Below are 89,228 nucleotides of genomic sequence, written 5' to 3' on the forward strand. Positions count from 1 at the left end.
CCGTCCGCCCACGCCCGTCCGCCCCGCCTCCGCCCGCCCGCCGACGCCAACCTCGTTCCGGTCGCACTTGCTGCCGTCCGGAACGCGTTCGGCGCGGCAGGAACTGCGACCGCAACCGATCAGGGACCGGGCGTCAGAGCTTCCGGCTGCGGGGCATGAGCCGCACGGGCGGCAGCGGCGGGGCGGGGATGCGCACGTCGTGACCCTCGACCGCGCCGAAGCGCGTGGGCGCCGTGCCCGTCGCGGATTCCGCCTCCCACTCCTCGCGCGCCTCGACGATCTCGTCGTGCGTGCGGCCGGCGAAGTTCCACCACATCACGATGTCGTCCTCGAACGGCTCGCCGCCGAGCAGGAACAGCAGGGCGCCCTCGGTGCTCGACACCTCGACGACGTCGCGGGAGTCGCCGAGATAGAGAAGTCCGTTCCGGTCGAGTGGATGCTCGGCCACCACGGCATCGCCCTCGACGAGCATCAGCGCGTGCTCCCAGTCGGAACGCAGCGGCAGGCGCACGCGCGAACCGGGGGCGAGGACGATCTCGGCGCCGACGATCGGGGTGTGCACCGTGGCGGGCGAGCGCACGCCCGCGAGTTCGCCGAGCACGACGGTGGCTTCGGCATCCGCTCCCTCGTCGGCGGGGAGTGCAAGCGCGGGCAGGTCGGTGTGCCGTTCGAAGCCGGGGGCACCGTCGCGGGCGGAATCGGGCAGCACCACCCAGAACTGCAGCGCATCGAGGGGGATGGGTCCGTCGCCGATCGAGTACTCCGAGTGCGAGATGCCGTTGCCGGCGGTCATCAGGTTCAGCTGCCCGCGGCGCAGGTCGGCGTCGCTGCCGAGCGAGTCGCGGTGACGGATCTCGCCGACGAGGGGCCAGGTCACCGTCTGCAGTCCGATGTGCGGATGCGGTTCGACCCGCATCTTCGTGTCAGCAGGACCGAATCGGTCGAGGAAGCACCACGCCCCGATCGTCGGCAGGTTGCGATGCGGCAGTGCGCGCAGCACGTTCATGCCGCGAACCCCGCCGAGCGGCACCTCGCGCGGCTCGAGGATGAGGCGGTGCTGCCCGATCATTCCGCTCGGCCCGTCGGGTCCTCGTCCGCGGCGCCGACGGGTCCCGATGGGGCCTTCGGCCAGCGGATCTCGGCGCCGGGGACCTCGTGCGTCTCGAGGTACCTCGCGATGTACGGGCACAGCGGGACGATCGCGTCACCACGACCCGCGGCATCCGCCAGCGCAGCCGATGCCAGCTTCCCCGCCAGCCCCTGACCCTGGAAGGCAGGGTCGACCTCGGTGTGGATGAACCGGATGGAGCCTGGGCGGAGGTCGTACGCCGCGAAACCGGCGAGCACGTCGTCGGAGCGGATCTCGTAGCGCGACTCTTCGTCGTTGCGGGTCACGGTGATGTCGGTCATCGGATGCTCCTTCGAACGGGATGCCTCCAACCTACGCCCGCGTGCAAAGGGTGGGGCGGGCGCGGGGCTACGGCACGGGCAGGGCGATGTTGCTCACCTGGAACGCGACGGCCGCCCCGATCAGCACGAGAGAGATGCCCGATTCCGAGACCTTCGCCCGCTCACCTCTCACGCTGCCCACTTTAGGGCGGCCTGTGGATGAAGCGCCTCCCGCGTCGGCGGGGGTCGTTACGCTGGAGGGATGCCGCAGACTCCCCGTGACCCGTACGCGGACCTGCCGTACGCCGACGAGCCCTACGACGACGGCTGGGAGTTTTCCGTCCCACCGGAGCCGATGGACTGGGAACCGCAGGGCGCGGGCTTCGAGCCACCGCTCGACTGGGGCCAGGGGCCGGTCACGCCGGTGGCACCCACGGCCGCGGCACCGACCGCTCGCCGAGCGACGCCGAGTCGTTACCCGACCGCGCGCGAGGCCCTGCACACGGTCTTCGGCTACGACGAGTTCCGCGGCGATCAGGCCGACATCGTCGAGCAGGTCATCGCGGGCGGAGACGCCGTCGTCTTGATGCCGACCGGTGGCGGAAAGAGCATCACGTACCAGGTGCCGGCGCTCGTGCGCGAGGGCACGGGGCTGGTGATCAGCCCGCTCATCGCACTGATGCACGACCAGGTCGATGCGCTGCGGGCCAACGGTGTCAACGCCGCGTACCTCAACTCCACGCAGGCGATCGATGAGCGTCGCGAAGTCGAGCGGGCGTACGTCGCCGGCGAACTCGACCTCATCTATGTCGCCCCAGAGCGGCTGTCGAACGCACAGACCACGGCGCTGCTGCAACGCGGCACTCTCAGCGTGATCGCGATCGACGAGGCGCACTGCGTGTCGCAGTGGGGGCACGACTTCCGGCCCGACTACCTCGCGCTCGGCGACCTCGGCGAGCGGTTCCCCGGTGTTCCGCGCATGGCGCTCACGGCCACCGCGACCGCCGCGACGCACAAGGAGATCACCGAACGACTGCGCCTCGACGGTACTGGGGGAAGAGCGGCCGCGAAGCACTTCGTCGCGAGCTTCGATCGCCCGAACATCCAGTACCGCATCGTGCCGAAGGTCGATCCGCGCAAGCAGCTGGTGACCTTCATCAAGTCGCAGACCCCGGTGACCGACGACGGCGCGCAGCCCGCTGGCATCGTGTATGCGCTCAGTCGTAAGTCGGTCGAGCAGACCGCGACCTATCTCGCGGCGCAGGGGCTCGACGCGCTGCCGTATCACGCGGGTCTGCCCGCCGAAGTGCGTGCGGCCAACCAGTCGCGCTTCCTCCGTGAAGACGGCGTGGTCATGGTCGCGACCATCGCGTTCGGCATGGGCATCGACAAGCCCGACGTGCGCTTCGTCGCGCACATCGATCTGCCGAAGTCGGTCGAGGGGTATTACCAGGAGACCGGTCGTGCGGGTCGAGACGGCGAGCCCGCGGTGGCGTGGATGGCATACGGCCTCGGTGACGTCGTGCAGCAGCGCCGCCTGATCGACCAGAGCCCCGGCGACCGCACCTTCAAGATGCGGATGGGGCAGCACCTCGACGCGATGCTCGCGCTGTGCGAGACCGTGGAGTGCCGCCGGCAGAACCTGCTCGGCTACTTCGGACAGGAGTCGCAGCCGTGCGGCAACTGCGACACGTGTCTCGAAGACACTGAGACCTTCGACGGACTCGTCCCGGCGCAGAAGCTGCTCTCGACGATCGTGCGTCTTAAGCGCGAGCGCAACCAGTCGTTCGGCGCCGGTCATCTGATCGACATCCTCCGCGGCGGCTCGACCGAGCGCATCCGGCAGCAGGGGCACGACAAGCTCGCGACCTATGGCATCGGCAATGACCTCTCCGACCAGGACTGGCGCAGCATCGTGCGGCAGCTCCTCGCCCGGGGCATCCTGGTGGCGCAGGGCGACTACGGCACTCTCGCTCCCGGTGAGCAGGCGGCCGGAGTGCTGCGCGGCGAGACCGCGGTTCCGCTGCGCAAGGACACGATCGGGCGCCCGGCCTCGTCGACGCGGGCTCGCAAGGCCAGCGCCGCCGACTCTCTGGATGCGGGGGATCGCGGTCTGTTCGAGGCGCTGCGCGCCTGGCGGGCCGAGACCTCGAAGGAGCAGGGCGTTCCCGCGTACATCGTGTTCGGAGATGCCACGCTGCGCGCGCTCGCGGAGCATCGTCCGGCGTCGCTCGCCGACCTCGAGGGCATCACCGGCATCGGCGAGAAGAAGCGCCAGGCCTATGGCGAAGGCGTGCTGGCGGTCATCGCCGCAGACTGAGCCTCCCTGCCGAGTCAGTGCTGGGGCAGCACGTCTTCGAGGTGGGCGCGCAGCTGGGCGGCGATGTCGAGCCGTTCCCTGTCGTACAGCCACTGGTATTGCAGGCCGTCCCACATCGCGATGAGCCAGGTGGCCTCGTGTGCGGGGTCGCGGTGCGCAGGCAGGTCGCCATCGATCTGGGCGAGGCGGAAGAGCTCGGTGAAGTACTCGAGAGCGTTCGCGAACCGCGTGGCGAAGTACTCGTGCGCAGGGTGCGTCGAGGGCACGGCTTCGCACGACAGCACGGCGTAGACCTCGATCAGGCCGGGTTGTTCGTGTGCGCCGAGCTCGGCACCGTCCGGGATTCCGCGGAGCACCTCGCCAGCGGAGGCGGCGCCGGTGAACCCCTTGTTCTCGTTGATGGCGCTGTCGCGTTCGGTGAGGACGGCGCTGAGCAGCACCTCCTTCGAGGGGTAGTGGTGCAGCAGCGTCGACTTCGAGACGCCGACCGCCGTCGCGATGTCCTGCAAGCTGGTGTCGCCGTAGCCGTCGCGGGAGAACAAGCGCATCGCGTCGGCGAGGATCTGCGCGCGGCGACGCCGGCCGACCGCGTATCCCGGGTCGGTGTCCGGTGCGACGGCGGTGCGCAGCTCGGGAATGGGCCCTGACGGGGCATCGGATCCGGTCTCGTCGTCCGGGTCGCGCCAGGCGAGCGGCAGAGCCCACAGGTTCTCGCGCTCCTGGAGCATCTCCACCACGTCGACCCGATCCGGAAGGTACTGCGAGAGCAGCTGCAGTCCATCCCAGCCTGCCGTGTGCCGCACCGTCTCGCCATCGACGTCGCGGTCCGCCGCGATCACACCGTGGTACTTCGCGTCTTCCAGGACGTCGATGCTCAGTGCACGCAGCCGGCAGTACCGATCGCGCATCCGCTCGTGCGCGGGGTGGCCGGGGGCCGAGGCCTCGCCCGTGAGCGCAGCGAAGAGTTCGAGGTAGCCCTCGGTGTGTGCGTTGCGCTCGGCGATGCCGGCGAAGACCAGCTCGCCTGGTTCGGATGCCGCGGCGATCGCGCTGAAGACCGTCTCGTTGTCGGCCTCGAGTCCCGCGACGACCTCGGCGAGCAGATCGTCCTTCGAGGCGAAGTGGCCGAGGAGGCCGGGGTGGCTGACGGATGCGGCTGCGGCGATGTCGCGCAGCGAGGTCGAGCGGTAGCCGCGGGTGACGAACAGGTCATGCGCGGCGGAGAGGATGCGCTGCCGTGTCGCCGCGGCGCGATCATGCCGTGAGCCGGTCGCTGTCGTCGTCGTCATCGCATCCTCCTTTCTGCATCCTATCCTCGCTCATTACCAACCGGTCTACTTTCAGTTACCAGATGGTCGATATTGGTGTATCGTCATCCCAGAACCGCGTCGCCCGAAGACGTGCGGTGAATCGAAAGGACTGTCATGACAGAGCTGTCATCCGCCGCCGCTGCGGCCGCGGTCGGCACCACCGGGTTCAAGGCCCCCGGAACCACGCCGCCGAAGACCCCGCGCGGCTACACGCCGGGCCTCGCCGCCGTGAACTTCGGCGTCTATCTCGCCCTTCTCACGCCCGTCATGGTGTCGATGGCGTTCAAGATCCAGCACATCGACCCGGTCAACACCGAGGGCAGCCTCGGGCTCGTGATGGGCGTCGGCGCGATCTTCGCCCTCATCGCGAACCCGCTCGTGGGCCGACTCTCCGACCGCACCACCTCGCGGTGGGGTATGCGTCGCCCGTGGATCCTCGGCGGCGCGATCGTGGGTGTCGGTGGATTCGTCCTCATCGGCTCCGCCACCTCGGTCTGGATGGTGCTGCTCGCCTGGTGCCTCGTGCAGACCTCGATGAACGCCGTGCTCGCCGCGGCCAACGCCACCCTGCCCGATCAGGTGCCGGTCACCAGCCGTGGCAAGGTGTCGGGCATCATCGGCATCACGACCCCGATCGGCATCCTCGCCGGCAGTCTCCTGGTCAACTTCCTGCCCGGCGACTTCGAGCGCTTCGTCGTGCCCGGCGTGATCGCGCTGATCCTCGTGATCGTGTTCGTGCTCACCCTCAAGGACCGCCGGCTCACCGAGAAGCCCGCCGAGAAGTTCACGGTCGCGATGTTCTTCGGCTCCTTCGTGTTCAACCCGCGCAAGCACCCCGACTTCGGCTGGACCTGGCTGACCAAGTTCTTCGTGATGTTCGGCTATGCCGGCATCGCCACATTCCTGCCGCTGTACCTCATCACCAAGTTCGGTCTCGACGAGCAGGGCGCGGTCGGCATCATCCTGGCCGCCAACCTCGCCTCGATGGCCGCGATGGCGATCTCGTCGCCGCTGGGCGGATTCCTCTCCGACAAGATCGGCAAGCGTCGTCCGTTCGTCGCGATCGCCGGCGTGATCATGGTGGTGGGTCTCGTCATCCTCGCCGTCGCTCCCGACGTCACGACCGTCATCATCGCGCAGGCGATCATCGGCCTCGGAGCCGGATCCTTCCTCTCGGTCGACCTCGCCCTCGCCACCGAGGTGCTCCCCAACCCCGACGACGTGGCGAAGGACCTCGGTGTGCTGAACATCGCCAACGCCCTGCCGCAGTCGATCGCCCCCGCCATCGCTCCCGGCATCATCGCCATCGGCGCCGCCACCCCGCTCGGGGGATACACCACCTGGTACCTGTTCGGCGCTGTCGTCGCGCTGGCCGGCGCCGTTCTCGTCTACCGCATCAAGGGAGTCAAGTGACCATGACCGACACCACCACCGCGCGCCCCTGGCTCGACGCCGACCTCTCCGTCGACGAGCGGGTGCAGCTGCTGCTCGACGCCATGACGATCGAGGAGAAGGCCGGGCTCTTCTTCCACACCATGATCGCGATCGGCGACCTCGAAGAGCCCAACCCGATCTTCGCGACGCCCTCCGCCCGCGAGTTCCTCGAGACCAAGCGGATGACGCACTTCAACCTGCTCGGTGCTGCGCCGACCGGCCGGGAGATCGCGGCATGGCAGAACGCGCTGCAGCGGCTCGCGGCATCCACGCGCCTCGGCATCCCCGTCACGCTGTCAACCGATCCGCGGCACTCGTTCAGTGAGAACCCCGGCGCGTCGATCCTGGCCGGCCCGTTCTCGCAGTGGCCGGAGACCCTCGGCCTCGCCGCGACCCGTGACGAGGAGCTCGTCGAGCGTTTCGCGGACATCGCCCGTCAGGAGTACACGGCGGTCGGGCTGCGCGTAGCTCTGCACCCGCAGGTGGACCTCGCGACCGAGCCCCGCTGGGCGCGGCAGACGGCGACCTTCGGCGAAGACGCCGAGCTCTCCGGCAAGCTCGGTGCGGCCTACATCCGGGGATTCCAGGGCGCATCGTTCGGCCCCGGCTCGGTATCGACCATGACCAAGCACTTCCCCGGGGGTGGACCGCAGAAGGACGGCGAAGACCCGCACTTCCCCTACGGCCGTGAGCAGGTCTATCCTGGCGGCGAGTTCGAGCTTCACCTGAAGCCGTTCGAAGACGCGCTCGCCGCGGGCACCAGGCAGATGATGCCGTACTACGGGATGCCCGTCGGCACCGAGTACGAGGAGGTGGGATTCGGGTTCAACAAGTCCGTGATCACCGGCCTGCTGCGTGAGCGCTACGGCTTCGATGGTCTCGTGTGCACCGACTGGGGTCTGATCAGCGACTCCGAGATCTTCGGCCAGCCGTTCCCGGCTCGTGCCTGGGGCGTCGAAGACCTCACGCCGCGTGAGCGGATGAAGAAGGTGCTGGATGCCGGTGCCGACCAGTTCGGCGGCGAGGCGAACCCGGAGCTCCTGCTCGAGCTCATCGCGGACGGCGAGGTGACCGAGGCCCGTCTCGACGTCTCGGCACGACGCATCCTGCGCGAGAAGTTCGAGCTCGGACTGTTCGAGAACCCGTACGTGGACGAGGACGCCGCCGACGACATCGTCGGTCGCGCCGAGTTCCGCACCGCCGGCGAAGACGCCCAGCGCGCATCGATCACGGTGCTCGCGAACGACGGTGCTCTGCCGTTCGCCCGCGGCCGGAAGATCTATGTCGAAGGCATCGACGCCGAGGTGGCTGCGTCCTTCGGGGAGATCGTCGAGACGCCGAGCGAGGCAGACCTGGCGATCATCCGCCTGCAGGCTCCGTTCGAGGAGCGCGCGACGATGTTCGAGAACTTCTTCCACGCAGGTTCGCTCGCGTTCTCGGACGAGGTGATCGCGCATGTTCGCGAAGTCGCCGCCGCCGTGCCGACCGTGGTCGATGTGCTCGCCGACCGCCCGCCGATCCTGACGCCGATCGCCGAGGTCGCAGCCGCAGTGACCGTGAACTGGGGTGCATCGGGCGCAGCTCTGCTCGACGTCCTGAGCGGCACGGTGGCGGCTCGGGGCAAGCTGCCCTTCGACCTGCCGCGGTCGATGGCCGCCGTCGAGGCCTCGCGTCCCGACGTGCCGTTCGACACCGCTGACCCGCTGTTCCGCTTCGGCCACGGGCTCTCGCTGTAGTCCGCGGAGCACGTTCAAGAACCGCCCCGCACGCTTCAGCGTGCGGGGCGGTTTCGTCGTCCCCGGGAGGTCTCGCGGGCCGCACTCAGCGCGCCATGCAGTCGCCGAGTTTCGAAATGTCTCCCGCGATGGCGGTCGCCGGATGATTTCTGGACGAATGCTGGACTTCTCATTCGCGATCCCGTAAGAATGAGCGCAACATCGCTCGGCCGACAGATGTCGACCCGTGGGGGGGCCATGTGACGCGGAAGATCGCATCACACGGGAGTAGCGAATGGAATTGCAGGAGAGGTCTCTGCGGCGACGCAGAGCTGTAGGAGGAGGCATCGCCGGCGTCACCGTCGGCGCGGTGATCCTCGCGAGTGCGCTGGTGCCGACGGCGGCGAATGCGCTGGACGCGGCGAATCCGAACGATCCGTCGGTCGCGCAGGGGCAGATCATCGAGCTGCCCGCCGCACTGCTCGGCGGACTCGACATCGCGGCGCTCGGTCACACGCTGACCAGCAACCCCGCGGCCCCGGGCTCCGAGCTCGGCGGGCTGGATGTCGGGTTGCTCGAAGCGCTCAACATCGACGTCGGGACCTTGAACATCGCGCTGCTGACCGACGGCACCACGCCCGGTCTGCTGCAGCTCGGTGACCTGGGGGCTGCGCAGAGCTTCAGCTCGTCGCCGACGCAGACGCAGTCGATCGCATCCTCGGGAACCATCACCTCGGGTGGAGCGATCGACACCGGCGCCATCGACGGCAGCGTGGACCCCGGCACCCTCGAACTCACCGATCTCTTCGACCAGCTCAACGTGGCCGGCCTCACCGACGCGGTCCTCGATCAGGCATCGGTGGGCATCGGCGCGCTCGCATCGCGCGCCGAGTCGAACGCCGGCACCGTCACGTCCGAGTACCGCATCGCCGATCTGAACCTCGATCTGCACAGCAACCTGGTCGCCGGGCTCTCGGGCACGCTCGCCGCGGCGATCCAGGGCACGGTGACGCCCGTGAGCAACCTCGCCGGTCCCGGCGGGGCGCTGACGGCACTCGTCACGACCCTCGTGAACACGATCAACGCGATCCCGGATGTGCCGCTCCTCGCGGCCTTCACCGCGACCGGAGGGACGGTCGGGATCGCCGGACTCGACACGGTCGGGCAGACCGTGACGACCCAGGTGCTGCAGACGCCGCTGGAGAACACGACGGGTTCGGTGCTCGTCGATCTGAGCACCGGGACGGTCTCGGTCGACCTCGCCAAGATCCTCGTCGAGACGGGTGCGGGCGCGAACCTGAACACCCTGCCGGCGAACACCCCGGTGCTTTCGGCCACGACGATCTCCGCGATCCAGCAGGGAATCACCTCGGCCCTCACCGGCACCCACCCGAACAGCCTCAACGGCAAGGTCTCCACGATCCTGAAGTCGACGCTCGATGCGCTCCAGGTGACGCTGACCGTGGGGGTCGACCTCACGGTTCCGCTCACCGGAACTCCGCTCGTCTCGGGTGACGTGACCGTCAAGGGCTCGCTCGCGCAGTTCGCGGGCACCGCCACTCCGGTCCCCGTGGTCACGACCGACATCACCCTCGCCGGCCTCAACATCGGGCTGCTCCTCAATCCCGTGGTCGCCGCGGTCACGAATGCGGTCGCCACCACGACCGGTCCGCTCGTGAACACCGCGTTGAACAGCGTGATCCCGCTCGTGCAGCCGGCGCTCGCCGCGCTCACCGGTCCCGTGCTCACGACGCTCGACCCCGTGCTCCAGGGCGTGCTGGCGGGGGTCGCGACCATCACGATCAACGAACAACCGGCCACGGGCGACATTCCCGGAGGCAGCTTCACCGTGCGGGCCCTCGGAGTGAATCTGCTCCCTGCTGTCGGCGGTGGAGTCGCTCTCGACCTCGGGTCTTCGACGGTGAAGGCGGCAGCCGCCGCGGTCGCCGCGATCGATGCGGCCGCCACGGTTCAGGCGGGAACCAGCCTTCCCGTCACTGGATCCGGCTGGCCCGCGACCACCGACGTCACGGTGCAGCTGACGGCGCCGGGGGGTGCAGCGGTCGGTGATCCGGTGACGGCGACCACGGATGCGTCCGGTGGGCTCACGCTCTCCTACCCGGTTCCCGCATCGGCGGTACCGGGCACGGGCTACACGGCCACGGCGACCGCCGGGGCAGTCACGGCGACCGACACGACCGAAGTCACGGCCGCCGCGGCGATCGACGCCGCGCCCGCTGTGCAGGCAGGCACCGACCTCGCGGTCTCGGGAACGAACTGGCCCGCCACCACCCAGGTATCGGTGCAACTGCAGGCGCCCGGAGGCGGTGCGAACATCGGCGGCCCCGAGCTTGTGACCACCGACGCCTCCGGAACGTTCACGCTGGCCTACCCGGTCCCGGCGGGCACCCCCGCCGCCACCGGCTACACGGTCACCGCGACGGTCGGCACGCAGACGGCCACCGACACCACCGAGGTGACGGATGCGCCGGTCGCGGCGATCGACGCGGCGGCGACAGGTCAGGCGGGCACGAGTCTCCCGGTCACGGGCGCGAACTGGCCGGCCAACACCGCGGTGTCGGTGCAGCTGACCGCACCCGGCGGCGGCGCGAACATCGGCGGTCCGGAGACGGTGACGACGAACGCATCCGGTGCGTTCACGCTCGACTACCCGGTTCCGGCATCCGCTGCGCCTGGCACCGCCTACACGGTCACGGGCACGGCTGGTGCGATCACGGCGATCGACACCACCGAGGTGACGGCCGCTGCGGCCGTTGACGCGGCGGCAACCGTGCAGGCGGGGACGAGTCTTCCGGTGGCGGGCACGAACTGGCCGGCGACGACGCAGGTCTCGGTGCAGCTGACGGCTCCCGGCGGTGGGAACATCGGTGGCCCGGTGACGGTCACGACAGATGCCTCCGGCGGTTTCACCGTCGACTATCCGGTTCCCGCATCCGCGACACCGGGCACGGGTTACACCGTGACGGCGACCGTGGGCACTCAGATCGCCACGGACACGACCGAGGTCACGGCCGCGGCGGCGATCGATGCGGCGGCGACGGTCCAGGCGGGTGCGAGCCTTCCGGTCACGGGCACGAATTGGCCGGCGACCACCGAAGTGTCGGTGCAGCTGACGGCTCCCGGCGGCGGGAACGTCGGAGGACCCGAGACCGTCACGACCGACGCATCCGGCGGGTTCACGCTCGACTATCCGGTGCCTGCATCAGCCACGCCCGGCACCGGCTACACGGTGACCGCGAACGTCGGCGCGCAGACCGCGACCGACACGACGGCAGTGACCGCGGCGGCGACCGTCGATGCGGCGGCGACCGTGCAGGCGGGTAGCGATCTGCCCGTCGCAGGGACGAACTGGCCGGCGGACACCGAGGTGTCGGTGCAGCTGACCGCTCCCGGCGGCGCCGTCATCGGCACGCCTCGGACGGCCACGACGGGTGGGCTCGGGGCGTTCACGCTCGACTACCCGGTACCGGCGGGCACCCCTGCGGGGACCGGGTACACGGTCACGGCCTCTGTGGGCGCGCAGACGGCGACCGACACGACGGAGGTCACCGCGGCTCCGGTCGTGGTCGATGCGGCACCGACGGTTCCTGCGGGAACCAACCTCGCCGTCACAGGCACGGGCTGGCCGGTGAGTTCCACGGTGTCGCTGCAGTTGACGGCACCGGGCGGCGGGGCGAACGTCGGCGGTCCGGTGACCGCGTCGACCGACGCGTCCGGCGCCTTCACGGCGAGCTATCCGGTCCCGATCGGCACGACGCCCGGCACGGGGTACACGCTCACCGCGACAGCGGGGGCGGTCACCGGATCGGACACCACCGAGGTGACGGCGGGCACTCCCGGCGACGTCAACACGAACGCGGCAGCCTCGGCATCCGCTTCGGCTGATGCCACCGCTGACGGCGACCCGTCGGCGCAAGCCGCTGCGGAAGCTGCGGCGCTCGCCGATGCGACCTCCAACGCCTCTGCCGCGGCGACGGCCGATGCCACGGCGGCCGCTCAGGCGGCGGCGACGACCGATGCCTCGACGACCGCGTCGACGGATGCGACCTCGACGGCGAACGCCTCGGCGGCAGTGGCTGCTCAGGCGGCAGCGCAGGCGGATGCCTCGGACGACACGAATGCCGCGGCCTCGGCCGTGGCGAACGCGAACTCGTCGGCCTCGTCGGAATCGGCAGCGACCACGGATTCGTCCACGGATGCTTCTTCCGAGGCCGCAGCCAACACGAACGCCGCAGCATCGGCCTCCGCCTCGGCGAACGCCGACGCCTCCACCGATGCGGTCGCTGAGGCCTCGGCCCAGGCGGCGGCGTTCGCAGATGCGACGGCCGAGGGATCGGCTGCTGCTGATCCGGCTGCGGAGGCCGCGGCGCAATCGGCAGCGACGGCGACGTCGTCGACGGCGGCGACAGCGGATGCCACCTCGGAGGCGAACGCCGGTGCGGCGATCGCAGCCCAGGCGGCGGCACTGGCCGACGCGACGACGAACACCGCGGCCGAGGCTTCGGCGACGTCGGATGCCAGCACGAGTGCGGCCTCGAATTCGAGCGCGGCAGCCATCGCGAACGCCTCGACCGATGCGTCTTCGGATGCGGTCGCTTCTGCGGACGCATCTGCGGAGATCAACACGAACGCCTCGGCGTCGGCGTCGGCTTCTGCGCAGGCCGATGACGACAGCAACGCCTCAGCTGAGGCGGCGGCTGTGGCCGCGGCTCTCGCGGACGCGACCAGTCAGGCCTCTGCTGCGGCGGATGTGTCGGCCACTGCCGCAGCTCAGGCCGCGGCGACCACCGATGCGTCGACGGATGCTTCGACGACCGCCACCACGGCCGCCAACGCCTCGGCCGCTGCGGCGGCGCAGGCTGCGGCGCAGAACGACGCGACCTCCACGAGTGCGGCTGATGCCTCGGCTTCGGCCGACGCGGACCCGAACGCCTCGGCGGCTGCGGCGGCCAACGCCTCGTCGTCGGCCACGGCTTCCGCATCGGCAGCCGCTGATGCCTCGGCAGAGGCGACGGCTGCGGCATCCGCTTCGGCCACGGCATCGGCATCTGCCGACGCAGCGGCCGATCCGACCGGGAACATCGCCATCGCGCTCAAGTCCCCGGTGCTGGAACGCGGCAAGCAGCAGACCGCGGTCGGCACGGGCTTCCAGCCCGGCGAGAGGGTCACCGGTGTGATGGCCTCCGACCCGATCGCGCTGGGCAGCCAGGTCGCGAACGCGCAGGGCACGGTCACCTTCACCTGGACGGTCCCGTCCGCCACCGATCTCGGAACGCACGCCGTGACGCTGACCGGTGCGAGCTCCGGCAGCGTGTCGGCCTCGTTCCAGGTGGTGGCATCGGGCCTGGCCACGACCGGTGGACAGGTGCAGAGCGGATGGATCGCTCTGGCCGCACTGCTCCTGGTACTCGGCCTGGGGACGATGAGACTCGCGAGATCCCGACGACGACTGGTTCAGACGGAGTGATCGCGATGCAAGAACGCTGAGTGGTCGGGTCCGTTTCCCCACGGCGGTCCCGACCCTCGGCGGTACGGAGGGAAGTGAATGAGCACGAAACCCGAGTCCTCACCGGAGCTCGATGTGTCTGCATCGAAGGCAGCGGCCGCAGCGCGTCCGCGTCCGACCTGGTGGGTGAAGCTCATCGCCTTCGCGGCCTGCCTCCTGACCCTGTGGCACATAGGCGCCTCGTTCCTGTGGATCGCGCCGTACTCGGCGTTGCGGGAGATCCCCACGCAGGAGGTGCTCGCCGGCTACATGCTGCCGATGTTCGGCCAGTCGTGGAGCGTCTTCGCGCCGGAGCCCATCAACGGCGACTACCACTTCAACGTCCGCGCCGTCATCGAGAAAGACGGTGAGCAGGTCGAGACCGGCTGGGTGAGTGCCACCGATGTCGAACTCTCGATGATCCGCTACAACCTGTTCCCGCCGCGCGCCGGCATCCAGTCGAGCGAAGTGGCGAGCGGACAGATGAACGCCTACAACAAGTTGAACGCTGACCAGCAGGCCGTGGCCGGACTCGACTTCGCCGAAGATGACTGGGAAGAGTGGATGGTGCGCTCCTTCGATGAGCTCGAGGGCGACAATCCGTCGACCGAGAAGTACATGGCCGAGGAGCACCTCTCCACCGCATACGCGACCCAGGTGGCCTACGCGATCTGGGGAGCCGATGCCGTGGTGAAGGTGCAGTACCGCGTGAGTCGTCAGAACGTCGTCCCCTACGCTGACCGCAACGATCCGAGCGCCCAGCGTCCCGATCCCACGTTCTCGACCACCGGATGGCGCCTCCCCATAGAAGAGGAAGGACAGAGCCGCGAGAACTTCGCGAACACCTTCCGCGGACAGTTCGAGAGGATCCAGCCGTGAGCGCGCCGATCAAGACCGCGGCGTCGAAGGCCGAGGGGAAGAAGACGGAGACGAAGAAGAGGAAGGATGCTGCGCCGCGGAGCACGACGACGTCGGCGCCCTCCCCGGTGTCGACCCCTCCCGCTCCTCCTCGCGAACCTGTCCCGGCCCCGGCGAACACTGTGCCTCCGCGATCATTCGTCACCCGACTGCTGACGTTCGTCTCGTCGATGATCGGCGGCCTCTGGGCGATGGTGCTCTCGGCCGTCGACCGCATCTCGGCATTCGTCGGCGACTGGCTCTTCAACGGAAAGAAGGCGCTCTACGGGCTCGCCGTCACGCGCATCCTCTTCGGCGTCACCGCGATCGGTCTGCTCGCCTCCAACTTCACCACCCGTCTATACACCTTCGGGTCGGGCTCGGCCTGGAACGGCGAGCTCGCGGAGCCGGTGAGCGAGTTCCCGAAGATCTGGGTGTTCAGCGCCTTCCACGCCGCGATGGGCAACGATGCCCTCTACACGGCGCTCTATCTGCTCCTCGGGGTGCTCGCGGTGCTGTTCGTCCTCGGTTGGCGATTCCGGATCGTGCTCCCGATCTTCTTCTGCCTCTGGGTGGGCTTCATCGAGGCCAACGACATGGTGGGCGACCAGGGCGACAACATGTTCCGCATCGCCCTGTTCCTCCTGTTCTTCGCAGACCCGGCGGCCCGGTGGTCGCTGGACGCGAGGCGACGGGCGAAGTCGGGGGAGTGGTTCGCCCCGAACAGTCAACCGGCGCTGCTGGGGACGATGTTCCACAACCTCACTCTCGTCGCCCTCACCGCGCAGGTGTGCTTCGTCTACGCCTCCGGCGCGCTGTACAAGGCGGGCGGTGCACCGTGGGAAGAGGGGTACGCGGTCTACAACCCGCTGCAGACGGCACGGTTCGGAACGTGGCCGGTGCTGAGCGATCTCGTCACCACGTGGGGGCCGATGGTCACGGTCGCGAGCTGGGGATCGATCATCCTGCAGGTCGCGTTCCCGCTGATGCTGCTGACGCGTCCGACCCGGCTGATCGGGCTGCTGGGCATCCTCTCCTTCCACATCGGCATCGCCGTGCTCATGGGGCTGCCCTGGTTCTCGCTCACGATGATCGCGATCGACTCGATCTTCATCCGCGACCGGACCTGGGGGCGTCTGAGCGCCGGGACGAAGCGGCGGTGGCGGGAGGCGGCTGCCGCACCACCGTCGGCGACGCCGGAACCGACGTCGTCGGTCCGGACTGTGGTCTGACGACAACGGGGCGGGGAGATGTGCCCGCCGGTCGTTGGAGGATGCAGACAGAGCAGTTCGTCTGTGGTTGTGGCAGACCTACCATGGCAGTATCCCCACTTTCCCTCTGAGAGGAACGCTCATGGTCGACGCCGCCGTCCGTCCCAAGACGACTCGAACCCACACCGATGCCGCGGATGCGGACCTGCACGTCGATGTCGCCCGCATCAACGACGCCCTGATGGGCACGTGGGGCGATGTGCGTCGTCAGGCGCGCGAGATGATCAAGGACTCCGCGTTCTGGCGCAAGGACGAGCTCGGCAAAGACGAGCACCGTGAGCGCGTGCTCAGCCAGCTGCACCTCCTGGTCGAGAACAAGGCCGTGCATCGCGCCTTCCCCAAGTCGCTCGGCGGCGAGGAGAACAACGGGGCGAACATCGCGGGCTTCGAGGAGCTCGTGGTGGCCGACCCCAGCCTGCAGATCAAGTCGGGCGTGCAGTGGGGGCTCTTCGGTTCGGCGATCCTGCAGCTGGGCACGAAGGAGCACCACGAGAAGTGGCTCCCCGGCGTGATGGACCTCTCCATCCCCGGTGCCTTCGCCATGACCGAGATCGGGCACGGCTCCGACGTCGCGGCCGTCGGCACGACCGCGACGTACGACCCCGAGACGGAGGAATTCGTCATCAACACCCCGTTCCGCGCGGCGACGAAGGAGTACCTCGGAAACGCGGCGCTGCACGGCGTCGCAGCGACCGTGTTCGCGCAGCTGATCACGAATGGAGTGAGCCACGGCGTGCACTGCTTCTATGTGCCGCTGCGTGGCGAGGACGGCGTCGACCTTCCCGGCATCGGCCGCGAGGACGACGGACTCAAGGGCGGACTCAACGGCATCGACAACGGCCGCCTCTCGTTCGACCACGTGCGCATCCCGCGCACCAACCTGCTCGACCGCTACGGCGACGTCGCGGTCGACGGCACCTACTCCAGCGCGATCGACAGCCCTGGCCGCCGCTTCTTCACGATGCTCGGCACCCTGGTGCAGGGACGGGTGTCGCTCGACGGCGCAGCATCCTGGGCCTCGGCGCTCGGCCTGCACATCGCGATCACCTACGCCACCCAGCGCCGCCAGTTCGACGGTGCGGACGGGCAGGAGGTCGTGCTCATGGACTACGGCAAGCACCAGCGCCGTCTGCTCCCGCGACTGGCGACCACGTATGCGCAGATCTTCGCGCACGACGAGTTCCTGCAGAAGTTCGACGGCGTCTTCTCCGGTCGCACCGACACCCCGGCCGACCGGGAAGACCTCGAGACCCTCGCCGCGGCCCTCAAGCCGCTGTCGACCTGGCACGCGCTCGACACGCTGCAGGAGGCCCGCGAGGCCACCGGCGGCGCCGGCTTCATGTTCGAGAACCGTCTGGTCGGACTCCGCGCCGACCTCGACATCTACGTGACCTTCGAGGGCGACAACAACGTGCTGCTGCAGCTCGTCGGCAAGCGTCTGCTGACCGACTACGCCAAGCAGTTCCAGGGCAAGGACGCGGCGGCACTCGCGAAGTTCGCGGTCGGGATGACCGCGGGCAAGCTGTTCCACGGCGCCGGACTCCGCCAGCTCGGTCAGGCCGTCTCCGACTTCGGTCAGGTGGGCCGTTCGGTCGAGCGCGGCCTGCGCGAGGAGCAGCAGCACGATCTGCTCGCCGGCCGCGTGCAGCAGATGGTGGCCGACATCGCCTCCCGCCTGCGCCCCGGCGCGAAGGACAAGGCACTCGGCGCTCGCCTGTTCAACGAGAACCAGGCCGAGCTCATCGAAGCCGCCCGTGCACACGGAGAGCTGCTGCAGTGGGAGGCGTTCACCGACGCCGTGCACCAGATCGACGACGCCGACACCAAGAAGCTGCTCACCTGGCTGCGCGACCTGTTCGGTCTGCAGCTCATCGAGAAGCACCTCGCCTGGCACCTGATCAACGGACGCCTGTCGACCCAGCGCGCCGCGGCCGTGTCGAGCTACATCGACCGCCTGTGCGCGCGACTGCGCCCGTACTCGCTCGACCTGGTGAACGCGTTCGGCTATGAGTCGGAGCACGTGCGTGCGCCCATCGCGAGCGGGCTGGAGAAGCAGCGTCAGGACGAGGCCCGTGCCTACTACGCAGACCTCGAAGCGACGGGTCAGGCGCCGATCCAGGAGAAGGCGCTGAAGAAGAAGCAGCGCTGAGCGCGCGTCCTGCACGACATCTCGAAGGGGTTGGATCACACGAGCCAACCCCTTCGTAGTCGGTCGGCTCGGTCGCTGAGGAGCTTGCCGACGGGCGTGCCCTGCGCCGGACACGGGGTGGATCGAGCAGCGCCGGGTCAGCGCTTCTTCGGCTCGCTGACTTCCTCACCGCTGAGGAGGCGGCTGACATTCCAATGCAGCCGTTCGGCCATTCCCGGAGACGCTTCGGAGGGGACACTGACCGCCGACAGGGCGCCGTTCATGGCGGTCAGCGTATCGGTGATGATGTCTGCAGCGCGGCTCTGACTGATGACCCCCCATGACGCGATCTCGGCGAGAAGACGTTCGGTGGACACCTTGCGGTGGTCGAACTGCCCGTCGACGGCCAATGCAAGGTCCCACTTGATGAGCTCGTGTTGGAAGAGGTTCGGGACGGCGTCGTAGATCTGAGAGAGTTCGGTCCCATGCGAAAGGTGCATGAGGGCGACGTTCTTCGCGTGTGCGTCGTTGTTCCCGATGCCGATGTTGTAGGTCATCTGTCGGATCCAAGCTTCGACGGCCGCGTCGCCCCCGGGTATCGACCCGAGGAGCTCCGCGATGCGCCGGTTGCTCGCTCGTTTCGAGTCATTCGGCCATTCAGGTTCCTGGAACTTCACATCGGTGTTTCGCCAGTCCAGCCCGAGTGCTTGGGCGAGGTCTTCCTGGTGATGGAGCCGGACGTCCTGGCCCTCGATCGTCCTATCGAACCGCTCTATCGAAAGGTAGGTGATACGACCCGCGGTGCGGATACTGCTGTCATAGCCGGACAGCCCGATGTGCCGGGTGAGGAGGTGGCTGTAGTGCTCGTCGAATATCCGATGCGGTCGGGTGGGGACCTGTGGTTTGAGGATATGTGTCGAGTGAGCGCGACCGTGCGGGTAAAACCACTCGTCGTCGAACAACGCGGCCAACACTTTCGGCTGGTACCCGGGCAAGGTCGAGCGGCTGTCGTCGGGTATGCCCTGGTCGCTGTCCTCGAGTGCCTGTTTCAGCTTTCCGCCAAGAGTCTTGTCATCCAAGGCTTCGTACCGGGGCCTGAGTATTGTCGGCTCGTCTTGATGCCGCAGGGTCACGGCGCCGGCGATGGATCCTCCGAACTCGCTGAGGAGGGCGAACAGGTTGTCGTCGTCGATTCGACGTTTCGCTGCCATGCGCTCACGGTGGTTGCCCTCAGGCACGTACCCGCCGAGGAAATTGGAGACGTCGTCGTTCGCGGGGCGTCGACCGGGAAGTGCTGCGAACGACTCCGTCAGAAGGATGCTCTGCCGATAGTCTCGGGCGATCTCGAGACTCACACGTGTCTTGTCGCGAGCCGGTGAGACGATGCCGACCTGGGCGTCATGGAGGAACAGGTCAAGCGGAGTCATCATCGCGCCCGTACTCGAGGGTGACAGCGATCCCTAGTTCGTGGAGTGTGCGGAACAGCCGTGTCATGTAGAGATTCGACTTTCCGGCCTCGAGGTCGATCATGTAGTCGCGGGAGAACGCCAAGCGATTCGCGAGCTCGGCCTGGCTGAGCCCGGCGTCTTCGCGAGCTGCGCGTATGACGGCCGCGATGTCGTTGGGTTTTCGTGCTGTGAGCGTTGGCATGGCATGCCTCCTTATGTGGGAATTGTCCCACATTTGCCACTGTGGGTAAATACCCACCTTGGGGATTGTGGGGAAATTCCCACTTGCTTGTCCGCGGGCAGCGGCCAGCCCTCACAAAGCGGTTCTCGCGGGAACGTTGGGTAGTGTCGCTCGCGTCGACCAAGAATGAGGAGCACCGGATGAACACAGTCAACGCATACGCCGCCCCCAGCGAAGCGGCCCCGCTGGAGAAGGCCGTCATCGAACGCCGTGAGCTCGGACCGCTCGACGTGATGATCGACGTTGCCTTCGCCGGCATCTGCCACTCCGACATCCACACCGTGCGCGGCGACTGGGGGCCGCAGCAGTACCCGCTCGCTCCCGGTCATGAGATCACCGGCACGGTCGCTGCGGTCGGAGAGGCCGTCACCCGGCATGCGGTCGGCGATCGCGTCGGCGTCGGATGCCTGGTGAACTCGTGCGGCGAGTGCCGCAACTGTCTGCGCGGCGAAGAGCAGTTCTGCATACAGGGTGCTGTGTTCACGTACGGCAGCACGGACCGCGACGGCACCGTCACCCAGGGCGGCTACTCCGAGCAGGTCGTCGTCACGGAGGGCTTCGTCCTGCGCATCCCCGACGCCCTGCCGCTCGACGTCGCAGCTCCCCTGCTGTGCGCCGGCATCACGACCTACTCGCCGCTGCGGCACTGGAACGTCGGTCCGGGCACCCGGGTGGCCGTGGTCGGTCTCGGCGGCCTCGGGCACATGGGCGTGCAGATCGCGCACGCGCTCGGCGCCGAGGTGACCGTGCTCTCGCAGACGCTGAGCAAGAAGGACGACGGCCTGCGGCTCGGAGCCGACCAGTACCGCGCCACGAGCGACCGGGAGACCTTCCGCGAGCTGCGGTCGTCGTTCGACGTGATCCTCAACACCGTGAGTGCCGTGATCGATCTGCGCTCGTACCTGAGTCTGCTCGATGTCGGCGGGGCCATGGTGTGTGTCGGTGCTCCCGGCGAGCCCCTCGAGGTCGGTGTGATGTCGTTGATCGGCGGGCGGCGCTCGCTCGCCGGCAGCAACATCGGCGGCATCCGCGAGACGCAGGAGATGCTCGACTTCTGCGCCGAGCACGGCATCGCGGCCGAGATCGAGGTCATCCCGGCCGCCGACATCAACGCCGCTTACGAGCGCGTGCTCGCCTCCGACGTGCGGTACCGCTTCGTGATCGACGCGTCCACCTTCGCCGGCTGAACGCAGAGAGGGCGGGCCGAGCCGGGATGGCTCGACCCGCCCTCTCCGTGTGGCGGACCCGCAGGTGATGAGGAGCCTCAGCCGACGAGCACCTCGGCCGCGGTCATGCGCGCGACCAGGTGGGGGGCGAGCGGAGCATCCGTCCCGAGCACCACGCGCACGGTGGCTCCTGGCTGATCGACCGGTCCGCGGCGCTGGCCGCGCAGGTCGCAGATGACCTGACCGCGTGCCGGTCCCTGAGAGGTGTCGACCACCACGTCGACGGCCGGTGCGTTGGTCGCGGTGATACCGCCCACGGCGATCGCTGCGGCGAGCGGGTCGTGCAGGGCGCTGCTGCGCTCGCCATAGGTCTCGACGTAGAAGTCGAAGTAGAAGTCGAGCATCTCGCCGACGGCCCGAGCGAGCGGCACGTCAGCGGCCAGGAGAGCTGCGCGGTCGTCTTCGTCGAACACGTTCTCCATCGTGACGTCGAGCGGCACGAGCACGACGGGCCACCCGGCGGCCAGCGTGGCGGAGGCGGCCTCCGGGTCGTTGCCGATATTGGCCTCGGCCACCGGGGTGATGTTGCCCGGGACGAGCGCCGCCCCGCCCATGGCGGTGAGGTTCGCGACCCTGGTGGGGAGTGTCGGATCGAGTGCGAGCGCGGTCGCGATGTTCGTCAGCGGGCCGACCGTGATCACCTCGAGCGTGCCGGGGTACTCGTGCGAGAGACGGATCAGCATGCGGGCGGCGTCTTCATCTTCGGGCTGACGCTCGGCCACCGGCAGTTCGATGTTGCCGATGCCGTTGTCGCCGTGCACGTGCGGGGCGCCCCCGTCGAAGGGGTGGCTGAGGAAGTCGTGCTGCCCGATGGCGACGGGCACATCGGTGCGACCCGCGAGCGCGAGCAGACCGAGCGTGTTCACAGCGGCCTGCGCGGCGCTGGTGTTGCCGCTGACGGTGCCGATGCCGACAAGTTCGATCTCCGGCGAGGCCAGCAGGTAGGCGAGCGCGAGGGAGTCGTCGATGCCGGTGTCGCAGTCGAAGTAGACGGGGCGGGCGGGGGTGTGGGACATGAAGTGCTCCGGTGGTCGGGAGGGCGGCCGCGGGTGCGGCCGCCCGATGGTTCAGCTCTCGGTCGAGATCCGAGGCTTGATGAGGAAGCTGGTGATGAGGGCGAGAGCGGTGATCCCCACGGAGATCCACAGTGCCGTGACGTAGCCGCCGGTCGTTCCCTGCGCGGCGAACGGCGCGACGATGCCGATGCCGAGACCGGCACCGATGCCGAAAGCGCTGCCGTTCAGGCCGGGGAGCGCGGCCGGAGCTTCGGCGGGGGACTGCACGACGCCGAGGCCGTTGATCGTGGTCAGCACGATGCCGTTGTATGTCACACCGAGCAGCGCGATCATTGCGAAGACGACCCAGAAGCTCTGCGGCATCATCGCGATCACGATGAGCAGGGCGAGGCAGGCGATCATGCCGATGCGCAGGATCGGGATCCATCCCTTGCGGCCGGCGAGCCAGCCCGACATCGGCGCGGCGAACACGCCGATCAACGCGGGAGGTGCGAGGAAGAGCAGCGCCGAGGTCGCAGGATCCAGGCCGAACCCGTTCGCGGTGTCCTGGCTGAGCAGCACGACCGTGAAGTTGATGACGGCGAAGACACTGGCCAGCGTGAGCACGGTCGTCGCGACCACGGGCCAGACCTGGCGGGAGCGCAGGTGCTCGACGGCGATCAGCGGGGTGGTGCGGCGCTTCTCGACGAACCAGAACGCCACCAGCGCCCCGATGGTGCCGGCGAGGTAGAGGAGCGTGATCGGTGCCAGCCAGCCGGCGCTGGGGCCGGACGATACGAAGTAGGTCACGCTGATCAGGGCGATCGAGAGAACGGCGGCGCCCCACCAGTCCATCTTCCCGGTGGAGGCTCCGGTGGTGGAGTTCGGGATCACCAGGGCCACGCAGACGATCGCGATGAGGCCGACGATGAAGATGACGACGAAGATCGAGCGGAAGCCGAACGTCTGGCTCAGCAGTCCGCCGATGTAGCCGTCGATGCCGCCGACGCCGCCGTTGACCGCGGTGATGATGCCGAGGGTCGTGCCGAACACCTTGGCGCTGAGCGACTCGCTGAGGATCACGTAGGCGAGCTGGAACGCGGCGCTGGACGCACCCTGCAGTACGCGTCCGATGAGCAGGACGGTCAGGTTGGGGGCGAACAGGCACAGCAGCGTGCCGACGGAGAGGATGCCGAGCACGACGAACAGCGCACGCTTGCGGCCGATGAAGTCGCTCCAGCGGCCGAGGACCACACCGCCGACGGCGCCGGCGACGAAGAACAGCGAAGACACCTGCGACACCTGGCCGATGTCCTCACCGAGCTGCGCGGCGATGTCCGGCAGCGCCGGCGTGATCATGCTCGCGTTCAGCTGGAACGAGAGCACGCCGAGGATGAGGGTCGCGACCAATCCGACGGCGCGGCCTCCGCGCACGGGTTCGCGGGCGACGGCGCCCGGGGAAGCAGTGATGGTCTGGGTATGCACGGAGACTCCTTCGTCATGGATGCCCTCGGGTGAGGCTTGTACGATGTTATACCTCTCCGGTCTAACATCGTCAACAGGGGCGTTCTCATGCTTGAATACGAGAGGCGCTCCCGCTCGAGCGAACACGAAGGGGTATCGGCATGACGAAGGAGATCGACCAGTTCCTCGGTCGCAGCCTGACGAGTACCGTCGGACAGCCGCTCCGCGTGGCGGTGTACTCCCGCATCGCCGACGGCATCCGCTCGGGGGTTTTCGAACTCGGATCCGCCCTGCCGCGTGAGACTGAGCTGGGCGTCGCACTCGGTGTGAGCCGTACCGTCGTGCGCGAGGCGCTGATGCTGCTGGAGGAGGACGGGCTCATCATCACGCGCCGCGGCATCGGGCGATTCGTCGCCGATGACCTGCCACGCGTCGGGTTGGAGGAGCTCCGTCCCCTGGAGCAAGCCCTCTCAGACGGTGAAGACGACGTGGTCGTGCGCACCATCAGCTTCGACCTGCAGTCCACGACCGACTTCACCTCCAGCAAGCTGGCCCTCGATCCCGCCGCCAACACCTGGTTCCGTGAGGCCGTCGTCGAACGGCACGGCGAGCCGGTCGCGATCCTGCAGGAGCACTTGCCGGCCGGGCGCTACCTCAGTGACATCAGCCAGGAGATCGCCGACGGGCTCGAGGCGGCCGCGGCCTCATCGTCGAGCGTGCTCGCTGCCCTGCGTGAGCAGACCGGCGTCGCCTACGACTCGGCAGTGTGCGAGATCACGGTCAACGTCGTCGGTGCCTCGCGCGGAGCACTCCTCGGCCTCAGGCCGACCGACCCCGTGCTCATCCTCACGCAGACCGTGACCACCGCCGGACGACCCGTGTACCTCGCCAAGTGCATCGTCTCGTCCCGGGTCGGCCACCTCTCCGTCGTCCAGACCACCTCCTGATTGCGAGCCTTCGTGCCTACATCTCTTCTGCTCATCATCGTCGGCAGCATCAACGTCGATCTCACCGCCCGCGCCGACCGTCTTCCGCAGGCGGGAGAGACCGTCGGTGGAGGCCGTCTCGTCCGCGAGGCCGGCGGCAAGGGTGCGAACCAGGCGGCAGCCGCCGCGCGGCTCGGCGCGACGGTCCGCATGATCGGAGCTGTCGGCACCGACGCGGATGGCGCCTGGATGCGTTCGGAGCTCGATGCGGCCGGCGTCGACACCACCAGCATCCAGACCCGGGATCAGCCCACCGGCGTCGCCCTGATCGTCGTCGATCGCGAGGGCGAGAACCAGATCGCGGTGTGCGAGGGCGCGAACGGCGAGATCGACCTCGACGGTGTCGTGTTCGCCGCCGACGAAGCCGTGCTCGCGCAGCTCGAGATCTCGATGGACCTCGTCGTCGCGCTGGCCGAGCAGGTGCAGGGGTACCTCGCCGTCAACGCGGCTCCGGCACGCGATCTGCCCGACGCCGTTCTGGAGCGCGCCGACCTGATCATCGTGAACGAGACCGAGTACGCATTGATCCCGGCACTGCGCACGGCCAGGCGCGTCGCCGTGACCTACGGCGCGGACGGTGCGCGGCTGTTCGAGTCCGGTGTGGAGATCGCATCGGCTCCCGCGGTCAAGACGACCGTCGAGAACACCGTCGGTGCGGGGGATGCGTTCTGCGCCGCCCTCACGATCGGTCTCGCCTCGGGGGTCCCCGCCGCCACCGCGCTCGCCGCGGCCTGCGCTGTCGGTGCCGCGGCGGTGGCCGACCCGCGCTCGCAGCCGCTGCTCTCGTCGTACGACACGTACCTCGCGCGCTGAGCACGCGACGCGCTGTCGGTCGCCGCGGATAGCCTGAGCGGATGACCTCTCTTCTCACGGGCCCAGACGCCCGCGATCGCTGCGCCTGGGTGGGCGACGACGACGAGTACCGTCGCTACCACGACGAGGAGTGGGGCACCCCGCTGCACGGCGACCGCGCGCTGTTCGAGAAGATGGCGTTGGAGGGCTTCCAGGCGGGGCTCTCGTGGATCACGATCCTGCGCAAGCGCCCGCGGTTCCGCGAGGTGTTCGCGGGCTTCGACCCCGAGATCGTCTCCGAGTACGACGAGTCCGATGTCGAGCGTCTGATGGGCGACGCCGGCATCATCCGCAACCGCGCGAAGATCGAGGCGACCATCGGCAACGCCCACATCGTCCGGGGCATGGCCGAGGGCGAGTTCGACGAGCTGATGTGGTCGTTCGCCCCGGCAGCGTCGGGCATCCGGCCGGCATCCTTCGCCGACGTCCCGGCGGTCACCTCCGAGTCGACGGCGATGAGCAAGGAACTGCGTCGTCGTGGGTTCCGCTTCGTCGGACCGACCACGATGTACGCCCTGATGCAGTCGGGCGGGATGGTCGACGATCACATCATGGGGTGCTGGCGAGCGTGACGTCGGCTCCGTCGATGCTCAGCGCTCGCCGGTCTCCCGGGTGAGCGCGGAGCGCGCGTCGGAGGTGTTCTCGACGGCGAAGCTGGCCATCGTCGGCAGGTAGCGGTCGTCTGCCACTTCCACGAGAGAGCCGTCTTCGGCCCATCCTGTTCGACGTACCCGTAACAGCGGCGTCGACAGCGAGACCGCGAGCGCTGCCGCGTCGAGGTCGTCCGCCGGCACGGCGTCGAAGACGTGGCGCGCGCGGACGGGCGCGCATCCGTGCTCCTTCATCGCCTGATAGATGCTTCCGGTGTCGAGATCGGCGGCCAGCAGGAGCATGCCCACGTCGAACGGGAAGGCCGACCGTTCGAGCATCGCCGGTTCGTCATCGAGCAGTCGCAGTCGGACGATCTCCACGATGGGGGTTGCAGGCTCCACGCCGAGGTCTTCGGCTAGGGCCTCGGATGCCGGGCGGCGGGCAGCCTCGATCACGCGCTGCCCCGGCCGTCGGCCGATCGACCGCGCCCAGTCGGTGAACGAGACGAAGGTCTGGAACGACTGTGTCGGCACCAGTCTCCTGACCCGTGGCGGCGCACCGCGACCGCCGTCGACGGCGCCCTCGGCGCGGAGCGTCGCCAGAGCCTGTCGGATGGGCCCCCGCGAGGTGCCGAACTCGGCGATCAGGGAGTGCTCGCTCGGCACTCTCTCGCCCTCGGGCCATTCGCCGCTCCGGATGCGTTCGAGCATCTGCTCGTACAGCTGCTCGTGCAGTGGTCTGCTCACTCTGCTCCTGGTTCCTGTTGTCGTGACTTCTTGCCTTCATGGCGAGCGGCACATGTTCACTCTGCCGCAGTTCAGTGAACAATCGGCGAATATCGCCCGAAAAAGTTGTCATGACTACTTTCTCTCAACATGCTCGGAAGAGACCCGGAATTCCTCCACCCCGCTTCCGCCGACATCGGCGGTCGACCAACTCCAAGGAAGAGACATGAGAACCAGACGCGGTATCGGTGCCCTCGCGGTCACCTGCGCCCTCACCCTGCTCGTCGGCGGTGCGGCGACGCCCGCCTTCGCCGCCGCGGTCCCCCTGACCGAAGGCTTCACCGGGGCGACACCGGCCGGCCCTCCGACCGGGTGGGAAGTCGAGAACACCAACGTCACCGGGATGCGCGCCGACTGGCAGGGCTGGTCGTTCTATACGCCGGCGGAAGTCGTGTCGGTGTGGGGCAACAGTGGCGATCGCGGCTCCTTCTCGCGTGCCGACGGGATGACCGCGGTCGTGCACTCCGACTCCAACCGCCCGACCCAGGGGCGCTTCAGCTCGGTGCTCTGGGCGCCGGCACTGGACCTGCAGAGCCAGGACGGCGCGGTCCAGGTGACCTTCGACAGTCACTACAAACAGGGCCAGGCCCCGCAGACCGCGCAGCTGGTCGCACGGTTCGACGGCGGCGCACCAGTGGTGGTCGAGTCGTTCGACCGCAACCGCCTCGATGAGCAGGTCTCGGTCTCTGTCGCCGTCCCGGTCGACGTCGACACCGTGACGGTCGGGTGGTCGTATGCCGAGAGCAGCAACAACTGGTTCTGGATGATCGACGATGTGCAGATCAGTGAGGCACCGCCGGCCGACTCGACGCCGCGCATCCTCTCTGCCGCCAAACCCGTCGCGAAGGCGGGAGCGACGGTGCCGGTGAAGGTGGGAGGACTCCGCCCTGGCCAGCAGCTGATCGCGACGCTGGGGGACTCCGCTGTCGTCGTCCCGGGCATCCCCGTCGCCGATGCGGCCGGCGAGACGTCGTTCGCCGTCGCGCTGCCCGGCGACCTCGCCGCCGGATACGTGCCGCTGTCGCTCGCCGGGGCGGGAATCGTCTCGACGGCGCTCCAGATCACCGTGCTCGCCGCCGGGGATCCGGACTCGTCGACGACCGAACAGCTGCTCTGGTTCGACGGGTTCGAGAAGGAGACCTGGACCACGACGGGCGCATGGGCGCTGTCGCCTCTCGACAGCGTGGTCGCGCAGTACGGCACCGATCGTCGGCACGCCTTCACCCGTGCGTCCGGTCGGATCGCCGTGGCCGAGGCGACGGCAGGCCCGTTCTCCGGAACTCTCGCGTCGGCTCCCATCGCGGTGAAGTCGGGGGACGCGCTGGAGGTGCGCCTCGACAGCCACTACCGCAAGCGCGGCGGAACGCAGCAGGGCACCGTGACAGCCGTGTTCGACGACGGGACCGAGACCGTGCTGCGCGCACTTTCCGACGCCGATGAAGAGTCCGCGCAGCTTCGTCTGCCCGTCACGGTTCCCGCCGGAGCATCCGCGATGACCGTCCGATTCGCCTTCGATGCGCCGGGCGCCGCGGGATCGTGGATGCTCGACGACGTGCAGGTCGTGCGTCCGCTCGCTGCACTCGCCACCGGCCTCGATGCGAAGGCCGTCGTCGACGTCTTCAGCGACGTGCAGGGTGCCACGACCCGGCTGAGCCAGAACGTGCTGCCTGGATTCCGCGCGATGTCGCAGACCGCCGACGTGCTGGTGTCCAACGGCGATCTGGTGAGCAACGGCTCGACCGCGAACTACGACTCCTACCTCGCAGCGCTCGCTGCGGGCGGTGGCGGCGAATACGACACCGTCGTCTCGACGATCGGCAACCACGAGTACTACGGCAGTGACGGATCGAGCACCTATCAGAAGCGCTTCCTCGATTCGACGGGCATGCGCGACGTCGGCGGGCAGGGCGGGCTGTGGGGCGAGGTGCTCGTCGACGGTGAGCTTCCGCTGATCTGGATCGGCAGCGAGTTCTACGACTACGCGGCGAAGACCGGCTCCGGCCCGTTCGTCGACTTCAGTCAGGAGCAGTTCACCTGGCTGCGCGACCGCCTCGCCTACTGGCGTGCGCAGGACAAGCCGGTGCTCCTCTTCTCGCACCACCTGCTGCCGTACTCGGTCTCCGGGTCGTATGCGCGGTTCTACAAGAACGACTACGGGCAGGAGGAGGCTCGGTTCGCTGCCCTCCTCGAGCAGAACCCGAACGTCATCATGTTCAACAGCCACACGCACTGGTCGCCCACGCTGAACGACTGGAGCACCGAGCTGCGCACGGACCCGACGCTCGCTCATGTGCCGACGGTCGTGAACACCGCAGCGGTGACCACGATGTACGGACCGAGCGGCGACTGGGAGGAGAAGGCCGTCGGCGGTGCCGACCCGGTCGGTCTCCGCGCCGCGCTGTACGACGACCGGGTCCGCGTCACGGCCTACTCCTTCTCGACCGCAGGGGCGACCGAGATCAAGCACGTCGATGTTCCGCTGCCGACCGCTGCTCCCGTCGATCCCGTCGATCCTGTCGATCCCGTCGATCCGGTCGATCCCGTCGACCCGGCTCTCGAGCTGAGTGCGCAGACGGTCGAGGCGGGTGGGCAGCTGACCATCTCAGGCACCGGTTTCCCCGCCGCCGCCGAGCTCGTCGTCGAACTGCGCTCCACGCCCGTGCGGCTGGGGCAGGTCACGACGACCGCAGAGGGGAGCTTCCGCACCGCGGTCACGATCCCGCCCGCGACACCGGCCGGTGCGCACACGCTCGCCGTGATCCTGCCGGACGGCACGGAGTCGACGACGGCGATCACCGTCACGCGCGCCGTGGACGGATCGGGTGGGCAGACGCCGGGGTCCGGTGGTGCCGGTGAGCACGCCACGGGTGGAGACCTGGCCACCACGGGTGGTGAGCCTGGCTGGTATCTCCTCGGCGGCGGTCTGCTGCTCCTGGCCCTCGGTGGATGCCTCCTCATCCGGCGCCGCAGAGCTCGCGGCTGAGCGGTTCTGATCGAGTACCGCTCGATGGGCAAATCTCCCCATCGAGCGGTATTCCAGGACGCAGTTAGTATGAACGGGTGCTCCGTGGGTCCGTCGGACCCGCGAACGAGTCAATCCGAGATTGTCACCCTGGGGGGAACCGGGTATGAAGGCGTTGTCATGGATGCGCGCACGACCCAAGACATTGGCGTCTGCTGCCGGTGTCACGGTCGGCGTCATCGCCATCACCACCATGGCCTTCAGCTATGAGGGCTTCCCCACCACCAAGGTCGATCTGAACGACGGCGGCGTCTGGATCACCAAGACGTCGAGCCTGCTCGTCGGGCACTTCAACAACGAGTCGACGGTTCTCGACGGCGGTCTGCGAACCACGGGCGAGAACTACGACATCCTGCAGGACACGAGCAACATCCTCGTCGTGGACGAGAACGCCTCGACCCTGACCGCCGTCGATCCCGCACGCGTCTCGCTCGGCGACTCCGCCGGCATCCCGTCTTCCTCGAAGGTCGCACTCGGCAACCGCACGGCGGCGATCCTCGACCAGAAGACCGGCGAGCTGTGGGTCGTCCCTGCTCAGGGTGTCGCGTCGTTCGAGCCTGAGGTCAAAGACCCGGATGCGGAGCTCGGCGCCGATGCCGATGTCGCCGTCGCCAAGGACGGCACGGTCTACGGGCTGTCCTCCGAACGCGGCGAGGTCGTCACCGTCCCCGTCGACAAGGAGGGCGAGGCGCTCGATGCGTCGACCGCGTCCGTCGGCGAGATCGACGGGGCGGCGAAGCCCACGATCACGGTGGTCGGCCGCACGCCGGTCGTGCTCGACCGGAAGGCGGGCGTCGTGACCTCGCCAGGCGGCCTGCGCACCGAGATCCCCGGCGCCGACAAGGCCGTGCTGCAGCAGGCGTCCGAAGACGCGGGCACGGTGGCGATCTCGACCGCCGGTGCCCTCGTGAGCGTGCCCCTCGACGGCAGCGAGCCGACCGAGGTCGACGCGGGCGGCAACGGAACACCGGCAGCTCCGGTGTGGCTGCGTGGATGCACCTACGGCGCGTGGGCGGGAACGGCGACGTTCATCCGCGAGTGCCCAGGGACGACCAACGACGTCAACGCACACGTCGACGGTGCCGAGGACTCCAAGAGCCTCGTGTTCCGTGTCAACCGTGACGTCATCATCCTCAACGACGCCGTGGGCGGTGCCGCGTGGCTGGCGAATGAGAGCCTGCAGCGCGTCGACAACTGGAACGACCTCACCCCACCCGAGGGCGAGACCGAGAACGAAGACGACTCGACCGAGGAGACCGTCGAGACGACGCTCCCCGAACGCAAGGAGGAGAACACTCCTCCGATCGCCGAAGACGACACGTTCGGTGTGCGCCCCGGCGTGACGACGATGCTCCCGGTGCTCGACAACGACAACGACCCGGACGGCGACGTCCTGGTCGCGACGCTGGCCGAGGCGCAGCCCTCGATCGGCACGATCCAGCAGGTCCAGAACGGCGGATCGCTGCAGATCGCTGCCGAGGACGGCGCCTCGGGCTCGACGACCTTCACGTACGAGGCCGATGACGGACGCGGCGGCAAGGACACCGCTGCGGTCACGCTGACCGTCTACGACAAGAGCATCAACACCGCTCCGGTGCCCAAGCGCACGACGACTCTCACGGTCGAGACCGGCGGCACGATCTCGTACAACATCCTTCCGGACTGGATCGACCCCGAGGGTGACGACGTCTACCTCAAGGACGTCGTGCCCGCCCCCGGCGACGAGGTCGATTTCAGCACCGACGGGCAGATCACGTACAAGGCCACGGCGAGCCAGCAGGGTCGCAAGGAGGTCCAGGTCACGGTCGCCGACGGATACGGCGAGACCGCCACGGCCACGGTGATGCTCGATGTGCGCCCGGAAGGGTCGACGAAGCCCAAGACGAACGCCGACCACGTCGTGACCCGCGTCGGCGAACAGGTCACCGTCGCACCGCTCGCCAACGACACCAGCTCCGGACGAGAGCTGCTGCGTCTCGGCCGCGTGAACGAGGTCCCCGGTGCGACCGTGCTGCCGGACGCGCCCAACAAGACGTTCAGCTTCATGGCCGACGCTCCCGGCACGTACTACGTGCTGTATCTCGCGACCGCCGGTCCCGAGAGCGGTGAGGGGATCGTCCGTATCGATGTGCTGGAGGCATCGGAGACCGATCTGCCTCCGGTCGCGGTCCGCGATGTCGCGCTGCTGCCGACGGGCGGCGATGTGCTCATCGGCGTGCTCGCGAACGACGTCGACCCCGCAGGCGGCATCCTCGTCGTGCAGTCGGTCTCGATCGACGACGACGCCGGCGTCTCGGTGTCGGTCATCAACCACGAGACCCTTCGCATCACCGACCAGGGTTCGCTCACCGATCAGGCGCGCATCAAGTACCGCATCTCGAACGGCTCGAAATCCGCCGAGGGCGAGGTCGTGGTGATCCCGATCCCGGCGCCGGACAAGATCCTCCAACCGGTCGTGAACGACGACACGGCGGTCGTGCGTGCGGGCGATGTCGTCACGATCCCGGTGCTCGACAACGACACGCATCCGAACGACGATGTCATGCATGTCGTCCCCGAGCTGGTCGAGCCGCTCATCGATCCCGAGGACGGCGAGGCCTTCGTCTCGCAGGACACGATCCGCTTCAAGGCCGGCCCTGTGGCGAAGACCGTCTACCTCACCTACGAGGCCGTCGACTCCCGGCAGCAGAAGGACGCCGGGTACGTCACGATCCAGATCCTTCCCGTCGATGCGGACACGAACGCCGCCCCTCGCCCGCAGGATCTGGTGGCGCGCGTGCTCGCCGGGTCGACCGCGAACATCGCGGTTCCGCTGGATGGCATCGACGCCGATGGCGACTCGGTCGAGCTGATCGACATCACCTCGAGCCCCACCAAGGGGCGCATCGTCGAGACCGCGCAGAACTACTTCACCTACGAGGCGTTCGACGACTCATCGGGCGTCGACGTGTTCCGCTATCGGGTGCGCGACCGTCTCGGTAAAGAGGGCATCGCCACGATCCGCGTGGGCATCGCGCCGGGCGAGCAGATCAACCAGAGGCCGTTCGCAGTGAAGGATGCGGTCGTGGTGCGTCCGGGCCGTGAGATCTCGGTGCCGGTGATGGCGAACGACTCCGACCCCGAGGGCGACAAGATCACCCTCGTCAAGGACGGTCTCGAAGTGCCGACCGACACGGGGATCACGGCCCGCGTCTCCGGCGACCGTGTGCTGGTGCAGGCGCCGAACCGCGAGCTCGAGACCTCGCTGCAGTACACGATCCGCGATGCGCGAGGAGCGACCGCGACCGCAGCGCTGCAGATCACGGTCGACGAGAACGTGCCGTTGCAGGCGCCCATCGCCCGCGACGATCGGGTGCGTCCGACCGACCTCACCGACGGCACGTTGAGCGCCGACCTCGACATCCTCAAGAACGATGAGGACCCGGACGGCACGACCGATCGGCTCAAGCTCGTACTCGGCGAAGGCGCGACGCAGCTCGAGAACGGCAAAGTGCGGGTCACGGTGACGGAGAACCTCCAGCTCATCCGCTACACCGTCACCGACCAGGACGACCTTGCCGCGTCCGCCTTCATCTTCGTCCCCGCAGAGTCGGATCTGCGGCCGATCCTCGACTCGACCAAGCCGCTCGAGGTCATGAGCGGCGAGACGAAGGAGATCCCGCTCTCCAAGTTCGTCACCGTCGCCGGCGGAGGAGCCGCGCGGATCACCGAGCACGCCAAGGTGAACGCCGTGTACGCGAACGGCGACGACCTCGTGAAAGACGAGACGACGCTCGTCTACACCTCGGCAGACGGCTACTTCGGACAGGACTCGCTGACCTTCGAGGTGACCGACGGCACCGGCCCCGACGATCCCGAGGGACGCAAGGCAACGCTGAGCATTCCGATCAACGTGCTGCCGCCCGAGAACCAGCAGCCCGAGTTCATCGGCGCGGAGGTCATCGTCGCACCGGGGGAGAAGGCTTCGACGCTCGACCTCGCCGCGTTGACGACCGACCCCGATCCGGAAGACGACGGCAAGCACAAGTACAAGTACGTCAGCGGTGCCGGCAAGGGGATCACGGCCAAGGTCGACGGTTCCGAGCTGCTCGTGGAAGCGTCATCCGATGTCGAGAAGGGCACCGTCGCCTCTCTGAAGATCGAGGTGACCGATGGGACGACCGAGCCGGTCAGCGGTACGGTGACGGTGCGCGTCGGCGCCTCGACCCGACCGCTGCCCGCCGCCAACACCGACACGATCTCGGAAGCGGATCAGGGCAAGAGCATCACGGTGCCGGTGCTGGCGAACGACTACAACCCCTTCCCTGAAAAGCCGCTCAAGGTGATGACGGCCGTGACCGAATCGGGCTCCGGTGGTGCGACCGTCAAGGGCGATCAGGTCGTCGTGACACCCGACCCGAGCTTCGTCGGCACCATGGTCGTGCGCTACCGCATCCAGGATGCGACGAAGGATACCGACCGCGAGGCCAACGGCCAGATCGTCGTCACGGTGCAGGGCGTGCCGGAGGCTCCCGGAACTCCGACCGTCTCGAGCGTGCAGGACCGCACCGTCGTCGTCTCGTACGGTGCGCCCTCCAACAACGGCGCCGAGATCACGAAGTACACCGTCAAATCGGTCGGCGGCAGCCCGTACTCCAAGGAATGCCGCTCCACGACGTGCACGCTCGACGGTCTGACCAACAACGTCGAGTACACCTTCCAGGTGACCGCGACGAACCGCGTCGGCGAGTCGAAGCCGTCGGGCACCTCGGCGGTCGCGCGCCCCGACGCTCGTCCCGACACACCGAACCCGCCCACCCTGGCCTTCGGCGACAAGTCGCTTAAGGTCGCCTGGGTCACCCCGACGACCCCGGGTTCGCCGGTCGAGAGCTACACGCTCGAGATCTCTCCTGCGCCGCCGTCCGGCGTCTCGCAGAAGCAGGCCACCGGCAACTCGATGACCTGGGAAGGCCTCGAGAACGGATCGAACTATCAGATCCGCGTGCAGGCCCACAACCGCGCCCCCGAGCCGTCGAGCTGGAGCGGCTGGTCGGCCGTCGAGGTGCCGGCAGGACCTCCGATGCCCGCGGCCGCGCCGACGGTGACGCAGTTGCCGGCGGTGGGCACCGAGGCACAGATGCAGGTGAACTGGGTGCCGGGCAACGCGAACGGCGACCCGATCGATTCGTTCGAGCTGCAGGTGTGGGAGGGCGGCACGCTGCGGAACACCATCACGCCGGGAGCCGGTGCCAGGTCGCAGGCGGTGAAGGTCCCGACGTCGGAGACGCCGTACACCTATCGCATCCGTGCGCAGAACAAGGCGGGCTGGGGCGAATGGAGTCCGATGTCAGCACCGCGCCGCGGTGTGAACAAGCCGGGTGCGCCGTCGCTGTCGAACGTCGCTGAAGGGGACCGGTCGCTCACGCTCACCTGGTCTCCCGGCGCGCTCAACGGCGCGTCGCGGAACGAGGTGCAGTACCAGTACTCCCTCGGCGGCGACTGGGCAGCTATGCCCGGCAACAGCGTCATCACCGGACTCTCGAACGGCACGAACTACAACGTGCGGGTCCGTGCGGTTTCGACGGTCGAGGGGCAGACATATGCGAGCGACGCCTCGAACCAGATGTCGGGCAACCCATACGGTCCGTTGAAGCAGCCGTCGGTCACCGTGAACTCGAATGCGAAGAGCGTGACGTTCGGGTGGGATGCGAGGGTGTCGGCCAACGGACGCGGCATCCAGGTCGTGCGCATCCGTATCGATGGGGGAAGCTGGCAGCACGTCGGCCCGACCGGGAACGAGACCGTGGGTAACGGCTACAGCCAGCGCCACACGATCGACGTCGAGGTGACGGACACCGAAGGGCAGAAGATCACCCGGTCCGAGGCCGGCACCTCCGGCGCGAAGCCGAACCCCCGCGCCTGGGTCACCTCGACCGGCAACGCGAACGGCCAGCCGAACTGCAACGACGGCACCTGCGCGTACTTCTACCTCAATGCGCAGGACTTCGATCCGGGGCAGACGATCTCGGTCCAGTGCAACAACAACGACGGCACCTACGGCGGCGTCTGGGGTGGCCCGTATTCGATCACGATGGACGGCAACGGCAGCTACGGTGGCCGTCTCAGCTGCTACCTCGGTAACCGCCGTGGCGTGATCGAGGCCTGGGTGATGGTCAACGGCAACGCCTTCGAACATCGCGTCTGGCAATGACGCGCTCACCCTTCTCTACATCCGAAGAACAAGGAACGACACACTCATGACAATGACCCCCGAGCAGGCAGCCTGGTTCCAGGGCACCTTCCAGCGTCTCGTCGACAACATCGACAAGGCCGTGCAGGGCAAGCAGGAGATCGTCGGACTCGTGCTGGCCTCGATGCTCGCCGAGGGGCACGTGCTCCTCGAGGATGCACCGGGTACGGGCAAGACGAGCCTCGCCAAGGCGCTCGCGGCGACCGTGCAGGGCACCAGCACGCGCATTCAGTTCACGCCCGACCTGCTCCCGTCCGACGTCACCGGCGTGACGATCTACGACCAGCAGTCGCACAAGTTCGAGTTCCACAAGGGCCCGATCTTCGCGTCGATCGTGCTGGCGGACGAGATCAACCGCGCGTCGCCGAAGACCCAGTCGGCGTTGCTCGAGGTCATGGAGGAGTCGCGGGTCACGGTCGACGGCGTCACGCACGAGGCCGGGCGTCCGTTCCTCGTGATCGCCACGCAGAACCCGATCGAGCAGGCCGGCACGTACAAGCTGCCCGAGGCTCAGCTCGACCGCTTCCTGATCAAGACCTCGATCGGCTACCCCGACCTCGCCGTCACGGAGAGCATTCTCGCCGGAGCATCCGACCGCAACCCGTCGGCCGGCCTCTCCGCGATCATCACGACCAGCGCCGTCGCCGATATGGCCGACCTCGCCGCCACCGTGCACGTCGAGCCCGCGCTGCTGCGCTACGTCGCCGAGCTCGCCGAGGCGACCCGCGAGGACGGTGCGATCCGTCTCGGCGTCTCGGTGCGTGGTGCGATCGCGATGATCCGCCTCGCGAAGGTGTGGGCTGCGGCGCAGGGACGCCACTTCGTGCTCCCCGACGACATCAAGGCGCTCGCGCGTCCGGTCTGGCAGCACCGTCTGCTGCTCGACGCCGAGGCCGAGTTCGCCGGCACGAGCAGCGACGTCGTGATCGCTCGCGTGCTCGACGGGGTGGCGGCGCCTCAGGCCAGAGCGGCGGCCTGATGACCGCGGAGGCCCTTCAGGCGTCGACGCCCCAGACGGAACGCGACGCCGGATGGCGTGACATCGCGGCCGTCGTCGGTGCGCGCATCCTGACGCGTCTCCGGAAGATCGCCTCGGCGATCCGGCCACTGGCCTGGGTGCTGATGGCCCTCGCCGTCGGGTTCTGGGTGCTCGGGCAGGTTGCCGGATGGTCGGAGTTCACCATCGCCGCAGTGGTCATCGCGATCGCCGTCGCCCTGTGCGCGCTGTTCCTGATCGGTCGCACCGCCTACGACGTCGCGCTCGACCTCGCTCGCACCCGCGTCGTCGTGGGAGAGCGCGCGGTCGGCGCCCTGACCCTCGCCAACCGCGGCACCAGGGCGATCCTGCCCTCGCGGGTCGTGCTCCCGGTCGGCTCCGGTCGCGGTGAATTCGGCATCCAGCGGCTCGCGCCGGGGGAGGAGGCGGAGGAGCTCTTCGCGATCCCGACCCAGAAGCGCGGCGTGGTCAAGGTGGGGCCGGTGAGTGTCGTCCGAGGCGACCCGCTCGGCCTCTTCGAACGGGCGCACCGCCGCGACGACCCGGTCGATCTCTTCGTGCACCCGCGCACCGTGCTGTTCGACGGTCAGTCGCTCGGGTACCTGCGCGACCTCGAGGGGCTGCCGGCGGCCGACCTGTCTCGCGACGACGTCTCGTTCCACGCGCTGCTGGAGTACCAGCCGGGAGATGACCTGCGCCATGTGCACTGGCGCTCCACTGCCCGCACCGGCACGATGATGGTCCGCCAGTACGAGGAGACCCGGCGCTCGCACTTCGTGATCGGCCTGTCGCGGTCGATCGCCGAATACGCGACGGCCGATGACTTCGAGCTCGGGATCTCGGCTGCGGGGTCGATCGGTCTTCGCGCGCTCCGCGACTCGCAGCGCGTCGACATCCGCGTGCAGGGCCGTGAGCTGCCTTCGGGTACCGGCAAGCAGCTGCTCGACTCCCTCTCGGCAGTCGAGAACAGCAAGGCGAAGGAGGGCGGGATCGCCGAGCTCGCCGGAGTCGTGTCCGCCACCATGCCGTTGGCGAGCGTGGTCGTCCTGGTGTGCGGCGCGCGTGTGCGCTCCGAAGACCTCCGTCTCGCCTGCGCGCGCCTGCCCTTCGGCGCCAGGGTTCTCGTCGTCGTCGCCGACACCACCGCGTCCGCTCCGGCCCTTCGACGCATCGGCGATGCCGACGTCGTCACGATCGGTGCGCTCGAACAGATTCCGCTCGCTCTGCAGAAGGTGCTCGCATGACCGCGCCCTCCACCGCGTCCGGCGCTCTCGGCCTGCGTCGCTGGATCCTCGACCTGGGGGCGACGGCGCTCCTGGTCGTCACCGCCCTCATCGGCTTCTGGCCGACGTTCGCTGGTCCTTCCTTCCTCCCGGCCGTCGTCGGCGGCATCCTGATCGGCCTCGCGATCGCGGCCGTCGCGACCTGGCGGCGCTGGGGCATCCTGATCATCACCGCCCTCACGGTCGGGGCGTACTTCGTGTTCGGTGGCGCGCTCGCACTGCCGCAGACCGCGATCCTCGGATTCATCCCGACGCTCGAGACGCTGCAGAAGCTCGCACTGGGCACCGTCACCGCCTGGAAGCAGATGCTCACGACCGTCGCCCCGGTGGCGGCGGCAGACGGGCACCTCATCGTCCCGTTCCTGCTCGCGCTCGTGGTCACGACTCTGACCGCCTCGCTCGCGCTGCGCTTGTCGCAGGTGGCCTGGGCGCTGATCCCGGCCGGCGTCCTGCTCATGCTCGTGATCGCGCTCGGCACCCCCGAACCCGCCTTCCCCCTCGTGCAGGGGCTCGTGTTCGCGGTCGTGAGCATGTCGTGGCTCGCGCTGCGCCAGCTGTGGGCCCCGCAGAACACGGCCGTCTCGGTGAGCGAGGTCGATCCCTCCCGCGCTGCACACATGCGCACCCGACGCCTGCTCGCCGGTGTCGCCGTGCTGGCCATCGCTGGGGGCGCCGGTGTCGCCGCGAGCGCGGTCGCGACTCCCACGCAGCCTCGGCACGTGTTCCGCGACGTCATCATCCCCCCGTTCGACATCCGCGACTATCCGAGCCCGCTGCAGGCATTCCGCAAGAACGTGCGCGACGAGGCGGACAAGACGCTCTTCACGGTGCAGGGTCTGCCCAAGGGTGCGCGTGTTCGCACGGCTGTGATGGATCAGTTCGACGGCATGGTCTACAACGTCACCGACGGCGGAGCCACCTCGTCGAGCGCCTTCACACCGCTGCGCTCGAACATGTCACCCGATGCCGCAGGGGTGCCGGTGACGCTCAACATCGCGATCGACACGTACCGGGGTGTGTGGGTGCCGACAGCGGGAGAGCTGTCGGAGATCAGCTTCTCGGGCGACGACGCGGAGCAGCTGCGCCGCAGCACCTACGTGAACACCGCGACGGGTACCGCGGTCGCGACGACGAAGCTGACCAAGGGCGACGAGTACACGGTGGACGCCGTGATACCCACCGTGCCGGACGACGAGCAGCTGGCCGAGGTGGAGTTCGGCAAGGTGTCGATGCCGAAGCCCAGCAACGTGCCGGAGGAGCTCACCGCACTCGCGGCCGAGACCGTGTCGGGCGCCGAGACGCCGATCGAGCAGGTGCGGGCGCTGGAGAACCTCCTCGCCAAGGAAGGCTTCTTCAGCCACGGGCTGGAGGGCGAGGTCATCTCCAGAGCCGGACACACCGCCGAGCGCATCTCGACCCTGATCGGCGGGGAGCAGATGATCGGCGACGACGAGCAGTACGCGGTCGCCATGGCGCTGCTGGCCGGACAGATCGGCATCCCTGCTCGAGTCGTCATGGGCTACTACCCCGATGAGGAGCAGTCGGGCGAAGCCGTGTTCGCCGCCACCGGCGACAACGTGCACGCCTGGGTCGAGGTCAACTTCGAGGGCATCGGATGGGTGACCTTCAACCCGACCCCTCCCGAAGACCAGGTGCCCAACGACCAGAACACGAAGCCGCGCGTCGATCCGAAGCCCCAGGTGCTGCAGCCGCCGCCTCCGCCGCAGGAGCCCGTCGACCTGCCGCCCACCCTGCCCGATGACCGCGAGGGCGAAGACGAGTCCCTGAACATCGCCGGCATCATCGGCGCGATCCTCGCGATCGGCGGCATCTCGCTCGCTGTCATCGCCCTGCTCGCATCGCCGTTCATCGTGATCGGTGCGTGGAAGGCGGCGAAGCGTCGTTCCCGGCGTGCTGCCGCGCGTACCGCCGACCGCATCAGCGGAGGATGGGACGAGCTGACCGATCGCGCCGTCGACTACGGCGCGCGCCTCACCCCCGGCGGCACCCGCACCGAAGAGGCAGCGGTCGTGGCCACTGCTCTCACGGTGCCGCAGGTGACCGCGCTCGCCGAACGCGCCGACGCCGATGTGTTCGGACCGGCCGAGCCGAGCCCGAACGACGTCGAGTCGTTCTGGCACGAGGTCGACGAGATCGTCGGCGGGCTCGGAAAGGATGCCGGCTTCTGGAAGCGCATCAAGGCGCGACTGAGCCTGCGGTCCCTGATCGGCGGCACCGCGATCTCGAGCGGACTCCAGAATCTGAAGGAAGCTGCGGCCGTGCGCGTTCGCCGCGAACCTGGCACCATCAAGAACAGCACGACGCCCCCGTCCTCCGAGAGCGAGACCCCATGACGCAGCCCGCGCCCGACCAGATCGCGCCGGTCTCCCGTCGCGCAGTCGCCTACATCATCGACGCCCTGATCGCCGGGGGCCTCGCGATCGTGCTCGGCGGCGGACTCCTCGTCGCCGTGCCCCTCGCCGGCAGCGTCGAGGGCGGCCTCGGAATCCTGATGATCGGCGGTCCGCTGGTGAGCCTGGTGCTCCTCGGCTGGTTCTTCGTCTACACGGTGATGCAGGCGGGTGGTGGCTCGATCGGCATGCGGGCCCAGGGCCTGCGACTCGTCTCGGCTACGGATGGGAGCCCGCTCGGCTTCGGACGCACGCTGCTGCGGAATGTCATCTTCGGCCTCGCCGCATCCGTCGTCGTCGGTTACTTCACCCCGCTCTTCGACGGATCCGGGCGGTTTCAGGGGTGGCACGACAAGGTCGCCGGCGCCCTGATGCTGGATGCGCGAGTGTCGGGCCCCCTCGAGTCGACGGCTGTCGCACCCGCCGCTGTGCCTGCTTCCGCCGTTCCGGCCGGCCGCTCGACGCCGACGGCCGCGCCGGCGATCCCGGGCATTCCGCAGCCGGTGGCGGCTCCGGCGGCTCCGGTGGCCGATGCGGGGTCGCTCATCGCCTTCGTGCCCGGCATCACACAGGACGCACCTGTCCGCCCGGCGCCGGCTGCGGAGCCCGCGCTCGACGCGACCATCCAGCAGCATCCGTCTGCGCCGCCCGTGCCTCCTGCCCCCGTGCTCCCCGCCTCGGCGCCATCCGTCGAGCCGGCGCCTCTCGCACCGGCAGCGTCGTCAGAACCGGCAGCGCCGGTCGCACTCGATGAGGACGACCTGGAAGACACCCGCATCAGCGTGCCGGGGCACCGTCTCGTCTTCACGTGGGACGACGGCACACGCGTCTCGGTCTCACGACGCACGATCTTCGGTCGCAACCCCGCGCCCGAAGAGGGTGCGACCCTGGTTCCGGTGCGCGACGAGACGCTCTCGCTCTCCAAGACGCACTTCGAAGCAGCGGCGGAGACCTCCGGCGGGTGGGTATTGGATCGACACTCCACGAACGGGATGACCATCGTTCGCGAAGGGCAGCGGATCGCCTGCCCCGCGGGCCAGCGCGTGCCGGTGCGTCTGGGAGATGCCATCGAGATCGGTGACCGCATCGTGACGATCGGCGGATACGCATGAGGCCAGGACTGCTCGTCTCCACCGGGTCGGCGACGCACCCGGGACTGCGCCGCGCACTGAACGAAGACGCGCATCTGGCGTCGGCTCCGATCTTCCTCGTCGCCGACGGGATGGGCGGGCACGAGGCCGGCGAGCGTGCGAGCGCTGCCGTCATCGCCGAGTTCGCGCGCTACATCGGACGCGAGTCGCTCGTGCTCGACGATGTGCGTCATGCGCTCTCCCTGTCGAGGGAGAGCGTCGAGGAGCTGTCCACGTCCGGCAACGGACGCGCGGGGACCACGCTCAGCGGCGTGGTCATCGCCTCGGTCGACGGCATGGGCTACTGGCTCGCGCTCAACATCGGCGACTCGCGCACCTACCGCTTCGCCGACGGCGAGCTGGAGCAGATCAGCGTCGACCACTCCGTGGTGCAGGAGCTGATCGAGTCGGGTGAGCTCAGCGTCGAGGACGCCGTCTCCGACCGCCGCCGGAACATCATCACCAGGGCGATCGGGGCGAGCAGCACGGGAGACGCCGACTACTGGATGTTCCCCGCCGAACTCGGCGACCGGATCCTGGTGTGCTCGGACGGGCTCACCTCCGAGGTGTCGGACGTCCGTATCCGTGAGGTCCTGAAAGCCGAGTCGGATCCGCAGAAGGCCGCAGACGTGCTCACCGCCGATGCGGTCAGCGCCGGAGGCAGGGATAACATCACCGTGCTCGTCATCGACGCCGTCTCCGTCGCCTCGCGACCGGGCACACTGATGGCCACCGATACGGACATCGATCTGGACACGCGTCCACGAGAAGCCGCAGCAGGAGGGGTTCGCTGATGCAGACCATCTACCGACCGGGACAGTGGTACCTGATCGTCATCCCCGGAGCGCTCGTCGCCCTGCCGCCCGATGTTCCCGGCGACGTCGTCGCACGGCTGTGGGAGCGGATGCCGGAGGAGAAGACCCTCGCGACCGTCGTCGACGTGCTCACGACGCACGTCGGCGGTTCCTTCACGTCGCTGCCGTCGTTCGTCGCTGCGGTCGCCGAGGGTGCCGATGTCCGCATCGCCCTCCGCGGTGAAGTGTCCGCACACGTCACCACCCCGTCCGAGTCGCTCGAGCTCTCCGGTGCCGAGGTCACGACCTGGAACGAGCGCTTCATCGGGGGTGCGACGAAGGTCGAGATCACGGTCGAGACCACGGCTGACGCTGATGGCCTCCCCGTGCAGAGCGGCATCGTGCGGGCGGCGGTTGTGAGTGCCGAGCTCGAACTGAGCGACGCCGATCCGCTGCCCGCCGCACTCGGACCGGCCCCGGTCGTGGTCGCCGCCCCTGGTGTGTTCGAGCAGGTCGTCGTCGAGCCTGTCGCCGAGCCCGAGCCCGAGCCCGAGCCCGAGCCCGAGCCCGAGCCCGAGCCGCTCCCAGTGATCGAAGACGCCTTCCTGCCGCCCAACGAGGCGACGCTCGCTCCGCCCATCGACGACGACTTCGACCAGCTGTGGGGCGCGACCGTGCACTCCGCCGGTGCCGCGGTTCCTGCACCGGTCGTACCGATCGTGGTCGAGGGCGACCACGACGGCGCGACCGTCTCGGCCGCAGACCTCCGCGCGCTCCGCCAGCAGCCGCCCGCCGCGAACGACGCCCCGACGGAGGTGCTCGATGTCGCCCCGGCGGCGGTGGCTGCGGCATCGGTCGGTCGCATCCGGCTGTCCACCGGTCAGGTGGCCTCGCTCGATCGCACCGTGATCATCGGACGCCGCCCGCGATCGACGCGTGCCTCGGGTGCCAACCTGCCGCACCTGATCGCCGTCGAGAGCCCGCAGCAGGACATCTCGCGCAGCCACCTCGAGGTCAGGCCGGAGGGCGACACCGTGGTGGTCATCGACCTGCACACCACGAACGGATCCACTCTGCTCCGCCCCGGGGCCGACCCCGTTCGGCTGCACCCCGGCGAGCAGACGCTCGTGCTCTCCGGCGATGTGGTCGATCTCGGCGACGGCGTGACCGTCGCGTTCGAGGACCTCCCGTGACGCGTCGCCCCTCACCGCCGCCGGACCTTCCCGGCTTCACCTATGTGGAGCCGTTGGGCACCGGTGGTTTCGCAGACGTATTCCTGTACGAGCAGGAGATGCCGCGCCGTCGGGTCGCGGTGAAGGTGCTGCTCGCCGATCGCATCTCCAGCGCCTCGGCGCAGGAGTTCGCCGACGAGGCGAACGTCATGGCCATGCTGTCGACGCATCCCGCGATCGTCACGATCTACCAGGCGGGTGTCGCCGGCGACGGTCGCCCCTACCTGGTGATGGAGTACTGCCCGCGGCCCAACCTCCAGCTCCGCGCGCGGAAGGATCCCTTCTCGGTCGCCGAGGCTCTGCGGGTGGGCGTGCAGGTGGCGGGGGCCGTCGAGACGGCGCACCGCGCCGGTGTGCTGCACCGCGACATCAAGCCGGCCAACATCCTCGTCACCGAATACAACCGGCCGGCGCTCACCGACTTCGGCATCGCCTCGACGACGGGTGCCACCGGCGAGGCATCGGGCATGTCCATCCCGTGGTCGCCGCCCGAGTCGTTCGCCGAGCCGCCGCAGAGCGGACCCCGCACGGATGTGTGGGCGCTGGGGGCGACGCTGTACACCCTGCTCGCCGGACGCTCGCCGTTCGAGCGACCGGGGGAGCGCAACTCGAGCGCCGACCTCATCGAACGCATCGAGCGTGCAGCGTTGCCCTCGATGAAGAGGCCGGATTCGCCGGACAGCCTGCAGCGACTGCTGGAGCGGTCGATGGCGAAGAACCCGGACGACCGCTTCCCCAGCGCCGTGGCGTTCGCGCGGGCGCTGCAGAAGGTGCAGATCGAGCTCTCCCACTCGGTGACCCCGATCGACATCGTCGACGATCACCCGCCCGCAGAAGACCTGGACGACGACGGCGACGGTCTCACCCGGGTGCGGGAGATCGTCAGCATCGATCCCGACATGGCGTCGTTCACGCGCCCTTCGGCGACCACGCAGCGGAAGGATCCCCCTGCACCGTTGTCGGGGATGCCTCGTTTCGATCCGCCGGCTGCCGAGGAACCGCCGGTCGAGCAGACGCAGTTGCGTGTGCCGACCTCCGCTGCGGCGCCATCGCCCGCCCCCGGAGCCGATGACCGGACGATCGCGCGCGCACCGATGGTCGTCGCACCTGTCGCGTCCGTGCCGCCGCCGATGGTGCCGGGTGACCCTGTCGCGAGCCCGGCAGTGCCGGAGCCTCCACGCAGTCGCAAGGGCCTGTGGATCACGCTCGTCGCTGCGGGCGTCGTGCTCGTGGTCGGCGGGATCGTCGGACTGAACTTCCTTGCTGCCGGGATCGCTCCCGAAGCGCAGGAGACCGCTCAGGCGGTCGATCCGAAGGATGTCGGCACGGATGTCGTGCCGAAGGTCACCGAGGTCGCCGGCACGCGCGAGGGCGACCGGATCGTCTTCACCTGGACCAATCCGAGCCCGCTCGACGGCGACTCGTACATCTGGTCGCAGGTCGTCGTCTCCGGCGAGGTCGAGCAGCAGCAGACCACGGATCCGACCGCCACGGTTGCCGCGGAAGCCGGCACGGTCTGCATCGATGTGATGCTGCGGCGCGACGACGGCCGCGCATCCGAGATCGTACGGGGGTGCGTGGAGTGAGTGCTGAAGGTGGTGTGACCCTCGAATTCGCGGGGGAGTACTTCCCCATCCGTCGGGGCGGCCGGTTCATCGTCGGGCGCGAGGGAGACCTCGAACTCGACGACAACCTGTTCCTGCACCGTCATTTCCTGGAGATCTCCGACGCCGACGGGCTGTGGTGGCTGTCGAACGTCGGCACCCGGCTCACCGCGACCGTCACCGACTCCGCAGGCGGCGTTCAGGCCTGGCTCGCCCCCGGGGCGCGACTGCCTCTGGTGTTCGAGACGACCACGGTCGTGTTCAGCGCGGGGCCGACGACGTACGAGCTCACACTGCACGCGGCGGAGCCGACGTTCCGCGCGACCAGGCGCGAGCACGACGATGGCGGGGCCTCGACGATCGGCGATGTTCCGTTGACCCTCAGCCAGAAGCTCCTCATCCTCGCGCTCGCGGAGCCGCAGCTGCGCAGGGACGGCACCGGGATGAGCGAGATCCCCACCTCGGCGAAGGCTGCGGAGAGGCTCGGATGGACCGTCACCCGGTTCAACCGCAAGCTCGACAACGTGTGCGACAAGTTCGACCGGATCGGAGTGCCCGGCATGCGCGGCGGACAGCGCAGCTTCGCGACCAACCGACGTGCACGCCTGGTCGAGCACGTGATCGCCTCACGCCTGGTCGGCAAGAGCGACCTGCCGCTGCTCGACACCGCGCACGCCGTCGACGAGGTCGAGGGAGAGCAGGAGTGATCTGGGAGATCGACGACCACACTCCCGAGGTCGAAGGACTCGACGCGCACGGTCGTCCCGACCCCGCGTATGCGGAGGCGCTGGGGCTGCGTGCAGCGGGGCGGGGCCCGCGAGTGCTGGCGTCGCTGATCGAGCTCGCAGTGGCCGTGGTCATCGCGCTCCCGGCCATCATCGCGCTGACACCGGTGCTCGTGCAGGCGGCGTCGGGCGAGTTCGACCCGGAGAAGTTCTTCGCACGGGATGACCTGGTGTGGCTCATCGTGGCCGCCGCCGTCTCACAGGGCCTGATGATCGCCTACGTCGTGGTTCAGCTCGTGCTGCACGGTCGCAAGGGTGTGACGCTCGGCAAAGCGGTGTGCGGCATCCGCTCCATCAACGTGCGCACGCTCGAGCGCCCCGGCTTCTGGCGCGGTGCAGTGGTCCGGTATCTCGTCGCTTGGGCGTCGTTCATCGTCCCGCTCATCGGTCCGGTGCTGGTGATCATGCTCTCACCGCTCTTCGACATCGAGCGACGAGGGCGGGGATGGCTCGATCTCGCCGCCGCCACCTGGTTCGTCGATGTTCGTGGTGGGCTGAACCCCTATGACCAGAAGCGCATGCGCATCGCGCGCAAGCGCGTGAAGACGCCCGAGCACGAGGAGAAGGCACCGCTGCCCTCGCTCGCGACGCCGATGCATCGTGACGCTCCGGCCGAGTATGTCCCGAGGGCGCGTCTCTCCGGCGGCGTCATCGGCGCGCACCGTTCCGCCTCGGGCCCCGCGGCCGAGCAACCGGATGCCCCCGCTCCCGGTTCGATGGTGTCTGCCGTGCCGCCCTCTTTGGCCACGGGCGCCCCGGTCCCTGCCGCGTTCGCACCTCCTGCGCCGGCCGCTCCGGCTCCTGCTTCTGTTCCGGCCGCTCCGGCTCCTGCTCCAGCGCCGGCCGTTCCGGCCCCAGCACCGGCCGCGCCGGCGCCTGCCGTCCAGGCTCCGCCCGCGCCCGCGCCCGCGCCCGCTCCGGCACCCGCAGTCCAGGATCCTTCCGCGCCCCCACGCGAGCCTCGTCCACAGGCACCCGCAGGGGTGCGCGCGATCCTCGTGCTCGACACCGGGGAGCGCATCGAAGTGCGCGGGACGACGCTGTTCGGGCGTGCACCGAGTGCCGCGGCGGGCGAGGGCGAAGCACTCCTGGTGCCGGTGGTCGACGACACGCGCTCGGTGTCGAAGACGCATATCGCGGTGATGCCCGCTCGACGCGGCGTCTTCATCGTCGACCGCGCCTCGACCAACGGCAGCGCGATCGTCCGGGAAGGCGCCGAGACGGCGCTGTCGGCCGGACACCCCGCCGAATTGCAGACCGGGGACACGGTGCGCTTCGGCGACCGGTCCCTGCTGGTGGAGTGGGTATGACCCTGAGCAGTGAGATGCGCCCTCGGCGCGGTGAGGACGACCGATGAGAGTCAAGCTGACCCTGCGTCGACCCGCAGCACCCCTGACCGACGTCGTCGTGATGGCGGATTCGACGGCGACCATCGCCGACGTCGCCCGCCAGATCGCCACGAGCGATCCGGCACGCAGCATCGTTGCGGGGCCCGCAGATGTGCTCACGTTGTCTGTGGCGCCGCCGACCAGCGAGCAGCTCACGATGCTCAATCCCGACCTGCTCGTCGGTGACGCTCCGATCGGTTCCGGCTTCCTCGCCGAAGTGGTCAATGTCGGACCGAACCGGGCATCGGCGGGGGGCGCGGGTGCCCGTCCGGCCGCCGTGCTCACGGTCGTCGCCGGTCCGGCGGCCGGCCAGGAGTTCCCCCTGCCGATCGGCCACTTCCTGATCGGTCGGGATGCGGCGAACGATGTCACGATCGCCGATCCGCTCGTCTCGAAGCGGCACGCGAGGATCGAGGTCGCGTCGACATTCGTCGAGCTGGTCGACCTGAACTCGGCGAACGGCATCCTCGTCGACGGCGGCCTCGTGCAGCGGCTCCGGGTGATTCCCGGTCAGACCTTCGCGCTCGGCGACTGCGAGTTCGTCGTGCACATGGTCAGCGACTTCGACGGCTCCGCCTCAGGCGACCCGGTGCTCGAACGCGGCGGGGCGCTGCTGTTCAACCGCAGCCCGCGCGTCGAGGAGCGGTTCGCGGGCGAAGACCTCGACGAGCCCCGTTACCCGCGCGATCAGGTGCAGCGGCTGTTCCCCTGGCCGATGCTGGTGGCGCCGATCCTGCTCGGGCTCGCGATCTTCGCGATGAGCGAGAATCCGCGCTCGCTGCTCATCGTCTTCATGTCGCCGCTGATGATGTTCGGAAACTTCATCTCGCAGAAGACCAATCTCGGTCAGCGGCTGCGCAAGGAGGAGGAGTCCTTCGAGGAGCAGTTCGAGCGTCTTGAGGAGAAGCTCTACCACGCGCACCCCCGCGAGCGGGAGGTCCGTCACAACGAGGTGCCGGCGGTCGCTGTCGTGTTCGACGAGGCGATGCGGCTCGGACCGCTGCTGTGGACGCGCCGCCCCGAGCACTGGAACTTCCTCTCGCTGCGGCTCGGCGTGTGCGAGGACGAGGCGCGCACGCGCATCAAGCGCACCGAGACCCCCGAGGCGCTCGTCGAGTACGTGGAGCGCGTCGACCGTCTCGAAGAGCGCTACAAGATGATCCCCGACGTACCGATCCTGGAGTCGCTGCAGAGCGTCGGATCCATCGGCGTCGCCGGGCCCACCTCGCTCGCGAGCGATGCCCTGCGCGGCATCGCGGTGCAGCTGTTCGGCATGCATTCGCCCAACGAGCTCGTCACCGTCGCGCTCACCGAGCCGGGCTGGGCGAACGAGCTCGACTGGCTGAAGTGGCTTCCGCACACCTCCAGCGAGCGCAGTCCGTTCAAGGACGTGTCGCTCGCCGACTCGGCCTCCACAGGCGCCGCCCTGCTCAGCGGTCTCGAGGAGATCGTGCTGCGGCGGTCGCGCGAGGCGAAGTCGCAGCGCCCGCCCTACGGCGACGACTGGGATCCGATGCTGTACGGCACCGACGTCAAGCGCGCGGCCGAGGATGCGACGTTCCCCGGGCAGACGGCGATCCTGGTGATCGTCACGAACGACGCCCCGGTCGACCGCGCCCGGCTGACGCAGATCCTCGAACGCGGAGCGGACGTGGGCGTCTACGGACTCTTCGTCGCCCCGGTGGTCGCGGCCCTCCCCGCTGCGTGCCGCACCTTCGTCGACGTCAGCGCCGGGCTCGACCACGCCACCGTCGGCACCGTCCGCAGCGGCGTCGGGTACTCCGACGTGCAGGTCGAGGGCGTGTCGCACGCGTACATGACGATGCTCGCCAAGCGCCTGGCGCCGGTCGTGGACTCCAGCACCGTCATCGAGGACTCCTCCGACATCCCCAACTCGGTGAGCTTCCTGTCGCTCGTCGGCTCCGAGGTCGCGGAGGATCCGAACGCGGTGATCGACCGCTGGCGGCAGAACAACACGATCATCGACCGCTCCGGCGCCCCGCAGTCACGGCTCAAGAAGGCCGGCAACCTGCGCGCCATCATCGGCCAGTCGCAGACCGATGCGATGACGCTCGACCTGCGCACGCAGGGTCCGCACGCGCTCGTCGGCGGTACGACCGGTGCCGGCAAGAGCGAGTTCCTGCAGGCCTGGGTGCTCGGCATGGCGGCCGCGCACAGCCCCGATCGCGTCACGTTCCTCTTCGTCGACTACAAGGGCGGTTCCGCGTTCGCCGACTGCGTCGACCTGCCGCACACGGTGGGTCTCGTCACCGACCTGAGCCCGCATCTGGTGCGTCGTGCCCTGACCAGCCTGCGGGCCGAGCTGCACCACCGCGAGCACCTGTTCAACCGCAAGAAGGCCAAAGACCTCCTCGAGCTCGAGAAGCGCCGCGACCCCGAGACGCCGCCGGCCCTGGTGCTCGTGATCGACGAGTTCGCCGCGCTCGCCGGCGAGGTGCCGGAGTTCGTGGACGGCGTCGTCGATATCGCCCAGCGCGGCCGCTCCCTCGGCATCCACCTGATCATGGCGACGCAGCGTCCGGCCGGTGTCATCAAGGACAATCTGCGCGCCAACACCAACCTGCGCGTCGCTCTGCGCATGGCCGACGAGTCGGACTCGAAGGACGTGGTGGACGACCCGGTAGCTGCATCCTTCCCGCCGTCCCTTCCGGGGCGCGGCATCGCGAAGACCGGTCCTGGACGCCTTGTGCCGTTCCAGTCGGCGTATGCGGGCGGATGGACCACGGATGAGGCCCAGGTCGCCGAGGTGCGGGTGGCGGAGCTGCGGTTCGGGTCGATCCAGACCTGGGAGGCCGAGCAGGCTCCGGAGTCGGACTCCCACGACGAGGACCTCGGGCCGAACGATCAGAAGCGCATCGTCGCCGCCCTCGTCAGCGCCGCCGCTCACGCGTCGATTCCGGCGCCCCGTCGGCCGTGGCTCGACGACCTGGAGCGCGCCGTCGACATCCGCGACCTGCCCGTCCACGGCGACGGACGCATCCTGCTCGGCAAGATGGACGTCCCCGAGCGGCAGTTGCAGGAGCCGGCGTACTTCCACCCCGACAAGGACGGCTCGCTGCTCGTGTACGGCACCAGCGGCTCCGGCAAGTCGACGGTGCTGCGCACGCTCGCGATCGCGGCCGGCTTCGACGGGGCCCGCTCGAACGTCGAGGTGTACGGACTCGACTTCGGATCCGGATCCCTCAAGAGCCTGGAGGTGCTTCCGCATGTCGGATCGATCATCTCCGGCGACGACGCGGAGCGCGTGCAGCGCATCCTGCGCTCACTCGCCCGCGTGCTCGATGATCGAGGCAAGCGGTTCAGCGCGGCGAACGCGTCGAGCCTCACGGAGTACCGCGAGATCACCGGGAAGGCCGAGTCGCGCATCCTGCTGCTGATCGACGGCTTCCCGCAGTTCCGCGGCGAGTGGGAGTCGACGACGGCGCGGATGCCGTTCTACCAGACCTTCATGCGCATCCTCGGCGAGGGACGCCCGCTCGGCGTGCACGTGATCGCGAGCGCCGACCGCTCGGGTTCCGTGCCGACGGCGGTCAGCGCCAACGTGTCACGGCGCGTGGTCCTGCGGCTCTCCGACGAGTCCGGCTACGCGATGCTCAACGCCCCCAAGGACGTGCTTGATGAGCGCTCGGCCCCTGGGCGCGCGATCGTCGACGGTCTCGAGACGCAGATCGCGACGCTCGGCGGCACGCCCAACGTCGCTGAGCAGACGAAGCTCCTCGATCAGCTCGCGGCCGAGCTCCGCGCCGGAGGTGCGCGGGAGGTGGCCGAGATCGGCGCGCTGCCGACGCGACTCTCCGTGCGCGACCTCCCGGACCGGATCGGCGAGTTCCCCGTGCTCGGCGTCGCGGAAGACACGCTGGCGCCGCGCGAGTTCGATCCCGTCGGGACGTTCGTGGTCGCCGGGCCGCCGCTGTCGGGCAAAACGACCGCCCTCAAGGGGATCATCACGTCGATGCGAAGGCTCGACCCCGAGATCAAGCTGTTCCACTTCGGCGGGCGGCGAGCCCAGCTCAAGGGCTATGTCGACTGGACGCGGAGCGCGGTCACACCGGAGGACGCGAAGGAGCTCGCGAAGGAGATCGCCGAGATCGCCGTCGACGAGACCGTGCCGGTGCGGATGCTCATCGTCGTCGAAGATGTGCCCCAGTTCGCGGACGGCCCGGCCGAGCGCGAGATGAAGGCGCTCTTCCAGGCGATCAACCGCAGCGACCACCTGCTCGTGGGCGACGCCGACGTCACGCAGGTGACCAGTGGCTTCGGCTTCATCGGTGATTTCAAGGCCGGTCGCAAGGGCATCATCCTCAAGCCGGATGCGTTCGACGGCGACGCGATCTTCAAGGTCCCGTTCCCGAAGGTCAAGCGCACCGACTTCCCCGATGGCCGAGGCATCTTCGTGCAAGCGGGACGCCAGGTCACGGTACAGCTGCCACTCATCGAAGGAGACACATGGACGCCCGTCCGCTGAGCGCGAGCGCGCACACGCCACGATTCCGAGGGAAGGGCGCACGATGACCGTCACCTTCGATGACACCGAGCTGCGCGCGAAGGTGGAACCGGCGCTCGCCCGGCAGGAGAGCCGCGAGCGCGTCGCCAGGGAAGGCCGCCAGTTCGGCGTCGTCCTCGGCTCGGGCTGGATCGTGTTCCAGTCGGTGGTGCTCGTCGTCGGCGCCGGAGTCCTCGCCGCACTGGCCGTGGTCGCCGTGCAGTTCATGTTCGGAGCCGACGGGGCCGATCTCACCACGGTCGTGCTGGCGGTACTCATGGTGCTGCCGCTCGCGGTAGCCCGCATCCGCTCCCACCTCCGCGGCCCGCGTGACCGCGAGGCCGAGGAGTACCGTCTCACGAGGTTCACGGCGGCGAACGGGCTGACCTACCGCACGGGCGAGCTCGACCCGGAGCGGCCGGCCGCGCTGTTCGGCATCGGCACCTCGCGCATCGCGAGCGACATCGTCGCCGGGCCTTCACCGCGCCCGTTCGAGGCCGCGAACTACTCGTTCGATGTGTGGGTCGCGAGGGCACGCATGCCGCGAGTGGCGAACTACGTTGAGTTCCAGCTGCGCAGCCCGCTGCCGGCGATGACCCTGGTCACAAAGGCGAAAGACGCGGCGGCATCCGGATGGGAGCCGACCGCGCCGCAGGAGCGCGTGCAGATCGAGGGCGACTTCGCGTCCCACTTCGAGGTCTTCACGACGAGGGCGACGGAGGAGCCGGTGCGTCACCTGCTCTCCCCAGATGTGCAGGCCGCACTGACGGCCGTCGCCGAACGCTGCGACATCGAGGTCGTCGGCGACCGGGTGTACGTCATCGCCCGCCGGCACCTGCCGATGACCGAGCCCGCGTACTGGGAATGGGTCGCAGACCTCGCCACCCTCGTGGGGCTCCTGGAGGCGCGCGGACGTGCCGAGCAGACCTCCGGTGTCGCGGAGACCGATCCCGCTCGTCGCACGCGTCGGGATGCGCTGTTCGCCGCTCCGAAGGGCGGACGGGCTGCAGCCGTCGGCTGCCTCGTCCCGCTTCTCGTGGGTCTCGCCGCCGCCGCACTGATCACGAAGATCACGACGGGCTAGCGGCGCGGGCGTCGGCGCCGGGGATGGGGAGTTGTCCCCATCGACCGGAGGGCGTCCTTTTCGTAGAGTTTCCCTAGGCGGGGCCGACTGGATCGGCGCCACCGACGACACGCTTTCAGGGGACCGGCTTCACCGCCGGTCCCCTCGATCTGAACATTCCACGAGGGGGGCTGACATGGGTGACGGCGTCAAGCTGAAGTACGGCGATCTCGAGCCGCTGCAGACCGAGCTGAAGAACATCATCGACGAGTTCGAGAATGCCGGTTCGCGCAGCAACGATCTCGAGAGCTCGGTGGGCTCGCCGTACGGGGAGCGCGCGCTGCGCGACGCCGCATCCGACTTCGAGGGACGCTGGGACGACCGTCGCAAGCGACTCATGGACGACTGCAAGACGGTCGAAGAGTATGTGGCCGCGGTGATCAAGGGGTTCCAGGACTTCGACCGTGACGCCGCATCCAAGTCCGAGAACAGCGGAGGCTGACCGTGTACGAGTACATGCCAATGACCTCGCCTGCGGGCCACCCGATCGGCGCTCTCACCGGTGACGTCGGGGCGATCCGTGATCGGGGGAACTCGTTGCAGACTCTCGCGAATGCGATGAGCAACTCCGCGACGCTGCTGCAGCGTCTGGTCGACAACGGCGCCGACATGCAGGGGGACTCGGTCGACAAGCTCGCCGAGATCTCCGGGAAGGTGCATGCCGAGCTCGGTCGCGCCGCCGACCTGTACGACGCGGTCGCGCCGCACATCGTGCAGTATGCGTCAGACCTCGAGACCTCGAAGAGCGCGATCGAGCCGATTCTCGACGATCTCGAGACGCTGTGGGCGACGTATCAGCAGAAGAAGGATGCCGCATCGTCGGCGGCTGCGCAGAGCCCCGACTATCCGACGGGCGCGGATGCCGACGACGACCAGGCCCGACAGGCGGCGGAGGATGCCCGTGACGACGCGGCCGAGACGGCAGCGGGTGCAGCGAGCGGTGCACGTGGCGACTGGGACACGCGGGCGGGCGATTACGACCGGGAGTGGAACTCCTGGCACACGGCCTTCACGAACGCGGCGAGCAACATCCGCGAAGACACCTCCGACAAGATCGAAGACGGCTTCTGGGACAACGTCGACGGCTTCCTGCAGTTCATGTCGGACTTCCTCGCAGTGGCCGGCATCGTGCTCGCGGTGCTCGCGATCATCGTGGGTGGCCCGATCATCGCCGCGCTCGCCGCGATCGTGGCGATCGCCACCCTGATCGTCGCCGTCGCGAGACTGGCGAGGGGCAACGGCTCCGTCATCGATGTGGTCTTCGGCGTCATCGGGGTCATCCCCCTGATCGGCCCGGCGATCAAGTTCGCCCGCGGTCCGATGGCCATGATCCGGGGTGCGGACTTCGGCGCCGACGGCATGCGGTTCGTGAGCGCATTCGCCGGGCGAGCTCCGCTGAGCACGCTCAGTCAGATCCGTGGTGGCTTCACAACCGGTTTCGGCGAGTTCTCGGCGCGGCTGTTCACCGGCAACGGCACCGCGGCGTTCGCCGCGCAGATGACCGGGGTGCAGACCCTCGACATGGTGGGCAACGTCTTCGCCTCGCACTTCGCGATCGCCGGCGGCATCAAGGACAGCGCGGGCGGTGCGTGGTCGGGTACGTTCGACCCGGACCAGAACCCGTTCTCCTGACCGACCGCGGCGCGAGCCGCCCCCATGGAAGACTGAGACGATGAGCAGCCTGCGCGCGGAACTGACGGGAAAGTCCGGAACGATCATCCCGCCCTACCGGATGCTCCTCCCTCCGGGGTGGGAGGCGTTCGACCTCAGCGAGACGACCGAACGCGATCTGATCCGTCGAGCCGAAGCACGGCTGCAGGGCGCGCAGAATCCCACGTTCGGGCCGGTGCTCGCCGGCAAGGTGCACGAGGTGCTCGAGGGGCTGCGTGCACGTCAGGGCTTCGCCTACGCCTTCGCGGGCGAGGGGGCACCGTCCTGGGCCATCGGTGCGGCGACCCTGGTGGGGCTCAAGCGTTCTTCGACACCCGAAGCGACTCTGGAGCAGCTCGTCGAGAGTGCGATCCGGCATCATGACGGCATCGCGATCGGCGAGGGCCAGCGCATCGTGCGGTGGACCGAGCGCCGCGAAGTGTCGGTCGACGGCGAAGATGTCGCGTCGCTCCTGATCAACTATCTGATCCCGGTTCCGGGGACGCGGCTCACCGAGGCGGTGCAGTGGACGGCGACGGTCACGCATGAGGCCGACCTGCCGGCGGATCACCCGAACCTCACACTCTGGACGGCTCTCTTCGACACGCACATCAGCACGTTCACGTGGACGGTGCGCTGATGGAACTCGCCATCGGCCACGCCCCCGATCGCGTCATCCCCGTCCCCGCCGAACGTCTCTCACCGCAGGAGCAGGCGGCCTGGGCTCGTCAGGCGGCGGCCGACTTCACCCGTGACGCCGGTGCGCACTCCGACGTCGCCGCGCAGGTCGAGACCGCGCTGGTCGCGGTTGCGGCGCAGGCGGACGACGACCGGCGACTGCTGCTCGTGGTTGGCGTCGATGGCGGAGTGGTCGCACCTTTGATGATCTCGGTGATCACGCACGAGCTGTCCCGACAGGAGCAGGCGGAGTTCCTCTGGTCTCCCACGGCGATCCTGCCGGTCACACCCCGACTCACCGAGACCGACGCGCTCGGCACCGGCTTCTCGGCCACGCTCGCACAGCGGGAGAACGATCTGGACTTCGCGACCCGCCGCTGGATCTTCTTCGGCGAGGGAGCGACCGTGTGCGCGATGCTGGGCCCGGTCGTGCCGTACGGGCTGGCGTTCGTCGAGCCTTTCGCCGAGGCAGCACTCGCGTCGGCGTCGCTCAGCGGTTTCGTCCCGCGGGCCGACCCCGAGCGTCTCGACGAGCTCGTCTCCGCCGTCGTGCGTCCCGGCGACGACTGGGTGCTCAACATCTGACTCCGTGTCGCCTCGGATGGGGAGTTGTCCCCATCGACGGTGATACGGGTTCGTCCATAGTGTGGACGTGTTCGGGCCTGTTCTCATGCCCGTGAGGGAGGGGGAGCCCATGACGTCTGATGGTGCATTGCAAGCCGCGCTGGACGGGTTGCGTGTTCGCGTGCCCGCGTCCGAGGCGGATCTGGAAGTGTTGCGCGCCGAGATCCGGCAGGCCGATGCTGCCGTGGGGTCGCTTCTGCGCGCCGCTGCGGAGAAGCGGCAGAACGCAGGGTCCCCGCGTCAGACAGCAGGAGAGCGATGACCGACGTCAAGATGGATCTCGCACGTCTGGAGTCCACGGCGCAGACAGCGCGGGGTCTCGCCACGACGTTCGACGAGGCCGAGGATTTCGCCGACGACATCGGCGTCCTCACCGGACACGGCGGTCTCGCGGACAAGATCGAGGACTTCGGCGGCAAGTGGGACATCGCGCGCGAAGAGCTGCGCGACAACCTGCGTTCACAGGCGGACTTCATGCAGGCGATCGTCGACACGTTCCGTGATCTCGACGTCGAGATGGCACAGGAAGGCGAGGGCTAGCGAATGACAGTTCTTCCCGGTCAGCCCGAGGCTCTGACGTCCCGGGCCGCAGGACTCGTGTCCTCCGCCGAGGTCATCCTCACCGTCATCCAGGAGCTGCGCGGCATCGTCGACGATGACGAAGGTCAGGCCGTTCGCGCCCTGCACGAGCAGAACGAGCAGATCGCGTCCGATCTCGAGCGCATCCATCCGCGTTACGAGGGCACGGCCGCCGCGATCACCGAGTACGCGGTGGCGCTGACCGATGCCCATGCCCGGGCCGAGAGCGCGCAGGCAGACCTCGACGACGCCGTCGCAGAACGGTCGCGCACTGCCAGCGCGCTCCAAGGCCTCACCGATCAGGCGGATGCCGCGGACACGCCGGATCCATCGCTGACCGACCGGGTTCCCGGCGCGCAGCGCGCGGCCGACGACGCTGCCGCCGCGGTCGGGGCCGCTCAGGCCCGGATCGATGCGGCCAGGCAGGACATGGAGAACGCGGCCGAGGCCGCCATCCGCAGGATCGATGCGGCGATCGATTCGACCAACGAGGGATTCTGGGACGGCGTCGGCGACTTCTTCGCCGACATCGGCGACTTCCTCGCCGGCATCGGCGAATGGATCGGCGACTTCCTGCAAGGCGTGGTCGACCTGCTCAAGGCCATCGCCGACACGATCGTCGCGATCCTCGGCGCGCTCGTCGTGCTGCTGCTGATCGTCGCGATCGGAGCGCTGTTCGGCACGATCGGCCTCATCATCGGTGCCGTGATCGCCACCGTCCTGGCAGCCTTCCTGATCTGGAGCGTGCTGTCCGACGTGCTCAAGTCCACGCCGACCGTGAGCGCGACCGATCCGTATGCAGACGCGAAGAACAAGACCCCTGACGACCCGAGCCTCAGCACGGTACTCGACGGTACGACCGAAGTCGACAAGCTCGGCGGGGAAACCGACTCCGTGATCAAGATCACGAAGGTGCTGGGCCCTGACGGGTGGTATTACACCGTCACGCTCCCCAGCACACAGGAGTGGCTCTCGCGTTTCGGCGATCAAGGGGCCGTCAACGACCTCGACAGCAACCTCGCCCTGATGCTGACCCCCGCGCTGCAGACCCAGTACGAGCGTGCCATCCTCGAGGCCATGGATCAGGCCGGCATCGGCCCGGACGATCCGGTCATGCTCGTCGGCTTCAGCCAGGGTGGCATCATGGCTGGCCACCTCGCCGCGTACAACTCGGACTACAACTGGGAGGCGGTCGTGGTGTCGGGTGCTCCGATCGACCACATGCCCATCCCGGACGACGTCGACGTGGTCTCGGTGCAGCACAACGGAGATCCGGTACCGCGATTGGATGCGATCGCCGGTGATCTCGACAGCATCGAGCACGGCTCCAACTGGACGTCGATCCGCGTCGATCCGCCGAATCCGGATCCGATCCTCGGAGTGGATGCGGGAGCCCACAACTCTGCTGACTACTCGCAGACCTACCAGGACCACATCGGCGACGTGCAGGAGAATCATCCCGACCTCGCGAACTTCTTCAACGGGGATGGATATGTGGACACCTCCTACTACCACTGGACCGAATGACCGGTTCGCCCGCGGGCGGGGACGTGGCGGCCTAGGATCTGGAGGAATGAACGTGGCGCGACGAGACATCGGCAGGCGACGACTGTTGGCGATCCTGCTGGCAGGCTCGCTCCTGAGTGGTGGGCTGGCGGGGTGCGGCATCCTGCCGCCGGAGCCCGACAAGACGGAGGAGGCGACAGTGGAGTACGGAAACGTGGCGAGCGCCGTGACGACGGCGGTCCCGAGGATCGTTGCCGTGGAGGATCCCGGCCGGTGGCGCAACGGCTTCGGGTACGGGGCGGAGTTCTCGCTCGTGACCGACTCCGCCGAGCCGTTCACGAGCGACGAACTGGACGCGACCGTCGAGGCCATCTGGCAGTCGCTGCCGTGGGAGCCCAACACGATCACTCTCTACGCGGGTGAGACGACGGCTGATGGCGATCCCGTGGATCTTCGGGCAGCCGCCGCAGAACTCAGCCCCCTGGGAACCACGAACGCCGGCCAAGGCGGCGTCAACCTCACCGGCATGAAGGATCGCTACGGCGCGTGGACCGCACCGGAATGAGTCGTCCGGAGCTGCGCTTCCGACTGCCGGGGCGGTGGTTCTCGGTCGACCTGTCGAGCGAGGATGCCACGCGTTCGTCGATCCGGACGATCGCGCGCGAGGCGATCGGACCCGCAGATGATCGCGCGCCTGAGCGCGCCCGCGTGCGGCAGCAACTCCAGCAGGCTGCAGAAGCAGGCGATCGTGGCGGCGCGCGCGCGATCATGTTCTCCACGGAGATCACGCCCGGAACGCCGCTGCCCGTGACTCTGGTGGTCTTCGAACCCGAAGACCTGCGCATGAGTCCGGCCATCGGCACGTCTGCGGATGCCGTCCTGAAAGTCATGGGCGAGAGCCTGAAGCAGATCGACCCCGCAGCCTACGAGACGATGGCGAAGGTCCGTGGACCCGGCGTCCCCGCACTGCGCACGCATCGCGTCGATCTCCTCGATGAAGGACAGCTCGAAGGAATCGTCCGGCTCGTCGTGGACTACTGGATTCCCGTTCCCGACTCGAAGCACGTGCTGATGGTGCGGTTCTCCACCCCGCTCGGGGAGCTCGAGAACGTCATGCGTGCGCTGTTCGACGAGTTCATCGCCGTGGCGTACTTCAGCGCTGGTCGGCCGGAATCGCTGCGCGACCAGCTGCTGCCCCGACGCTGACCAGCAGATCCGGCTGCTCGCGCACCGTCGACGACGGTGTCGTGTCGTGTCGTGGGGGATGGGGAGTTGTCCCCATCGACGGGTTTCGGTGGGGGCCCGTAGTGTGGGGGTATTCGGGCCGGAGGGGTCCGGTTCTTTCGATTTGCGGAGGTGTGGACGATGGCCGATTTCGGTGCGTCTTATGCAGAGATGGAGCAGGTGGCGTCGTCGCTGTCGCAGGCTCGTGATGACATTCAGGGTCAGTTGGACACGTTGAAGGGTCAGGTCGACACTCTTCTGGGTGAGGACTTCAAGACGCAGCATGCGTCGGGGAAGTTCGGTGAGGGTTACACGGAGTTGACGACGGGTCTGAAGACCGCGGTCGATGGCATCAACGACATGTCCGAGTCGCTGCTCGGCATGATGCGTGCGATCCAGGATCTGGACCAGCAGCTCGCCGGCAGCTGAGCCGACACAGTTTCTCGAGAGGGGTCGACGGTTCGCCGTCGGCCCCTTTCTCGTCCCCGGGAGATGGGGAGTTCTCTCCGTCGGCCGGGCACACGATCGGGGTAGGGTGAAGTCGGTGGAACCGGGGGGTTGTCCTTGCCAGATGTAGAGATCTTCTATGCGGAGTTGAACGACGCCGCGAGCGCTCTCACGAACGCGACCTACGAGGTCCTGACAGAGGCGGCGAATCTCCAGGGTGAAGAGACCGGCGTCGAGAACCCCGCGCAGCGCTCGGGTCTCCGCCTCGAGATGCACCGGCGGCTGACCGCTCTGCATGACAGCGCCTACGACCGCGTCGAATCGGGGGACTCTCTTGCGGCGGCGATCTCCGCCATCGCGAGCAAGTACTCCGAGCTCGATGTCGAGCTCACCGGTGGAGACCGACCGTGAGCCTCACGTCGCCGAACCGGGGATATCCGCTCGAACGTCTCGAGGGGAGCAGCGGCTCCATGGCATATTGGAGCAACCTCTTCACGCGCGTGGCCGACCGGCTCGGCGATCTGCGCACCGCCGCGCACTCCGCGCATGAGCTCCCCGGGGTCGGTCGCTCGGTCACAGCGGTGCGCGCGGACGCCAATGACCTGGCCGCCACGCTCCCCAGCGACATAGCCGAGGCGCAACTACTCGCCGGCGTTCTGCAGCGCTATGCCGACGCCTTCGACCTGCACGCGAAGCCCGCCAACGATCTGATCGATGACATCGAGACCGCTCATGCGAAGTGGTCGCGGCTTGATCTCGCCGCCGATCATGCGGGTCGTGCAGCCATGGCTGCCGCCTACGGCGACGATCAGGCCGAGATCGATGACTCGAACGATGCCGTGTCGGAGGCGATCGGCGAGCGGGAGGCGGCAAAAGACGCACTCGACGAGCTCTGGGCCGAGTACGAGCGCTGCTACGGAGATTGGGATGCCGCGTACGCTGTCGCCCTCTCGGAGCTCGCCGGCGCGAGCGGCGCGGCGTTGACGAACGAGGCGCGCGACTTCCTCGACGCTCTCCTCGCCGCGACGAGTCCGGAAGAGGTCGCTCGCCTCTGGCTCGAGAACCCCGAGTTGCAGCAGGAACTCGCTGGTAGCCATCCCGCGATCATTGGCAACCTCGACGGCATCCCCTGGGACGTGCGGGCGGCGGTCAATGCCGCGCGGCTGGACGAATTGCTCGAGACCGAGCCCGAGGGGCCGCACCGCGACGACCTTCTCGCGATCCGGACCGCGCTCAAGAGAGGTGGCGTCCCTGCTCCGAATCTCATCACCTTCGATCCGGACGGTTCGGAGCAGGTGACCGCGGCGATCGCTTACGGCGACCTGTCGACGGCGTCGGAGATCAACACCCTCATCCCGGGGATGAACGGCAATGTCCACGATCTGCAGGCTTGGGGCGAGTCGGCGAAGGCGCTCAACTCCTCGGTCGGTCCAGGATCCGCGACCGTCGTCTGGTTCGGTTACGACACGCCTGGATTCTTCGAGGAGCCCGCGATGGATCGGGCGCAGGACGGTGCGGCGTCGCTGCGCTCGTATCTGCTCGCCGTGCGCGCGCTCTCGCCCACGGCAGATGTCAACGTGATCGCGCATTCGTATGGCAGTACAACCGCAGCTCTCGCGATCGGTTCGCAGCCCGATGGCCTCGGAGTCACCTCGTTCGTCGCGGTCGGCTCCGCCGGCTTCCCGAACGATCCGATCGTGGTCGAGAACCTGACCAACGGCAAGCCGCCGCAGATCTACGCGACGATCTCGGAAGACGATGCCGTCGCTCGTGTCGGTCGCGGCACCGCTCCCGAGCATCCTGTCAGCCCCGAGCGTCTGCCTGGGACTACCGTGTTCGACAGCGATGGTGGCGTGAGTGCATCCGGGGAGAGCCTTCCGGCTGCGACCGGACACGACGCTCTCGGTCCCGGTGCATACCTCGAACAGGGTTCTGAATCGTTCTACAACGTGTCGGAGATCATTCAGACAGCACAGCCCGGCACCGAGCGCGGGGGCGAGGGCAGTACCCAGGGCTTCTGGGATGCGAACAACTGGTGGATCAGCGATGAGTATGCTCTCATCGACTTCTGAGCGGATAGGACTGCGAATGCGCCGTAGATGGCAGCGCGGAGTGATGGCGGCAGCGGCCGTCGGATTGGTGATGACGATGACGGGCTGCGGGACCACGGCAGCGCCTGAGGGCGATGCGCTGTATCGCGACGGTGAGAAGAACTACGTCGCCTACTCCACGGTCATGCACTCCGTGATCATGGCAATTCATGAGGGCGAATGGGTGGTGGATCAGGGCTCTTTCGGCGCTTCGCCGATTCCCTGCCGCATCAACGGCGAGGTGTCGGGGTACACGTTCTCCTGGGCACGTGTGCTCGAGCCCACCGAGGAGATCGATGTTGACGCGGTCGTCGCCGCAGCGACGACTGCGTTCGAGGAAGCCGGGGTGGAGGCGAGCACCGCGACGTTCGGCGAGGGCGATCGGCAGGAGGTGAATGTCATCGGCACCGGTGGCGATGTCGGTCGTGGTGTCGTGACGATCCGGCCCGGTCGGAACCAGATCTCGGCGTCGGCGACGCCGGGGTGCATCCCAGGCGATGCGGCCGACCTCTCCGACATGGTCTTCGGTGGTGAGCTGTCCGAGGGCGAATCGCTGCGTTTCCCTGCGTTCGAAGGGCCGGACTGGCAGCCGCGGTTCTACTTCCCCGAGGGGGGGAGCCCGGTGTACTACAACGAAGACGGCACGCCGGTCGATCCGCAGCCGACCCAGACCAAGTTCCCCGTGGCGCCTTACGGCGACTGAGGCGCAGCGGGCAGCGATGACATGGCGGACCGTTGAGATGAGCAGGAGCGAGGATGCGGGAGGCAGGGGTCACGGATGAAGAAGCGCTGGCAGATGCTTGCGGCGACGGCGGTGTTGGCACTCGCCCTCCCGGGATGCGCGGGTGGAGACGGGCGGGCGACGCACACAGGCGATGAGCTGGTGGCTCAGGCCGAGCAGCACTACCTCGACTACCGGGGCGTGACGAATGACGTGCAGGCGCTGATCTTCGACGGTCCGTGGTCGGCGGAGATCGGTACCTTTGGAATGCAGCCGTCGGGGGCGGGATGCCCGGACGGCTCGTACAAGTTCGACCTCGCCCGATCGACCGGGGTGGATCCGGCCGAGCACTCGGCACTGAGCGAGTCGGTGCGGGAACACCTCACCGACGCGGGTTACGACGTCGAGGGACAGGAACTCGGATCGGGCGAGTCGAAGTCGACCGACGTGATCGTGCGGAAGCAGGGTGACTTCTCGTTGCTGATGGTGACTTTCATCGCGAACGGTTCCGTGTCGGTCACGGCGACGACCAAGTGCTGGCCGGGAGATCGCTACGAACTGGGCGACCAGCTGTTCGGCGATGCCAACCTCTCGGAAGGATATCTTCCGCGCGAGGAGTCGCCGAGCGATCCGCTGTTCTTCGGTGTGACGCCGGGTGAGCCGGCCTTCGGTCCGACGCCGAAGCCCACCACGACGCCGTAGCGTCTGCGCGCGGGCCGGCGTCAGCGCGCGGCGGCAGCGTCGGCCAGGTGTCGGGCGTCGTGGCCCAGGACCTTCACGATGATGCCGTGGCGGCGCAGCTCGGAGACCGTGCGGGCACCCTCATCGGCGTCGCGGCCGAGAGCGTTGATGTTCACGACCACCAGCACGTCGCCGTGCTTGAGGGTCGAGATGAGACGCGCGAGGCGGTCGTTCCAGCTCTCCAGGATGTCGGGCGCCGGGTGACGGAATCCCTCGATCGGCACTCCGAAACGGGTGAGGTCGTCGCGCTGCTCGACGACCGACGGCATTCCTTCGCGTGCGACGACGAGACCGACCAGGCGTGAGCCGTCGGGGCGTGCGGTCCAGAAGTTGCGGTTCTGCTGCAGTTCGGTGAAGCACTTCGGGCACGTCGCCGCGTCGTGCGGCAGGTGAAGGGGGCTCGTCAGAGCCTCTTCGACCGATGCCGTGGTCTTCGTGGGATCAATCGTCTCGCTCATCGCGCACCTCCGGCATCCATTCTGCCCTGTCGTCGTGCGCAGCGGTGACCGGATTCACAAGAGGCCGAGGCCCTGCACCGTCTCCCGTTCCTGCAGCAGCTCCGCCACCGAGGCGTCGACCCTGGCCCGTGCCCAGTCGGTCAGTTCGAGACCCTCGACGATCTGCCACTCACCATCGACCGCGCGCACCGGGAACGACGAGATCAGTCCTTCCGGAACTCCGTACTCGCCGTGCGAGACGACGCCCGCCGAGGTCCAGTCATCGGTGCCCTGCACCCAGTCGCGCACGTGGTCGATGGTCGCACTCGCCGCAGACGCCACGGAGGAGGATCCGCGCACCTCGATGATCTCCGCTCCGCGCTTGGCGACGCGGGGGATGAACGTCTGGTCGAGCCAGGCGGGCACGTCGCCCACGATCTGCTCGAGCGCCTCTCCGACCGGGCTGCCGCCGACCGTCGCGTGCGAGATGTCAGGGAACTGCGTCGCCGAGTGGTTGCCCCAGATGGGCACGCGGCGAACGGTGTGCACAGGGGCGCCCAGCGTCTGCGCGAGCTGAGCCCGAGCGCGGTTCTCGTCGAGCCGCGTCAGGGCTGTGAAGCGCTCGGCCGGTACCCCGTCGGCCGAGGCCGCGGCGATCAGTGCGTTCGTGTTGGCGGGGTTGCCGACCACCGTCACCCGTACGCCCGATGCGGCATTCGCCGCGATGGCCGCTCCCTGCGGGCCGAAGATGCCGGCGTTGGCCGCGAGCAGGTCGGCCCGCTCCATACCGGGCCCGCGCGGACGCGCGCCGACGAGGAGCGCGAGGTCGGCGCCGTCGAAGCCCACTGCGGCGTCATCCGTCACCTCGACGTGCTCCAGCAGGCCGAACGCGCCGTCCTGCAGTTCGAGCGCCGCACCCTCAGCGGCGCCGAGTCCCTGCGGGATCTCCAGCAGTCGCAGCCGCACCTTCTCGTCCGGTCCGAGCAGGTCGCCGGCCGCGATTCGGAACAGCAGTGCATAGCCGATCTGTCCGCCCGCGCCGGTGATGGTGATCGTGGTCGTCATGCCCCGAGCCTACGTCCGTTCGACATGCTTCTGCTCGGAGTAATCTCGACGCATGACCTTCAATCCCGATGCCGACATCTCGGGCAACACCACGCGTCGACGCGGACGCACGGCGGCCATCGCGGGCGGCGCCGGCGTGGGTGTGCTCGGCATCATCGCGCTCATCGCCGGACCGCTGCTCGGCATCGATCTGACCGGGTTGCTGGGCGGCGGAGCGCCGTCCGGGGGCAACGAGCCGGCTGGCGGATCAGCGCTCGAGAATTGCGACACCGGCGCCGACGCGAACGCGAACGTGGACTGCCGGATGGGCGGGGCGCAGCTCGCGCTCGATGCGTTCTGGTCCGACAACGTCGAGGGCTACCGTGCGCCGCAGATGATCGTGGTCGAAGGATCGACGCCCACGCAATGCGGCACGGCATCCAACGCGGTGGGACCGTTCTACTGCCCGCCCGAGGAAGGGGTCTACGTCGACCCCACGTTCTTCCAGCTCATGCAGCAGCAGTTCGGTGCCTCCGCCGGCAACCTCGCGCAGCTCTACATCGTGGGCCATGAGTGGGGCCACCACATCCAGAACATCACCGGCGACATGGACAAGTACCCGAACAACGGGACGGGTCCGGGCAGCAACGGTGTGCGGATCGAGCTGCAGGCCGACTGTTACGCCGGGGCCTGGCTCGGTCGCATGACCGAGCAGGAAGATGCGGACGGCGACCCTTATCTGCTCAAGCCGACGGAGACCGAGATCGAAGATGCTCTGAACGCGGCTTCGGCGGTCGGCGATGACCACATCCAGGAGCAGTCCGGGTTCTCGAATCCGGAGAGCTGGACCCACGGCTCCAGCGAACAGCGCACGCGCTGGTTCGCCGAGGGCTATCAGAACGGACTGGGCGTCTGCGGGCAGGTGCTGACGCTTCCCGCCGCGCAGCTGGATCCGTGATCCCGGCGGAGGAGCGGAACGTCCGTTACCGTTGACGAAGTAGTCAGCACGACGGCTGGGGGGCCGAAGATGAAGAAGACGGATGCACTGTATCCACCGATCGAACCGTATGAGACCGGGGAGCTGCTCGTCGGCGACGGCCACCGCGTCTACTGGGAGGTCAGCGGCAACCCCGACGGCAAGCCGGTGGTGTTCCTCCACGGGGGCCCGGGCAGCGGGACATCGCCCTGGCAGCGGCAGTTCTTCGACCCGAAGCGCTACCGCATCGTGCTGTTCGATCAGCGCGGGTGCGGGCGCAGCACACCGAACGCGAGCGTGCCCGACGCCGACTTCCGACACATCACGACGGCGCATCTGATCGCCGACATCGAACTGCTGCGCAAGAACCTCGGCATCGAGAAGTGGCAGGTCTTCGGTGGATCGTGGGGCAGCGCCCTGGCGCTCGCCTACTCGCAGGCGCATCCGGATGCCGTGACCGAGCTGGTGCTGCGGGGGATCTTCACGCTGCGCCGTGTCGAGCTCGAGTGGTTCTACGAGGGCGGTGCCGCGGCGCTGTTTCCTGACCTCTGGGAGGGGTTCATCGCGCAGATCCCGGTGCTGGAGCGCTCGCACATGATCGAGGCGTACCACCGGCGGCTGTTCGACCCCGACCCCGCTGTGCATGTGCCGGCAGCGGTCGCCTGGTCGACGTGGGAGGCCTCGACCGTCACGCTGACGCCGAATGAGGCGCAGATCGAGGCGATGTCCGACCCCGAGAAGGCCACGGCGTTCGCGCGCATCGAGAACCACTTCTTCGTCAACCGCGGCTGGTGGGAAGAGGGGCAACTGATCGCCGGTGTCGACGCCATCCGTCACATCCCGACGGTCATCGTGCAGGGGCGGCACGATGTCGCGACGCCGATGATGACGGCGTGGGACCTGCATCGTGCGTGGCCGGAGGCGGAGTTCGTCGTGATCGACGACGCCGGTCACGCGGCCACCGAGCCCGGCACGCAGAAGGCGCTCCGGGCAGCGACCGACAGGTTCGCACGCGCCGCGCGCTGACCGTCAGGCCCGCAGCGCCTTCGTCAGCGTCTTGAGGAGACCCACGACGTTGCCGTCCACCCGGTAGCGCGTCAGCCCCTCGCTCACGGCTGCCCCGGTGCGTGCCGAGACGAACCACGGTGGCTTCGGCAGGATCGTGAAGCGCCCGCCGCCGTTCGCGATCGGCAGCGACCGCGGGAGCGGACGGAACGGGCCGTGGAGCACCGAGCGCTCGACCCCGTCGAGCAGAAGCGCGTTGTGCACGACGCCGATGCCGCTGCCCACGTCGTCGATCGTTCCGCCGGGGAAAGCGCCCCACGTGAGGGTGGGAGTGATGAATGCGAACGCCGTCCAGCTGTTGATCGCGATGGAACCGTAGCGGAGCGCGGCGATCGCCCGTTCGAAACCCGCGCCGAGCGATTTCTCGGTCGCGGGGTCGATCAGCAGGTTCGCGCCGAGGGTGCCCTGGAGCTTGTCGTTCGCGTGGGCCACGGCCGCATCCAGGAAATCCTGACCAGTGCCTGGCACGGTGACGACGCCGAGCACGGGAGAGAAGTACTCGGTGGTCTCGAGTGCTGTCGGGTCGTCGTCGGCATTGATCTCGACGAGCAGTCGGTCGCCCAGCACGAGCGCATCCGGGTATGCGTCGGTCGCCAGCTCCATGCGCGAGGGGGAGCCCGGGTACCAGATCGGACGCTCCGGGGCGTTGGCATAGGCGCGGCGCAACGCGGCGCGGAAGGCATCGGCCTGATCCCAGTCGGACGACATGATGACGACTTGGCCGGCGATGCAGTTGTGGCCGCCGTTCTGCAGCCGCATGGTCGCGACATGTTCAGCCTGGTAAGTGATGTCGGCGTCCGTCCACGCTCCGGGCACGACGATGATGGGGGAGACGCCGCCGAGTTCGGCCGTGATCGGCTTCTTGAGCTGCGGCCGGTTCTCGCGCCGGCGTCGCTTCGTGGCGGCGGCGCCCTCGCCCTTGGACGGGCCCCACACGATGGTGTCGAAGGTCGCCGCCGAGCCGGTGATGTGCACGTGCACGAGTCCGGGATGACCGGTGAGGTAGGCGCCGACCGCCGGCCCGCCGCGGACGATGCGCAGGAAACCGGGCTCGATGAGCGGAGCGAGCGCACGCTTGTACACCGGCACCAGGGAGTCCTGCGTGGGGTTCACCTTGAGCAGCGCGGTGCGGTTGTGGGCCAGCAGCTCGTAGAGCACGTCGAGCACCGGGATGGAGGTCACGTTCCCCGCGCCGAGCACGAGCCCGACGCCGCCGGACTCGGTGGGCGTGCGCTGGGCGAGGCCGGCGGATGCGCGCGCGGCACTGGGCGTGATGCCCGGCTCCAACCAGACCTCACCCGTGAAACCGGAGAGAAGGAACTTGTCAATCCCGGTCAGCGGGAACGCGTGCACCCTGGTGCGTCCACCGGGAGCACGGTCGACCGTGATGCCGTCGAGTGGGTTGGCGCCGCTCGCGAGGCGGGAGAGGGTTTCGATGTAGGCGTCGAGCGCGCCGATCACGCTGTACGGTCCGCTGAGCCATTCCTCGCCGCGCAGCGGGTGCTTCGCGTCGAGGCCCTTCGAGGCTGCAGCCGTGCTCGCCCAGTCTTCCGCGGTCGCGGCGACGCTCGTGCGCACTGCCCGCAGCAGGGTCACTCGCTGGGCGACCGTGAGGGCGGTCCAGGTACGTGCCCCGATCTGCAGGGCATCGACCGCCGTGTCGAGTCGCTCTCGTTCACCTTCGTCCAGCGCCGGGGATTCAGCCTTCGGCGCGGGCTTCGCGGTCGTGGCGGGGCTGGCGGATGTGCTCGCAGAAGTCATCGGCGTCTCCTTCGGACGGGATCCCAGCTTAGGCGTCGGAGCTTGCGAAGGCGTCGATGTCGTCACGGCGCAGACGGTAACGGCGAAGGGTCAGCAGGCTGGCGGCCATCAGCACGGCGGGCAGGATGCTGAAGCTGAGCACGATGCCGGTGACGGCTGCCTCGGGCTGCTCGACCGTGGCGCCGGCGACGGTCGAGACGTAGCCGGTCATCGCGAGCGTGAGCGACACCGCGGTCGCGCCGAGTGCGAAGCCGACCGTCTCTCCCGCGGTCCAGATGCCGGTGAAGGTACCGGCCTGGCCGGGCCCGCTGGTGCGCTCGTCGTGGGAGATGACATCGGGCAGCATGGCCATCGGCAGTGACTGGAGTCCCGCGTAGGCGATGCCGGCGACCGCGACCGAGACGTAGATCCAGGCACCGGGCGTCCAGACGGCGAAGATGAGCGATGCCGCAGCTGCCGTGAAGAGGATGCTGGCCATCGCGAACGCCCGCTCCTTGCCGACCCGTCGAGCGATGACGGTCCACCCCGGAGTGGCGAGCAGCGCCGGACCCACGAGTGCGACGAAGACGAAGGTCACGGCGTCTTCGGAGCGCAGCACCCAGGTCGCCACATACTGGGCGCCGGCGAGCATCGTTCCCGTCGCGAGCGCCTGCAGCACGAAGGTGCCCAGCAGCGCTCGGAACGGCTGGCTGCGTCCGAGCGCACGGAAGCCCGACATGTACTGATCGCGCCAGGTGGAGGAGACGGCCGCGGCAGTGGCTGTCGCGGTGCCTCGTGCCGCGACTTCTGCGGTTCTCGATGCGATCAGCATCCCGATGCCGATCACCAGACCCGAGGCGATACCCATCAGGAGGTAACCCATGACGGGATCGTCACCGGCGTTGCGCAACGCCGGGCCGCCGGCACCGAAGAGCAGGATCGACGCGGTGAGCACGACGACCCGCCACCCGAGCAGGCGCGTGCGTTCGTCGTAGCTGCTCGTCAGTTCCGCCGGGAGCGCGACGTACGGCACCTGGAAGAGACTGAAGGCCGTCGCGGTCGCGAGGAACGCCAGCAGCACGCAGATCGCGCCGGCGACGGGCCCCCAGGACGGAGGGACTGCGAAGGTGAGGGCGAAGAACAGCGGCAGTGCCAGCGCGCCGGTCACCATGAACCCGCGGCGTGACCCCGTGCGTGCGAGCTGACGATCCGAGGCGGCGCCGATCAGCGGGTCGATCAGCACGTCCCAGATCTTCGCTGCCGTGACGATGAGTCCAGCTGCGAGCGCGGCAACCCCGAGGTTGTCCGTGAGGAAGTACGTCAGCACGAGCCCGGGCAGCGTGGCATAGCCGCCGGTCCCGAGCGAGCCGATCGCATACAGCAGGATCGTGCGCGGAGAAAGGCGGACGGATGCTCGTTCGGGCCGAGCCTCGGTGCTCATCGCGCCAGTGTAGCGGCGCGATGCCGACGGATCAGATCAGCGAGAGCTCGCGCAGCTTCGACTCGACGTCGGCGTTCGACGGCTCGACGTGGTGCGAGGCGTCGGGGTAGACAACGACGGGGATGTTCATGCGCCCCGAGATCTCCTTCGCGACGTCCGCGGCAGCAGGCTCGGCGACCAGGTCGATGTAGGTGTACTCGACACCGAGCTCGTCGAGCTGCTTCTTGGTGCGGATGCAGTCGCGGCACCAGTCGGCGCCGAACATCGTGATGGTGTCGGTGGCAGGAGAAGTCATGCATCCAGCCTACGGCCGCTCTGATGAGGTGGCGCTGAGTGTCGACTGGGTGCTCAGCGCCCGGTGTCCGCCTCGTCCGGCAGCTGTTCGACCGGGATGACGACGACGTCCTGCATCTTCCAGTCGATGTCGGCGATCCCCTCCGCGGCCGTGCTGAGGTCGCTCACCTTCACCTTGCGACGGTGCGGCACGACGAACGCCTCGATGTGGAACACCTGCCCCTGGTCGCGCATGCGCACCGCCGCCTGCGCGACCCAGGGGCGGCTCCGCAGATACGACACGATGTCGGCGGCCAGAGGGTGCGGCTCCTTGCTGTCGTAGGTGCGTGCGCGCTGATCCATGAGATCGACCACGGCCGTGCGGGTGTTGCGGAAGCCGTCCCAGATGATGCCCAGTGAGATGAAGAGGGCGGCCGCTCCGTCGAGCCACCAGAGGCCGACGCCCACGCCGAGCACTCCCACGATCGAGGCGACCGTCGTCTGCCAGTCGGCCTTCGCCATGTCAGCGTCGGCATACAGCAGCTTGTTGTGCAGCACGGGAGCGAGCTTCGACTTGGCCGGTCCATAGAAGAACACGGGTCCGACGATCACGACCGCCATCACGGCGACCATGAGCCAGCCGAGCCAGAGGGTCTGGCCGAACAGCTGCACGGTCCCGATCGTGGGATGCTCGGCGGCGATCAGCCCGGTGACGGCCTCGATGGCGAGGTTCAGGCCGACGGCGAGCAGCGCCACACCCGCGACGAGATGCCCGATGCCCATCGCCCTATGCAGACCGTAGGGGTGCTTTCTGGTGGGGCGACGACGCACGAAGAGGAGCGCCGCGAGGAAGGCGAATTGCGGGATCAGGGAGAGCATGTCCTCGATCCAGGCCGTACGCATGGCCTGCGACTCGCCGACCACCAGGGCGATCACCGTGATCGTGATCGAGGTGTAGACGATCGTGAAGATCTCCCAGCGCACGGCGCTCCGGATCGCCCGCTGCTGCTCCGGTGGCAGGGTCGTACGGCCGAACTGTCCGGTCTCGGTCACCCGCCGGCCTCCTCGTCGAGGAAGCGTTCGAGAGAGGAGAGGAACGCGTTCTCGCCGAGAGGCACCAACATGACGATCTCCCGGCCGTCGGCGCCTTCGATGTCGGCATAGCCTCGCGTCACACCGGCCTTGTCAACCCAGGGTGTGTCGGTGGTGATGCCTCCGGCGATGAGATCCAGGTCGCCCGCGTCGAGCATCGTCACGAGGGTCTCCTCCGAGGCGACGGTCCACTGTGCTTCGGCGTGGATGCTGGCGGCGAAACCGTCGACGAGGTCGACGACGCTCCCGGTCGGTTCGCCGTCATCGAGGCGGACGAGGTCGCCGTCTGGTGCCGTGCCGATCCGGAGCTCACCGCCGGTGACCGTGTTCAACGTCCCGTCGGGATCTGCGGGGATCGTAAGCCCGCATCCGCTCAGGGAGATGGTGACGAGCAGTGCGGTGGCAGCCGAGGAGGTGCGGCGATGGAGGTGTAGACGGCGTGCCGATGACCTGTTCACAGGGGCAGGATGCTCCCCCCCACGACGTCGCGGCAAAGCCGTTGACGTGGTGGGGGCGAGAGCGCTAGTGGTGCCGATCGGAAACCCGGATCCGCGCTCACCTCTTGCCGGTAAGGGTACCCTTACTTATACTGAATGCCATGAGCAGCGCATGCGAGCACCTGGAAGATCCCGACTGGGACAACATCGAAGGTGCCGTGCTCGTCGCCGGCGATGCGGCCGACGCCGGCTTCATCGCGAGCATCGCTGCGCGACTGCCGTGGGACGCGCAGGGCGTCGTGATCCTCGAGGCTGCGGCGCGCATCCAGTTCCGTCACATCGACGTCCCCGACGGGGTCTCGGTGCGCTGGCTGGTGCGCGGAGACGGCATCAGGGCGCATACTCGCGGTGAGCGACTCGCGAATGCCGTGCACGCGTGGTGTGTCGAGTGGGCGTGCAGTGAACCGCCGTCGCAGTGGACCGTCTGGCTCGGGCCGCACACGCCGCCGCACGTGGCGCGGATGGCGCGCAGCCTGCTCGGCGTCGCGAACTGACCGATCGGCTGAGCGGCCGGCCCGACGCTCAGCGCGCCGCGGCGACGGCAGGAGCGCTCGCACCCGCCGTGATCGCGTCGAGCGCACGTCGCAGCGACGAGCTCGACGTGTGCGCCGTGTACGGGAAGTACACGACCTCGACTCCGACCTCGGCGAACTCCCGCTCCAGGCGCAGACCCTTGTCGGTGCCTCGCCAGTCGTCGCCCTTGAAGAAGTGCGTGAACTGCACGTCGCGCCACGAGTCCATCTTCGACGGCGTCGTCTCGACGTAGACCTCGTCGACGAACGAAATGTGCTTCACGATCTCCGCACGCTCTGCCGTCGGGATGACGGGCTCGATGCCCTTCACCTGACGCAGCATCTCGTCGCTGACGACGCCTGCGATCAGAATGTCGCAGTGCTGCTTGGCGTGACGAAGTAGATTCAGATGCCCGACGTGAAACAGGTCGAAAGCACCAACGGCATAGCCGATACGCGTCCCCATGATCTCCCCAGATCAGTAATTCCCCAGTAAGCGGATCCCCATCCGCTTCGCGACTCCCACAGCCGCGGTTCGAAAGTCTAGCAGGTTTGAGTTTCGTTCCCCATAGGAACCCATGGAACGATGGAGGCCGCAGGCGATGCGCATGCGGAACAGGGGGCGGACGTGGGGACACCGGTCACGGTCATCGTGCCGACGTTCAACGAGCGCGACAACGTCGCCGAACTCGTCGCACGGACATCGGCCGCGCTCGCCGGGTGGGATGCCGAGATCCTTTTCGTCGACGACAGCACCGACGACACCGCTGCCGAAGTCGCGCGTGTGGCTGTCGACGCCCCGCTCCCGGTGCGGGTCATCCACCGCACCGAGAACACGGGTGGGCTGGGCGGCGCCGTCGTCGTCGGACTCGAGGCCGCGGTCGCCGACCTCTGCATCGTGATGGATGGCGACCTGCAGCATCCGCCCGAGCTCCTCCCCGTGCTGCTCGCCCGGCATGCGACGGGTGACGCCGACGTCGTCGCAGCATCCCGCTACATCGGCGGGGGAGACACGAGCGGTCTCGGCACGGCGGTGCGCTTCGGCGTCTCGCGCACGGCGACCTGGCTGACCAGGGCGATGTTCCCGATCCGGCTCGCTCGCAGCACCGACCCGATGACCGGCTTCTTCCTCGTCGACCGCGGTCGGCTCGATCTCTCGACGCTTCAGCCTCGGGGCTTCAAGATCCTCCTCGAGATCCTCGCGCGCAACGATCTGCGCATCGCCGAGGTGCCGATGGAGTTCGCCGAGCGTCGCCACGGCACGTCCAAGGCGAGCCTTCGCCAGGGGGCGATGTTCCTCGAGCACCTCACCCGCCTGCGGTTCGGCAAGATGTCCCTGTTCGCGCTCATCGGTGTGATCGGCGCGGCCGCGAACCTCGGAATCATGTGGGCGCTGACCGCCGCAGGGGTGCCGTACATCTGGGCCGCGATCATCGGCGCCGAGGTGACGATCATCGGCAACTTCGTGCTGCAGGAGCGGTTCGTGTTCGCCGACATGCGCACGGATGCCCGCGCGCTCGGCATCCGCTTCGCCAGCTCCTTCGCCTTCAACAACGTCGAGGCGGCGCTGCGTATCCCGGTGATGGCCCTCATGGTCGAGTCCTGGCACATCTCGAGCGTGGTCGCCACGGGGCTCTCGCTCATCGTGGCGTTCTTCGCCCGATTCCTGTTCCACTCGCTCGTCGTCTACGCCCCGCAGCGGCGTCGAAAGAGCGATGTCGTCGGCGCCGAGCCGCCCACCGACACGGCCGCGCAGCGTGTGATCCGGGCCATCGATGTCGAGGTGATGAAGCCGGGCGAGCTCTAGGGCTCGTCGGGAACCGCTCGGCCGGAACAGCGTGGCGGTGTCTTCGGCAACTCCTCTCTTGCCATGATGCGCAGGGGAGGTCCATAGTTGGCTCGTGGAATCCGAGGGCGGTCCCTCCCTGTCTCTCACCTGGGCGCATCGTGCCGAACAGTCGGCGCGCGCCTGGGAGCAGAGCCACGCCAGGGGAGAGGTGCCCAGCGTCTGGCCGTACGGCCTCGACGCGCTGCGTGAGCATGCCGCCGTCGATCTGGTCGATCTCGCCCCGCCGGGTCGCGTCGCGCGGGCTCGTGCGCGATTCGCCATGGGGCCGCGGCCTGTCGACGGCCTTGCGCTCACCTGGGATGAGAACACGGCCTATCGGATGCAGACGACCCACCCGCGGAGCCGATTCGCCACCGGTGTGATCTGGCTCACGGACATGGCCGAGACCGGCGATGCGCCGACACGGATGATCACGATGCTGGGCAGGGCAGAGGCCGCGTGGGTGCTCAGTGAGGCGCAGGTAGAGCCGCTGCGACTGATGCTGGGAACAGGATCGACACGGGTGTTCGCAGTGCCGTTCGGCATCGACAGCGCGTTCTTCGTCCCGAGACCATACCCGGCGCGGCCGCGTATCGTCAGCGTGGGGAACGACAGGGATCGTGATCCGGCAACCCTCTTCGCAGCGCTCGCACGGGTGCTCGCCATCAGTCCGGAGACCGAGGTGGTGGTGCAGACGCGGTCGGAGCTCGCCCCGCCGGAGGGTGTGCAGGTCGTCCGGCACATCCCGCACGCCGAGCTCCGGGATCTCTACGTGACCGCGAGTGTGGTCGTCGTGCCGACCAGGCCGAATCTGCATGCCTCCGGGATGACCGTCGCACTCGAGGCTCTCGCGACCGCCCGTCCGGTGGTCGCCACGGACACGCCGGGCATGCATCAGTACGTGAGCGAAGGGCGCACCGGTTACCTCGTTCCCCCGGATGATCCCGCCGAGCTCGCGCTCACACTGCTCCGACTGCTCGATGATCCGGCACGCGCCGCCGAACTGGGTCAGAACGGTCGGGTCGAGGTGGAGCAGCACTTCACGACGCAGATCATGGTCGCGTCGCTGGTGCGCGGGCTGCTGCCCACGGCGTGATGGGCTGGCCTGGGGCGGCCCGGCTGTTCTAGTGCTTCGAGCCGCGTCGCTTGACCCGCACGGCCGCGCGGAACGCGTCGGCGTGCGCTCTGCCGGCGTCGGCCCAGTCGCGTCGGGACAGATCGGGCGAGCCTGTCACCGTCGTCGCAGCACGCCAGGCCTCCACGACCGTCGGTGCGTCGAGGTCGCCGTCGTACATGAGCACCCACTCCTGGCCGACCTCGCGTCCGAGAGCCTCGTTCGCCTCGTTGCGGGGGACGAGCACCGGTGTGTCCATCGACAGGGCGGCGAGGACGCTGCCCGAGTTGTGCATGAAGCGGTAGGCCAGCACGATGAGGTCGGAAGAGGTCGCGAGCTGGACGAGCTCGGCATCGCTGAGGAAGTCGAGATGCAGTCCCACTCCGGGGAGTTCTGCCGTCCGCGCCCGGAGGTCGTCTCCGAGCTCGGGCGTGGACGGGCGTCCGCCGATCCGCAGGCTCAGCGCGGGTTCGACCACGACGGCTTCCGCATAGGCGTCGATGAATCCCTCCAGCCCCTTGTAGCGGCGGATCCCGCCGAACGAGCCGAGCTGGCCCTTCACTCGCTCGGCGGAGGGGAACTTCGCGTACCAGCCGCGGTAGTCGCCGTGCAGGATCAGGCTGTGCGGGGTGCCTGGCGCGAGCGGAGTCGTCTCGTTGATGACGATCCGGTAGTCGGTGTGGCGGTCGATGAAGCGCAGCAGCCACAGCCGTGGGGCGTTGTCGTCGGGGAGCTCGATGTTGTGGACCGTGCGTACGACGGCGATCCGTCGCGACAGGCGGTGCCGGAACACGAGCGCAGTGGTGAGGAGGAACTTGCCCGTGGACTTCCACCAGTTGGAGCCGTGCAGCTTCGCCTCCGGCCAGTGCCAGTGGAAGGCGTCGTAGCGACCGAAGAGCGCCGTCCCCCAGGAGAAGCGCAGACGCGTGAGGCCCTCGGTGGAGCCCAGCGCCTCGTCGAGCATCTTGTTGTACGGGTTGGTCGTCGGACGCGGTGCGCCCAGCGACTGCATCACGCGGATGGTCGATCCGGGATCGGTCATGGTCGTGTCATCCTCCGATGGGCGACGGTACTCGTCGTAGCGGCGGCCGAGGGAGGCGGCGATCGTGCCGCGGCCGCGGTGCACGAGGCGGGTCCCTCTGGCGTGGTGCGTGATGTTCGAGGTCAGAGCGCCGAAGGCTCGCCGCAGGCTTCCGACGATGATCCTGGCGATGCCTCCGACCAGGGCGCGAAGGCGCAGGACCCCTCGTCGGGCCCGCCCCTCGGTGAGCTGCAGTTGGATCCGGGTGCCGGCGTTCGCCGAGCTGAACGCGCGCTGCGCCGCCCAGGCCCTGCTGAGTCGCGCGGCGACGACGAGGTCTTCGGTCTCGGACTCGTTGCACCACACGATCAGGCCGCCACGCTGGGCGAGCTGCCGAGAGAAGAGAGTGTCCTCCCCGCCGCCCAATCCCAGCGACGGATCGAAGCGCAGACCGAGCCGGCGGATGGAGCGCAGATCGAGCAGGAGGTTCCCCGCGGCCGCGACGTGCAGGACGGTGCCCGTCTTCCTCGGCGGTCGGCGGAACGTCCCCGAAGCGAGCAGCCAGGGGTCGACGTCCTCGTCGAAGACCGAGATGACGCGTCCCATCACCGCATCGGCTCCATGCTCGCGCCAGACCGTGATGAGAGATGAGAGCCAGGCTTCCCGGGGGATCTCGTCGTCGTCGATGAAGGCGAGGAGGTCGCGATCGGCGCACTCGTCGAGGATCCGGTTGCGGGCGGCGACGATGCCCGCCGTCGGCTCGACGACATAGCGGACCGGAAGCCCGGCGCTCGTGGCGACCTCGCGTGCAGACCCCTCGGGATCGTTGTCCACGACGACGACGTCGATGTCGACCCCGAGCTCGGCGCACTCGGCGATGCGTGCGGGCAGCGTGCGGAGCAGGGCGCCCAGAAGCTCCGGACGCCGATAGGTGGGTACGCCGATCGTCACAGTGATCATGTCGTTCGATTCCGGTCCCCTGGTCATCCGCCCCATCCCCATGGCAGTCGTGCGCCTCGACTCCGACGCCGGCTCATCGTATCGTGATCCCCTGATGCCGCTGTCCGGAGGCGGCTCTCGCGTATAGTCGTTCTCCTGGGAGTCGACGCCGGTCGCGACTCTGGGGATTCGACCGGCGCCCGAAGTGATCCGTTTCCCGGATCCGGGGGGAGGATCGCGTGTCGAACGAGCACGGACAACTTGCCGTGGTGGTCGTGAACTACGCGTCGGCAGGGCTGCTGCAGCGCAACCTGGTGATGGTCGAGCGTGAAGCCCGCACGATCGACCAGGACGCGCTGGTGATCGTTGTCGACAACTGGTCCGGTGCAGACGAGCGCCGCGCCGCCAGGGAGGTCGCCGCGGCCCACGGCTGGCTGCTGATCGAGCCGGAGTCGAACTCGGGCTTCGGCGGCGGCGTGAACATCGGAGTGACACGCGCGCTCGCCGAGGGTGCGACCGACGTCCTCGTCATCAACCCGGATGCGCACATCGACCGCGAGTCGCTGCGCCGACTGGCAGCGACCACGGCGGCTTCGCGCACGACGCTCGCCTCGCCCGTGATCTCCGACTCCGACGGGCGCACCTGGTTCGCGGGTATCGACCTCCTGCTCGACGACGGCACGATGCGCGCGAGACGAAAGCGCGTCGACGGCGACACGCAGCCGTTCGAGCCGTGGCTCAGCGGCGCATGCCTGTGGATCACGCGCGAGGTGTGGGAACTCACCGGCGGCTTCGACGACGACTACTTCCTCTATTGGGAAGACGTCGATTTCTCGCGACGGGTCGTCTCGGCGGGTGGCGCCCTGGCTCTCGTCGAAGACGCCAGCGCGGTGCACGACGAGGGCGGGACCCAGCGCGCCGAGCCCGAGGTGTCCCGAGCGAAGTCGGAAGGCTACTACTACTACAACATCCGCAACCGGATGCTTTTCGCCGTGCGTCATCTCGACGACGCGGCCGTGCAGCGATGGCGCCGCTCCATTCCTCGCACCGCTCGCGAGGTGATACTCCGCGGCGGGCGCCGGCAGCTGATCCAGTCGGCAGCCCCGATCCGCGCCTACCTCCGCGGGGTGCGCGAGGCTCGCCGCATCGCCAGGACTCAGGGGACCGACCAGAAGGGCAGGAAATGGTCGTAGACGCTTATCACCGTCTCGCGCGTGCGCAGAAGGGGCATGCTCGAGGCGCGCCCGCCTATTCGGTGTACGTGAACCGTCGGATCGGAAGGGTTCTGGCGGCCGTCGCGTATCGGATCGGGTTGACCCCGAACCAGGTCTCGATCATCAGCGCCGTGCACTCCTTCGTCGCGATCGGGCTCATCGCCTTCGGGCCGGTCAACGTGCCCATGGGTCTGCTGATCGCCCTGCTGCTCGTCCTCGGCTACGCCTGGGATTCGGCGGACGGGCAGGTCGCGCGCCTGCGCGGGGGAGGGAGCCCGCAGGGCGAGTGGCTCGACCACTTCATCGACACGCTCAAGATCGCCTCGCTGCACCTGGCGGTGCTGATCGGTCTCTACCGCGTCCTTCCGGAGACACCGGCGCTGCTGCTCATCCCCATCGTGTTCAGCATCGTAGCCTCGACGACCTTCTCGGGAATGCTCCTCAACGACCTGCTCAAGGGCAAGCACGCGGTGGCATCGACTCATGAGCGCGGCGGCGGAACCCTGCGGCGATCCCTCATCCTGCTGCCGACCGATTTCGGTCTCGTGTGCCTGGTCTTCGCTCTCTGGGGGTGGACCCCTGCGTTCCTCATCGGCTACAGCGCGCTGTGCGCAGCGGCCGTCCTGTTCCTCGCGCTCGCCGCGGTGAAGTGGTTCCGCGAGATCGGAAAGCTCGGTACGACCGCATGACCGATGAGAAGATCCTGGTCGTGTGCGCCGCCAACGTCTGCAGGTCGCCGCTCGCAGAGCTCGCGTTGCGACGGGCGCTTGGCGCTGACTCCCCGCTTTCCGTGCGCAGCGCCGGCGTCAGGGCGAACCAGGATGACCCGATCTGCACCCTTGTCGCGTCGCTCCATGACGATGAGGATTGGCAGGCCCAGAGCCGGGCGCACCGGGCGAGACCGGTGACGGTCGATCTGATCGAGCAGTCGAGCATCGTGCTCACAGCATCTCGCGACATCCGCGGCGAGTTGGTGCGCCTCGCACCACGTTCGCGTGACTGGATGTTCACGATCAAAGAGGCCGCCCACCTCGGCGAGGGCTTCTCGTCGTCGGCACCGGACCGTGTGGCGGAGTACGTCGCGCATCTGGACCGGGCGCGCTCGCGCGCCGTTCCTCTGGCATCACGGGGAGGGGCGGGCAACCGTCTGCGGCACCTCTTCGGAGGGCGCGCCACCGTCGATCCGTCGAGCATCGCCGATCGGCACGGTGGCCGTGGTCATCTCGAGACGATCCGCGAGGTTGAGGAGTCGGTCGCCACCATCGTCGCCCAGCTCGGCGGCCACCGTCGGCACTCGTCCTGACCGGGTGCTTGTGCTTTCGCTTCCCCTGCACTATTGTTAGCCGATGCCGCGTTCTACGCGGTTGAGGGGATTCCAAGGCCGAGGGGGCCTTGGGAACGAGGATCTGGGTTCTGGGGAGCTACAGTGTTCAATGTTTCATCATGCCGTTCTGGGGACGGCTCTTCGCGCTCGAGGCGGGCGATGTTCATCGCGCCGCTGGTGGCGCTCGCACTCGTGACGGCCGGCTGCACCGCAGCCCCCGACGCATCGGAGACGCCGGCGCCTGAAGGCACCAGCACTACCGACTGGACGCCACCTGCCGACGCAGAGACCGAAGGGCCCACTGAGGGGCCGGCTCTGCCGGAAGAGAGCGGGGCGCTCGACGCCCCCATATCGCTCTCCACCGAAATGGTCGTCAAGATCGACAAGATCTCGACGACGACCATCAAGCCCGAGACGCCTGGCGAGTACGCCGGCACCGCCGTCGTGGTCACGGTGTCCGTGGCCAACGACTCGAAGCGGGCGCAGAGTGTCGACTCGGCCGTCGTCAGCCTCGTCACGGATGACGGCGATATCGGCGTCTCCACCACTGCTGGTCCCAACAACCCTCTGCAGGGCGAGTTGGCTGCGGGTGCCGAGACGACGGGGACCTACGTCTTCATGCTCGATCCGACGCAGGGGCGCTCGGTGAAGATCAGCGTCAACTATGCCGCAGGAGAGCCGGTGGCGTCCTTCGCCGGCCAGCTTTCCTGACGCACACGCACTTTCGTATCTAGTTCTAGTTCTGTTTCGTTTTTCGCACTTTCATATTTTCAAAGAAGAAATTAGGCGGCTGGGGAGTCACTATGGGGAAAACATCGACCACGAGGCGGGCGCTGAGCGCGCTCGCGTCTGTCGTGACGGCGGCGTTGCTCGTCGCAGGTATGACGACATTGGGCGCGCAGGCGGCGTCGGCGGACGTGCCGTCGACACCCCCACCTCTGCTGCAGCGTGACGACAACGTCGTCACGTCGGATCCGATCCCGACCGTGCAGATCGACAACGGCTACGTCTGGGCCCAGACGACCATCGGCTCGACCGTGTACGCCGTCGGCAAGTTCGACAACGCCCGCGCACCTCTGGCGGTGCCAGGTACGAGCCTGACGGCGCGTTCCAACGTTCTCGCATATGACATCAACACCGGTCAGCTGCTGTCGTTCGCACCGACGGTCAACGGCGTGATCAAGGCCGTCGCCGCATCGCCCGACGGCAGCCGCATCTACATCGGCGGATCGTTCAACTCCGTCAACGGGCAGTCGCGCTGGAACTTCGCGGCGCTCGACGCCGTCACCGGCCAGCTCGTCCCAGGATTCTCACCGTCGATCGGCGGCAGCGGCGTCTACGCCCTCGCCACCTCGGGATCGAGCGTGTACGTCGGTGGTCTGTTCACCCAGGGCAACGGCACCGCACGCAAGAACCTCGCAGGCTTCAGCTCCACGAACGGCGCGCTGTTGAGCTGGGCGCCGCAGACCGACCTCCAGGTCGACGCGATGGTCATGGACCCCGCGGGGCAGAACGTCATCGCCGCCGGTCGCTTCTCGCAGGTGAACGGCGACCTGACCATGCGAGGCACCGTCGCGCTCGACAAGACGAGCGGTGCTGTCGACGCGTCCTGGGCGCTCCCGCAGACGGTCAAGAACGGCTCGAACACGGGGGCCAACTCGGGTAAGGCCGGCATCTTCGGCCTGGCCGCCGACGCCACGGCCGTCTACGGCACCGGCTGGGTCTACGCCGACGCCGCCACGGGAAACCTGGAAGGCACGTTCGCGGCTGAGGCCGGGAGCGGACAGGTGCGCTGGATCTCCGACTGCCTGGGCGACCACTACGGCGTGTACTCGACCGGCAAGGTCGTCTACACGACGAGCCACACCCACGCGTGCGGCACCATGGGCCTGCACCCGGAGCAGAACCCGCGCACGCACCGTTACTCCGAGGCGTACACGGCCGATGCTCGCGGATCGCTCGGCAACCAGCCCGCCGCCGGTGGCACCTACAAGAACTGGGCCGGAACACCTGCGCCGTCGCCCTACGCATGGACGCCCGACTGGGCCGTCGGCGTGACGACGGGCATGGGTCAGGCCGGTCTCTCCATCACCGGCGCCGGCAATATGATCTCGATCGGCGGAGAATTCCGATCCGTGAACAACGGGCGCTTCGAGGGACTCGTGCGCTTCTCGACGAACCCTCCTGGCGGAGCGAAGGACGGGCCTCGCCTGTCCGCTGCCAACTGGACCGGGACGGCGCAGTCGTTCATCCCGGGCCGCGTGCGGGTCTCGATCCCGGCCAACTGGGACCGCGACGATCTGACGCTCACGTATGAGCTGCGTCGCACCGGAACGACCGCTCCGGTCGCCACGACCACCGCGAACGGAACGTGGTGGAACCGGCCAGCCGTCATCCTCGAAGACAAGACGGCAGCTCCCGGATCGCAACAGGAGTACACCGTCGTCGCGAAGGACGGCAACGGGAACACCGTCAGCAGCCAGCCGATGACCGTGACCGTGACGGCGGGGGCCGTGTCGAGCTACGTGAACGCGGTCTCGGCAGACTCGCCGCAGCTCTACTACCCGCTGGGTACCTCTGCTCAGGACTGGGCCGGGGCGAACCCGCCCGTGTTCGGTTCGGGAGTCACGTCTTCGGCGTCCGGAGTCGAGAACACCGCGACCGGAGCGTCGACCTTCACCGGGACGACGACGGGACGTGTCTCGACGACAGACAAGATCGCCGCACCGGCAGAGTTCTCGACGGAGCTGTGGTTCAAGACCAACACCACCAGTGGGGGCAAGCTCCTGGGCTACGGAACCGCGGCCTCCGGGGATTCCACGAGCTACGACCGTCAGCTCTACATGACGAACAACGGTCGTCTCATCTTCGGTACCTACAACGGCGGAACGCAGACGATCCAGAACACCACCGCTCTCAACAACAACGCGTGGCACCACGCGGTGGCGACCCAGAGCGCGGACGGTATGAAGCTGTACGTCGACGGTGTGCTCGTCTCGTCTGCGGCCGGCGCGACCACCGCCGAGAACTATGTCGGGTACTGGCGCATCGGTGGCGACAACATCACCAGCTGGCCCTCCGCGCCGAGTTCCAAGTACTTCAAGGGAGCTCTCGACGAGGTCGCTGTCTACCCCTACGCGCTGACCGCTGCTCAGGTGCAGACGCACTACGGCATCGGCAAGGGCTTCCAGCCGCCGACCGCCGCCTTCACGGCGACGCCGACCGATCTCGCTGTGGCCTTCGATGCCAGTGCATCCGCGCCGACCGGCTCGGCCACGATCACCGGCTACAGCTGGAACTTCGGTGACGACTCGGCGACCGCCTCCGGCAAGACCGTCTCGCACACGTACACGGCTGCCGGTACCTACACGGCGAAGCTCACGGTCACGGACAGCAATGGGCTGGCCACCACGACCGAGAACCCGGTCGTGGTCCAAGCGGCGAACGTGCTGCCCACCGCGTCCTTCCAGGTGACCGGCACAGGGCTCTCGGTCTCGGCCGACGCCTCCGCCTCCGCCGACTCCGACGGCACGATCGCGTCGTACGACTGGAACTGGGGCGACGGATCGACCTCGACAGGACAGGTCGCCAGTCACGTCTACGCCTCGGCGGGCACGCGCACTGTGACTCTGACCGTCACCGACAACCGCGGTGGCACGGCGACGACCACGCGAGAGGCAGTCACGACGCACGCGAATCCGGTCGCGACCTTCACCTCGACGGCGTCGGGGATGAACGTCGACGTCTCGGCTGCGGGGTCGAGCGCCTCTGACGGTGCGACACTCTCCTACTCCTGGAACTGGGGCGACGGCACGCCTGCGGGTACCGGTGCGACCGCTGGTCACACCTACACCCAGCCTGGTGCGCATGACATCACCCTCACGGTGACCGACAGCCTCGGCGGCTCGGCGAGCGTCACGAAGTCCGTGACCGTTCAGGCACAGGTGTTCGCAGCGTCCGACTCGTTCGGCCGCGTCGTCTCGAGTGGCTGGGGTGCGGCTGATGTCGGCGGCACCTGGGCGCCGATGAGCGGTTCGGCCGCCGTCACCTCCGTCGCAGACGGAGTCGGCAAGGTGAACATCACGCCGGGCGAGACCCGCGAGATGCTGCTGCAGGGGACGTCTCTTCTCGACACCTCTGCGCGGATCACCTACACGCTGTCCTCCGGTCCGTCCACGGGCGTCGCCTATGAGGGTCTCGGTGCACGTCGATCCGGTTCGAACGGCTACCGCGCACTCGCGTGGCACCGTGCGGACGGGACCACGTGGCTCGTGATCCACCGCAACGGCACGGCCATCGCCAGCACTGCTGTCGCTGGTCTGACCTGGACGGCAGGAAGCACGTTCAACCTCGCGATGGAGACGACCGGTTCCTCGACCACGACGATCCGCGCCAAGGTGTGGGCCGCCGGAGCATCGGAGCCGGCCAATTGGCAGCTCTCCACGACGGATGCGACTCCGGCCCTCCAGGTCGCCGGCGCACCCACCGTGTTCTCGTACCGTGCGGGCAGCGCGACCGGCACCAACATCGCGAGCTTCGACGACTACACGTTGAAGAACCTCGGAGCTGTTGCGCCGGACCCGCAGCCGGAGCCGGAGCCCACGCCCACGAACGTCGCGCCTACGGCTGCGTTCACGGCCGCGGCAACGGGCCTGACCGTCAACGTCAACGGCGGAGCGTCGACCGATTCGGACGGCACCATCGCGTCGTACGCCTGGAACTTCGGTGACGGATCGACGGGCACCGGAGCGACAACCTCTCGGGCGTATGCCGCTGCGGGTACCTACACGGTGACTCTCACGGTGACCGACGACAAGGGTGCGACCAACACCGCCACCCAGCAGGTGACCGTCACGGCACCTCCTGTCGACCCGCAGCCTGAGCCCAACCCCGCCCCACTGGCGGGCGACGAGTTCGATCGGACCTCTGGTCCCGGTTGGGGCAACGCGGTCGTCGGCGGAGCGTGGACGATCGCCGGTGGATCCCAAGCGGCGGCGACCGTCGCAGACGGTCAGGGCAAGATGAACCTGATCGCCGGTGACACCCGTCACGCGACGCTCAACACCACGGCGATCGCCGACGCGGTGCTGGAGACCCAGTTCCGGGTCGACCAGGCTCCGGCCGCCGGCGGTGCGTACATCGGCGTCATCGCCCGCAACTCGGCCGCGGGGAAGTACCTGGTCCGCGCGTGGCTGCGTCCTGACGGCACCGTGTGGCTCGTGGTCCACCGTGAGGGAACGGTGCTGCTGACGCAGGCCGTGCCCGGTCTCGTGTGGGCGGCGAACACGTCGTACAGCCTGAAGGTGTCTGTCACCGGCTCCGCATCGACCGCGATCTCGGCGAAGCTCTGGGCGACCGGCACCACGGAGCCGGCGAACTGGCAGATCAACGCGACGGATGCGACGCCGTTGGCCGCAGGCTCTGTGGGTCTGAGCGGCAACCGGTCGGGGAGCGCGACGGCGGCACTCGGTGTGTCGTTCGATTCGTTCCGCGTCACCGCACCCCAGTAAGATCCTGACGCATGGCCACTGCTGTTCCGATCGTGCTCCTCGCCGTCGGAGGGATCGCAGCAGCGGCCATCGTCGTGTTCGGGCTCAGGATGATGCCGCGTGCGGCATTCGTCGTGTGGGCGTGTGTGCTCTTCTTCGTCCCGATCTGGGTCGGTGTGAACGTGGGCTTCTACTGGGCCGCCATCACTCTGCTCACGGCGTTGCTGATCTTCGTCAACTGGTCGGTCGTCCCGTTGCGCGCGGCGGATGCGTGGGTCGTTGCGTTCATCATCGTCATCGTCGGTCTGTACGGCTTCGGCTCGGTTGATCTCGCCTCTCTCGTGGCCGCGCTTCTGGAGTGGGTGATCCCCTACATCTGGGGGCGCGTGGTGCTCGCACGAGTCGCCCCCGAATGGGTGAACTCCACGATCGCGGTCGTCGCCATCGTCGCGGCGGCCCTCGCGATCGTGGAGTTCGCCACCTCGTTCAATCCGTTCGTCCTCATCCCGGGATCAGGGGTCGTGTACGACACCTGGAGCCCGCTTCAGGAGCGCGGTGGCGTGCTGAGAGCGGAGGGGGCCTTCGGGCATTCGATCGCACTCGGTGCCGCGCTGGCGATGTCCTCGGCGTTCATCGTCGCGACCAAGTGGCGGCTGCTCCCGAAGATCGGCGGTGTGGTGATCATCGCGGTGGCGACCGTCCTCACGTTCAGCCGCGCCGGACAGCTCACCCTCGTGCTCACCCTCGTGCTGTCCACATTCCTGATCGTCGGCGTCTCCACCCGGTTCCGGGTGACGGTCGTCGCTGCCGGCGTGGTCGGCATGGCGATCGCCATCCCGATCCTCGACACGGTCTTCGGTGCTGCGGGCGAGGAAGCAGGGGGGAGCGCGGACTATCGGACCGACCTCCTGGTCCTCCTCCAGCAGGTGCAGCTCTTCGGCAACCCCGGCGACTGGCATTCGCTGGTCTCGGGCGACTACTACCTCGGCTACTTCGCCCGGTCCGTCGACAACGCCCTCGTTCTCACACTGCTCCGGTACGGCTACGTGCCGACGTTGCTCATCATGGCCGCTCTCGTGTGCGCCGCGCTGCTGGCCGTGCGACGCTCGACCCGAAGCCCGGCGTCGCTCGCGGTCGTCGGACAGTTGCCGAGCCTGGTGGTGGTCGCGCTGATCACGCAGTACAGCATGTTCCTCTGGTTCTGCGTGGGGCTCGCCATCACGTGGGCCCGTGATGCCGATGCGTTCAACGGATCGCCCGGTGTGCCGTCGGAGGCACGACTCGGCTCGCCTGATGCGCTGCGCCTGCCGGAGGGCGGTAGACGGCCACGTGCACAGTCGTGAGGGTGCCGAATCGGACACTCCTCTAGAATCGAAGTCTCAGGGGGAATGGGGAGTCATGGGCGAAAGCCGGGTTAGTCTGCGGGCCATCGCCAGTTCGTTGCGCAAGTTCTGGTGGGTGATCGTGCTCTGCGGCGTCGTCGGCGCTGCGGGCTCCTTCGTGAACGCCTCTCTCCAGACGCCGCTCTACCAGGCGACCACCTCGCTCTACTTCGCTCTCAACCAGGGCACCAGCGCCTCCGACCTCAATCAGGGATCGGTGTACACGCAGAGCCAGATGCTCTCCTTCGCGCAGCTCGCGACCAGTTCGCGGGTGCTCGACCCGGTCATCGAGGAACTCGGTCTCGACACGACTCCGCGCGCTCTCGCGCGTGACATCGAGGTCACGATCCCGCAGAGCACCGTCACCCTCCGCGTGACAGGGACTGCAGATGATGCGAAGGCGTCCGCCGAGCTGGCGGATGCAGTGGCCGATCAGCTCATCATCGTGGTCAAAGACGTGGCCCCCAAAGACCCGCAGGGCGAATCCACGATCACGGCTCAGGTCATCGACGACGCGGTCGTGCCGGAGTTCCAGTTCACACCCAGCAAGCCGCGGGACGCCCTTCTCGGGGGTTTCCTCGGCGGCGTTCTCGGCCTGGCCATCGCAGTGCTGATCGGCGTGCTCGACACGCGTATGCGCAACGAGGAGACGTTGACCGAGGCTGGTGGCGACCCGGTGCTCGGCGTCGTCTCGCAGTCGCCGCTGCTGGCTATGAGGGGCATCGCCGTCGCGCAGGAGCCGCTGGGCCATACCTCGGAGGAGTTCCGCCGCATCCGCTCGGCGCTCGCCTACGCGAATGTCTCGTCGCGGGTGAAGGTGCTCCTGGTCACGTCCGGCATGCCTGCGGAAGGCAAGTCCACGATCTCGGTGAACCTGGCCATGACTCTGGCAGGTCTGCGCAACTCCGTCCTGCTGATCGACGCAGACATGCGCCGCCCGCGTGCGCACGAGCACGCAGGCATCGACGGATCGATCGGTCTGACGAGCGTGCTGCTCGATGAGGTCGAGTTCGAGGTCGCCAAGCACAGTGTTGCGGACAGCACGCTCGACATCCTGCCGGCCGGGACGATTCCGCCGAACCCTGCGGAGCTGCTCACCTCGGCGCGCATGGCGCAGCTGCTCGATTTCGCCGCGGCCGAGTACGACTATGTCGTGATCGACTCACCGCCCATCCTCAGCGTCGCCGATGCGAACCTCTTCGCCACCCAGACCGACGGCGTGATCCTCGTCGTCGACGCGACGAAGACCCGTCGGGCGGCGCTGGCGAAGAGCATCAAGTCGCTCGAGTCGGGTGGTGCGCGCATCCTCGGTACGGTGCTGAACCGGGCGCGTCCTGATCGGCACCGCAGCGAGTACTACAGCGACTGAAGTGGTGCCGGGCCCGGCGTGATGTGGGCCCGAGCGGCTGGAGTATATCGGTTTATGTCGCAGTGTCGGTTTGTCTTTGCCACGAGAGCCGGTTAGTCTTCATGAGTTGCGAGGGGGACTCGCTCTTTGCTGCCGGGGTTTAAACTGCGGCAGAGGTGCTGGTGATCATGAATCTGCCCCAGAAAACGGTGACATCTTGTCCATTCCGTTTCTCGCGCTCGCATCTCGCGAGACCACGTCTCCGGCTAGACGCCGACGCAAAGTCCTCGCAGGCACTCTGACCGCCGTCTTGGCGGTCACGACTGCGCTGACGGCCGTTCCCGCGTCTGCGCTGGCCGACGACGCCGTTCCCTCCGTGAACGTCGCGGCGTCGACGCCGACTCCGGTCGTCGATGACGACATGGACCGTTCGGTCGGGGTCGGATGGGGCGCATCTTCTGCGGGGGCCTGGCGCGTCGTGGAAGGCACCGCGAGCGTAACTGGCGATCAGGCTCTGCTCGCCAGCCGCAAGCCCGGTATCACCGCTCGAGCGAGTCTCGATGGCGTCGCGGCGTCAGATGTGAGCAGCCGCTTCTCGCTCACAGTCCCCACGCTTCCTGTCGGCGGACCGCTCTACCTCGCACAGGCGGTCCGGGTGTCCGGCAAGGACTCCTACGCCGTGCGGGTGCGGGTGCATCCCGACGGCTCGGCCTACGTGTCGATCGTGCGGCTCACCGACCTCATGCGCGTGCAGAACCTCAGCGAGCGCAGGCTGCCGGTGACCGTGTCGAGCGGTACGACTCTGAACGTCGCGCTGAGCGTCGAGGGTGCGAGTCCCGTGAACCTCGGCGCGAAGGCCTGGGCCTCGGATGCTACGGAGCCGAGTGAGTGGCAGACGACGTACAGCGACGCCTCGGACGCCCGCATCCAGAACGCCGGTGGCTACGCGTTCGCGCTCTACACCTCATCGGGCGCTCGAACGGCTGTGCCGATCGGTATCGACGATGTCGTCGTCACCGCTCCCGTGCCGGATCCGGTACCCACGCCCGAGCCGACACCGACGCCGACTCCCGAGCCGACCCCGACTCCCGAGCCGACCGCGACGGCCGAGCCCACGCCGACTCCGACGCCCACGGCCGAGCCGACCCCGACTCCTGAGCCGACCGCGACGG

The 89,228-nt window shown here is 68.3% G+C and carries 67 protein-coding genes and 1 pseudogene; 51 read left to right on the top strand and 17 right to left on the bottom strand.

All coding sequences use genetic code 11. The annotated features are described in order from the left end of the window. Positions 1-133: 133 nt before the first annotated feature. Positions 134-1,069, bottom strand: a complete 936-nt coding sequence (locus CQ040_RS14565; protein ID WP_105527500.1) for a pirin family protein — start codon at positions 1,067-1,069, stop codon at positions 134-136. Continuing rightward, complete coding sequence (locus CQ040_RS14570; RefSeq protein ID WP_105527499.1) at positions 1,066-1,410, bottom strand: GNAT family N-acetyltransferase; 345 nt, start codon at positions 1,408-1,410, stop codon at positions 1,066-1,068. Before CQ040_RS14570 ends, CQ040_RS14565 begins: the two co-directional genes overlap by 4 nt. Positions 1,411-1,651: 241 nt before the next feature. Here CQ040_RS14570 and recQ point away from each other — a divergent pair, with 241 nt between their 5' ends. Next, positions 1,652-3,709, top strand: coding sequence for a DNA helicase RecQ (recQ, locus tag CQ040_RS14575; protein ID WP_105527498.1), 2,058 nt, complete (start codon positions 1,652-1,654; stop codon positions 3,707-3,709). Positions 3,710-3,723: 14 nt separating this feature from the next. Here the strand turns inward: recQ and CQ040_RS14580 are convergent, their stop codons facing one another. Further along, complete coding sequence (locus tag CQ040_RS14580; RefSeq protein ID WP_105527497.1) at positions 3,724-4,998, bottom strand: TetR/AcrR family transcriptional regulator; 1,275 nt, start codon at positions 4,996-4,998, stop codon at positions 3,724-3,726. 135 nt (positions 4,999-5,133) lie between these two features. Between CQ040_RS14580 and CQ040_RS14585 the strand changes: the two genes are divergently transcribed. From CQ040_RS14585 to CQ040_RS14610, 6 genes are all read left to right on the top strand, one after another. Beyond that, positions 5,134-6,432: an MFS transporter gene (locus tag CQ040_RS14585; protein WP_028503188.1), complete on the top strand. Its 1,299-nt coding sequence runs from the start codon at positions 5,134-5,136 to the stop codon at positions 6,430-6,432. Between the two features lie 2 nt (positions 6,433-6,434). After that, complete coding sequence (locus CQ040_RS14590; RefSeq protein WP_105527496.1) at positions 6,435-8,189, top strand: glycoside hydrolase family 3 protein; 1,755 nt, start codon at positions 6,435-6,437, stop codon at positions 8,187-8,189. Between the two features lie 274 nt (positions 8,190-8,463). Beyond that, on the top strand, positions 8,464-13,656 hold the full coding sequence (locus tag CQ040_RS14595) for a choice-of-anchor G family protein (protein WP_146113910.1): 5,193 nt from the start codon (positions 8,464-8,466) through the stop codon (positions 13,654-13,656). Positions 13,657-13,734: 78 nt separating this feature from the next. Then, complete coding sequence (locus CQ040_RS14600; protein WP_105527494.1) at positions 13,735-14,553, top strand: DUF5819 family protein; 819 nt, start codon at positions 13,735-13,737, stop codon at positions 14,551-14,553. Next, positions 14,550-15,803, top strand: a complete 1,254-nt coding sequence (locus CQ040_RS14605) for an HTTM domain-containing protein (protein WP_105527493.1) — start codon at positions 14,550-14,552, stop codon at positions 15,801-15,803. The genes CQ040_RS14600 and CQ040_RS14605 overlap by 4 nt, the downstream gene beginning before the upstream one ends. A 121-nt stretch (positions 15,804-15,924) precedes the next feature. Beyond that, positions 15,925-17,991, top strand: a complete 2,067-nt coding sequence (locus CQ040_RS14610) for an acyl-CoA dehydrogenase (protein ID WP_105527492.1) — start codon at positions 15,925-15,927, stop codon at positions 17,989-17,991. A gap of 137 nt (positions 17,992-18,128) precedes the next feature. Here the strand turns inward: CQ040_RS14610 and CQ040_RS14615 are convergent, their stop codons facing one another. Beyond that, the gene (locus CQ040_RS14615) at positions 18,129-19,400 is read right to left on the bottom strand and encodes a type II toxin-antitoxin system HipA family toxin (protein WP_105527491.1); all 1,272 of its coding nucleotides are present in this window, start codon (positions 19,398-19,400) and stop codon (positions 18,129-18,131) included. Next, positions 19,384-19,620, bottom strand: a complete 237-nt coding sequence (locus tag CQ040_RS14620) for a helix-turn-helix domain-containing protein (RefSeq protein WP_181156955.1) — start codon at positions 19,618-19,620, stop codon at positions 19,384-19,386. Before CQ040_RS14620 ends, CQ040_RS14615 begins: the two co-directional genes overlap by 17 nt. A 179-nt stretch (positions 19,621-19,799) precedes the next feature. Between CQ040_RS14620 and CQ040_RS14625 the strand changes: the two genes are divergently transcribed. After that, entirely contained in the window at positions 19,800-20,846 is a 1,047-nt protein-coding gene (locus CQ040_RS14625; protein ID WP_105527489.1) for an NAD(P)-dependent alcohol dehydrogenase, read from the top strand. 77 nt (positions 20,847-20,923) lie between these two features. Here CQ040_RS14625 and CQ040_RS14630 read toward each other — a convergent pair whose 3' ends face one another. Both CQ040_RS14630 and CQ040_RS14635 read right to left on the bottom strand, forming a co-directional pair. Continuing rightward, the gene (locus tag CQ040_RS14630) at positions 20,924-21,901 is read right to left on the bottom strand and encodes a nucleoside hydrolase (RefSeq protein ID WP_105527488.1); all 978 of its coding nucleotides are present in this window, start codon (positions 21,899-21,901) and stop codon (positions 20,924-20,926) included. A 51-nt stretch (positions 21,902-21,952) separates the two neighbouring features. Then, complete coding sequence (locus CQ040_RS14635; protein WP_105527487.1) at positions 21,953-23,365, bottom strand: MFS transporter; 1,413 nt, start codon at positions 23,363-23,365, stop codon at positions 21,953-21,955. 140 nt (positions 23,366-23,505) lie between these two features. On the opposite strand from CQ040_RS14635, the gene CQ040_RS14640 reads away from it, so the two are divergent. Genes CQ040_RS14640 through CQ040_RS14650 form a run of 3 tightly spaced genes read left to right on the top strand, consistent with a single transcriptional unit; the run spans position 23,506 to position 25,754 of the window. Continuing rightward, entirely contained in the window at positions 23,506-24,291 is a 786-nt protein-coding gene (locus CQ040_RS14640) for a GntR family transcriptional regulator (protein WP_105527486.1), read from the top strand. Between the two features lie 12 nt (positions 24,292-24,303). After that, entirely contained in the window at positions 24,304-25,143 is an 840-nt protein-coding gene (locus CQ040_RS14645) for a PfkB family carbohydrate kinase (protein WP_105527485.1), read from the top strand. Between the two features lie 41 nt (positions 25,144-25,184). Beyond that, a complete protein-coding gene (locus CQ040_RS14650) occupies positions 25,185-25,754 on the top strand; it encodes a DNA-3-methyladenine glycosylase I (protein WP_105527484.1) in 570 nt (189 codons plus the stop codon). An 18-nt stretch (positions 25,755-25,772) separates the two neighbouring features. Here CQ040_RS14650 and CQ040_RS14655 read toward each other — a convergent pair whose 3' ends face one another. Further along, positions 25,773-26,519: a GntR family transcriptional regulator gene (locus CQ040_RS14655; RefSeq protein ID WP_258131705.1), complete on the bottom strand. Its 747-nt coding sequence runs from the start codon at positions 26,517-26,519 to the stop codon at positions 25,773-25,775. Between the two features lie 205 nt (positions 26,520-26,724). Between CQ040_RS14655 and CQ040_RS14660 the strand changes: the two genes are divergently transcribed. The 27 genes from CQ040_RS14660 (at position 26,725) to CQ040_RS14790 (ending at position 63,281) form a co-directional block, all read left to right on the top strand. After that, positions 26,725-29,541, top strand: coding sequence for a metallophosphoesterase (locus tag CQ040_RS14660; protein WP_105527483.1), 2,817 nt, complete (start codon positions 26,725-26,727; stop codon positions 29,539-29,541). Positions 29,542-29,704: 163 nt separating this feature from the next. Further along, positions 29,705-35,770 carry an Ig-like domain-containing protein gene (locus CQ040_RS14665; RefSeq protein ID WP_146114765.1) on the top strand — a complete coding sequence of 2,022 codons (6,066 nt, stop codon included), beginning with the start codon at positions 29,705-29,707 and terminating at the stop codon, positions 35,768-35,770. Positions 35,771-35,816: 46 nt separating this feature from the next. After that, positions 35,817-36,788 (top strand): MoxR family ATPase, encoded by a 972-nt coding sequence (locus tag CQ040_RS14670; protein ID WP_028503204.1) that lies wholly within the window; start codon positions 35,817-35,819, stop codon positions 36,786-36,788. Then, positions 36,788-38,050, top strand: coding sequence for a DUF58 domain-containing protein (locus CQ040_RS14675; protein ID WP_105527481.1), 1,263 nt, complete (start codon positions 36,788-36,790; stop codon positions 38,048-38,050). Before CQ040_RS14670 ends, CQ040_RS14675 begins: the two co-directional genes overlap by 1 nt. Further along, on the top strand, positions 38,047-40,443 hold the full coding sequence (locus CQ040_RS14680; protein WP_105527480.1) for a transglutaminase domain-containing protein: 2,397 nt from the start codon (positions 38,047-38,049) through the stop codon (positions 40,441-40,443). Before CQ040_RS14675 ends, CQ040_RS14680 begins: the two co-directional genes overlap by 4 nt. After that, positions 40,440-41,612, top strand: a complete 1,173-nt coding sequence (locus CQ040_RS14685) for an RDD family protein (protein ID WP_105720494.1) — start codon at positions 40,440-40,442, stop codon at positions 41,610-41,612. The genes CQ040_RS14680 and CQ040_RS14685 overlap by 4 nt, the downstream gene beginning before the upstream one ends. Beyond that, positions 41,609-42,424, top strand: a complete 816-nt coding sequence (locus CQ040_RS14690) for a PP2C family serine/threonine-protein phosphatase (protein ID WP_105528644.1) — start codon at positions 41,609-41,611, stop codon at positions 42,422-42,424. The genes CQ040_RS14685 and CQ040_RS14690 overlap by 4 nt, the downstream gene beginning before the upstream one ends. Continuing rightward, positions 42,424-43,617 carry an FHA domain-containing protein gene (locus CQ040_RS14695; protein ID WP_105528643.1) on the top strand — a complete coding sequence of 398 codons (1,194 nt, stop codon included), beginning with the start codon at positions 42,424-42,426 and terminating at the stop codon, positions 43,615-43,617. The genes CQ040_RS14690 and CQ040_RS14695 overlap by 1 nt, the downstream gene beginning before the upstream one ends. Then, complete coding sequence (locus CQ040_RS14700) at positions 43,614-45,242, top strand: serine/threonine-protein kinase (protein ID WP_105528642.1); 1,629 nt, start codon at positions 43,614-43,616, stop codon at positions 45,240-45,242. Before CQ040_RS14695 ends, CQ040_RS14700 begins: the two co-directional genes overlap by 4 nt. A 14-nt stretch (positions 45,243-45,256) precedes the next feature. Beyond that, the gene (locus tag CQ040_RS14705) at positions 45,257-45,967 is read left to right on the top strand and encodes a hypothetical protein (RefSeq protein ID WP_258131723.1); all 711 of its coding nucleotides are present in this window, start codon (positions 45,257-45,259) and stop codon (positions 45,965-45,967) included. Then, a complete protein-coding gene (locus CQ040_RS14710) occupies positions 45,964-47,355 on the top strand; it encodes an RDD family protein (RefSeq protein ID WP_105528640.1) in 1,392 nt (463 codons plus the stop codon). The genes CQ040_RS14705 and CQ040_RS14710 overlap by 4 nt, the downstream gene beginning before the upstream one ends. A 43-nt stretch (positions 47,356-47,398) precedes the next feature. Further along, positions 47,399-51,919 carry an FtsK/SpoIIIE domain-containing protein gene (locus tag CQ040_RS14715; RefSeq protein ID WP_105528639.1) on the top strand — a complete coding sequence of 1,507 codons (4,521 nt, stop codon included), beginning with the start codon at positions 47,399-47,401 and terminating at the stop codon, positions 51,917-51,919. A gap of 43 nt (positions 51,920-51,962) precedes the next feature. Then, positions 51,963-53,021: a hypothetical protein gene (locus CQ040_RS14720; protein WP_105528638.1), complete on the top strand. Its 1,059-nt coding sequence runs from the start codon at positions 51,963-51,965 to the stop codon at positions 53,019-53,021. A gap of 175 nt (positions 53,022-53,196) precedes the next feature. Continuing rightward, positions 53,197-53,502, top strand: coding sequence for a flagellar protein FlgN (locus CQ040_RS14725; RefSeq protein ID WP_105528637.1), 306 nt, complete (start codon positions 53,197-53,199; stop codon positions 53,500-53,502). Positions 53,503-53,522: 20 nt separating this feature from the next. Further along, positions 53,523-54,692, top strand: a complete 1,170-nt coding sequence (locus CQ040_RS14730; RefSeq protein ID WP_105528636.1) for a hypothetical protein — start codon at positions 53,523-53,525, stop codon at positions 54,690-54,692. Positions 54,693-54,732: 40 nt separating this feature from the next. Next, a complete protein-coding gene (locus CQ040_RS14735) occupies positions 54,733-55,350 on the top strand; it encodes a hypothetical protein (RefSeq protein WP_105528635.1) in 618 nt (205 codons plus the stop codon). Next, on the top strand, positions 55,350-55,973 hold the full coding sequence (locus CQ040_RS14740) for a hypothetical protein (protein WP_146113972.1): 624 nt from the start codon (positions 55,350-55,352) through the stop codon (positions 55,971-55,973). The genes CQ040_RS14735 and CQ040_RS14740 overlap by 1 nt, the downstream gene beginning before the upstream one ends. Before the next feature lie 109 nt (positions 55,974-56,082). Continuing rightward, positions 56,083-56,274 (top strand): hypothetical protein, encoded by a 192-nt coding sequence (locus CQ040_RS14745; RefSeq protein ID WP_105720495.1) that lies wholly within the window; start codon positions 56,083-56,085, stop codon positions 56,272-56,274. Further along, positions 56,271-56,552: a hypothetical protein gene (locus CQ040_RS14750; protein ID WP_105528632.1), complete on the top strand. Its 282-nt coding sequence runs from the start codon at positions 56,271-56,273 to the stop codon at positions 56,550-56,552. The genes CQ040_RS14745 and CQ040_RS14750 overlap by 4 nt, the downstream gene beginning before the upstream one ends. Positions 56,553-56,555: 3 nt before the next feature. Continuing rightward, the gene (locus tag CQ040_RS14755) at positions 56,556-58,118 is read left to right on the top strand and encodes a hypothetical protein (protein ID WP_105528631.1); all 1,563 of its coding nucleotides are present in this window, start codon (positions 56,556-56,558) and stop codon (positions 58,116-58,118) included. Between the two features lie 46 nt (positions 58,119-58,164). After that, positions 58,165-58,662, top strand: coding sequence for a hypothetical protein (locus CQ040_RS14760; protein ID WP_105528630.1), 498 nt, complete (start codon positions 58,165-58,167; stop codon positions 58,660-58,662). Next, on the top strand, positions 58,644-59,303 hold the full coding sequence (locus CQ040_RS14765; RefSeq protein ID WP_105528629.1) for a hypothetical protein: 660 nt from the start codon (positions 58,644-58,646) through the stop codon (positions 59,301-59,303). Before CQ040_RS14760 ends, CQ040_RS14765 begins: the two co-directional genes overlap by 19 nt. 159 nt (positions 59,304-59,462) lie before the next feature. Beyond that, complete coding sequence (locus CQ040_RS14770; protein ID WP_028501988.1) at positions 59,463-59,750, top strand: WXG100 family type VII secretion target; 288 nt, start codon at positions 59,463-59,465, stop codon at positions 59,748-59,750. Between the two features lie 135 nt (positions 59,751-59,885). Next, the gene (locus CQ040_RS14775) at positions 59,886-60,179 is read left to right on the top strand and encodes a hypothetical protein (RefSeq protein WP_146113965.1); all 294 of its coding nucleotides are present in this window, start codon (positions 59,886-59,888) and stop codon (positions 60,177-60,179) included. Between the two features lie 59 nt (positions 60,180-60,238). Further along, positions 60,239-61,840 (top strand): alpha/beta hydrolase, encoded by a 1,602-nt coding sequence (locus CQ040_RS14780; protein WP_146113966.1) that lies wholly within the window; start codon positions 60,239-60,241, stop codon positions 61,838-61,840. Positions 61,841-61,856: 16 nt separating this feature from the next. Continuing rightward, a complete protein-coding gene (locus CQ040_RS14785) occupies positions 61,857-62,561 on the top strand; it encodes a hypothetical protein (protein WP_146113967.1) in 705 nt (234 codons plus the stop codon). Between the two features lie 75 nt (positions 62,562-62,636). Then, positions 62,637-63,281 carry a hypothetical protein gene (locus CQ040_RS14790; RefSeq protein WP_105528522.1) on the top strand — a complete coding sequence of 215 codons (645 nt, stop codon included), beginning with the start codon at positions 62,637-62,639 and terminating at the stop codon, positions 63,279-63,281. 20 nt (positions 63,282-63,301) lie between these two features. Here the strand turns inward: CQ040_RS14790 and CQ040_RS14795 are convergent, their stop codons facing one another. Beyond that, on the bottom strand, positions 63,302-63,778 hold the full coding sequence (locus CQ040_RS14795; RefSeq protein WP_105528523.1) for a recombinase family protein: 477 nt from the start codon (positions 63,776-63,778) through the stop codon (positions 63,302-63,304). Positions 63,779-63,832: 54 nt separating this feature from the next. Further along, positions 63,833-64,822, bottom strand: a complete 990-nt coding sequence (locus CQ040_RS14800; protein WP_105528524.1) for a malate dehydrogenase — start codon at positions 64,820-64,822, stop codon at positions 63,833-63,835. Between the two features lie 52 nt (positions 64,823-64,874). Here CQ040_RS14800 and CQ040_RS14805 point away from each other — a divergent pair, with 52 nt between their 5' ends. Together CQ040_RS14805 and pip are read left to right on the top strand one after the other, a co-directional pair. Next, the gene (locus CQ040_RS14805; protein WP_105528525.1) at positions 64,875-65,759 is read left to right on the top strand and encodes a neutral zinc metallopeptidase; all 885 of its coding nucleotides are present in this window, start codon (positions 64,875-64,877) and stop codon (positions 65,757-65,759) included. Positions 65,760-65,828: 69 nt separating this feature from the next. Further along, entirely contained in the window at positions 65,829-66,803 is a 975-nt protein-coding gene (pip, locus tag CQ040_RS14810; protein WP_105528526.1) for a prolyl aminopeptidase, read from the top strand. 3 nt (positions 66,804-66,806) lie between these two features. Here pip and CQ040_RS14815 read toward each other — a convergent pair whose 3' ends face one another. The 5 genes from CQ040_RS14815 to CQ040_RS14835 are packed head-to-tail and all read right to left on the bottom strand — an operon-like array spanning position 66,807 to position 71,846. After that, positions 66,807-68,603 (bottom strand): aldehyde dehydrogenase family protein, encoded by a 1,797-nt coding sequence (locus CQ040_RS14815; RefSeq protein WP_105528527.1) that lies wholly within the window; start codon positions 68,601-68,603, stop codon positions 66,807-66,809. Between the two features lie 28 nt (positions 68,604-68,631). Beyond that, entirely contained in the window at positions 68,632-70,023 is a 1,392-nt protein-coding gene (locus CQ040_RS14820; RefSeq protein WP_258131639.1) for an MFS transporter, read from the bottom strand. 31 nt (positions 70,024-70,054) lie between these two features. After that, positions 70,055-70,318 carry a glutaredoxin domain-containing protein gene (locus CQ040_RS14825; protein ID WP_105528528.1) on the bottom strand — a complete coding sequence of 88 codons (264 nt, stop codon included), beginning with the start codon at positions 70,316-70,318 and terminating at the stop codon, positions 70,055-70,057. 53 nt (positions 70,319-70,371) lie between these two features. Beyond that, positions 70,372-71,349 carry a cation transporter gene (locus CQ040_RS14830; protein ID WP_258131640.1) on the bottom strand — a complete coding sequence of 326 codons (978 nt, stop codon included), beginning with the start codon at positions 71,347-71,349 and terminating at the stop codon, positions 70,372-70,374. Beyond that, positions 71,346-71,846, bottom strand: a complete 501-nt coding sequence (locus CQ040_RS14835; RefSeq protein ID WP_258131641.1) for a transporter substrate-binding domain-containing protein — start codon at positions 71,844-71,846, stop codon at positions 71,346-71,348. The genes CQ040_RS14830 and CQ040_RS14835 overlap by 4 nt, the downstream gene beginning before the upstream one ends. Positions 71,847-71,986: 140 nt before the next feature. Between CQ040_RS14835 and CQ040_RS14840 the strand changes: the two genes are divergently transcribed. Beyond that, a complete protein-coding gene (locus CQ040_RS14840; RefSeq protein WP_105528529.1) occupies positions 71,987-72,379 on the top strand; it encodes an SIP domain-containing protein in 393 nt (130 codons plus the stop codon). A 28-nt stretch (positions 72,380-72,407) separates the two neighbouring features. On the opposite strand, the gene CQ040_RS14845 is transcribed toward CQ040_RS14840, so the two are convergent. Further along, positions 72,408-72,863, bottom strand: a complete 456-nt coding sequence (locus CQ040_RS14845; protein ID WP_105528530.1) for an adenylyltransferase/cytidyltransferase family protein — start codon at positions 72,861-72,863, stop codon at positions 72,408-72,410. A gap of 120 nt (positions 72,864-72,983) precedes the next feature. Between CQ040_RS14845 and CQ040_RS14850 the strand changes: the two genes are divergently transcribed. Beyond that, complete coding sequence (locus CQ040_RS14850; protein ID WP_105528531.1) at positions 72,984-74,204, top strand: glycosyltransferase; 1,221 nt, start codon at positions 72,984-72,986, stop codon at positions 74,202-74,204. A gap of 94 nt (positions 74,205-74,298) precedes the next feature. Beyond that, positions 74,299-75,321: a glycosyltransferase family 4 protein gene (locus CQ040_RS14855; RefSeq protein WP_105528532.1), complete on the top strand. Its 1,023-nt coding sequence runs from the start codon at positions 74,299-74,301 to the stop codon at positions 75,319-75,321. A gap of 28 nt (positions 75,322-75,349) precedes the next feature. On the opposite strand, the gene CQ040_RS20870 is transcribed toward CQ040_RS14855, so the two are convergent. Further along, positions 75,350-77,347: a glycosyltransferase gene (locus tag CQ040_RS20870; RefSeq protein ID WP_219844754.1), complete on the bottom strand. Its 1,998-nt coding sequence runs from the start codon at positions 77,345-77,347 to the stop codon at positions 75,350-75,352. A gap of 191 nt (positions 77,348-77,538) precedes the next feature. On the opposite strand from CQ040_RS20870, the gene CQ040_RS14865 reads away from it, so the two are divergent. The 8 genes and pseudogenes from CQ040_RS14865 to CQ040_RS20735 all read left to right on the top strand — a co-directional run. Next, a complete protein-coding gene (locus CQ040_RS14865; protein ID WP_258131643.1) occupies positions 77,539-78,492 on the top strand; it encodes a glycosyltransferase family 2 protein in 954 nt (317 codons plus the stop codon). After that, positions 78,483-79,202: a CDP-alcohol phosphatidyltransferase family protein gene (locus tag CQ040_RS14870; protein ID WP_105528533.1), complete on the top strand. Its 720-nt coding sequence runs from the start codon at positions 78,483-78,485 to the stop codon at positions 79,200-79,202. Before CQ040_RS14865 ends, CQ040_RS14870 begins: the two co-directional genes overlap by 10 nt. Further along, positions 79,199-79,816, top strand: coding sequence for a hypothetical protein (locus CQ040_RS14875; protein WP_105528534.1), 618 nt, complete (start codon positions 79,199-79,201; stop codon positions 79,814-79,816). Before CQ040_RS14870 ends, CQ040_RS14875 begins: the two co-directional genes overlap by 4 nt. Positions 79,817-79,996: 180 nt before the next feature. Next, positions 79,997-80,548 (top strand): DUF4352 domain-containing protein, encoded by a 552-nt coding sequence (locus CQ040_RS14880; protein ID WP_258131644.1) that lies wholly within the window; start codon positions 79,997-79,999, stop codon positions 80,546-80,548. A 92-nt stretch (positions 80,549-80,640) separates the two neighbouring features. After that, positions 80,641-85,347 carry a PKD domain-containing protein gene (locus CQ040_RS14885; protein WP_258131645.1) on the top strand — a complete coding sequence of 1,569 codons (4,707 nt, stop codon included), beginning with the start codon at positions 80,641-80,643 and terminating at the stop codon, positions 85,345-85,347. Positions 85,348-85,358: 11 nt separating this feature from the next. After that, a complete protein-coding gene (locus CQ040_RS14890) occupies positions 85,359-86,669 on the top strand; it encodes a hypothetical protein (protein ID WP_105528536.1) in 1,311 nt (436 codons plus the stop codon). Positions 86,670-86,724: 55 nt separating this feature from the next. Next, complete coding sequence (locus CQ040_RS14895) at positions 86,725-88,077, top strand: polysaccharide biosynthesis tyrosine autokinase (protein WP_028502009.1); 1,353 nt, start codon at positions 86,725-86,727, stop codon at positions 88,075-88,077. A 196-nt stretch (positions 88,078-88,273) separates the two neighbouring features. After that, positions 88,274-89,228: pseudogene (locus CQ040_RS20735) on the top strand (hypothetical protein); the annotation flags it as partial.

This window comes from Microbacterium sp. MYb54 (assembly GCF_002979515.1).
Lineage (GTDB): Bacteria > Actinomycetota > Actinomycetes > Actinomycetales > Microbacteriaceae > Microbacterium.

Bases quoted from the DNA above. Each gene is read 5' to 3' on its own strand.
- CQ040_RS14565 (WP_105527500.1), bottom strand. From the start codon at position 1,069: ATGATCGGGCAGCACCGCCTCATCCTCGAGCCGCGCGAGGTGCCGCTC.
- CQ040_RS14570 (WP_105527499.1), bottom strand. From the start codon at position 1,410: ATGACCGACATCACCGTGACCCGCAACGACGAAGAGTCGCGCTACGAG.
- recQ (WP_105527498.1), top strand. From the start codon at position 1,652: ATGCCGCAGACTCCCCGTGACCCGTACGCGGACCTGCCGTACGCCGAC.
- CQ040_RS14580 (WP_105527497.1), bottom strand. From the start codon at position 4,998: ATGACGACGACGACAGCGACCGGCTCACGGCATGATCGCGCCGCGGCG.
- CQ040_RS14585 (WP_028503188.1), top strand. From the start codon at position 5,134: ATGACAGAGCTGTCATCCGCCGCCGCTGCGGCCGCGGTCGGCACCACC.
- CQ040_RS14590 (WP_105527496.1), top strand. From the start codon at position 6,435: ATGACCGACACCACCACCGCGCGCCCCTGGCTCGACGCCGACCTCTCC.
- CQ040_RS14595 (WP_146113910.1), top strand. From the start codon at position 8,464: ATGGAATTGCAGGAGAGGTCTCTGCGGCGACGCAGAGCTGTAGGAGGA.
- CQ040_RS14600 (WP_105527494.1), top strand. From the start codon at position 13,735: ATGAGCACGAAACCCGAGTCCTCACCGGAGCTCGATGTGTCTGCATCG.
- CQ040_RS14610 (WP_105527492.1), top strand. From the start codon at position 15,925: ATGGTCGACGCCGCCGTCCGTCCCAAGACGACTCGAACCCACACCGAT.
- CQ040_RS14615 (WP_105527491.1), bottom strand. From the start codon at position 19,400: ATGATGACTCCGCTTGACCTGTTCCTCCATGACGCCCAGGTCGGCATC.
- CQ040_RS14620 (WP_181156955.1), bottom strand. From the start codon at position 19,620: ATGCCAACGCTCACAGCACGAAAACCCAACGACATCGCGGCCGTCATA.
- CQ040_RS14625 (WP_105527489.1), top strand. From the start codon at position 19,800: ATGAACACAGTCAACGCATACGCCGCCCCCAGCGAAGCGGCCCCGCTG.
- CQ040_RS14630 (WP_105527488.1), bottom strand. From the start codon at position 21,901: ATGTCCCACACCCCCGCCCGCCCCGTCTACTTCGACTGCGACACCGGC.
- CQ040_RS14640 (WP_105527486.1), top strand. From the start codon at position 23,506: ATGACGAAGGAGATCGACCAGTTCCTCGGTCGCAGCCTGACGAGTACC.
- CQ040_RS14650 (WP_105527484.1), top strand. From the start codon at position 25,185: ATGACCTCTCTTCTCACGGGCCCAGACGCCCGCGATCGCTGCGCCTGG.
- CQ040_RS14660 (WP_105527483.1), top strand. From the start codon at position 26,725: ATGAGAACCAGACGCGGTATCGGTGCCCTCGCGGTCACCTGCGCCCTC.
- CQ040_RS14665 (WP_146114765.1), top strand. From the start codon at position 29,705: ATGCGCGCACGACCCAAGACATTGGCGTCTGCTGCCGGTGTCACGGTC.
- CQ040_RS14670 (WP_028503204.1), top strand. From the start codon at position 35,817: ATGACAATGACCCCCGAGCAGGCAGCCTGGTTCCAGGGCACCTTCCAG.
- CQ040_RS14675 (WP_105527481.1), top strand. From the start codon at position 36,788: ATGACCGCGGAGGCCCTTCAGGCGTCGACGCCCCAGACGGAACGCGAC.
- CQ040_RS14680 (WP_105527480.1), top strand. From the start codon at position 38,047: ATGACCGCGCCCTCCACCGCGTCCGGCGCTCTCGGCCTGCGTCGCTGG.
- CQ040_RS14685 (WP_105720494.1), top strand. From the start codon at position 40,440: ATGACGCAGCCCGCGCCCGACCAGATCGCGCCGGTCTCCCGTCGCGCA.
- CQ040_RS14690 (WP_105528644.1), top strand. From the start codon at position 41,609: ATGAGGCCAGGACTGCTCGTCTCCACCGGGTCGGCGACGCACCCGGGA.
- CQ040_RS14695 (WP_105528643.1), top strand. From the start codon at position 42,424: ATGCAGACCATCTACCGACCGGGACAGTGGTACCTGATCGTCATCCCC.
- CQ040_RS14715 (WP_105528639.1), top strand. From the start codon at position 47,399: ATGAGAGTCAAGCTGACCCTGCGTCGACCCGCAGCACCCCTGACCGAC.
- CQ040_RS14720 (WP_105528638.1), top strand. From the start codon at position 51,963: ATGACCGTCACCTTCGATGACACCGAGCTGCGCGCGAAGGTGGAACCG.
- CQ040_RS14725 (WP_105528637.1), top strand. From the start codon at position 53,197: ATGGGTGACGGCGTCAAGCTGAAGTACGGCGATCTCGAGCCGCTGCAG.
- CQ040_RS14730 (WP_105528636.1), top strand. From the start codon at position 53,523: ATGACCTCGCCTGCGGGCCACCCGATCGGCGCTCTCACCGGTGACGTC.
- CQ040_RS14735 (WP_105528635.1), top strand. From the start codon at position 54,733: ATGAGCAGCCTGCGCGCGGAACTGACGGGAAAGTCCGGAACGATCATC.
- CQ040_RS14740 (WP_146113972.1), top strand. From the start codon at position 55,350: ATGGAACTCGCCATCGGCCACGCCCCCGATCGCGTCATCCCCGTCCCC.
- CQ040_RS14745 (WP_105720495.1), top strand. From the start codon at position 56,083: ATGACGTCTGATGGTGCATTGCAAGCCGCGCTGGACGGGTTGCGTGTT.
- CQ040_RS14750 (WP_105528632.1), top strand. From the start codon at position 56,271: ATGACCGACGTCAAGATGGATCTCGCACGTCTGGAGTCCACGGCGCAG.
- CQ040_RS14755 (WP_105528631.1), top strand. From the start codon at position 56,556: ATGACAGTTCTTCCCGGTCAGCCCGAGGCTCTGACGTCCCGGGCCGCA.
- CQ040_RS14760 (WP_105528630.1), top strand. From the start codon at position 58,165: ATGAACGTGGCGCGACGAGACATCGGCAGGCGACGACTGTTGGCGATC.
- CQ040_RS14770 (WP_028501988.1), top strand. From the start codon at position 59,463: ATGGCCGATTTCGGTGCGTCTTATGCAGAGATGGAGCAGGTGGCGTCG.
- CQ040_RS14780 (WP_146113966.1), top strand. From the start codon at position 60,239: ATGGCATATTGGAGCAACCTCTTCACGCGCGTGGCCGACCGGCTCGGC.
- CQ040_RS14785 (WP_146113967.1), top strand. From the start codon at position 61,857: ATGCGCCGTAGATGGCAGCGCGGAGTGATGGCGGCAGCGGCCGTCGGA.
- CQ040_RS14790 (WP_105528522.1), top strand. From the start codon at position 62,637: ATGAAGAAGCGCTGGCAGATGCTTGCGGCGACGGCGGTGTTGGCACTC.
- CQ040_RS14795 (WP_105528523.1), bottom strand. From the start codon at position 63,778: ATGAGCGAGACGATTGATCCCACGAAGACCACGGCATCGGTCGAAGAG.
- CQ040_RS14800 (WP_105528524.1), bottom strand. From the start codon at position 64,822: ATGACGACCACGATCACCATCACCGGCGCGGGCGGACAGATCGGCTAT.
- CQ040_RS14805 (WP_105528525.1), top strand. From the start codon at position 64,875: ATGACCTTCAATCCCGATGCCGACATCTCGGGCAACACCACGCGTCGA.
- pip (WP_105528526.1), top strand. From the start codon at position 65,829: ATGAAGAAGACGGATGCACTGTATCCACCGATCGAACCGTATGAGACC.
- CQ040_RS14815 (WP_105528527.1), bottom strand. From the start codon at position 68,603: ATGACTTCTGCGAGCACATCCGCCAGCCCCGCCACGACCGCGAAGCCC.
- CQ040_RS14820 (WP_258131639.1), bottom strand. From the start codon at position 70,023: ATGAGCACCGAGGCTCGGCCCGAACGAGCATCCGTCCGCCTTTCTCCG.
- CQ040_RS14825 (WP_105528528.1), bottom strand. From the start codon at position 70,318: ATGACTTCTCCTGCCACCGACACCATCACGATGTTCGGCGCCGACTGG.
- CQ040_RS14840 (WP_105528529.1), top strand. From the start codon at position 71,987: ATGAGCAGCGCATGCGAGCACCTGGAAGATCCCGACTGGGACAACATC.
- CQ040_RS14845 (WP_105528530.1), bottom strand. From the start codon at position 72,863: ATGGGGACGCGTATCGGCTATGCCGTTGGTGCTTTCGACCTGTTTCAC.
- CQ040_RS14850 (WP_105528531.1), top strand. From the start codon at position 72,984: ATGGAGGCCGCAGGCGATGCGCATGCGGAACAGGGGGCGGACGTGGGG.
- CQ040_RS20870 (WP_219844754.1), bottom strand. From the start codon at position 77,347: ATGACCAGGGGACCGGAATCGAACGACATGATCACTGTGACGATCGGC.
- CQ040_RS14870 (WP_105528533.1), top strand. From the start codon at position 78,483: ATGGTCGTAGACGCTTATCACCGTCTCGCGCGTGCGCAGAAGGGGCAT.
- CQ040_RS14875 (WP_105528534.1), top strand. From the start codon at position 79,199: ATGACCGATGAGAAGATCCTGGTCGTGTGCGCCGCCAACGTCTGCAGG.
- CQ040_RS14880 (WP_258131644.1), top strand. From the start codon at position 79,997: ATGTTCATCGCGCCGCTGGTGGCGCTCGCACTCGTGACGGCCGGCTGC.
- CQ040_RS14885 (WP_258131645.1), top strand. From the start codon at position 80,641: ATGGGGAAAACATCGACCACGAGGCGGGCGCTGAGCGCGCTCGCGTCT.
- CQ040_RS14890 (WP_105528536.1), top strand. From the start codon at position 85,359: ATGGCCACTGCTGTTCCGATCGTGCTCCTCGCCGTCGGAGGGATCGCA.
- CQ040_RS14895 (WP_028502009.1), top strand. From the start codon at position 86,725: ATGGGCGAAAGCCGGGTTAGTCTGCGGGCCATCGCCAGTTCGTTGCGC.